Source organism: Microbispora sp. NPDC004025, assembly GCF_053604425.1.
On record NZ_JBSGHN010000001.1, the window covers coordinates 389,999 to 497,970 of the forward strand.

At 70.9% G+C, this 107,972-nt stretch carries 123 protein-coding genes and 2 pseudogenes (2 of these 125 running past the window's edge); 65 read left to right on the top strand and 60 right to left on the bottom strand.

Going from position 1 to position 107,972, the window contains the following annotated elements:
• The 13 genes from ACWEQG_RS01875 to ACWEQG_RS01935 form a co-directional block, all read left to right on the top strand.
• Positions 1 to 509, top strand: partial view of a hypothetical protein gene (locus tag ACWEQG_RS01875; protein ID WP_452280864.1) — the 3' portion only. Its footprint begins 310 nt before the window's first position; the window shows 509 of its 819 coding nt (coding positions 311-819); its start codon lies beyond the left edge, outside the window; the stop codon is at positions 507 to 509.
• A 185-nt stretch (positions 510 to 694) separates the two neighbouring features.
• Positions 695 to 1,156 (top strand): hypothetical protein, encoded by a 462-nt coding sequence (locus tag ACWEQG_RS01880; RefSeq protein WP_452280866.1) that lies wholly within the window; start codon positions 695 to 697, stop codon positions 1,154 to 1,156.
• A 9-nt stretch (positions 1,157 to 1,165) separates the two neighbouring features.
• Positions 1,166 to 1,459 carry a hypothetical protein gene (locus ACWEQG_RS01885; RefSeq protein ID WP_452280868.1) on the top strand — a complete coding sequence of 98 codons (294 nt, stop codon included), beginning with the start codon at positions 1,166 to 1,168 and terminating at the stop codon, positions 1,457 to 1,459.
• Between the two features lie 3 nt (positions 1,460 to 1,462).
• Positions 1,463 to 2,494, top strand: a complete 1,032-nt coding sequence (locus tag ACWEQG_RS01890; RefSeq protein ID WP_452280869.1) for a phage tail tube protein — start codon at positions 1,463 to 1,465, stop codon at positions 2,492 to 2,494.
• Positions 2,491 to 3,114: a hypothetical protein gene (locus ACWEQG_RS01895; RefSeq protein ID WP_452280871.1), complete on the top strand. Its 624-nt coding sequence runs from the start codon at positions 2,491 to 2,493 to the stop codon at positions 3,112 to 3,114. Before ACWEQG_RS01890 ends, ACWEQG_RS01895 begins: the two co-directional genes overlap by 4 nt.
• Positions 3,114 to 3,422, top strand: coding sequence for a hypothetical protein (locus ACWEQG_RS01900; protein WP_452280873.1), 309 nt, complete (start codon positions 3,114 to 3,116; stop codon positions 3,420 to 3,422). The genes ACWEQG_RS01895 and ACWEQG_RS01900 overlap by 1 nt, the downstream gene beginning before the upstream one ends.
• A 268-nt stretch (positions 3,423 to 3,690) precedes the next feature.
• Entirely contained in the window at positions 3,691 to 6,891 is a 3,201-nt protein-coding gene (locus ACWEQG_RS01905; RefSeq protein ID WP_452280875.1) for a phage tail protein, read from the top strand.
• On the top strand, positions 6,888 to 8,582 hold the full coding sequence (locus ACWEQG_RS01910) for a hypothetical protein (protein WP_452280877.1): 1,695 nt from the start codon (positions 6,888 to 6,890) through the stop codon (positions 8,580 to 8,582). The genes ACWEQG_RS01905 and ACWEQG_RS01910 overlap by 4 nt, the downstream gene beginning before the upstream one ends.
• 1 nt (position 8,583) lies before the next feature.
• Complete coding sequence (locus ACWEQG_RS01915; RefSeq protein WP_452280879.1) at positions 8,584 to 9,222, top strand: hypothetical protein; 639 nt, start codon at positions 8,584 to 8,586, stop codon at positions 9,220 to 9,222.
• Entirely contained in the window at positions 9,222 to 9,863 is a 642-nt protein-coding gene (locus tag ACWEQG_RS01920) for a hypothetical protein (RefSeq protein WP_452280880.1), read from the top strand. Before ACWEQG_RS01915 ends, ACWEQG_RS01920 begins: the two co-directional genes overlap by 1 nt.
• On the top strand, positions 9,863 to 10,504 hold the full coding sequence (locus ACWEQG_RS01925; RefSeq protein ID WP_452280882.1) for a hypothetical protein: 642 nt from the start codon (positions 9,863 to 9,865) through the stop codon (positions 10,502 to 10,504). Before ACWEQG_RS01920 ends, ACWEQG_RS01925 begins: the two co-directional genes overlap by 1 nt.
• Before the next feature lie 10 nt (positions 10,505 to 10,514).
• Positions 10,515 to 10,817 carry a hypothetical protein gene (locus ACWEQG_RS01930; RefSeq protein WP_452280883.1) on the top strand — a complete coding sequence of 101 codons (303 nt, stop codon included), beginning with the start codon at positions 10,515 to 10,517 and terminating at the stop codon, positions 10,815 to 10,817.
• Complete coding sequence (locus ACWEQG_RS01935) at positions 10,814 to 11,137, top strand: hypothetical protein (RefSeq protein ID WP_452280885.1); 324 nt, start codon at positions 10,814 to 10,816, stop codon at positions 11,135 to 11,137. The genes ACWEQG_RS01930 and ACWEQG_RS01935 overlap by 4 nt, the downstream gene beginning before the upstream one ends.
• 1 nt (position 11,138) lies before the next feature.
• Here the strand turns inward: ACWEQG_RS01935 and ACWEQG_RS01940 are convergent, their stop codons facing one another.
• Positions 11,139 to 11,768 carry an SHOCT domain-containing protein gene (locus ACWEQG_RS01940; protein WP_452280887.1) on the bottom strand — a complete coding sequence of 210 codons (630 nt, stop codon included), beginning with the start codon at positions 11,766 to 11,768 and terminating at the stop codon, positions 11,139 to 11,141.
• 120 nt (positions 11,769 to 11,888) lie between these two features.
• Between ACWEQG_RS01940 and ACWEQG_RS01945 the strand changes: the two genes are divergently transcribed.
• Positions 11,889 to 12,677 (top strand): peptidoglycan recognition protein family protein, encoded by a 789-nt coding sequence (locus ACWEQG_RS01945; protein ID WP_452280889.1) that lies wholly within the window; start codon positions 11,889 to 11,891, stop codon positions 12,675 to 12,677.
• Positions 12,678 to 12,858: 181 nt separating this feature from the next.
• Positions 12,859 to 13,098 carry a hypothetical protein gene (locus ACWEQG_RS01950; RefSeq protein WP_452280891.1) on the top strand — a complete coding sequence of 80 codons (240 nt, stop codon included), beginning with the start codon at positions 12,859 to 12,861 and terminating at the stop codon, positions 13,096 to 13,098.
• Between the two features lie 282 nt (positions 13,099 to 13,380).
• On the opposite strand, the gene ACWEQG_RS01955 is transcribed toward ACWEQG_RS01950, so the two are convergent.
• The 4 genes from ACWEQG_RS01955 to ACWEQG_RS01970 form a co-directional block, all read right to left on the bottom strand.
• Positions 13,381 to 14,223, bottom strand: a complete 843-nt coding sequence (locus tag ACWEQG_RS01955; RefSeq protein ID WP_452280893.1) for an AbiTii domain-containing protein — start codon at positions 14,221 to 14,223, stop codon at positions 13,381 to 13,383.
• A gap of 93 nt (positions 14,224 to 14,316) precedes the next feature.
• On the bottom strand, positions 14,317 to 14,727 hold the full coding sequence (locus ACWEQG_RS01960; RefSeq protein ID WP_452280895.1) for a hypothetical protein: 411 nt from the start codon (positions 14,725 to 14,727) through the stop codon (positions 14,317 to 14,319).
• On the bottom strand, positions 14,724 to 14,981 hold the full coding sequence (locus ACWEQG_RS01965; RefSeq protein WP_452280897.1) for a hypothetical protein: 258 nt from the start codon (positions 14,979 to 14,981) through the stop codon (positions 14,724 to 14,726). The genes ACWEQG_RS01960 and ACWEQG_RS01965 overlap by 4 nt, the downstream gene beginning before the upstream one ends.
• A 113-nt stretch (positions 14,982 to 15,094) precedes the next feature.
• Positions 15,095 to 15,556: a hypothetical protein gene (locus ACWEQG_RS01970; RefSeq protein WP_452280899.1), complete on the bottom strand. Its 462-nt coding sequence runs from the start codon at positions 15,554 to 15,556 to the stop codon at positions 15,095 to 15,097.
• A gap of 263 nt (positions 15,557 to 15,819) precedes the next feature.
• Here ACWEQG_RS01970 and ACWEQG_RS01975 point away from each other — a divergent pair, with 263 nt between their 5' ends.
• On the top strand, positions 15,820 to 16,098 hold the full coding sequence (locus ACWEQG_RS01975) for a hypothetical protein (RefSeq protein ID WP_452280901.1): 279 nt from the start codon (positions 15,820 to 15,822) through the stop codon (positions 16,096 to 16,098).
• A 75-nt stretch (positions 16,099 to 16,173) separates the two neighbouring features.
• On the opposite strand, the gene ACWEQG_RS01980 is transcribed toward ACWEQG_RS01975, so the two are convergent.
• The 7 genes from ACWEQG_RS01980 to ACWEQG_RS02010 form a co-directional block, all read right to left on the bottom strand.
• Positions 16,174 to 16,443: a hypothetical protein gene (locus ACWEQG_RS01980; protein WP_452280903.1), complete on the bottom strand. Its 270-nt coding sequence runs from the start codon at positions 16,441 to 16,443 to the stop codon at positions 16,174 to 16,176.
• 284 nt (positions 16,444 to 16,727) lie between these two features.
• Positions 16,728 to 16,871: a hypothetical protein gene (locus tag ACWEQG_RS01985; RefSeq protein ID WP_452280905.1), complete on the bottom strand. Its 144-nt coding sequence runs from the start codon at positions 16,869 to 16,871 to the stop codon at positions 16,728 to 16,730.
• Positions 16,872 to 17,229: 358 nt separating this feature from the next.
• Positions 17,230 to 17,682 (bottom strand): NUDIX hydrolase, encoded by a 453-nt coding sequence (locus ACWEQG_RS01990; protein WP_452280907.1) that lies wholly within the window; start codon positions 17,680 to 17,682, stop codon positions 17,230 to 17,232.
• Positions 17,683 to 17,696: 14 nt separating this feature from the next.
• On the bottom strand, positions 17,697 to 18,311 hold the full coding sequence (gene tmk, locus ACWEQG_RS01995) for a dTMP kinase (RefSeq protein WP_452280909.1): 615 nt from the start codon (positions 18,309 to 18,311) through the stop codon (positions 17,697 to 17,699).
• Positions 18,311 to 19,768 (bottom strand): B12-binding domain-containing radical SAM protein, encoded by a 1,458-nt coding sequence (locus ACWEQG_RS02000; RefSeq protein ID WP_452280911.1) that lies wholly within the window; start codon positions 19,766 to 19,768, stop codon positions 18,311 to 18,313. The genes tmk and ACWEQG_RS02000 overlap by 1 nt, the downstream gene beginning before the upstream one ends.
• Positions 19,725 to 20,519 (bottom strand): hypothetical protein, encoded by a 795-nt coding sequence (locus tag ACWEQG_RS02005; RefSeq protein WP_452280913.1) that lies wholly within the window; start codon positions 20,517 to 20,519, stop codon positions 19,725 to 19,727. The genes ACWEQG_RS02000 and ACWEQG_RS02005 overlap by 44 nt, the downstream gene beginning before the upstream one ends.
• 413 nt (positions 20,520 to 20,932) lie before the next feature.
• Positions 20,933 to 21,181, bottom strand: a complete 249-nt coding sequence (locus ACWEQG_RS02010; protein WP_452280915.1) for a hypothetical protein — start codon at positions 21,179 to 21,181, stop codon at positions 20,933 to 20,935.
• Between the two features lie 159 nt (positions 21,182 to 21,340).
• On the opposite strand from ACWEQG_RS02010, the gene ACWEQG_RS02015 reads away from it, so the two are divergent.
• Positions 21,341 to 21,754 (top strand): GntR family transcriptional regulator, encoded by a 414-nt coding sequence (locus ACWEQG_RS02015; RefSeq protein WP_452280917.1) that lies wholly within the window; start codon positions 21,341 to 21,343, stop codon positions 21,752 to 21,754.
• A 9-nt stretch (positions 21,755 to 21,763) separates the two neighbouring features.
• On the opposite strand, the gene ACWEQG_RS02020 is transcribed toward ACWEQG_RS02015, so the two are convergent.
• Both ACWEQG_RS02020 and ACWEQG_RS02025 read right to left on the bottom strand, forming a co-directional pair.
• Positions 21,764 to 22,072, bottom strand: coding sequence for a hypothetical protein (locus ACWEQG_RS02020; protein ID WP_452280919.1), 309 nt, complete (start codon positions 22,070 to 22,072; stop codon positions 21,764 to 21,766).
• Positions 22,069 to 22,284 (bottom strand): hypothetical protein, encoded by a 216-nt coding sequence (locus ACWEQG_RS02025; RefSeq protein ID WP_452280921.1) that lies wholly within the window; start codon positions 22,282 to 22,284, stop codon positions 22,069 to 22,071. Before ACWEQG_RS02025 ends, ACWEQG_RS02020 begins: the two co-directional genes overlap by 4 nt.
• Positions 22,285 to 22,459: 175 nt before the next feature.
• Between ACWEQG_RS02025 and ACWEQG_RS02030 the strand changes: the two genes are divergently transcribed.
• On the top strand, positions 22,460 to 23,878 hold the full coding sequence (locus ACWEQG_RS02030; protein ID WP_452280923.1) for a hypothetical protein: 1,419 nt from the start codon (positions 22,460 to 22,462) through the stop codon (positions 23,876 to 23,878).
• A 32-nt stretch (positions 23,879 to 23,910) separates the two neighbouring features.
• Positions 23,911 to 24,390, top strand: a complete 480-nt coding sequence (locus ACWEQG_RS02035) for a hypothetical protein (RefSeq protein ID WP_452280925.1) — start codon at positions 23,911 to 23,913, stop codon at positions 24,388 to 24,390.
• A gap of 320 nt (positions 24,391 to 24,710) precedes the next feature.
• Here ACWEQG_RS02035 and ACWEQG_RS02040 read toward each other — a convergent pair whose 3' ends face one another.
• Positions 24,711 to 25,010: a hypothetical protein gene (locus tag ACWEQG_RS02040; protein ID WP_452280926.1), complete on the bottom strand. Its 300-nt coding sequence runs from the start codon at positions 25,008 to 25,010 to the stop codon at positions 24,711 to 24,713.
• A 65-nt stretch (positions 25,011 to 25,075) separates the two neighbouring features.
• The gene (locus ACWEQG_RS02045; protein WP_452280928.1) at positions 25,076 to 25,582 is read right to left on the bottom strand and encodes a hypothetical protein; all 507 of its coding nucleotides are present in this window, start codon (positions 25,580 to 25,582) and stop codon (positions 25,076 to 25,078) included.
• 36 nt (positions 25,583 to 25,618) lie between these two features.
• Between ACWEQG_RS02045 and ACWEQG_RS02050 the strand changes: the two genes are divergently transcribed.
• Both ACWEQG_RS02050 and holA read left to right on the top strand, forming a co-directional pair.
• A complete protein-coding gene (locus tag ACWEQG_RS02050; RefSeq protein ID WP_452281649.1) occupies positions 25,619 to 27,259 on the top strand; it encodes a ComEC/Rec2 family competence protein in 1,641 nt (546 codons plus the stop codon).
• 185 nt (positions 27,260 to 27,444) lie between these two features.
• Complete coding sequence (holA, locus tag ACWEQG_RS02055; RefSeq protein ID WP_452280930.1) at positions 27,445 to 28,410, top strand: DNA polymerase III subunit delta; 966 nt, start codon at positions 27,445 to 27,447, stop codon at positions 28,408 to 28,410.
• Positions 28,411 to 28,523: 113 nt separating this feature from the next.
• Here holA and ACWEQG_RS02060 read toward each other — a convergent pair whose 3' ends face one another.
• On the bottom strand, positions 28,524 to 29,021 hold the full coding sequence (locus ACWEQG_RS02060) for a MarR family winged helix-turn-helix transcriptional regulator (protein WP_452280932.1): 498 nt from the start codon (positions 29,019 to 29,021) through the stop codon (positions 28,524 to 28,526).
• A gap of 66 nt (positions 29,022 to 29,087) precedes the next feature.
• Here ACWEQG_RS02060 and ACWEQG_RS02065 point away from each other — a divergent pair, with 66 nt between their 5' ends.
• Positions 29,088 to 30,278 carry an MFS transporter gene (locus tag ACWEQG_RS02065; protein ID WP_452280934.1) on the top strand — a complete coding sequence of 397 codons (1,191 nt, stop codon included), beginning with the start codon at positions 29,088 to 29,090 and terminating at the stop codon, positions 30,276 to 30,278.
• An 84-nt stretch (positions 30,279 to 30,362) separates the two neighbouring features.
• Here the strand turns inward: ACWEQG_RS02065 and rpsT are convergent, their stop codons facing one another.
• Together rpsT and ACWEQG_RS02075 are read right to left on the bottom strand one after the other, a co-directional pair.
• The gene (gene rpsT / locus ACWEQG_RS02070) at positions 30,363 to 30,635 is read right to left on the bottom strand and encodes a 30S ribosomal protein S20 (RefSeq protein WP_357038714.1); all 273 of its coding nucleotides are present in this window, start codon (positions 30,633 to 30,635) and stop codon (positions 30,363 to 30,365) included.
• Between the two features lie 137 nt (positions 30,636 to 30,772).
• Entirely contained in the window at positions 30,773 to 31,849 is a 1,077-nt protein-coding gene (locus ACWEQG_RS02075) for a hypothetical protein (RefSeq protein WP_452280935.1), read from the bottom strand.
• A 114-nt stretch (positions 31,850 to 31,963) separates the two neighbouring features.
• On the opposite strand from ACWEQG_RS02075, the gene lepA reads away from it, so the two are divergent.
• The 3 genes from lepA to ACWEQG_RS02090 all read left to right on the top strand — a co-directional run bounded on the left by lepA (position 31,964) and on the right by ACWEQG_RS02090 (position 35,121).
• The gene (gene lepA / locus ACWEQG_RS02080) at positions 31,964 to 33,787 is read left to right on the top strand and encodes a translation elongation factor 4 (protein ID WP_452280937.1); all 1,824 of its coding nucleotides are present in this window, start codon (positions 31,964 to 31,966) and stop codon (positions 33,785 to 33,787) included.
• A gap of 67 nt (positions 33,788 to 33,854) precedes the next feature.
• Positions 33,855 to 34,502: an MOSC domain-containing protein gene (locus ACWEQG_RS02085; RefSeq protein WP_452280939.1), complete on the top strand. Its 648-nt coding sequence runs from the start codon at positions 33,855 to 33,857 to the stop codon at positions 34,500 to 34,502.
• Between the two features lie 55 nt (positions 34,503 to 34,557).
• Positions 34,558 to 35,121: a hypothetical protein gene (locus ACWEQG_RS02090; RefSeq protein WP_452280941.1), complete on the top strand. Its 564-nt coding sequence runs from the start codon at positions 34,558 to 34,560 to the stop codon at positions 35,119 to 35,121.
• 98 nt (positions 35,122 to 35,219) lie between these two features.
• Here ACWEQG_RS02090 and ACWEQG_RS02095 read toward each other — a convergent pair whose 3' ends face one another.
• Positions 35,220 to 36,818 (bottom strand): MFS transporter, encoded by a 1,599-nt coding sequence (locus tag ACWEQG_RS02095; RefSeq protein WP_452280943.1) that lies wholly within the window; start codon positions 36,816 to 36,818, stop codon positions 35,220 to 35,222.
• Positions 36,819 to 36,848: 30 nt separating this feature from the next.
• On the opposite strand from ACWEQG_RS02095, the gene ACWEQG_RS02100 reads away from it, so the two are divergent.
• Positions 36,849 to 37,844 (top strand): helix-turn-helix transcriptional regulator, encoded by a 996-nt coding sequence (locus ACWEQG_RS02100; RefSeq protein WP_452280945.1) that lies wholly within the window; start codon positions 36,849 to 36,851, stop codon positions 37,842 to 37,844.
• Here the strand turns inward: ACWEQG_RS02100 and ACWEQG_RS02105 are convergent.
• The 3 genes from ACWEQG_RS02105 to ACWEQG_RS02115 are packed head-to-tail and all read right to left on the bottom strand — an operon-like array spanning position 37,826 to position 39,659.
• Positions 37,826 to 39,085 carry a glycoside hydrolase family 18 protein gene (locus tag ACWEQG_RS02105; protein ID WP_452280947.1) on the bottom strand — a complete coding sequence of 420 codons (1,260 nt, stop codon included), beginning with the start codon at positions 39,083 to 39,085 and terminating at the stop codon, positions 37,826 to 37,828. The two genes, ACWEQG_RS02100 and ACWEQG_RS02105, sit on opposite strands and share 19 nt — an antisense overlap.
• 25 nt (positions 39,086 to 39,110) lie before the next feature.
• On the bottom strand, positions 39,111 to 39,470 hold the full coding sequence (locus tag ACWEQG_RS02110) for a CDP-diacylglycerol diphosphatase (RefSeq protein WP_452281651.1): 360 nt from the start codon (positions 39,468 to 39,470) through the stop codon (positions 39,111 to 39,113).
• Positions 39,471 to 39,659 (bottom strand): hypothetical protein, encoded by a 189-nt coding sequence (locus ACWEQG_RS02115; RefSeq protein WP_452280949.1) that lies wholly within the window; start codon positions 39,657 to 39,659, stop codon positions 39,471 to 39,473. It abuts the gene before it with no gap.
• Between the two features lie 385 nt (positions 39,660 to 40,044).
• On the opposite strand from ACWEQG_RS02115, the gene hemW reads away from it, so the two are divergent.
• Positions 40,045 to 41,265 (top strand): radical SAM family heme chaperone HemW, encoded by a 1,221-nt coding sequence (hemW, locus tag ACWEQG_RS02120; protein WP_452280951.1) that lies wholly within the window; start codon positions 40,045 to 40,047, stop codon positions 41,263 to 41,265.
• A 71-nt stretch (positions 41,266 to 41,336) separates the two neighbouring features.
• Here the strand turns inward: hemW and ACWEQG_RS02125 are convergent, their stop codons facing one another.
• Positions 41,337 to 42,146 carry a DUF3097 domain-containing protein gene (locus ACWEQG_RS02125; protein WP_452280953.1) on the bottom strand — a complete coding sequence of 270 codons (810 nt, stop codon included), beginning with the start codon at positions 42,144 to 42,146 and terminating at the stop codon, positions 41,337 to 41,339.
• Positions 42,147 to 42,164: 18 nt separating this feature from the next.
• On the bottom strand, positions 42,165 to 42,827 hold the full coding sequence (locus ACWEQG_RS02130) for a hypothetical protein (protein WP_452280955.1): 663 nt from the start codon (positions 42,825 to 42,827) through the stop codon (positions 42,165 to 42,167).
• 158 nt (positions 42,828 to 42,985) lie between these two features.
• Here ACWEQG_RS02130 and hrcA point away from each other — a divergent pair, with 158 nt between their 5' ends.
• From hrcA to ACWEQG_RS02145, 3 genes are read left to right on the top strand one after another with little or no spacing between them, the layout of a single operon-like run.
• A complete protein-coding gene (gene hrcA / locus ACWEQG_RS02135) occupies positions 42,986 to 43,999 on the top strand; it encodes a heat-inducible transcriptional repressor HrcA (RefSeq protein ID WP_363469635.1) in 1,014 nt (337 codons plus the stop codon).
• The gene (dnaJ, locus tag ACWEQG_RS02140; RefSeq protein WP_363469637.1) at positions 44,000 to 45,133 is read left to right on the top strand and encodes a molecular chaperone DnaJ; all 1,134 of its coding nucleotides are present in this window, start codon (positions 44,000 to 44,002) and stop codon (positions 45,131 to 45,133) included.
• Positions 45,134 to 45,135: 2 nt separating this feature from the next.
• Positions 45,136 to 45,870, top strand: coding sequence for a 16S rRNA (uracil(1498)-N(3))-methyltransferase (locus tag ACWEQG_RS02145; RefSeq protein ID WP_363469639.1), 735 nt, complete (start codon positions 45,136 to 45,138; stop codon positions 45,868 to 45,870).
• 24 nt (positions 45,871 to 45,894) lie between these two features.
• Here the strand turns inward: ACWEQG_RS02145 and ACWEQG_RS02150 are convergent, their stop codons facing one another.
• Together ACWEQG_RS02150 and ACWEQG_RS02155 are read right to left on the bottom strand one after the other, a co-directional pair.
• Positions 45,895 to 46,563, bottom strand: a complete 669-nt coding sequence (locus tag ACWEQG_RS02150; RefSeq protein ID WP_452280957.1) for a hypothetical protein — start codon at positions 46,561 to 46,563, stop codon at positions 45,895 to 45,897.
• On the bottom strand, positions 46,560 to 47,039 hold the full coding sequence (locus ACWEQG_RS02155; RefSeq protein WP_169945498.1) for a SigE family RNA polymerase sigma factor: 480 nt from the start codon (positions 47,037 to 47,039) through the stop codon (positions 46,560 to 46,562). The genes ACWEQG_RS02150 and ACWEQG_RS02155 overlap by 4 nt, the downstream gene beginning before the upstream one ends.
• Before the next feature lie 243 nt (positions 47,040 to 47,282).
• Here ACWEQG_RS02155 and ACWEQG_RS02160 point away from each other — a divergent pair, with 243 nt between their 5' ends.
• From ACWEQG_RS02160 to era, 7 genes are all read left to right on the top strand, one after another.
• Positions 47,283 to 47,627: a histidine triad nucleotide-binding protein gene (locus ACWEQG_RS02160; protein WP_452280959.1), complete on the top strand. Its 345-nt coding sequence runs from the start codon at positions 47,283 to 47,285 to the stop codon at positions 47,625 to 47,627.
• 53 nt (positions 47,628 to 47,680) lie between these two features.
• Entirely contained in the window at positions 47,681 to 48,703 is a 1,023-nt protein-coding gene (locus tag ACWEQG_RS02165) for a PhoH family protein (protein WP_452280961.1), read from the top strand.
• 28 nt (positions 48,704 to 48,731) lie between these two features.
• A complete protein-coding gene (ybeY, locus tag ACWEQG_RS02170) occupies positions 48,732 to 49,205 on the top strand; it encodes an rRNA maturation RNase YbeY (protein WP_076437834.1) in 474 nt (157 codons plus the stop codon).
• Complete coding sequence (locus tag ACWEQG_RS02175) at positions 49,202 to 50,497, top strand: hemolysin family protein (protein ID WP_363469646.1); 1,296 nt, start codon at positions 49,202 to 49,204, stop codon at positions 50,495 to 50,497. The genes ybeY and ACWEQG_RS02175 overlap by 4 nt, the downstream gene beginning before the upstream one ends.
• Before the next feature lie 277 nt (positions 50,498 to 50,774).
• Positions 50,775 to 51,434 (top strand): hypothetical protein, encoded by a 660-nt coding sequence (locus ACWEQG_RS02180; protein ID WP_452280963.1) that lies wholly within the window; start codon positions 50,775 to 50,777, stop codon positions 51,432 to 51,434.
• Positions 51,431 to 51,766 (top strand): cytidine deaminase, encoded by a 336-nt coding sequence (locus ACWEQG_RS02185; protein WP_346226559.1) that lies wholly within the window; start codon positions 51,431 to 51,433, stop codon positions 51,764 to 51,766. The genes ACWEQG_RS02180 and ACWEQG_RS02185 overlap by 4 nt, the downstream gene beginning before the upstream one ends.
• Before the next feature lie 2 nt (positions 51,767 to 51,768).
• The gene (gene era / locus ACWEQG_RS02190; protein WP_452280965.1) at positions 51,769 to 52,680 is read left to right on the top strand and encodes a GTPase Era; all 912 of its coding nucleotides are present in this window, start codon (positions 51,769 to 51,771) and stop codon (positions 52,678 to 52,680) included.
• Positions 52,681 to 52,684: 4 nt separating this feature from the next.
• Here the strand turns inward: era and ACWEQG_RS02195 are convergent, their stop codons facing one another.
• The 7 genes from ACWEQG_RS02195 to ACWEQG_RS02225 form a co-directional block, all read right to left on the bottom strand.
• Positions 52,685 to 53,167, bottom strand: a complete 483-nt coding sequence (locus ACWEQG_RS02195; RefSeq protein ID WP_452280967.1) for a hypothetical protein — start codon at positions 53,165 to 53,167, stop codon at positions 52,685 to 52,687.
• 190 nt (positions 53,168 to 53,357) lie between these two features.
• The gene (locus ACWEQG_RS02200; RefSeq protein WP_452280969.1) at positions 53,358 to 54,209 is read right to left on the bottom strand and encodes an urease accessory protein UreD; all 852 of its coding nucleotides are present in this window, start codon (positions 54,207 to 54,209) and stop codon (positions 53,358 to 53,360) included.
• Between the two features lies 1 nt (position 54,210).
• Positions 54,211 to 54,933 carry an urease accessory protein UreG gene (gene ureG / locus ACWEQG_RS02205; RefSeq protein ID WP_452280971.1) on the bottom strand — a complete coding sequence of 241 codons (723 nt, stop codon included), beginning with the start codon at positions 54,931 to 54,933 and terminating at the stop codon, positions 54,211 to 54,213.
• A 41-nt stretch (positions 54,934 to 54,974) separates the two neighbouring features.
• A complete protein-coding gene (locus ACWEQG_RS02210) occupies positions 54,975 to 55,823 on the bottom strand; it encodes an urease accessory protein UreF (protein WP_452280973.1) in 849 nt (282 codons plus the stop codon).
• Complete coding sequence (locus tag ACWEQG_RS02215) at positions 55,823 to 57,541, bottom strand: urease subunit alpha (RefSeq protein ID WP_452280975.1); 1,719 nt, start codon at positions 57,539 to 57,541, stop codon at positions 55,823 to 55,825. Before ACWEQG_RS02215 ends, ACWEQG_RS02210 begins: the two co-directional genes overlap by 1 nt.
• Positions 57,534 to 57,869, bottom strand: a complete 336-nt coding sequence (locus ACWEQG_RS02220; RefSeq protein ID WP_452280977.1) for an urease subunit beta — start codon at positions 57,867 to 57,869, stop codon at positions 57,534 to 57,536. The genes ACWEQG_RS02215 and ACWEQG_RS02220 overlap by 8 nt, the downstream gene beginning before the upstream one ends.
• Entirely contained in the window at positions 57,866 to 58,168 is a 303-nt protein-coding gene (locus ACWEQG_RS02225; RefSeq protein WP_139579487.1) for an urease subunit gamma, read from the bottom strand. Before ACWEQG_RS02225 ends, ACWEQG_RS02220 begins: the two co-directional genes overlap by 4 nt.
• Before the next feature lie 182 nt (positions 58,169 to 58,350).
• On the opposite strand from ACWEQG_RS02225, the gene urtA reads away from it, so the two are divergent.
• Genes urtA through urtE form a run of 5 tightly spaced genes read left to right on the top strand, consistent with a single transcriptional unit; the run spans position 58,351 to position 62,939 of the window.
• A complete protein-coding gene (gene urtA / locus ACWEQG_RS02230; RefSeq protein WP_452280979.1) occupies positions 58,351 to 59,577 on the top strand; it encodes an urea ABC transporter substrate-binding protein in 1,227 nt (408 codons plus the stop codon).
• A 9-nt stretch (positions 59,578 to 59,586) separates the two neighbouring features.
• Positions 59,587 to 60,441: an urea ABC transporter permease subunit UrtB gene (urtB, locus tag ACWEQG_RS02235; RefSeq protein ID WP_363465493.1), complete on the top strand. Its 855-nt coding sequence runs from the start codon at positions 59,587 to 59,589 to the stop codon at positions 60,439 to 60,441.
• Complete coding sequence (urtC, locus tag ACWEQG_RS02240; RefSeq protein WP_452280981.1) at positions 60,438 to 61,502, top strand: urea ABC transporter permease subunit UrtC; 1,065 nt, start codon at positions 60,438 to 60,440, stop codon at positions 61,500 to 61,502. Before urtB ends, urtC begins: the two co-directional genes overlap by 4 nt.
• The gene (gene urtD, locus ACWEQG_RS02245) at positions 61,499 to 62,260 is read left to right on the top strand and encodes an urea ABC transporter ATP-binding protein UrtD (RefSeq protein ID WP_452280983.1); all 762 of its coding nucleotides are present in this window, start codon (positions 61,499 to 61,501) and stop codon (positions 62,258 to 62,260) included. The genes urtC and urtD overlap by 4 nt, the downstream gene beginning before the upstream one ends.
• Positions 62,247 to 62,939: an urea ABC transporter ATP-binding subunit UrtE gene (gene urtE, locus ACWEQG_RS02250; protein WP_363465484.1), complete on the top strand. Its 693-nt coding sequence runs from the start codon at positions 62,247 to 62,249 to the stop codon at positions 62,937 to 62,939. The genes urtD and urtE overlap by 14 nt, the downstream gene beginning before the upstream one ends.
• On the opposite strand, the gene ACWEQG_RS02255 is transcribed toward urtE, so the two are convergent.
• The gene (locus tag ACWEQG_RS02255; protein ID WP_452280985.1) at positions 62,918 to 63,613 is read right to left on the bottom strand and encodes a tetratricopeptide repeat protein; all 696 of its coding nucleotides are present in this window, start codon (positions 63,611 to 63,613) and stop codon (positions 62,918 to 62,920) included. The two genes, urtE and ACWEQG_RS02255, sit on opposite strands and share 22 nt — an antisense overlap.
• A gap of 340 nt (positions 63,614 to 63,953) precedes the next feature.
• On the opposite strand from ACWEQG_RS02255, the gene ACWEQG_RS02260 reads away from it, so the two are divergent.
• The gene (locus ACWEQG_RS02260) at positions 63,954 to 65,003 is read left to right on the top strand and encodes an RNA polymerase subunit sigma-70 (RefSeq protein WP_452280987.1); all 1,050 of its coding nucleotides are present in this window, start codon (positions 63,954 to 63,956) and stop codon (positions 65,001 to 65,003) included.
• Between the two features lie 61 nt (positions 65,004 to 65,064).
• On the top strand, positions 65,065 to 65,904 hold the full coding sequence (locus ACWEQG_RS02265; protein ID WP_452280989.1) for an SgcJ/EcaC family oxidoreductase: 840 nt from the start codon (positions 65,065 to 65,067) through the stop codon (positions 65,902 to 65,904).
• 41 nt (positions 65,905 to 65,945) lie between these two features.
• Here ACWEQG_RS02265 and ACWEQG_RS02270 read toward each other — a convergent pair whose 3' ends face one another.
• From ACWEQG_RS02270 to ACWEQG_RS02285, 4 genes are all read right to left on the bottom strand, one after another.
• Entirely contained in the window at positions 65,946 to 66,791 is an 846-nt protein-coding gene (locus ACWEQG_RS02270) for an NAD(P)H-binding protein (RefSeq protein WP_452280991.1), read from the bottom strand.
• Positions 66,792 to 66,818: 27 nt separating this feature from the next.
• Entirely contained in the window at positions 66,819 to 67,223 is a 405-nt protein-coding gene (locus ACWEQG_RS02275; protein WP_452280993.1) for a hypothetical protein, read from the bottom strand.
• A gap of 265 nt (positions 67,224 to 67,488) precedes the next feature.
• Positions 67,489 to 68,094 (bottom strand): response regulator transcription factor, encoded by a 606-nt coding sequence (locus ACWEQG_RS02280; protein ID WP_452280995.1) that lies wholly within the window; start codon positions 68,092 to 68,094, stop codon positions 67,489 to 67,491.
• A gap of 73 nt (positions 68,095 to 68,167) precedes the next feature.
• The gene (locus ACWEQG_RS02285; protein WP_452280997.1) at positions 68,168 to 70,063 is read right to left on the bottom strand and encodes a sensor histidine kinase; all 1,896 of its coding nucleotides are present in this window, start codon (positions 70,061 to 70,063) and stop codon (positions 68,168 to 68,170) included.
• Between the two features lie 209 nt (positions 70,064 to 70,272).
• On the opposite strand from ACWEQG_RS02285, the gene ACWEQG_RS02290 reads away from it, so the two are divergent.
• Positions 70,273 to 70,923, top strand: coding sequence for a DUF1579 family protein (locus tag ACWEQG_RS02290; protein ID WP_452280999.1), 651 nt, complete (start codon positions 70,273 to 70,275; stop codon positions 70,921 to 70,923).
• A gap of 64 nt (positions 70,924 to 70,987) precedes the next feature.
• Here ACWEQG_RS02290 and ACWEQG_RS02295 read toward each other — a convergent pair whose 3' ends face one another.
• Together ACWEQG_RS02295 and ACWEQG_RS02300 are read right to left on the bottom strand one after the other, a co-directional pair.
• On the bottom strand, positions 70,988 to 71,998 hold the full coding sequence (locus tag ACWEQG_RS02295) for a GNAT family N-acetyltransferase (RefSeq protein ID WP_452281001.1): 1,011 nt from the start codon (positions 71,996 to 71,998) through the stop codon (positions 70,988 to 70,990).
• 75 nt (positions 71,999 to 72,073) lie between these two features.
• Positions 72,074 to 72,319, bottom strand: a complete 246-nt coding sequence (locus tag ACWEQG_RS02300) for a DUF2630 family protein (RefSeq protein ID WP_452281003.1) — start codon at positions 72,317 to 72,319, stop codon at positions 72,074 to 72,076.
• 278 nt (positions 72,320 to 72,597) lie between these two features.
• Between ACWEQG_RS02300 and leuA the strand changes: the two genes are divergently transcribed.
• Together leuA and ACWEQG_RS02310 are read left to right on the top strand one after the other, a co-directional pair.
• The gene (leuA, locus tag ACWEQG_RS02305) at positions 72,598 to 74,322 is read left to right on the top strand and encodes a 2-isopropylmalate synthase (protein ID WP_452281005.1); all 1,725 of its coding nucleotides are present in this window, start codon (positions 72,598 to 72,600) and stop codon (positions 74,320 to 74,322) included.
• Between the two features lie 293 nt (positions 74,323 to 74,615).
• A complete protein-coding gene (locus tag ACWEQG_RS02310) occupies positions 74,616 to 75,545 on the top strand; it encodes a hypothetical protein (protein ID WP_452281007.1) in 930 nt (309 codons plus the stop codon).
• Between the two features lie 37 nt (positions 75,546 to 75,582).
• On the opposite strand, the gene ACWEQG_RS02315 is transcribed toward ACWEQG_RS02310, so the two are convergent.
• The 3 genes and pseudogenes from ACWEQG_RS02315 to ACWEQG_RS02325 all read right to left on the bottom strand — a co-directional run.
• Positions 75,583 to 76,485, bottom strand: a complete 903-nt coding sequence (locus ACWEQG_RS02315; RefSeq protein ID WP_452281009.1) for a nucleotidyl transferase AbiEii/AbiGii toxin family protein — start codon at positions 76,483 to 76,485, stop codon at positions 75,583 to 75,585.
• 16 nt (positions 76,486 to 76,501) lie between these two features.
• Positions 76,502 to 76,705: a hypothetical protein gene (locus ACWEQG_RS02320; RefSeq protein WP_452281659.1), complete on the bottom strand. Its 204-nt coding sequence runs from the start codon at positions 76,703 to 76,705 to the stop codon at positions 76,502 to 76,504.
• A 276-nt stretch (positions 76,706 to 76,981) separates the two neighbouring features.
• A pseudogene (locus tag ACWEQG_RS02325) lies at positions 76,982 to 77,137 on the bottom strand (type IV toxin-antitoxin system AbiEi family antitoxin domain-containing protein); the annotation flags it as partial.
• Between the two features lie 127 nt (positions 77,138 to 77,264).
• Here ACWEQG_RS02325 and ACWEQG_RS02330 point away from each other — a divergent pair.
• On the top strand, positions 77,265 to 78,929 hold the full coding sequence (locus tag ACWEQG_RS02330) for an FUSC family protein (protein ID WP_452281011.1): 1,665 nt from the start codon (positions 77,265 to 77,267) through the stop codon (positions 78,927 to 78,929).
• A gap of 11 nt (positions 78,930 to 78,940) precedes the next feature.
• Positions 78,941 to 79,480: a MarR family winged helix-turn-helix transcriptional regulator gene (locus ACWEQG_RS02335; RefSeq protein ID WP_452281013.1), complete on the top strand. Its 540-nt coding sequence runs from the start codon at positions 78,941 to 78,943 to the stop codon at positions 79,478 to 79,480.
• A gap of 37 nt (positions 79,481 to 79,517) precedes the next feature.
• Here the strand turns inward: ACWEQG_RS02335 and ACWEQG_RS02340 are convergent, their stop codons facing one another.
• Positions 79,518 to 80,216, bottom strand: coding sequence for a TetR/AcrR family transcriptional regulator (locus ACWEQG_RS02340; RefSeq protein ID WP_452281015.1), 699 nt, complete (start codon positions 80,214 to 80,216; stop codon positions 79,518 to 79,520).
• 112 nt (positions 80,217 to 80,328) lie between these two features.
• Here ACWEQG_RS02340 and ACWEQG_RS02345 point away from each other — a divergent pair, with 112 nt between their 5' ends.
• From ACWEQG_RS02345 to ACWEQG_RS02355, 3 genes are read left to right on the top strand one after another with little or no spacing between them, the layout of a single operon-like run.
• Entirely contained in the window at positions 80,329 to 80,676 is a 348-nt protein-coding gene (locus ACWEQG_RS02345; RefSeq protein ID WP_452281017.1) for a YrdB family protein, read from the top strand.
• A gap of 10 nt (positions 80,677 to 80,686) precedes the next feature.
• A complete protein-coding gene (locus ACWEQG_RS02350; protein ID WP_452281019.1) occupies positions 80,687 to 81,616 on the top strand; it encodes an NAD-dependent epimerase/dehydratase family protein in 930 nt (309 codons plus the stop codon).
• A 34-nt stretch (positions 81,617 to 81,650) separates the two neighbouring features.
• Positions 81,651 to 82,586 (top strand): Gfo/Idh/MocA family protein, encoded by a 936-nt coding sequence (locus tag ACWEQG_RS02355; protein WP_452281021.1) that lies wholly within the window; start codon positions 81,651 to 81,653, stop codon positions 82,584 to 82,586.
• A gap of 80 nt (positions 82,587 to 82,666) precedes the next feature.
• On the opposite strand, the gene ACWEQG_RS02360 is transcribed toward ACWEQG_RS02355, so the two are convergent.
• Positions 82,667 to 84,007, bottom strand: a complete 1,341-nt coding sequence (locus tag ACWEQG_RS02360; RefSeq protein WP_452281023.1) for a Glu/Leu/Phe/Val family dehydrogenase — start codon at positions 84,005 to 84,007, stop codon at positions 82,667 to 82,669.
• A 234-nt stretch (positions 84,008 to 84,241) separates the two neighbouring features.
• Here ACWEQG_RS02360 and ACWEQG_RS02365 point away from each other — a divergent pair, with 234 nt between their 5' ends.
• Positions 84,242 to 85,825, top strand: a complete 1,584-nt coding sequence (locus ACWEQG_RS02365; protein WP_452281025.1) for an alkaline phosphatase D family protein — start codon at positions 84,242 to 84,244, stop codon at positions 85,823 to 85,825.
• On the opposite strand, the gene rocD is transcribed toward ACWEQG_RS02365, so the two are convergent.
• The 3 genes from rocD to ACWEQG_RS02380 form a co-directional block, all read right to left on the bottom strand.
• Complete coding sequence (gene rocD / locus ACWEQG_RS02370; RefSeq protein WP_452281027.1) at positions 85,794 to 86,999, bottom strand: ornithine--oxo-acid transaminase; 1,206 nt, start codon at positions 86,997 to 86,999, stop codon at positions 85,794 to 85,796. The genes ACWEQG_RS02365 and rocD overlap by 32 nt on opposite strands.
• Positions 86,996 to 87,850 (bottom strand): dimethylargininase, encoded by an 855-nt coding sequence (ddaH, locus tag ACWEQG_RS02375; protein ID WP_452281029.1) that lies wholly within the window; start codon positions 87,848 to 87,850, stop codon positions 86,996 to 86,998. The genes rocD and ddaH overlap by 4 nt, the downstream gene beginning before the upstream one ends.
• A 108-nt stretch (positions 87,851 to 87,958) precedes the next feature.
• Positions 87,959 to 88,408, bottom strand: coding sequence for an Lrp/AsnC family transcriptional regulator (locus ACWEQG_RS02380; protein ID WP_169979095.1), 450 nt, complete (start codon positions 88,406 to 88,408; stop codon positions 87,959 to 87,961).
• A 131-nt stretch (positions 88,409 to 88,539) separates the two neighbouring features.
• Here ACWEQG_RS02380 and ACWEQG_RS02385 point away from each other — a divergent pair, with 131 nt between their 5' ends.
• Positions 88,540 to 89,196 (top strand): class I SAM-dependent methyltransferase, encoded by a 657-nt coding sequence (locus ACWEQG_RS02385; RefSeq protein WP_452281031.1) that lies wholly within the window; start codon positions 88,540 to 88,542, stop codon positions 89,194 to 89,196.
• 48 nt (positions 89,197 to 89,244) lie between these two features.
• Here the strand turns inward: ACWEQG_RS02385 and ACWEQG_RS02390 are convergent, their stop codons facing one another.
• Positions 89,245 to 89,931, bottom strand: a complete 687-nt coding sequence (locus ACWEQG_RS02390; protein WP_363465439.1) for a DsbA family oxidoreductase — start codon at positions 89,929 to 89,931, stop codon at positions 89,245 to 89,247.
• 135 nt (positions 89,932 to 90,066) lie between these two features.
• Positions 90,067 to 91,083, bottom strand: a complete 1,017-nt coding sequence (locus tag ACWEQG_RS02395; protein ID WP_452281033.1) for a DMT family transporter — start codon at positions 91,081 to 91,083, stop codon at positions 90,067 to 90,069.
• A gap of 71 nt (positions 91,084 to 91,154) precedes the next feature.
• Between ACWEQG_RS02395 and ACWEQG_RS02400 the strand changes: the two genes are divergently transcribed.
• Entirely contained in the window at positions 91,155 to 91,880 is a 726-nt protein-coding gene (locus tag ACWEQG_RS02400) for a TetR/AcrR family transcriptional regulator (protein ID WP_452281035.1), read from the top strand.
• A gap of 55 nt (positions 91,881 to 91,935) precedes the next feature.
• Here the strand turns inward: ACWEQG_RS02400 and ACWEQG_RS02405 are convergent, their stop codons facing one another.
• Positions 91,936 to 92,568, bottom strand: a complete 633-nt coding sequence (locus tag ACWEQG_RS02405) for a TetR/AcrR family transcriptional regulator (protein ID WP_452281037.1) — start codon at positions 92,566 to 92,568, stop codon at positions 91,936 to 91,938.
• Between the two features lie 64 nt (positions 92,569 to 92,632).
• Here ACWEQG_RS02405 and ACWEQG_RS02410 point away from each other — a divergent pair.
• From ACWEQG_RS02410 to ACWEQG_RS02420, 3 genes and pseudogenes are all read left to right on the top strand, one after another.
• A pseudogene (locus tag ACWEQG_RS02410) lies at positions 92,633 to 93,301 on the top strand (ABC transporter ATP-binding protein); the annotation flags it as partial.
• 71 nt (positions 93,302 to 93,372) lie between these two features.
• Complete coding sequence (locus tag ACWEQG_RS02415) at positions 93,373 to 94,101, top strand: ABC transporter permease (RefSeq protein ID WP_452281039.1); 729 nt, start codon at positions 93,373 to 93,375, stop codon at positions 94,099 to 94,101.
• A 70-nt stretch (positions 94,102 to 94,171) separates the two neighbouring features.
• A complete protein-coding gene (locus ACWEQG_RS02420) occupies positions 94,172 to 95,080 on the top strand; it encodes a LysR family transcriptional regulator (protein ID WP_452281041.1) in 909 nt (302 codons plus the stop codon).
• A 1-nt stretch (position 95,081) separates the two neighbouring features.
• On the opposite strand, the gene ACWEQG_RS02425 is transcribed toward ACWEQG_RS02420, so the two are convergent.
• The gene (locus ACWEQG_RS02425) at positions 95,082 to 95,981 is read right to left on the bottom strand and encodes a helix-turn-helix domain-containing protein (RefSeq protein ID WP_363465420.1); all 900 of its coding nucleotides are present in this window, start codon (positions 95,979 to 95,981) and stop codon (positions 95,082 to 95,084) included.
• A gap of 220 nt (positions 95,982 to 96,201) precedes the next feature.
• Here ACWEQG_RS02425 and ACWEQG_RS02430 point away from each other — a divergent pair, with 220 nt between their 5' ends.
• Positions 96,202 to 96,696, top strand: coding sequence for an ATP-binding protein (locus tag ACWEQG_RS02430; protein WP_452281043.1), 495 nt, complete (start codon positions 96,202 to 96,204; stop codon positions 96,694 to 96,696).
• A gap of 98 nt (positions 96,697 to 96,794) precedes the next feature.
• Here the strand turns inward: ACWEQG_RS02430 and ACWEQG_RS02435 are convergent, their stop codons facing one another.
• Positions 96,795 to 97,505, bottom strand: coding sequence for a DUF5941 domain-containing protein (locus ACWEQG_RS02435; protein WP_363463995.1), 711 nt, complete (start codon positions 97,503 to 97,505; stop codon positions 96,795 to 96,797).
• Entirely contained in the window at positions 97,502 to 99,109 is a 1,608-nt protein-coding gene (locus ACWEQG_RS02440; RefSeq protein WP_452281045.1) for a CDP-alcohol phosphatidyltransferase family protein, read from the bottom strand. The genes ACWEQG_RS02435 and ACWEQG_RS02440 overlap by 4 nt, the downstream gene beginning before the upstream one ends.
• Before the next feature lie 266 nt (positions 99,110 to 99,375).
• Between ACWEQG_RS02440 and recO the strand changes: the two genes are divergently transcribed.
• The gene (gene recO / locus ACWEQG_RS02445) at positions 99,376 to 100,173 is read left to right on the top strand and encodes a DNA repair protein RecO (RefSeq protein ID WP_363463999.1); all 798 of its coding nucleotides are present in this window, start codon (positions 99,376 to 99,378) and stop codon (positions 100,171 to 100,173) included.
• A gap of 30 nt (positions 100,174 to 100,203) precedes the next feature.
• The gene (locus ACWEQG_RS02450; protein WP_452281047.1) at positions 100,204 to 100,989 is read left to right on the top strand and encodes an isoprenyl transferase; all 786 of its coding nucleotides are present in this window, start codon (positions 100,204 to 100,206) and stop codon (positions 100,987 to 100,989) included.
• Position 100,990: 1 nt separating this feature from the next.
• On the opposite strand, the gene ACWEQG_RS02455 is transcribed toward ACWEQG_RS02450, so the two are convergent.
• The 3 genes from ACWEQG_RS02455 to ACWEQG_RS02465 form a co-directional block, all read right to left on the bottom strand.
• A complete protein-coding gene (locus ACWEQG_RS02455) occupies positions 100,991 to 101,539 on the bottom strand; it encodes a CGNR zinc finger domain-containing protein (RefSeq protein ID WP_363464002.1) in 549 nt (182 codons plus the stop codon).
• Between the two features lie 62 nt (positions 101,540 to 101,601).
• A complete protein-coding gene (locus tag ACWEQG_RS02460) occupies positions 101,602 to 102,015 on the bottom strand; it encodes a Fur family transcriptional regulator (protein WP_363464004.1) in 414 nt (137 codons plus the stop codon).
• Positions 102,016 to 102,070: 55 nt separating this feature from the next.
• Positions 102,071 to 102,493 (bottom strand): DUF6703 family protein, encoded by a 423-nt coding sequence (locus ACWEQG_RS02465; protein ID WP_452281049.1) that lies wholly within the window; start codon positions 102,491 to 102,493, stop codon positions 102,071 to 102,073.
• A 122-nt stretch (positions 102,494 to 102,615) separates the two neighbouring features.
• Here ACWEQG_RS02465 and ACWEQG_RS02470 point away from each other — a divergent pair, with 122 nt between their 5' ends.
• Complete coding sequence (locus ACWEQG_RS02470) at positions 102,616 to 102,933, top strand: antibiotic biosynthesis monooxygenase (protein ID WP_452281051.1); 318 nt, start codon at positions 102,616 to 102,618, stop codon at positions 102,931 to 102,933.
• Between the two features lie 163 nt (positions 102,934 to 103,096).
• On the top strand, positions 103,097 to 104,482 hold the full coding sequence (locus ACWEQG_RS02475) for a glycine--tRNA ligase (protein ID WP_363464009.1): 1,386 nt from the start codon (positions 103,097 to 103,099) through the stop codon (positions 104,480 to 104,482).
• Positions 104,483 to 104,645: 163 nt separating this feature from the next.
• Here the strand turns inward: ACWEQG_RS02475 and ACWEQG_RS02480 are convergent, their stop codons facing one another.
• A complete protein-coding gene (locus tag ACWEQG_RS02480) occupies positions 104,646 to 105,257 on the bottom strand; it encodes a TetR/AcrR family transcriptional regulator (protein ID WP_452281053.1) in 612 nt (203 codons plus the stop codon).
• A gap of 138 nt (positions 105,258 to 105,395) precedes the next feature.
• Between ACWEQG_RS02480 and ACWEQG_RS02485 the strand changes: the two genes are divergently transcribed.
• Entirely contained in the window at positions 105,396 to 105,599 is a 204-nt protein-coding gene (locus ACWEQG_RS02485; RefSeq protein WP_452281055.1) for a hypothetical protein, read from the top strand.
• A gap of 182 nt (positions 105,600 to 105,781) precedes the next feature.
• Here ACWEQG_RS02485 and ACWEQG_RS02490 read toward each other — a convergent pair whose 3' ends face one another.
• Entirely contained in the window at positions 105,782 to 107,239 is a 1,458-nt protein-coding gene (locus tag ACWEQG_RS02490) for an alpha/beta hydrolase (RefSeq protein ID WP_452281057.1), read from the bottom strand.
• 387 nt (positions 107,240 to 107,626) lie between these two features.
• Here ACWEQG_RS02490 and ppdK point away from each other — a divergent pair, with 387 nt between their 5' ends.
• A protein-coding gene (gene ppdK / locus ACWEQG_RS02495) for a pyruvate, phosphate dikinase (RefSeq protein WP_452281059.1) crosses the window boundary here: on the top strand, positions 107,627 to 107,972 show its start. Its footprint extends 2,303 nt past the window's final position; 346 of the gene's 2,649 nt are visible here — the first part of the coding sequence; it begins with the start codon at positions 107,627 to 107,629; its stop codon lies beyond the right edge, outside the window.

Below are 107,972 nucleotides of genomic sequence, written 5' to 3' on the forward strand. Positions count from 1 at the left end.
AGAAGCAGCTCAACCTCGACGAGGACGACACCGACGACGACGAGGAGATCGCCGGGTTCATCCGGTCGGTCACCGAGATCTGCGAGCGGTTCAAAGGTGCGCTCGCCCGCACCACCCACGTGGAGAAGCACCAGGGCGGCCACCTGATCGCCTTGCTGCGTGCGCCGGTCCTGTCGGTGACCTCGGTGACGTCCATACGGACCGGCGCCGTCGCCCAGGACGTTGCCGACCTCGACGTGGACGGCCCGACCGGCATCGTGCAGCGCCTCGACGGTGGCTACATGTGCGGGCCGCTGCGGGTCACCTACATCGCCGGGCGCACGTCGATCCCGCCGAACGTCAGGCAGGCGGCGCTGATCCTGCTGCAGCACATGTGGGAGACCCAGCGCGGCACGCAGGGCGGCGTCCGGGTCGGCGGCAGCGATGAGGTGTACGACCCGCGGTTCGGGTTCAGCGTGCCGCGGCGGGTGCTGGAGCTGCTCGGCGACCAACCGCCGCTGGTCGGCTGAGCCTCCTGCCGGCCACAGCGCGCCTGCCGCCGCTGAACGCTCTCAGACCTCGTCGCCGACCCTGCCCATGCCTGACTACCAGGCAAGAGCTGAACCGGCGGTGAAGGTCAGGTTCAGCCTGACCTCCTGGCGGGTCAGGTTCAACCTGACCTCCGATCGGCGAACCAACCACCCGGAGGGCAACGGTGACCACCTCCCGCGTACCGGCCGTCATCGACGCCCTGGTCGCGCTCTACAAAAACGCCCCCGGCCTGGCGAAGGTGAGCGTGGTCGACGGGCCGCCCGTCACCAACAACCCCCTCCACGAGGCGGTGTTCATCGGCTACGACGGCGACCCCGACGGCGAGGGCCAGGCGGCCGAGGACGCCCAGACATGGGCAGGCATCGGCGCCCGGTCCCGGGACGAGACCATCCAGATCACCGGCGCCGTCGTCGTCTGGCGCGGCAGCACGAAGGTCCGCCCGGTCCGCCAGCGCGCGTACGAGCTGTTCGGCGTCGTCGAGGACGTCCTGCGCGCTGACCCCTCGATCGGGCTACCACCCCCCACCGTCGCCGAGATCGCCTCCGGCGGCCTGTACCAGGCGCAGCGGCAGTCCGGCATCGAGGCCCGAGTCCCGTTCCTCATCAAGGTCCAGACCCGCATCTAAGGAGAACGCGTGGCCAGGTTCAAGAACATCTCCGGCGACGACCGCCGCGTCGGCCGGCCCGACGGCCCGCTGGTTGCCGCGGGCGACGTCATCACCGTGGACGGCGACGTCCTCACCGACCTCGACGACGCCTGGGTGACCGGCGGCTCCGACGACGTGGTCCTCGATGAGGAAACCAAGGAGCGGATCGGGTTCACCGGCGACGCGCGCGCGTGGCCGAAGGAGACCTGGGAGCTGGTCCGCGAGGCGGCGCCCGCGCCGGTCGCGAGGCGGGCGACCACCGAGCCCGCGAAGGGGGAGTAGCAGATGGCCACGGGTACGGGTCTTGACGCCCAGCTCGGTTTCGCCGCGGAGGTGACCGTCGGCACCGCGGTGACGGTGACGAAGTTCATCGAGTTCAACAGTGAGTCGCTGGCGTGGAAGCCGACGTTTGTCGAACCGACCGGTCTGCGTGTGGGGCGCAGGTTTAAGCGGTCCGCCCGCCTGGTGCAGTCCCGCAAGACGGTTGAGGGCTCGATCGAGTTCGAGTTCCCCACCAAGGGAGCCGGGCTGCTGGTGGCGCACATGCTCGGCAGCACGGCGACGCCGCAGCAGATCGCCGCGACCAGCGCCTACAAGCAGATCCACACTCCCGGCGGGCTGGTCGGCAAGGGCCTCACGTTCCAGGTGGGCCGACCGGAGCCGTCGGGGACGGTACGGCCGCACACCTACAAGGGCTGCAAGATCAAGTCGTGGGAGTTCAAGCTCTCCGACTCGGCGATCGCCACGCTGTCGCTGGAGGTCGACGGGTGGGACGAGGACACCGCCACCGCGCTCGCCGCCGCGTCGTTCGTCAGCGGCGCTGAGGTCTACAACTTCCAGCAGGGCGTGCTCAAGCTCGGCGGGACCGCGAACACCGCCTCCGGTGAGATGACCATCACCGGCGGCACGGCGGTGTCCACGGTCATCAAGGAGATCTCCATCAAGGGCGAGACGCCGCTCGCGACGGAGAGGTACGGCATCGGCAACGCCGGCATCAAGCGGGAGCAGCTCGAGAACGACATCCCCACGATCACCGGCAGCCTCACGGCGGAGTTCAACCGGGCTGAGCTGTACGACCTGATGAAGAACAACACCACCACGGCGATCGAGTTCACCCTCACGGGCAGCGCGATCCCGTCCGGGTCGGGCAACAACAACCAGCTGTCGTTCATCATGCCGGCCTGCAAGCTGAAGGAAGCGGCGCCGTCCGTCAGCGGACCAGGGATCGTCGAGATGAGCACCTCGTTCGAGGCGTACGACGACGAGGTCAACGCGCCGATCCAGGTGAAGATCGTGTCGGCGGACACGACGCTGTGACGATCGACGTCCGGGTCGTCGGTGCGGACCAGCTCTATGAGCTGAACCGGCGGCTGAAGGATGCCAGCGACAAGAAGCTGCCGGCCAAGCTCCGCAAGGGCATCCGGGACGGTGCGAAACCGGCGGTGGCCGCGACGAAGGCGGCCGTGCTGGCGATCCCGGTGACCAACTCCAAGGGCGGCGGCCGGCGGCAGCGCGAGCGTGCACGGGCGGTGCGGCTCGCGGATGCCGCGCTGGCCCGGGTGAAAGACGAAGACGAGCTCACCACCGACGACATCGTCGCGATCAACGAGCGTGCCCGCGCGCGGGCGCGCAAGGGATCCGGGCTGCGGCAGACCATCGCGGGCGCGCTCCACCTGGTGATCAAAACCGGGGCGAAGACCGCCGCCGTCCGGATCGAGGTGAACGAGGCGAAGCTGCCGCCGGACCAGCGGACTCTGCCGCGGCACCTGGACTCGCCGAAGGGGTGGCGGCACCCGACGTTCGGACACGACCCATGGACCCACCAGCAGGGCAAACCGTGGTTCGCGACCACGATCCGCAAGCACGTGGGCGAGGTCCGCACCGCTGTGATCAAGGCGATGGACGAGATCGCCGACTACATCGAAAGAGGAGCCTGATGGCCAAGGTCACCTACCAGGGTGAGACGGTCGACGTCGACCTCGGCAGCCTGCCCCTGCACGAGGGCATCGCGATCCAGCGCAAGACGGGGTTCCGGGCCCTGGACCTGGAGGCGGCCCTGAAACAGGGCGACTTCGTCGCGATGGCCGCTCTCGCCTGGCTCATCCTGCACTTCCGGATGGGCAAGGACATCACCTGGGAGGACATCGAGACCGGCAAGGTCCCGGTCGACTGGAGCCACTTCACCTTCGAGGTGCCGGACCAGGACCCTACGCCCGCCGCCGAGGCGGCGAAGACCTCGAGCTGAAGCGGCGCCGCTACCTGCCGGCGCTCGCGCACTACTTCCACCTGACCCCGCGCGACGTCGATCAGCTGACGGTGGCGGAGTTCGAGCTGTTCTGCAGCCAGGTGGACGAGATCAACAAGAAAGCCCAGTCCGAAAACTGAACATGTCGCCCTGAGGGGAGGTCGCCGTGGCCGCCCTCAGTTTCGACATCTTCGCAAGGGATCACGCCTCGCGCGCGTTTCGGCAGCTCGGCAACGAGGCGGAGCGAGCCGCGGCCAAGATCGCTGCGTTGAACGCGTCTTCGGGTGGGCTGCGCGGCCAGATGGGCGGCCTGACCGGTGATGTTGGCGGGCTGGCCGACCGTCTCGGTGCGCTGCACGGCCGGTTCGGCGTGCTGGGTTCGGGCGTGGATCGCCTCGGAGCCGGGCTGGAGCAGATCGCCGGGCGCTTCGCGAGCTTCGCCGAGGACATCGGGCGGGCCGGTGTGCGGATCGTGGCCGCGGCCGGGGCGCTGGCCACGCTCACCGCGGCGGGAGCGTCGGCCGCCTCCAGCGTCGGAGGGCTCTTGGCCGCGCTCGCCCCGGCCGGTGGGATCCTCGCCGCCCTGCCGGGCGCGCTGGGGATGCTCACGGCGGCCAACCTCACGCTGAAGATGAGCCTGTACGGCGTCAGCGACGCCATGAAGTACGCCTACGAGGGCGACGCGAAGAAATTCGGCGAGGCGCTGGAGAAGCTCACCCCGGCGGCCAGGTCGTTCGCGTTGGAGTTCCAGAACACCGTGCCCGCGATGAAGACCTTCCAGCAGGCGGCGCAGACGGGGTTCTTCGCCGAGCTCAACGGGTCGCTGGCGCACTTCGTTGACCTGTTGCGCGGCACCCAGCCGTGGATCGAAGGCCTGGCCCGGAACATGGGGTCGGTCGTGCGGACGTTCCTGGAGTTCGTCACCGCCGAGCGCAGCGTCGGCCAGTTCAACGTCATCTTGTCCAACACCTCCGGCTTGGTGACCGGGCTGCGCCTCGCGCTGACGCCGCTGATGACCGGGTTCCTCGACCTCGCCGTGGTCGGGACAGATTTCTTCCGATCACTGTCCGGCGGGCTCACCGACTCCCTGACCCGCTTCGGCGAGTGGATGTCGCAGGTTTCCGCGTCCGGTCAGGCCATGGCCTGGATGCAGAACGCCTGGGAGGTCCTCAAGCAGCTCGGCTCCGTGCTGGCAGACCTTGGCGGCATCGTCGCCGGTGTGTTCCGGGCGATGCGCGACGCCGGCGGGGACGCACTCGGCATCCTCGGCCAGATGGTCGACGCGGCGCACCGCTGGGTCGACTCGGCGAAGGGCCAGCAGGTCCTCGTCGACGTGTTCAAGGCGCTGCATCAGATCGGGCAGGCGTTCACACCCGTGCTAGTGGCGGTCGCGAACGGCATCGGCGCCCTGGCTCCCGTCATCGCCTCCCTGGCCACGGCGGTCGGACCCGTCCTGGCGGGCGCGGTCAACGCTGTAGTACCTGCCCTGGCCGCGCTCGGGCCCGGACTGCAGGCCGTGTTCGGCGCGCTGGGGCCGGCCGTGTCGGCGCTCGCCCCCGCGCTGCTACTGGTCGGGCAGGCATTCTCCGGCCTGTTCACCGCCGCCGCACCAGTGATCCCCCTGCTCGCGCAGGGCTTGGCCGCCGCCGCGCCGGGGCTGGCCGCCGTCATGCAGGCGCTGGGCCAGGCCGTGGCCGCGCTCGGGCCGGCATTCGCTCCGCTCGGCGCGGCGATCGGCGGTGTGCTGGCTGCGCTGGCGCCGCTGCTGCCTGCGGTCGCCCAAGTTGCGCAGGTGATCGCGACCAGCCTCGCCTCCGGCGTACAGGCGGTCCTCCCGTCCATTCAGCTGCTCGTGTCCGCGTTCGGGCAAGCGCTGACCGCGCTGCAGCCGGTCATCCCCATGGTGATCAACCTGGCTGCGACATTCGTCAACGCCATGGTCCCGGCGGTCGCGCCGCTGCTGCCCGTGCTGGCACAGCTCATCACGCAGCTCGCCAGTGCGCTGCTGCCCGCGATCACCCCGTTGATTCCGATGGTCGCGCAGATCGCCGAGGCGTTCGTAAAGGTCCTGATAGCGGTCGCGCCGCTGGCCGTGCAGATCGGCCAGTTCCTCGCCCAGGCGATCGGCCTGCTGCTGCCGCCGATTCTGCAGCTGGTCCCGCAGTTGATCAACGGGTTGTTGCCAGCGTTCACCCAGATCATCGGCGCTGTCATGCAGGTGTTCGAGGCCTTCCAGCCGCTGCTGCCGGTCATCGGCCAGCTGATCGCCGCCCTTCTGCCACCACTCGTGCAACTCGTCGTCACCCTGGCACCGGTGTTCGTGGCCGTGGCCAAGGCGATCGCCGATCTCGTCGTCGCCCTGGCACCGCTGCTGCCACCGATCATTCAGCTGGTCACTGCGGTGCTGCCGCCCCTGATCCCGCTGATCACGATGGTGGCCGACCTCCTCGTGCGCCTCCTCGTGCCGGCGTTCGAGTTCGTGATCGGCATCGTCGTGAAGGTCGTGGACTTCCTCGTCGGGGTCCTCGTGCCGGCGCTTAACCTCATGACCGACGCCATGAAATGGGCGGTCGACCTGGTCGTCGGGGTATTCCAGTGGCTGTACGACGTCCTGATCGGTCACTCGATCATCCCGGACATGATCCAGGGGATCAGGGATTGGTTCCAGCGCGGCGTCGACTGGGTCAAGGGCATCATCGCGTGGTTCGGTGAGCTGCCCGGGAAGTTCAACGAGTGGCTGGGTGGGGTCCGGGACAAGGTCGGTGAGGCCTGGGAGAACATCCGGTCGGGGATCGCCGAGAAGATCGACGCTGTCAGGTCCAAGATCGCCGACACGCTGCACTCGATCCGGGACAAGTGGAACGACATCTGGAGCGGCGTCCGCACCTTCGTGTCCGACAAGTTCGGCGAGATCAGGTCGGCGATCTCCGACAAGATCAACGGTCTCATGGACACCATCCGCGGTATCCCGGGGCGGATCACGTCGGCGATCGGCAACCTCGGGCGGCTGCTGTGGGACTCCGGTCGGTCGGTCATTCAGGGCCTCATCGACGGCCTGTGGTCGAAGTTCAACGACCTGTGGAACACCGCGACGGACATCCTCGGCAGGATCAGGAGCCTGTTCCCGTTCAGCCCCGCCAAAGAGGGCCCGTTCAGCGGCCGGGGCTGGGTCCTGTACTCCGGCATCTCGATCGGCGAGCAGTTCGCCGAGGGCATCACCCGGGGCATCGGCACGGTGCGAGCGGCGGCACTCGGCCTGGTCGATGCGGCGGCGGTGGCGCCGGCGGCACCGTCCGCCCCGGTGCCGCCGGTCCCCGTCATTCCTGGCGCCGGGGGTGTGACGTACAACTTCAACCTCAGCTTCTCCGGTCAGCCGCTGGTCGGTGAAGACGAGATCATCCGGCTGGTCATCAAGGCCGCGAACGTGGCGAAGACGCGTGGGTTCCCGCTGGGGGTGATCGGCACGTGACCATGCCGGACGCCTTCTGCGACATCGCGTGGTACACCGACCCGGCCGACGGGTCGCCGCTGTGGCGGGACATCTCCGACTACGTCGAATGGCAGCTCGGCGCACGAATCTCCCGCCGCCGCTCCCATGAACTGGACCAGGTCACCCCCGGAACGCTCGCACTGACCCTGCTGAACGAGGACGGCCGGTTCACCGCGGGCAACACCACCTCGCCGTACTACCCGCAGGTGTTGATCAACCGGCCGATCCGGATCCGCGCCCGGCTGAACGGCAACGCCAAGAACCGGCTGCTACAGGAACAGGCCAGAGGCTCCGACACCTCCGAATGGTCGGCCACCCAGGGCAGCCTCGCCGTCGACACCACCGTGGTCCCTGCAGGCCAGTCGTCCTCGATACGGTGGACCGCTGGCACCCTGTCCAACGGCACCTACCTGCGTTTGGGCTCCACGTCGATCGCCTCGCCCAGCGGCGACGCGATCGAGGTGACAGCGGGCCTCAGCTACGCGCTCCAGTGCCAGGCCCGCCGGGATGCCTCGGTTTCCTGCACGATGGCGATCCGGGTGCGATGGTTCGACAAGACCGGCGCGCAGATCTCCGAGACGACCGGTTCCGCTGTCACGCTGACGACCTCGTTTCAGGCGATCACCTACACGGTGACGGCCCCGGCGGGTGCGCAGCACGCCCGTGTCGTCCTGGTGTCCACGACGTCGACGGCGAGCTCGGTCGTCATCTACACCAGTGCGTGGCAGTTCGAACAGGCGTCGTCCCCCACGGCCTGGGCGGACCCGGGCAAGGAGTACAGCCGGTACGTCGGCTACGTCGACAAATGGCCGCACAAGTGGGCCAACGGCGTACTGGGTGTGACCGCGATCACCGCGACCGACCTGCAGAAGCTCCTGGGCCGCCGCTTCCTGCGGTCGCTGTCCTGGATCGCGGACAACCAGGCATCCGGCGCCCGGGTCCTGGGCCTGCTGGCCGCGGCCGGGGTCACCACCGCGGCCGTCGACTCCGGCGTGTCACTCCTCGGGCTGACCGGGCAAGAGGCCACGCAGTCGCTCATGCAGAGCATCCGCGCCGCCACGGCGAGTGAGGCCGGCCTGTTCTTCATCGACCGCGACGGAAAGCCCATCTTCCACGACCGGGCGCGCCGGCAGGTGCCGTCCAGCGCACCAGTGATCACGCTGACTGGTGACCAGTGCGGCGAGGACCTCAACTTCCTCGTGGATGACCAGCTTCTCCTTAACGACGTTGTGGTCAGCACGGACGACGGGACGGAGGCGCCCGTCCAGCAGGACGCGGCCAGCATCAGCAGCTACGGCGCGTACAGCGGCTCGTTCCAGACGCTTCTGCAGACCGCTGCGGAGGCCAAGGACCGCGCGCTGTATCTGCTGGCGCAGTATGCCGAGCCCCGCCCGAGAGCCGGGCAGATCACGGTGGAGGGGCACGCCTACCCGTCGTTGTTGCCAGATCTGCTGGGCAGCGAGATCGGGCAGCGCATCCAGATCAGCGGTCTGCCGAGCAATGGGCCCTCGGATGCGCTGGACCTGTGGATCGAGGGCATCCAGGACGTGATCACCGATCAGACGTGGACGTTCACTTTCGACCCGTCCCCCGCCAAGGTCACCGCGTCGTTGATCCTCGATCACCCGGTGTACGGGCGGCTGAACAGCGGCAACTACTACGGGTGGTGACGTGGCATACAAGACGTTCACCGGAGCGTTCGTCACAGCCAGCGAAATCGACGTCTACCTCGCGCAGCAGGCCGTCATCGTGTGCACCTCCACTACCAGGCCTCCCCTGCCGCCGGCGGGAATGCGGATCTGGCAGACCGACACGCTGACCGAGCACTTCTGGGACGGGACGACGTGGCAGTTCCTGAGCGGCCTGAACAGGTTCGTCCGCAAGACCGCCGACGAGTCGGTGGCCAACTCCACTGCAGTGCAGGCCGACGACCATCTGTTCGTGTCGGTCGCGGCTAACGCCGTGTACGCGGTCGAGGCATTCATCATCTGCTCGTCACCGACCACCGCCGACATGAAACTCAACTGGGCCGCCCCGGCCGGCTCCACGATGGACTGGTCGTCGCTGTCCCCGCACACGGCTCAGACGAACCGGGATCAGTCGACGATCAGCGTCGCGCAGCTGGGTGCCGGTGGTCAGGCCGATGCGGCTGGTTATGGCGACAACATCGACGTGATCTTCATGCCTCGGGGGCGGCTCACGACCGTGTCCTCGGGGACGCTGCAGTTCCGGTGGGCGCAGTCCACGGCGAACGCCACGGCGGCGAAGGTGAAGACGAACTCCTACCTGTACGCGAAGAGGATCGCCTGATGCCGTACAGGACGTTCGGCACAGAGGTGTTCACCTCCAGCGACATGAACACCTATCTCATGAGGCAGGCGTTGATCGTCTGCACGTCCGGTACCCGGCCGTCGCCCGTCCCCGGAATGCACATCTGGCAGACCGACACGCTGACCGAGCATGTCTGGGACGGGTCCGCATGGAGATTCACCAGAGCTGCCGACCTGTTCGCGTTGAAGGTGGCAGACGAGTCGGTCACGAATTCCACGACCCAGCAGACCGACGACCACCTTTTCGTCGCTGTGGAGGCGAATGCTACGTACATCGCCGAGGCGCTGCTCCGCTACGTCGGTACGACCAACGGCGCGCTCCAGTTGGGCTTCACCGTTCCCGCCGGGACGACATTCCCGTGGGCGTCGTTCGGCGCCGAATTCGGCAGCACGAACAGGGACAGCGCCTCGGTGAGAGTCGCGGCACCGGATCAGTCCGCGACGATCGGCGCAGCGGGGTTCGGCACTAGCGCGGAAACAATATGGGCCATTAAGGGGCTGTGTGTCAGAACGGGGGGCACGGCCGGCACGTTCGGCATCCGCTGGGCGCAGGTCATCAGCGACCCAGGTGCCACCACAGTCCGAGCCGGTTCCTATCTTCATGCGCGGCGGGTGGCCTGATGCCGTTCAAGGACTTCACGATCGAAGAGGCGCGTAGCTCCGACATCAACACGTACCTGATGAACCAGATGGTCATCACTTGCACGTCGGGCACCCGGCCTTCGCCGGTCAACGGGATGCGGATCTGGCAGACCGACACGCTGACCGGTTTCGTCTACGAGTCGTCGGCGTGGCGGCTGATCCGCGCTGTGCCCCTCGTCGCGGTCAAGACCGTGAACGAGTCGGTGGCGAGTTCCACGACGTTGCAGAACGATGACCACCTGCTGGTGAACGTCGCTCCCGGCGCCGTCTACCTTGTCCAATGCTTCGTCTGGGTCTCGAACAGCGGAGCCAACGCCGGTATGAAAGCGAGCTGGTACGGCCCGTCAGGGGCCACTATGACCTGGACGACCCAGGTGCCACATACCAGCGCGCCCGACAACGTCTCGAACCCGATCAGCGTCAACGCTTTCATCGCCATCGGCGATGCCGGCGACATACGCATTCCCAGCGTGACGGACAGCGCGGCAGTCCTGCAGGGCCTGCTGCAAACGGCTGGCAGCGGGGGCACCTTCGGCCTGAGGTGGGCCCAGTCCAGCTCAAACGCCAGCGCAGTCACTGTCAAAGCCGGTTCGCATCTTTTCGTGAACGCCGTCGCCTGAAAGGGAAACAGTGGCAGGCATATACAAGATCGGCTTCCCCGCCGACACGCCCCGCGACGAAGCCGAAGCGGCTGCCCGCGAGCAGGTCCGCCAGCTCGACCAAGACGACGTACTGGAAATCGGCATCGTCCAGACCGACGAGCACCAGGCCGCCGGCGAGTACCTCGTCCGTATCGTCACCGGCCAACCGGAGCCCGAGACGCCGGCGGAGCCGGAACCGGACGGCCCGGCCGTCACCCAGCTCGCCGCCGAGCGGCAGCAGCTGCTCGCCCGCCTCGCCGAACTCGACGCACACATGGCGGCCGGCTCGTGACGATCCGCGACCTCGGCGACGCCATCCTCTACGCGGGCGCGCTCGCTGCGGCGCTCGCGGCGATAGGCGTCGTTGCGCGCTGGGCCGTACTCCGGCCGCTGAAGAAGTGGATCGCCGAGCAGATCGGCCAGGTGAAGCAGGGCACCGCGGCGGTGCAGGAAACCGCGCAAGCCGTCCAGGCGACCGCCGACAAGGTCCACGCCGAGGTCAGCCCCAACCACGGCCACTCGCTGAAAGACCACGTCATCCGCACCGAGACCAAGCTCGACGCCCTCACCCAGCGTTTCGAAGACCACCTGGCCAACCATCCGAAGGGCTGACCTACAACCTGCGGAGGATCTCCGCCTTCTTCGCCTCGAACTCCTCGCGCGTCAGCACCCCGGTCTCGACGAGCCGACCCAGGCGTTCCAGCTGAGCCACGGGATCCTCGGCGGCGGGCGCTGCAGGCGGCACCGGAGGCATCGGCTGAGGGGCTGCCGGCGGCATCGGATGGGGGACCGGCATCACCGGCGCGACCATCGCAAATCTCATGGCGTGAGCGGCCTGCTGCTCGCGGAGCCGTGCCTGATGCGCGGCGTGGTTGATCGCCTGAGTGACACCGCGGGGGTCGGAAACCGACTCCAGGACGACCCGCTCGTACCCGTTCGGCCGGTGTACGTGCACGATCACGTCGCCGACGCTCCTGGCCTTCTGCGTGAGCGATTGCCGGAAGTCAATGTCGGCGATCATGTGGACCGGAACCTGCTGGGAGTCCGTCGACAGCATGCCGCGCTCGAAGTACAGGTAGACGGTTGTGAGCCGGTAGCGCGGCGCCATCCTGCCGCCCGTCGCCGCGGCGGTGAGCGATTGGGAGGCGCCTTCCCAGATGACCTGCTCCGGCAGCGGTTGCGGCTGCCCGTACGGGGCGGGTTGCGCGTGGGGCGGGCCGTACGGCTGCTGCGGATAACCCATGTGACGACTCCAGAGACAAACGCGGCAACGCTGTGAGACGCACCAAGCATCCACCGGGTTGACCCATAGCGCCACATCCGCCTGTTTTCGGTCAGCACCATTTCTCTAGGGAGGCCAACGGTGGCCATCGACCTCGTCACGCGAGCGGAGTGGGACGCCCGCGCACCGAGAGGCAGCTACGACACGATCCACAGCACCCGAGGTGTGAAGGTTCACTACACCGGCAGCTTCGAGAACCCGGCGATGCTGAACGACCACGACCTGTGCGTCGCCCGCGTCCGCTCCATCCAACGGCAGCACATGGACGGCAACGGGTGGCTGGATATCGGCTACAGCGCGGCGGCGTGCTGGCACCGGCGCGTGTTTGTCGGCCGTGGCCCGGGGCACCTCCCCGCCGCGAACGGGCCGGGCCTGAACTCCGGCCACTACGCGGTGGTCGCCCTGGTCGGTAACTCCGGGCTGGTCGAGCCGACCGACGAGCTGCTCCTGGGGATCCTCGACGCGATCGACTGGCTCCGCGCGAAGGGCGGCGCCGGGCACGAGATCAAGCGCCACCGAGACGGCTACGCCACGGACTGCCCCGGCGGCCCGCTGTCCGCCTGGGTCGCCAAGGGCGCTCCACGCCCCGGCGGGGCCAGGCCGGCGGACGTGGACGCGAAGCCGGTCACCGACCGCGCACCGGCGTGGCCCGGGCGGCTCCTGGCGTACCCGCCGCTCACGGTCGGAGACGACGTCGAGACCTGGCAGGCCCAGATGAAGCGCCGCGGCTGGGACATCGAGGTCGACCGGATGTACGGCACGGACTCGCGCGACGTGTGCCGCCGGTTCCAGGCGGAGAAGGGCCTGAACGTCGACGGCATCGTCGGACGGGACACCTGGCGGGCCGCATTCGAGGCCCCGGTCACCTGACGAACGGCCCGAATTCATACCGGCTCATATACCAGCCCACCTGTGACCTGCGGATTCCCGTGGGTCTTATAGTTTCCGCCCCGCTCGGAGGGGCGGTCACTGATCTGCCACTGAGAAGCGGCATCCCACAGACTCGGCCGTCAGTTGGAAGTACGGCCCCGCCCTCCAACGGAGGTTGCACATGCTCGCATCCATCATCCGGACGGTCGTGCCGGTCATCGTCGGCGTGCTGCTCGGCTGGGCCGCCAAGGTGGGCCTGGACCTGCCCGAGGGTCCGGTCACCGAGCTGGTCACCGTGGCCATCACGGGCGTGTACTACGCGGTCGGCCGGTGGCTGGAGCAGCGCTGGCCCGCGGCCGGCCGGTGGTTGCTCGCGGCCGGGCTCACCTGTAAGCAGCCCGACTACGAGCTCGCGGCCTGACACTACGATGGCCGCATCGCCGCCACCCCTGAAGGTGTGATCGCGATCGGCGAGTGGGTGCTCTTCATGGAGACCGACCCCGATCTGCCACCGAACGCTGTCGAGCTGCGGTCCGGCGACCAGGCGGTCCGGCTCGTGCTCGACTGATCACAGGATTCGATCACCCCGATCGACGCGCCGTACGGCGCCGGGCTTCGGCCTTGAGGAACGCGAGGCCCCGCTCTCCTTCGGGAGGGCGGGGCCGTTCTTGTTGTGGACAGCGTCAGCCAGAGCTGTCCGGCATCACTTGAACCAATCCCAGTCCAGCCACTGGCCCAACCCCGCGATCGTTCCGATGAGCGCCACGATGAACGCCACCACCCAACCGATCACTTTCCACGTCCGGTTGTCCGGCTCACTCTCACCTTTGCTGACCGCGCTCTTCACCTTCGTGGTGTTCTGGGCGTTCGCACCGTGATTCACCACTACGGTGTTGTTGTCGCCGCTGATCTCAATACCGGGCACGGCGCGGCTCAGCGCGCCGTCGGCATCGGCGGCGGTGAGGGCATCGTCGCTATCCGCGATGGTCGTCAGCTCAGCGACCAGCACGGTAAGCGCCGTACGGACCTGGTCCACGACGCCCGCGATCTCAACCGGGTTGACCAGCCAGTAGACCCCAGCGACCACCTGCCGCTGTGGAATCTGACCGCTTTTCCACCCCTCCTGAGTCATGAACTGCGCCACCTGCTCGGAATTGCCGAACGTCAGGCGCAGTTCCTCCGTCTCGCCAGCTCGCTTTTCCAGTACGGCGATGGGCTCGGTGAAGCGAACCTCCTCACGGATGCTTTCGCGGATCTCTTTGGGGAGGGTCTGAGGGCTGATCCTCTGCGGGATCCGGTTGACTCCGTACCGGTTGGCGTTATCGATGTATAGAGACGCGCCGATCACGCGGTACGAGGGAACGTCGTCTTCCGAGGGGTAACCTTGCAACTCGCGGGTCGCCCAGTCTCGGAGGGCTGTAGATCCGGTGCGACCGCCTAGGGTCACACAGAGCCGCAATACGTTCGCGATCGGCACGTTCGGGTCGTGCACCTCGCGTTCGATCTGCTCGATCAGGGCCTTGTCCCGATCCGAGCGGGGGGTCATCTTTGACACCTTTATAGTTTCCCGTGTCACTTTGTATGCCCGGCACGTAGACGTGCGTGGGGGCCAAGGCAGCGGCGCGACCTCAGTCCACGGCTATGTCTTGGCAATGATGGGGCGGCCTGGCTTTCCCGGGTTGTCGCGGCGGGCGTCGAGATCGCCGCGGCGGAAGTGCGGCACCCCGCACATCTCGACCGTGATCAGGCGTTCCTCGTGCTGGTAGCGGCGCAGCGTGCCGTAGTCGATTCCGAGGTACTCAGCAGCCTCCGGCCCGTCGAGCAGGTCGTCCGGATGCGAGCGGGTGCCGACCGGCCACGTCGGCAGATCGCGGCCGGCCCGGGCCGCCTCGACCTGCGCGCGGTCGTACAGGAGTTTGCGCCGGCCGGGGTTGAACGGGCGCAGCCCGAACCGCTCGGCGCCGCCGGTGTTGCGCCACGTCTTGTAGCTGATGCCGAGCAGCTGTGCGGCGGCCTGGCCGTCGACGGCTTCCCGGTTGTGGGGGATCACGCCTCGTCTCCTTCCTCGAGGATGACGGAGCGGTACGGCATGGCCGGGTCCGGGGTCATGCTGAACGTCGCGGCGACCTCGTCGGTGCTGGTGTCCACGATGGTCCACGACAGGGTCATGCCGACGGTGCCCTCGGCGTTGGCCGCGGCCTGTTCGGTGGCCTCTCGGGCGATCTCGTCCAGGCGGAGCTCCGCCTCTCGGAAGGTTGGCCGGCTGTCGATGACGTTGTGGCGGTCGTCTCTGATCTCGTACATGGGTCTGGTCCCCTCAGCGGGTGTTCGGTCTAGGAAAGACTGCGCGGAAGGCGGCCCGGCCGGTGCGGCCGAGCCGGATTCTGTGGACGAGGGGCGGGCCGAGGCCCGCCCGGTCACAGCGTGTCCGGCCAGACCTGGGGGACCAGGGAGGCGGCATGCGCCCAGGTGTCGGCCTGCCGGTCGAACGCCGCCCGGTCGTCACAGATGATGCGGAGCGCGCCCACCTGGACTTTCAGCTCGCCGCAGCCGCTGGGGGAGTGCTTGGGGGTGCGGCCGTAGATCTGGACTCCGCTGAGCATCCCGGTCAGGGACACCGCGCTGTGGACCAGCATGGTGCCGTTCTTCCAGCCGGGGACCTCGTAGGGGGCGGCGGTCTCGCCGTTGAACACGGCGTCCGCCTGCGCGGTGGCGCGCCGCCAGACGCGGAGCATCTGCCAGGCAGCGATCCGGTCGCGCAGGACGACCAGGAGGCCGGGGATCAGAACGTGGATGGCGTCCGCCTCGGTCAGGACGCGGGTGTCGTGCGCGCCCATGAGACGGATCGTCACGACGGGGAGGTGGTGGCGGGTCTGCATTCCCGGCTCCTCTCGGAAGTTGATCGGCCTGTCGTTCGGGGCTCTCACCCCCCTCCCGACACCCCTAAATATACAACAGTTCTGCCCCGAATGTAAGAGGGGTGACGCGGGAACTACGCTGAAGGCCTCGGCTTGATCGGCCGACAGGGACCGGCGGACTCTCACCGGCGCGAGCCGAACCCCGCCGGTCCCCTCCCGTGCTCGCCGCCGCCGGCCATCCGTAGGATCGCCCCGAACGACGCACAATCTCGGGGGACCGACAGATGGCTGACTACACTTTCGCGCCCGAACTGCTCGCCACTCAGCGCGCGTTCCTACAGGCGAGTGCCCGCGTGAAAGAGATCGGCGACAGCTTCCCACGATTGACTGCCATCGCCGTCGGCGAGGCGGACGTCCCCGAGGAACTACGGCAGGCCCTCCAAGAGGCCCGCGCGGAGGAGCAGCGCCTGGCCGTGGCCCTGCAGAACGACCGGTACTTCGCGACGGTGGACAACGCGCTGAAGGCGCGGATGGAACTGCGCAAGGCTGCTGCAGCAACCTGACTCGGCTGCGCCTTGCCACAGGCAGCGCGACGGCCCCGCTCCCTTGGGAGCGGGGCCGTTCTCGGCGTTCCGGGGTCAGTAGGCGCGCTTCCAGTGCCAGCGGCTGTCGCTGCTGTAGTAGCTGCACTTGTACCGCTTCTTCGTGACCTTGGCGTAGCCGTACTTCCCGTGCGCTGCGGCCGGGCAGTAGGCGCCCGGGGTGATGCAGTTCCAGTGGTTGCCGACGCGCTGGTAGCAGCTGGCCGCCGCCGTGGTGGCGGAGGCGTGGGCCGGCACGGTCAGCGCGGCGGGGGCGACGAGAGCGGACGCGACGAGCGCGCCCGCAGCGAGGAGACGACGGAGCACGTGCTCTCCCTCGGAGGCTGGAGGACGTTGGCCCATAGGAGACGGCCTCATTGCCGCCGAGGTTCACCACGGGCTGACCCTGTGACCCCAGGAAGGTATGGGACCCGATCGTGGCGCCCGACCGGGGGATCTGTGGCAAATTGCGGTAAATCTGGTGTACGTTTCCATGTATTGGCGGGACGTACCGCCCGCCCCCTGCTGCCCATCCTTAAGGTGGCCGGGCACGCGAAAGGGCTTCCTGTCCATACAAGGTTGAGCAGCCTCTGACAGGAAGCCCTTCCGCTCTACCGCCGCTCGACGTTGAAGAAGACCAGGAAAGCCAACCAGATCAGGAACTTGGCTACGGCCAGCCCGATCCGGATCCACCTCTCAAGGCGTCCCTCTCCGCTGCTGCGGTCTCGGCGGTCATTCACCTTCGCGTTCTCCATTCCTCGTTCCTTCGTGTCCGGGCCGGGGTGACCCGCCACCGGTGAGTGAGCCCTGAACCCTGCCGGACTCGACGAGGTGGATGTGCGTCGGTGATGACGGAAAGAACATATCAAGTCGTACCCTCTGAAAGGCCGCAAGTCGGTAGGGGATCGTGCTGCGGATGTCGGGAGGCTTCGGGGCGAGAGGCGTGAGATCGCCCCGTTTCGGGCCATCCCGCGGCATCCTTGCTCAGCCGAATGCTGAAAACTCGGGCCCGTAATTGGATATACGGACGGATCAAAAAGCCCGATACTCGTCCCTGTCACAAAGAGGGCCCCATCCTCACAAGGAGGACGGGGCCACTCCGGGCTGCAGCGCTTATCTGGCGCCAGCGAGCTCGGGCCAGCCGTGCAGCCCGATGCCCACGCCGGACCGGTACAGCTGCACCCCGGCCGCGGTGTACGGCACGGTGTTGTCCGGCAGCTCGTCGGCCCGGGGCCAGGCCAGGCCGCCGCACTTGCTGGGCTCGGCGTTGTACGGCTCCCCGTGCCAGCGGTCGGTCGCGAAGAACACGCCCAGGCGCGGGCGGCCCTCGGGCGACAGGTGGTGGACGACGGTGGCCGGGCGGAGATCGGTCGGCTCGATCGCCACGCCGACCTCCTCCCGGGCCTCGCGGACCGCGCAGTCGACGACGGTCTCGCCCAGCTCCAGGTGCCCGGACGGCAGGCAGTACAGGCCGTCGGCGTACCCGGTGCCCTGGCGCAGGCACAGCAGGATCCGGCCGTGGCGTTCCAGGATGACGTGGACGTCGACGGTGACCTGATACCGCATGGCCGCTCCCCTGGTTACTTCTGTGGCTGGCGTGACCATAGCTCAGCGATCCGGCGGGCAATGAGCTGAACGGCGAGTTGCGGTGCATCGTCACCGGTGTCCACCCGCCACATGAGGAACCCGTCCTCGGCGAGGACAGCGGCGAGGTCGTCGTACAGGTCGGCCTCGACGCGGGAGGATCCGTCGTGCTCGAACCGGGAGTGCGAGCCGCGACGGCGGAGCCGGTCCTCCAGGATGCCGGGGTAGGCGGTGACGAGCACGGCCAGGTCCGGCCGGAGCGCGAGCGCGTTGAGCTGGCGCACGTACTCGAGGGGCACGCCGTCGCGGGACTGCAGCACGTACGACGACGGCACGTACCGGTCGCACAGCACGAGCCGGCCGTCGTCGAGGGCGGGCCGGATCTCGGTGGCCACGTGGTGGTAGCGGTCGGCCGCGACGAGGCAGGCCAGCGCCGGGCCCGAGTAGGTGCCGGTGAGGTGCCGGGCGATCTGCCCGAGCTGGCCGTCGGTGGGCTCCCTGGTGGACACGACGGGGTACCCGGCCTCGGTGAGATGGTCGGCGAGCAGCCGGACGAGGGTGGACTTCCCGGCGCCGCCGGGGCCGTCGAGGGTGACGAACAGGCCGGGCATCAGCAGCCTTCCGGGATGCGGGCGTGCTGCGCGCGGGCGAGCTCGACGAGGTGAGTGTGGATCTCCGCTTCGGTGGCCTCGCCGAACTGCAGGCCGGAGGAGAAGTTGAACTCATCCCGGCCGCGGAGCGCCTCGTCGTCCGCGCCAAGGTTGACCGGCGTGTAGTTGAGGAGCTGCTCGGGGGTGTAGCGGCCGGTCGCCATGAGCCGGCCCCACTCGGGAGTGCCGGGGTAGGGCCGGAACTGGAAAACGGACGCCCGGAACGTTCCAACCTCGTGATCGGTGAGGTCCCACAGGCGGTGGATCAGGTCCACGGTGGCCTGCATCTCGGCGCGGCTCTCACCGGGGAAGCCGAGGATGAAGTACCCCTTGACGCGGATGCCGCGGCGGGTCAGACGGCGGACGACGCTGGTCACCATGGCCGGGGTGATGCGCTTGTCGACGTAGGCCAGCATGCGCTCGGACCCGGACTCGATGCCGAGCGCGACCTCCCGCAGCCCGCACGCCGCCAGCAGGTCGAGCGTCTCGTCGGAGGTGCGGTGCAGCACGTTGATCCGGCCGGTCGCGTCCCACACCGCCCACTCGCCGATCTTCTCGTCAGAGAACGCGGTCATCATCTGGTCGATCACCCGGCGCGCGCCGAGGAACAGGTCGTCGACGAACCGGAACGCGGTCACCTCGCCCTGATCGCGGAGCCGGTGCATCTCCTCGACGATGTTGCCCGGCTGTCTGACCCTGATGGTGACGTCGGGGTTCGCCGACACAGCCGCGCCGCAGAACGAGCAATCGTACGGGCAGCCGCGGGCGCCGACCATGTTCGCCTCGATCCGGCCGTCCCCCGCCGTGTAGGGATCCTGGGCCAGGTAGGTGCGGTCGACGAACGGCATCGTGTTGATGTCGGGCGCCAGGTGATGCGCCGTGCCGGGCCGGCCGCCGGCAACCGGCGTGCGCAGGACGGGGTCGAGCCACATCACCGCGGGGAGGTCGGCCCGGTTGCGGTGGTCGTCCAGGAGCTCGACGACGCGAGTTTCGGCCTCGCCGAGGATCAGCGCGTCCAGGCGGGCCATGCGGGGGTCGGTCAGGATGCGGTCCGGCATGGCTCTCGCGTGGTGGCCGCCGGCCATGATGCGGATGCCCGGGTGGAGGGCGGCGGCGATGCGGGCGCTGATCTCGTACGTCGGGGCGAGCAGGTTGAACCCGGCCCAGCGGGGCGCGGCCTGGTTGATCAGGGCGATGGTGTCGGCGACCGGGAGGCCGTGGGCTTCGGCGTCGAGCACGGCGACGTTGTAGCCGCGGGCGGCGGCGTAGGTGGCGATGTAGGCCATCCCGAGCACAGGCAGTGTGTAGTCGTTGACGCGGGGCCGGGCGGCGTAGTCGCGAAGCGGGGCGTTGACCAGGAGCAGGTCGAGGGCGTCAGTGGGGTGGGGCCCCTGGAGTAGGTGGGGGGTTGCGGACATGGTGGTCTCCCCATGCGAGGGTGAGAGCGGTCAGGGTGGATAGGTGCGGCCCGGCGATGTTTCGCCAGGTGGTGGCGAAGCCGGGTTCGTCGGCCGGCCAGGTCGTGTGCGGGTCGGCGGTGGCGGCCCAGGTGCGCACGGCGAGGTCGGCGTAGGGGTAGTGGGAGAAGTCCCCGGTGTGGTCGGCGACGGCGGCGCCTGCGGTCCATGGGCCGATGCGGGGGACCGCCTGCACGGCCTTGACGAGCACGTCGGCGGGCAGCTGCGCCCACTCGGTGTGGTGGTCGAGGTAGGCGGTCGCGGCGGCCTGCAGGGGGCGGCGCTTGAACGCCATCCCGAGCGCGGCGAACTCCTCGGCGGTCATGGCGAGGACCCGCTGCGGGGTCGGCATGAGCGCGGTCGCCCCGGCCGGATCCCCGGCAGCGGCGCGGAACGCCCGGTGCATTGTGCGGGCCTGCCCGGCGCGGATGACCTGCCGGATGATGGCCGTGGCCAGGGCGTCCCACAGGTCCGTGTTGCGCCACCGCCGCACCGGCCCGAGCCCAGCGAGCGCCACCGCCAGGCCCGGGGGCAGGGTGGTCTGATCGAGCGCGGCCAGGTCGTAGACGTCCACGGGGGGAGCGTCGCCGGACCCGTCGATCAGGCGCGGTTCATCCGCCGGGGCGAGCAGCCATCTGCCGGCCGGCGTGCGCATGGCCCTGGCCGCTGTTGCGCCGGTGGTGTCCCAGCCGGGGTGGTCGAGCATGTGCATCGAGTTCTCCACGGGTGTCGTCGCTGTGGTGGCCCGCGCCAGGTGGGCGGGTCACGCCCGCGACACGGTAGTGGGGCTGGGGTGGCAGGCATAGGCACCTGGGGCGGTTGAGGGGGCATCGTGGGTGTTCCTCACGTTCTTGCCCCTGGCCTGAGGCCGGGAAGCCGAGCCGGGGCGGGGGAGGGCGGTGGCCCCGAGGCGCGCGCCTTCAGACCTCGGGGCCGGCTTGTGGAAGGGGCGGTCCGCATTCCTCGCGGGGGCCGAGGAGGGGACCGCCCCGGCCCGCCTGCGCGTACGGGGGCAACGCGTCAGGCGGGCTGATTATGGAGGCGGCCTCCCATGGCACCCCCTCCAGGCGAGGGAGGCCGCCCAGCCCCTGCCGGGAGTGGTCTTCGAGGATCGGCAGGGGCAGCTCATCGGATCCGGTGGGCGATCTCGTCCTGCATGGCCAAGGCCTGCGCGAGCGCTTCGGGGGTCTCCCGGCCGACCGTGGAGACCACCCCGGCCGAGAGCTGAGGCAGGGTCGGGGGACGGCGGCGGGTCGCCCACCACCGCACCTCGCCGCCGGTCACCTGGATCCGCCATCCGGGGTGCGTCTGCTCCAGAGCGGCCAGCTGCCGCTCCTGCAGGGTGACGGCGATCCCAATCAGCTCATCGGGCACGCCGGCCCCCGGAGAGGGTGGCGCGGCGGCCGACGCCTGGGAAGCAGTTGGCCGCCGCGCCGGCTTGGGGGCGCATTTTGAGGGAGAAGATCACGATACGCTCAGTGGGCTTATTGGCCAATAGAGCGATTGGCCGGTGCCGCTGATCGCATATACGCCGTGCCCGTCGACCCGGACTCCTATACGCCCGCCTACCGGCAGATCGCCGATGACCTGCGGGACCGGATCGCGCGCGGCCAGCTTCCGCCAGGCCGCAAGCTCCCAGCAGAGGACCGGCTGGCCGACGAGTACGGCGTGGGCAAGGACACCCTGCGCGACGCGCTCGCGCAGCTGCGCAGCGAGGGCCTGATCCGCACCGTGCACCGGGTCGGGTCCTACGTGCGAGAGCAGACCGAACCCGAGGTGACCCGGATCGAGGGCCCAGCCCAGGTGCGGGCGCGTATGCCGACGCCGGAGGAGCGGCGGCTGTGGCGCCTGGACGACGGGATCCCGGTGCTGGTCGTGGACTCCGGCGGGCGGCAGGAGATCCTGCCCGCTGATCGAGCCGTGCTCGACATCCCCCCGCACCGCTGACCGGCCGGCTCACCGTGTTGCCCCGCGGCCGGCCAGGGCGAGCCCGTGCTGGGCGATCAGGATCGGTATCTCCTGCAGCAGCAGCGTCTCCAGGTCCGCGGCCGTGCGGGCGTCCAGGATCAGCGGCTCGGGGACCGGCCAGGCGGCCAAGGCGTAGAAGCGGCGGCTGCCCTTGCCGTACATCACGGTCCAGCCCGGCCACCGCTCGGCGAGCTGGCCGGCCTCGGCGTGCTGGTCCAGGTCCCATGCGCGGCGTTTCCATGCGCCGGGTTCGGCTCCGTCGCGGTGCCGGCCGCCCGGGCGTGAGGGGCGGATCATCGCGCCGCCCCTTCGGCGCGGGCCTCCTGCACGGCGACCTTCTCGGTGAGCTGGTCGGCTTCGTCGGCGTCGACGGTGCGCTCGGCGCCCGCCTTCATCTGCGGGGCGGTGAAGGGCCGATCCCGAGTAGCCCACCAGCGTCCGGCATCGGACTGCCAGATTCGCCAGCCGGGGATCGCCGCCGGGGGTGCGGTGCCTCTATCGTTGCTCACGGGTCAGGACCTCGATTCCTGATCAAGGGGTCCGTACGGCGTTCGCGCGCCTGCGGGCCCCGAGCTTTTCCGCGTCGCTCCCATAACAGCGCTGAGTAACCTTCCCAGCACAGAGGCGTGTAGAGGACACTGGAGGACAGGCAAGGACACCCCAGGTCCGGCATGAGGTGACGCGATGGCCACCGAACTTCCCCCGTGGGCCGTACGGCTGCGCGCCGAGCGGCGCAACCGGCTGTGGAGCCAGCGTGAGATGGCCCTCCAGCTCGTCGAGGCGGCCGACGAAGCGACCCGGGCGCGACTGCCCGCACGCGAGTCCATCGTCCGCCGGGTCCGGGCGTACGAGGCCGGCGACCACCAGCCCGACGACCCCTACCGGGTGCTGTACTGCCGGGTGTTCGGCATCGAGGAAGCCGACCTGTTCGGCACCCCGGCCGCCGCTGTTGTCCCCGCCGGCCGCGAACTGACCGGCGCTGTTGTCACCATCCCCGCCCTGCCCTGGGTATGGGAACCTCAAGGAACGGTAAACGCTGTCTTTGACACCAGCAGGGATGACCTCATGCTCGATCGCCGCCAAGCCGTCAGGGCGTTGGCCATCACCGCGGGGTTACCGCTCATCGACCCCGTGCAGCGCTGGCTCGCCAAGACCCCGCACACGGCCGCGGGGACCACGGCGACCGGCAGGATCGGCGCGGAGGAAGTCGCGCAGCTGGAGGCGACCGCCAGCGTGTTCCGCACCTGGGACCACTCCCACGGCGGCGGCCTGGCCCGCAAGGCCGTCATCGGCCAGCTCAACGAGGTCGCCGACCTGCTGCGCGAGTCCCACCCCCACGAGGTCGCCCTGCGGCTGTTCCACGTGATGGCCGAGCTGTCGAAGATCGCCGCCACCATGTCGTGGGACTGCGGCATGCAGACCGCCGCGCAGAAGTACTACGTCCTCGCCCTCCAGGCGACCAAACCGGCAGGGGACCGCCCCCTCGGCGCGAGCATCCTCGCGTCGATGGCGCGGCAGCTGCTGTACCTCGGCCATCCCCAGGACGCGCTGGAGCTGGTCCGCCTCGCCCTCGACGGCGTCCGCGGCACAGCCACACCCAGACTCATGGCGATGCTGCACACCCGCGAGGCGTGGGCGTACGCGGCGCTGGGCCGCCCCGAGGCGTTCCGCCGCGCCACCGACGCCGCCGAGGACGCCTTCACCGACATCGGCGGCGGCGGCCACGACCCGGACTGGATCACGTACTTCGACGCGGCCGAACTCGCCGGCGTCACCGGCGGGCGCTACCTCGACATGGCCCGCGGCGACCGCCGGTACGCCGCCGACGCCCTGGACTACATCGGCCGGGCCCTGCAGCTGCGTCAGCGCTCCAGCATGCGCAGCCTCGCGCTCGACCAGGTGGGGCTCGCGCAGGCGCACCTACTGAATGGCGACCTGGACGAGGCCGTCACCATGGGCGCCGCCGCCACGCACACAGCCGGGCAGGTCCAGTCCGACCGGGTCCGCGCCCAGCTCCGCGAGCTGTACACCGACATCGAACCGCACCACGACCCCGCCGCGGCTGGTCTCACGCAGCAGATCCGCGAGACCCTGGCACGCTAGGAGGCAACGCAGTCGCCGAGCGGGAGTTGCTGATGGTGCGAATCGGTGTGACCGGCCACATGAACCTCACCGCGGCTACGGCCGTCCTCATCTCCGAGGCGATCCGCGCCCACCTACGCGCGGCAGACGGGGACATCGTCGGCGTGTCCTGCATCGCGCGCGGGGCCGACAGCCTGTTCGCCGAAGCCGTGCTCGAGGCCGGCGGCACGCTGGAGGTGGTCCTGCCGTCCCAGGACTACCGGGAGGCGAAGGTCAAGCCCGACCACGCAGACCTGTTCGACCGGCTGCTGGGCAAGGCGACCCGGGTCCGGACGATGCCGTTCGACCACGCCAGCCGGGAGGCGTACGTCGCAGCCAACGAGGCGATGCTGGGGTCGGTGGACGAACTAGTCGCGGTCTGGGACGGCGCGCCCGCCGCCGGGCAGGGCGGGACGGCCGACGTCGTCGCTGAGGCGAGGGAGCGCGGCGTGCCAGTGACCGTGATCTGGCCGGAAGGCGCGGCGAGGGACTGACCCGGGGACGCTGGGATGTCGCTGCTGCCAGTTGCTGCCAGTTCGAACCAACCTGGCAGCTCACCTTCTGACGCGCTGCGCAGGGGCCGCACGATCAGGCGTGACGCCTGGGAAGCGGTGCCTGACCGTGCGGCAGCACATGCCCTCGCCGTACGGGCTGCGGAGCCGCGAGACTCGACCGTACCGCCGATCATCCGGAATCGGCAGGGAACACTTCCCTGACCTGAATGCCACCCTGATGAGGGGTACGTTTCGTACGGCGCCTGGGAAGCGCAGACGTCCCCGGCCTGCTCGTGGAGGAGGCGGGGACGTCTTGCTGCTCAGCCCTCTTGGGTGGGCTCCTGACGGCCGTGCGAGACGATAGCCCCGAACAGCAGGATGACCGCGATGACCACCAGCACGATCGCGGGAATCCGGACCAGGCTGCGGAGGTCCTCGCAGGCCTGCGCGACCGAGGAAACTCGGTTGAACATCGATTCCGTCAGGTCATGCACGAAGGCCTCGCGGCTCTCGACGAACGCGGACCCGCACGTCACCCCGGACGATGACACGGGGATGAAGCCGACCAGTAGGCCGGCCACGAGGACGAGGGCGCCGATCCAACCGAGGACCTTGGTCATGCCCCGATGATGCGCCCGGGCGCTAAGCAGTGCCAGCGATCCCGGGCGAGCGATATCGGAACGAATCAAAGCCCGGCCGCGCGCCGCTCGGGCACGCCAGCCTCGTCCAGGCGCCGGCGGCGCCGCTCGCGCAGATCCACCACACCGAGGCGCGCACGTTTCGCGGCGAGCAGCGCCTGGCCCTTGCGCATCAACTCGTGCAGCGACTGCTTACGAATGCCGAGGATCCCGGCGATGTGGTTGATGGAGTAGTCGCCGCCCTCCGACGCGGCGCGGGCGGCGCGGGCGATCGCCCTTAGCTTGCAGTCGCGCAGGTACGCGGTGAGCTCGTCGAGCAGCACGAGGTTCGCCGGGTCGTCGGCCGCGTGATCCTCCATCCGATTGAAGAACCTCGCGAGGTTCGCTGCGAGCTCGGCGGGTTCGGTGACGCGCTTCTCGCGGACCGGGGCGGCGGGGGCGGGAGAGGTGACCGCCGACGCGCTGGTCGTGTCTTCGAGGTCAGGCTCAGCCTGACCTGCGCGGAGGTCAGGGCGATCCTGACCGGGGACGTCGTATGGTGCGGCAGTGGGCATCGGGGGTCCTCTCGCTGAAATACTGTCTAGGCGAGAATCACAGGCACCAATCTGGCGATCGTGGCGGGCGCGGTGCTGGTGCTCGGGCGTCTCGCCGGCCTGCCCCTGGCCCTCCGGGCCGCCGTCGCGGTCGTCGCGATGGTCGCGTTCTCGGTCGTGGCGAGACCGTCGCCGAGCGTGCTGCGCGCTCTCGTCATGGGAACGGTCGCCGCCGTGGCCCTCGGCACGGGGCGCACCCGGGACGGCGTGGCCGCCCTGTCGGTGACCGTGCTCGGACTGGTGGTGTTCGATCCCGGGCTGGCCCGGCAGTGGGGCTTCGCGCTGTCGGTGTTCGCGACCGGCGGCATCCTGGTGCTCGCGCCCCGGTGGCGTGACCGCATGGCGGCGCGCCGGGTGCCCCGTCTCCTCGCCGAGGCCCTGGCCGTGACCGCCGCGGCGCAGGCGGCGGTCACGCCCCTGCTGGTGCTGATGTCCGGGCGCCTCGACCTGGCCGCGATCCCGGCCAACCTGCTGGCGGAGCCCGCGGTGGCGCCCGCGACCGTGCTGGGGTTCGGGGCCGCCGTGATCGCCCCGGTGAGTATGGACCTGGCCCGGCTGCTGGTGCGTCCCGCGGGCTGGGCCGTCGGCTGGATCATCGCGGTGGCACAGCGAGCCGCGGACCTTCCGTTCGCCTCGGCGGAGTGGTTCGGGGGAGTGGCGGGTGTCGCCGCGCTCACGGCGGCGGCCGTCGCGGGCTGGATCGTCCTGCGGGGCCGTGCGCGCAGGCGCCTGGCGGCGGCGCTCGCGGCGGGAGCGTTGCTCGCCGCCCTCGTGGCCGTGCCGGTGGTGTCACCCTGGCCACCGCCGGGGTGGCTCCTGGTCGTCTGCGACGTCGGTCAGGGGGACGCGATGGCGCTGGCGGCCGGTCCCGGCCGGGCGGTGGTGGTCGACGCCGGGCCGCGGCCGGGCCCCACCGACCGGTGTCTGCGCGCTCTCGGAGTGCGGCAGGTGCCGCTCGTCGTCCTCACTCACCCCCACCTCGACCACGTCGGCGGACTGCCGGGGGTGCTGCGCCGCCGCGCGGTGGGGGCGGTGGTCGTGAGCCCGGGCCGCGTGCCGGAGGGCGAGGCCGGCCGCGTCTCCGGGCGACTCAGGGCGGCCCGCATCCCGGAATGGCGGGCCGTCCCGGGGATGCGGTGGCGGTTCGGACCGAGCGAGATCACCGTGCTCGCCCCCGAGGCCGGTGCGCAGACGCGGGGCAGGGGCGAGGGATCGACGGCCAACAACGCCAGCGTGGTGCTGCTGGTCCGCTGGTCCGCGCGGCCCGACGCCCAGGGAGCGGGCGGAACACGGGAGGCAGAGGGAGCAGGCGGTGCGCCCCTGGGGGCGGCCCTGCTCGCCGGAGACCTGGAGACGGAGGCACAGGAGGCACTGGTGCGGCGCGGCCTGCCGCGGGTCGAGGTGCTGAAGGTTCCCCATCACGGGTCGCCCAGACAGTCACCGGCCTTCCTCGCCGCCACGGGCGCGCGGGCCGCCCTGATCAGCGTCGGCGCGGTCAACGACTACGGGCATCCCGCTCCGCTGACGCTGCGGCGCCTGCACTGGCTCGGCATGCGGCCCTACCGCACGGACCTGTCCGGGGACATCGCCGTCGTCGCCGCCCACAACCGCCTCGCCGTGGTCGTACGAGGCAGATGAGCGCGGCGCTCGGCCGGCGACGCGATCGGTGGGACGGCCCTCGGCCTGCGCCGCCGGCTCGTGACGGCGCCGGCACCCTGTGGGTCACACTTGTGCTCGGGATTCGCCCGATACGCACATGTCAGTCGCAGCGTGCCGGGCGGGCGGATGTGCCGCGGGCGGGTGGGCGTGGCATGCTGCCTGACATGGCGAATCCAGCACCCGTGACCCTGGTCGTCGGCGACGAGGAGTTCCTGGCCGATCGCGCCGTCGGCTCCATCGTGGCGGCGGTCCGCGCCGAGGAGCCTGGGGCGGAGCTGCACGACCTCCAGGGGAGCAAGGTGCAGCCGGGAGAGCTGACCGGACTCGCCTCCCCCTCCTTGTTCGGTGACCGGTCGGTCATCGTGATCCGCGGGGCGCAGGACCTCACGAAGGACGTCATCACCGAGGTCGTCAAATACGCCGCCCACCCGGCCGACGACACCGTGCTCGTGCTCGCCCACCCGGGCGGCGTCAAGGGGAAGGCCCTGGTGGACGGGGTGAAGAAGGCCGGCGCCGACGTCGTCACCGTGGTCAAGCCGACCAAGGCGGGAGAACGGCTCGACTTCATCAAGGCCGAGGTCCGCAGGGAGGGCCGGTCGATCTCGCCGGCCGCCGCCCAGGCGCTGCTCGACGCCGTGGGCAGCGATCTGCGCGAGCTGGCGGCCGCCTGCAGTCAGCTCGCCTTCGACACCGAGGCCAAGAACATCGACGAGGCGGCGGTCGCGAAGTACTACCGGGGGCGCGCCGAGGTCAGCGGCTTCACGATCGCCGACCTCGCGATCGAGGGCCGGTTGGGCGAGGCGCTGGAACAGGTGCGGTGGGCCCTCGCCACGGGCGTGGCGCCGGTGCTGATCGTCAGCGCGCTGGCGGGGGGTCTGCGCTCGCTGGCCAAGGTGGGCGGGGCGCCCCGCAACCTGCGCGGCGGCCAGCTCGCGAGCCATGTGGGCATGCCGCCCTGGAAGATCGACCGGGTCAAGCGTCAGCTCGGCGGCTGGGGACCGGAGGGCATCTCCGCCGCCCTGCAGGCCGTGGCCACCACCGACGAGCAGGTCAAGGGCGGCGGCACCGATCCGGCGTACGCGCTGGAGAAGGCGATCCACACGATCGTGGCCAGTCGCGGCACCCGCTGAGCCGCACCCGCTGAGCGAACCCCGCTGAGCGGACTCCGTTGAGCCGGTCCCGTTGAGAGCCGCTCCCGCTAGCCGGTCCCAACGTACAGCTCCCCGCCTTCGCCGTACCGCTCTCAGGAACGGCCGGGGTGCTCCACGTGCAGCAGCATCCGCTTGAGCAGCGCCGCGAGGGCGTCCTGGTCGTCCGGCGGCAGCACGCCCACCATCTCGTCCTCGACCTCGCCGCGCAGGTCCATCGCCCTGAGCCAGAGCGCGCGGCCCTCGCTCGTCAGCTCCACATCCACCCGGCGGCGGTCCTCCGCGCTGCGGATGCGCCGGACGAGCCCCGCCTTCTCAAGGGTGTCCAGGCGGCCCGTCATGCCGGCGGGGGACACCCTCAACTCGGCGGCCAGCTCCGTCGGGGTGGCCCGGCCGGCTTCTCCCCGGGCCCCGAGCCAGTGAAGGGTCTCGTACTCGAAGTCCTGCAGGCCCACCGCGGCCAGCGCGGTGTCCTTCGCCTGGGCCAGGTGCTTCACCAGGAACTGCATCCGCGTGACGATGGCCTCCACGCGTTCGTCGAAGGGCGCCTTCCCCCGCCAGCGCGCGATGTGCCGGTCCACCGAGTCGTCCATGAGGCAATCATACGCTGGGGAAAAATACGTTGACGAAAGTTTCGCTGACGAAATACCTTCGCTCTCATGATTGCGCGTCTGATCGCGGGGCGGACGGTCGCGGCGCTCGCCACCGCCCTCATTCCCACCGGCCTCACCCTCGCCGTCATCAGGGTGACCGGCTCGGCCCTCGATCTCGGCGTCGTCCTCGCCGCCGAGATGCTGCCCATGGTCCTGTTGCTGCCCGTCGGGGGAGTCATGGCGGACCGCTTCCCGCCGAGACGGGTGATCCTCGTGGCCGATCTGGTCCGCTGCGCCGCTCAGGTGGCGCTGGGAGCGCTGCTGCTCCTCGGCCATCCGGGCGTCGCGGTGATGGCGACCCTCGCGGCGCTCACCGGAGTCGCGGTGGCCTTCGGCGTTCCGGCGGTGTCACCGCTGGTCGCCGGGGTGGTTCCGGCCGAGCGCCGGCTGCGGGTCAACGCCCACGTCGGAGTGGCGAGCGGCCTCGCCCAGATCACCGGCCCCGCGCTCGCCGGAGGCCTGACGCTGTGGCTCGGGCCGGGCTGGTCCTTCCTGCTGACCGGGATCCTGTTCGCCGGGTCCGCGGTCACACTGGGCGGCCTGGTCACGGCGCCACGCCCGGCGGCCCGTCGCGACCGCTTCCTGGGCGAGCTGAGGGAAGGATGGCGGGAGGCGAGGCGGCACCGCTGGTTCCTCATCAGCGTGGCCGGGCACGGCGTCTGGCATCTCGGGGCGGGCGTGCTGCTGACCCTCGGCCCGGTGATCGCCGTACGCAGCCTGGGCGGAGAGGCCGTCTGGGTGGTCATCGCGCAGGCGGGGACCGCGGCGACCCTGCTCGGCGTCTTAGTGGCGCCCAGGTTGCCGATCCGGCGGCCCCTCGCCGTGGCGGCGGTCGGCGCGGCGGTCTACGCGTGCCCGCTCGTCGCCTTCGCTCTCCCCGCGCCGACCCCGATCGTCACGGCCGCGTACGTCGTGGCGATGCTGGGGGTGGGGATGCTGACGCCCCTGTGGGAGACGGTGGTGCAGCAGCGGGTGGAGCCGCACGCGCTCGGCAGGGTGGACTCGTTCGACCTGCTCATCTCCTACGCGGCGCGGCCGCTCGGGCTCGCCGCCGCCGCGCCGCTCGCCGCCTGGGCGGGAGCCGCGGTTCCGCTGCTCGTGTCGGCGGCTCTGGTGGCCGCGGTCAACCTGGCGGTGCTCGCCCTGCCCGAGGTCAGGCGGCGTACGACGGAGAAGGCCACGCCGGTGCCGGTCTGACCGGTGACGCGGCCATGACGACGGCGGACACGCGAAAACGCCGCATCTCCCGTGAGAGGAGATGCGGCGTGCGCCATGCGTGAGTTACTTGGCGGCCTGCAGGGTAGCGGCGCGCTTGGCGATCGCCGACTTCCGGTTGGCGGCCTGGTTCTTGTGAATGACGCCCTTGCTGACGGCCTTGTCGAGCTGCCGGGACGCGGCCTTGAGCGCGACGAGGGCGTCGTCGACGTTGCCCTGGTCGGCGGCCTCGCGGAACTTGCGGACCGCGGTCTTCAGGGACGACTTGACGGCCTTGTTACGCAGCCGGCGCTTCTCGTTCTGCCGGTTGCGCTTGATCTGGGACTTGATGTTCGCCACGAAGAAAGCCTCAGTGTTAAGTCTTGGTCGGATGGGGCGCGCGGGCTCGTGAGAGGGCGCGCCACACGCAGTTGGACAGGATACCAACAGTCCGGGCCGCCGCTCAAATTCACGACGACAGGACCGCCCCGCTCATGCTATCGCGGCGCGGCCGCCGCGGTCCGCACACCGGCCCGCCCGCCCGCCGACTCCACCGACCCACCGGGGCCGCCGCGCACCCAGGCGCTCTCGTACTCCTTCCAGTCCTGCTCCGTGGCCGCGAAGTCGACGTACAGGGCCAGGCCGAACTCGGTGCGCGGACCGTGCTCGCTGAGCGCGAGCCGCGCGCCGTCGGCCGCGGCCTGGACGCTCTCGGCCCAGTCGCCGTACCAGACGCCGTGGTCGTGGTACGCCGGAGCCCCGATGAGCAGGGTCTTGTCCTCGGGCACCAGGTCGAGGGCGAGCGCGGTCTGCCGTGCGACGTAGCCGCCGTAGAGGGAGTTCAGCGGTGTCCAGGAGTCGTACGTCATGATCGCCACCTGGTCGGTGAGGCCCACCACCTGGCGGAAGTAGTCCGGCGTCCAGTACTTGTCGTGGCCGATGACCAGGGCGGTGGGGGCGCGCAGTCCGGGCAGCGGCTCGATCTGCTGCGTGGCGACCGACAGCGGCCGGGCGCCGATGGCCGCCCGCGTCTCCCGCAGCACGCTGAGGAACGGCCCGTCCCCGTCGACGACCGGTTCGAAGTCGTAGTGGATCCCGTCGAACCCGACGCCGACCAGGTCCCGGGCGCCCGCCACGACCCGGGCCCGGGTCGCCGTGTCGGCCAGGCTCAGGTGGGGCTTGCCGTTGTCGTTGACCGTCTGGCCGAGCCAGGCCGACACCCGGACTCCGGGCACATTCGTCCGCCACCATTTCAGGAAATTTCTGGCATTGGAGTAGCGATCGGGGGGCAAGGTCCCGTCGTAGTCGAACGGCCCGCTGTGGACGTACACATCCCTGATCCCGCTCGCGCGCAGCCGTACGGCGAGGGCCCGCACGTCGGCCTCGGTGCGGCGGCCGTCCACCCACGCGTGGCCCATCCACAGCGCGTCGTGGCCGGTCGTCCTGGCCCAGCCGGCGGGCGTTCCGGCGAACTGAAGGCGCAGCGCGGCGGCGCCGGCCAGCCCGAGCACGAGCGGAACGGCCACGACGACGGCGGTTATTCGCAGAACTCGTCTGGTGGTCAAGGCAAGCATCCGGACATGCCACCATGGAGGGTGGCTGGTCCGCCAGCCTCGGGAGGGCCCGCCGTGCGAGACGAGGGCGGCCCGATCGACCAGCAGTCACCCAACTTGTCGAAACGGACCCCGGTGCGCACTCAGCCTGGCCATACCGACCCCGCGTTGATCCGCAACTTCTGCATCATCGCGCACATCGACCATGGCAAGTCGACCCTCGCCGACCGCATGCTGCAGATCACCGGCGTGGTGGACGACAGGTCGATGCGTGCGCAGTATCTCGACCGCATGGACATCGAGCGGGAACGCGGCATCACCATCAAGTCGCAGGCCGTGCGGCTGCCCTGGAACGGCCACGTCCTCAACATGATCGACACGCCGGGCCACGTGGACTTCACCTATGAGGTGTCCCGGTCGCTCGAGGCGTGCGAGGGCGCGATCCTGCTCGTGGACGCCGCCCAGGGCATCGAGGCGCAGACGCTGGCCAACCTCTACCTGGCCATGAACGCCGACCTCCACATCATCCCGGTGCTCAACAAGATCGACCTGCCCGCCGCGCAGCCGGACAAGTACGCCGAGGAGATCGCGGGCCTGATCGGCTGCGACCCCGGCGACGTGATGCGCGTGTCCGGCAAGACCGGCGTCGGCGTCAAGGAGCTGCTCGACCATGTGGTGGAGCACATCCCGGCGCCCGTCGGCAACGCCGACGTCCCCGCCCGGGCGCTGATCTTCGACTCCGTGTACGACACCTACCGGGGCGTCGTGACGTACGTCAGGGTCGTGGACGGGCACCTGTCCAAGCGCGAGCGCGTGCTGATGATGTCCACGGTCGCCCAGCACGAGCTGCTGGAGATCGGCGTCATCTCGCCGGAGCCCATGCCGTCCGACCGAGGCCTCGGCGTCGGCGAGGTGGGCTATCTGATCACCGGCGTGAAGGACGTGCGCCAGTCGCGGGTCGGCGACACGGTCACCAACGCCCTCAAGCCGGCCGCGGAGGCGCTGGGCGGCTACGAGCATCCGAAGCCGATGGTCTACTCGGGGCTCTATCCGATCGACGGCGACGACTACCCCGAGCTGCGCGAGGCCCTCGACAAGCTGCGGCTGAACGACGCCGCGCTCGTGTACGAGCCGGAGACCTCCGCGGCCCTCGGTTTCGGCTTCCGCTGCGGCTTCCTCGGCCTGCTGCACATGGAGATCGTCCGTGAGCGGCTGGAGCGCGAGTTCAACCTGTCGCTGATCTCGACCTCGCCCAACGTCATCTACCGGGTGATCATGGAGGACGGGAACGAGCACGTCGTCACCAACCCCTCGGAGTTCCCGGCCGGCAAGATCGGCCAGATCTTCGAGCCGGTGGTGAAGGCCACGGTGCTCGCACCGTCCGAGTTCATCGGCGCGATCATGGAGCTGTGCCAGGGCCGCCGCGGGCAGCTCCAGGGCATGGACTACCTCTCGGAGGACCGGGTCGAGATCCGCTACACGCTCCCGCTCGGCGAGATCATCTTCGACTTCTTCGACCAGCTCAAGTCCAAGACCCGCGGGTACGCCTCGCTCGACTACGAGCCGTCCGGGGAGCAGGAGGCCGACCTGGTCAAGGTGGACATCCTGCTGCAGGGCGAGACTGTGGACGCGTTCAGCGCGATCGTCCACCGCGAGAAGGCGTACGCCTACGGGGTGGAGATGGCCAAGAAGCTCAAGGAGCTCATCCCGAGGCAGCAGTTCGAGGTGCCCATCCAGGCCGCGATCGGCGCCCGTGTCATCGCCCGCGAGAACATCCGCGCCATCCGCAAGGACGTCCTCGCCAAGTGCTACGGCGGTGACATCAGCCGTAAGCGCAAGCTGCTGGAGAAGCAGAAGGAAGGCAAGAAGCGGATGAAGATGGTCGGCCGGGTGGAGGTCCCCCAGGAGGCCTTCGTCGCCGCCCTCTCCTCCGAGGCGCCGGACAAGAACAAGAAGTAACTCTGTCCGAATTGACCACAACTTAATAGGATCGCGGGGAAACATGACCATCCGTTAACGTTTGGTCATGCACATCCTCTCTGTGAACGTGGGCAGGGCCGTCGACGCCGAGTGGGCCGGAGAACTCCGGCGCACCGCCATCGACAAGCGGAAGGCCGAGGGCCGCGTCGCCGTACGCGACAACGGCCTGGAGGGCGACGAGCGCGCCGACGTGGCCCACCACGGTCACCCCGACCAGGCGGTGTACGCCTACGCGCGGGAGGACTACGACTGGTGGGAGCCGCGCATGGGCCGGGACCTGCGTGACGGCCGGTTCGGGGAGAACCTGACGACGTCCGGGGCCGACGTGAGCGGCGCGCTCCTCGGCGAGCGGTGGCGGGTCGGCACGGCCGTCCTCCAGGTCACCTACCCCCGCATCCCATGCGTGGTGTTCCGCAACTGGCTGGACGAGCGCGGCTGGGTGAAGCGCTTCACCGAGGCCGGCCGCCCCGGCGCCTACCTCCGGGTGGTCGAGCGGGGCGAGCTCGGCGCGGGCGACGAGATCGAGGTGCTCGACCGGCCCTCGGACGGCGTGACGATCGCCGAGGCGTTCCGGGCCTACCACGGCGACAAGGACCTGATGCGGCGGGTCCTCGCCGTCCCCGGCCGCAGCGAGAGATGGGACCAGGCCGCCGAGCGTGTCCTCGGCAACCGCACCGGCGTCGTCGCGTCCTGATCACGAAGTGCCCGCGGCCCTCGGTCCCGGCCGTGGAGTGATCTACCGTGGGCGGATGAGACGGTTCGCGGGTCCGCTTGTGCTGGGGGTGATCGCGTTCGGGGCTACGGGCTGCACCGTTCCCCAGAACGGGATCACCGGCGTCGGCGTCGACCGGGCCGGGAACCTCGTCATCGTTCTGGCGTGGTGCGGACGGCAGCCGGATGGCGTGACCGTCTATCACCGCCAGTTTCCGGAGGACCCCACTCCGGCGGCGTACGACCCCGACGCGGGCGGGCCGCCCAATCCCGCCATCGACGACGCCTTCTACCTGGCTCCCCGGGTGGCTGGTGAGACGGCGTCCTTCCGGCTCGACGCTCCGGGCGACGGCTGGCGGGCAAAGCAGCAGATCCCGGCGTTCAACCCGGCCGTCACGTACACGGCGTTCGGCGGGACGCTCGACAACACTTATTCGACGTCGCACGTCGAGTTCCAGGTCGGCGACGCGGACAAGCTCAGACGCAATCCGGGCACGGTGCTCGTCAACGACTTCGACCCCCGTACGGACAAGGTCGTCGACGTGCTGATCCCGCAGGCCGAGTTCGACCGGAAAGGACGGACGGCATACTGTCCGGACTAGGTGAACCGGGCGAGAGTCGACTTGTGTACCCCAGGGGCTCGCGTCGCATGGCGGGCCGATATCAGCTGCGTGAGGCGCCATCATAGACGCGAGTCCGGTCATCGCGCCGTGCTTGTCACTCGATCGCCTGTTCGCCGAGGCGGGGTGCCGGCATCGCCCTTTGCCGTCACCGATCCGGGAAGACGGCGAAGGGTGAGGACGCCGAGCGCCGCATGCAGGACGCTGGCCACGACGGCGGCCACATGAAGGCCGGTGACGAAGGCCGCCTTCGCCTGCGCTGCCACCGTGGTCGGGACATCGGGAAGCTGGAGGGTTTCGTCCAGGGTGGGCGCCAGGTCCGGCCCGTGGAGCCGGAAGACCAGGGCGGCGAGTGAGCCGAGGAGAGCGATGCCGAGGGCGTTGCCGATCTCGTTGCTGGTCTCGGCGATCGCGCCCGCCGAGCCGGCTCGTTCCGGGGGGACGGCGCCGACGGCGGTGTCGGCGACGACGCTGAAACAGACGCCGAATCCCACACCCGCGATCGCTGTGGAAGCGACGTACCAACCGATTCCGCCCGTGATCGTCGTGGGGAGGAGGAGCAACAGACCCGCAGCGATGGAGAAGTGGCAGATGATGAGGGAAGTGCGCTTGCCGATGCGATCGACCACGAAGGGCGTGACGACGCAGGTGACGGTGAGAACCACGGCGCCGGGAAGTGCGAGGAGTGCGGCGCGCAGGACGGACAGGTCGAGAACGGACTGGAGATAGACGCTCGCCAGGTACGCCATCGCCGACCACGCCGCCAGCGGCAGCATGCCGGTGATGATCGCCACCGTGAAGACCCGGTCGCGGAAGAGCGAGAACTCGATCAACGGATGCCGCAGGAGCCGCTGCCTGCGGGTGAACCACGCCAGCAGCGCCAGCCCTGCGACGGCCGCGAGAACCGGGACGATCGACAGACCTTCGGCGGCGGCGTGCTTGAGGCCGTAGATAGTCAGAAGGAGACCGGCCGAGGAGGTCACGACACTGAGCGCGTCGACGCGGCCTGGGCGGGTCGCACGGACCTCGCGAAGCAGGATCGGTGCGAAGAACAGGAACAGAACGAGGACGGGGAGGTTGATCAGGAAGACCGAGCCCCACCAGAACCGTGCCAGCAGGACGCCACCGGCGACGGGGCCGATGGCGAACCCGGCTGCGAACGCCGCGGCGAAGATGCCGACGGCTTGCGCACGTCGCCGTGGGTCGGTGAACAGTTCGCTCAACACGGCCAGAGCCGATGGCAGGAGCGTCGCACCCGCTATTCCCATCAGCGCCCGGGCGACGATGAGAAGCTCGGGGGTCGGCGCGAACGCCGCTGCCGCGGAGCCGATGCCGAAGGCCGTCGTGCCGATCATGAGCAACTTCAGCCGGCCGTACCGGTCGCCGATGTTGCCGAACGCGATCAGTAGAGAGCCGACGGCGAAGCCGTAGACGTCCAATATCCACAAGGCCTGATCGCCGGTCGGCGTCAGGGCCTGGCTGATCCGGGGCAACGCCAGGAACAGGATCGACCCGTCCATCGAGACCAGCAGTACGGGCCCGAGGATCACCAGAAGACCGAGCCAGGACCGCAGCCCCGACGATTTGTGCGCGTGCTCGTGATGCATGCTTCGACGGTCCGGCAAGGCGGGCGCGCCAACCAGCCTCTTGCTGTGGGTGCTCTCGGCAGGTACACCCACAGCGTGCTCGGTCGCCCTACGCTCGATGTCGTGGAGAGTCTTGGCGCGTTTCTGAGGAGCCGTCGTGATCGGACAACGCCCGACGACGTGGGGCTGCGCACTTTCGGGACCGCTCGCCGGGTTCCCGGCCTGCGGCGTGAGGAGCTCGCGCAGCTCGCCGGAATGAGCGCCGGTTACTACACGCGTCTGGAGCAAGGTCTGGCGGAGAGCCCTTCCACGCAGGTGCTCGGCGCTCTCGCGCGGGTGCTGCGGCTCGACGAGATCGAGACCGTGCACCTCCGGAACCTCGCGCGTCAATCCGCGAATCCCGGCCTCGCCGCACCGCCCGAAGAAGAGCCGCACCCCCGAGTCCTCGCACTCCTGGAATCCCTGGGAGACGCGACGCCGGCGATCGTGCTCGGCCGTCGTGGCGACGTGCTCGCGTGGAACCGCACCGGTCACGCGCTCGTCGCCGAGCACGTTCCCTTCGACGCGCCATGGAACGCGGCGCGCCGGCCGTCCATCCCGCGGATGTTCTTCCTCGATCCGCTCACCCGCGAGCTGTACGGCAATTGGGAAGAGCTCGCCCGCATCCACGTCGCCTACCTCCGGCTCACGGTGGGGAGATTCCCCGCGGACGCACGCCTTGCGGAGCTGATCGGAGAGCTCACCATGCGCAGCGACGAGTTCTCGATGATGTGGACGATCGGGGAGGTCGCCGACTGCACGGTGGGGACCATGCACCTGCGGCATCCCACGGTGGGCGCCGTGAGCGTCTCCTACCAGGTCTGGCTCCAGCCCGACAGCCCCGATCACCGCCTGGAGATCTACACCCCGAACGACCCGAGCTCCGCCGGCGCCCTGCGCGTCCTCGCACGGCAGAGCCGGGGACCACAGACCCCGCACACGGTTCGGCTGCGCCACGGCCCCGTCCGCCTCGACGGCGCTGAGGCCGAGACGGGTGGTGCGGAGCCGGACACCTTCATCCGGGAGGGGAGCCGCGACGGCTCCCTCCCCGAGACGCCGGGTCAGCGCAGGACGGAGTAGAGGGCGGTGGTGAGGGAGGCCTTGGCGTCGTCCTGGTCGATGGACCAGAGCATGGAGCCGCCGAGGCCCTTGAGCCGGATGTAGGCGGCCTTCTCCAGCATGACGGCGGGGTCGTCGTAGGACCAGAACTCGTTGCCGTCGTAGAGCCACAGGGTGCCGGTGAGCAGGTCGCGGTAGCGCTTGCCGGGCTTGTTGACGAGGTTCTTGTAGTCTTCGTTGCCGGCGGCCCAGGTGCCGGGGGCGGGTCCGGTGGCGGTGGCGTACAGGCCGTTGCCGCGGGAGGTCACGCCGGTCCAGCCCTGGCCGTAGGCGGGGACGCCGATGACGATCTTCCGTGCGGGGGCGCCGCGTCCGGTGTAGTCGCGTACGGTCTGGTCGACGCTGAACTTCACCTCGTTGGGGTCGCGGCGGTCGGTGAGCAGGTTGGCCTGGTGGCCGGTGCGGTTCTCCCAGGTTCCGTGCAGGTCGTAGCCCTGGACGGTGGCGAAGTCGAGCTGGTCGAACACCTTGCGGACCTCGAATCCGGCGTCGATCTTGGCGGCGGCGGCGGGGAGGAACGCGGTCAGTTCGGCCCGCCGGTCGTACGCCTTCATCTGTCGGCGCAGTTCGGCCAGGAACAGGGTGAAGTTCTGCTTGTCCTCGGGGCGGATGACGTTGCCGTCGTTGCCGGCCGAGCCGGGCCACTCCCAGTCGAGGTCGATGCCGTCGAAGACGCCGGCGGCGGTGCCGGGGGGCAGGCCGGGCAGGTCGCCCTTGAGCCACAGTCCGACGCAGGAGGCGGCGAGCGTGGCGCGGGATTCGGGGGTGAGGACGGCGTCGGAGAAGTACTTCGAGCCGGTCCAGCCGCCGAGGGAGATGAGGACCTTCAGGCCGGGGTGGCGGGCCTTGAGCTTCTTGAGCTGGCCGAGGTTGCCCTTGAGCGGCTGGTCGTCGGTGTCGGCGACACCGTCGACGCTCTGCTCGGCGGGCACGGGACGCTGCCAGTCGGCCCAGGGGTCGGCGGAGTAGCAGGTGCCCTCCGGGCCGACGAACCCGAAGGCGTAGTTGAGGTGGGTCAGCTTCCCGGCCGCACCACTGGAGTCCACATCCTTCACGTGGAAGTTCCGTCCGTAGACGCCCCACTGGATGAAGTAGGCCACCCGCTTGTAGCGGTCCCCGCCGCCGGTGGTGGCCTGGGCCGCTGACGGCGCGAGTGCGGCCGCCAGGGTGGCGGCGACCGCCACTGCGAGGGTCCTTCTCATGTGCACGCCGGCCTCCGAGCGCTTTTTATAGGAAAGTTTCCTGTAAATTGTCGCGATCGTAGACCCGGGTGATCAGGGCGTCAATGGCAGCGCCGAGAGACGGCGGACGGGGAGCCGTGCGCCGCGAGTTCGCCACGGTTCTGGCGGCCAGGTTGTCCTGGGCGGCGAGGTCGTGCCAGGACTCCCAGCGCGCCCTCGCCATGTGAATGTGCAGCTGGTCGAAATCCCTGGCCTGCTTCGAATTGATCCCCAATGCCACCGGGGTGGGAACCACGGCGGGAGGTTGGGTGGCATAGAAGTCCGCGGCCCTCCAGTAATTCGGCGCGCTGCTGCCGCAGATCCAGGAACATTCGATACCGCTGATCCGCTCGGTGGGGACGAGAATTCAATTGACGTACTTCTTCTTGCTCTTGGCGCCGCCCATCACCACATGGTCGGCATGGTTCTGCAGGCAGGTGTTGTTGCTGTGACACTTCTGGCTGCGCCGCCAGAGAGAGTCGGAGCCGGTGGTCTTGCCGCATTCCTTGGGATCAGGCCCTTTGGCGAGGCTCGACGAGGGCGCGGCGGCCCGCACTGCGGCTCCGGCCGTCGATGAGACCGGAATCGGAGATCGGCGCGCTCGGGCCGGTTGATCCCCTGCCTGGCGGCCGATAAAAGCCGCTGGCGCAGCCTTGAGTTTCCCGGAAAGATCGAAACACTTCCCCGGGTGCTCCGGGAATCGCCGGGTGTTCCGCTGTCGGGCGTGCACGGCGGCTGGTGTTGTTGAGGCGGTGATTTGTCATGGCGTTACGCGGCGGCCGGGCAGGCGCGCATTAGACTGATCGGTCACGACAAATGATGCGATATTTGGGCGAGTGCGGCAAAGGCGAATAGGGCGGCAATCCCCGATGGGGCTCAGTCCGAGCTCCGGTGATCGGGGGCGTCGAGGGCAGGGTGTGAGTGGCGGCAGACTGGAGAGCGTGCCTTCTGTGCTTCCCGACGGCGATCCCGTCCCCGAGAGCGGCGAGCTGCCGTCCGGGGCCCTGGACGGGCTCGGCTCCCGTCCGTTCGGCTTCTACGTGCACGTGCCGTTCTGTGCGACACGCTGCGGCTACTGCGACTTCAACACCTACACGGCGGCGGAGCTGGGCCCCGGCGCCGCGCAGCGCGACTACGCCGCCACCGCGGTCGAGGAGATACGGCTGGCCCGGCGCGTGCTGGGGGACGCCGCACCGGCCGTGGAGACCGTGTTCTTCGGCGGCGGCACGCCGACGCTGCTGCCCGCCGCCGATCTCGTACGGATCCTCGACGCGATCGGTGCGGAGTTCGGCCTGCGGCCCGGCGCCGAGGTGACGACCGAGGCCAACCCCGAGTCCGTGGACCAGACCTACCTGAAGGAGTTGCGGGCGGGTGGGTTCACCCGGGTGAGCTTCGGCATGCAGAGCGCGGGCGAGCACGTCCTCGCCGTCCTCGACCGGCGGCACACCCCCGGCCGCCCCGCCGAGGCCGTACGGGAGGCCCGCGAGGCCGGGTTCGAGCACGTCAACCTCGACCTCATCTACGGCACGCCGGGGGAGAGCGACGACGACTGGCGGGCCTCGCTGGAGGCCGCGCTGGCCGCCGGGCCCGACCACGTCTCGGCGTACTCCCTGATCGTCGAGGACGGCACCCGGCTCGCCGCCCGCATCCGGCGCGGTGAGCTGCCGATGCCGGACGACGACGTGGCTGCCGACCGCTACCTGATCGCCGAGGAGATGCTGACGGCCGCCGGCCTGAGCTGGTACGAGGTCTCCAACTGGGCGGCGGGCGACGAGGCCCGCTGCCGGCACAACCTGCTCTACTGGACCGGCGGGGACTGGTGGGGGGCCGGGCCGGGCGCGCACAGCCACGTCGGCGGCACCCGCTGGTGGAACGTCAAGCATCCCGCGGCGTACGCCGCACGCCTGGCGGCGGAGACCTCGCCCGCGCACGCCCGCGAGGTGCTGTCGGCGGAGGACAGGGCCGTCGAACGGGTCATGCTGGAGCTGCGCCTGGTCTCGGGCCTGCCGCTCGCGGACATCGCCCCCGAGGCGCGTACGGCGTGCGCGCGGGCCCTGGCGGACGGGCTGCTGCAGGTCGAGGCGTTCAAGGCGGGCCAGGCCGTGCTCACGCTGCGCGGCAGGCTGCTCGCCGACGCCGTTATCCGCGATCTGGTCCCCTGAAGCGCTGCGCCTGCGAGATCACCACGTACGCCGCCGCCGGACAGGAGCCGTCCGTCCGGAGGGCTGCGCGATCACGGCGAGGGGATCGTGACGAAGTCGATCAGTTCTTCCACGCGGCCGAGCAGCTCGGGTTCCAGGTCGGCGTAGGTCGTGACCCGGCCCAGGATGTGCCGCCACGCCTCCTGGGGGTCCATCCGCCAGCCGAGGGCCGCGATCACCCCCTCCTTCCAGGGCACACCGCGCGGCACGTCCGGCCAGGCGGGGATGCCGAGCGCCCGCGGCTTGACCGCCTGCCAGATGTCCACGAACGGGTGTCCGACGACGAGCACGTCGTCCCCGGACACCCGGGCGGCGATGCGGCTCTCCTTCGAGCCGGGCACCAGATGGTCCACGAGCACGCCCAGCCGCCGGCCCGGCTCGGGGGAGAACTCCTCGACGATGGCGGGGAGGTCGTCGACGCCCTCCAGGTATTCGACGACGACGCCCTCCACCCGCAGGTCGTGTCCCCAGATCTTCTCGACCAGGGCGGCGTCGTGGACGCCCTCGACGTAGATGCGGCTCTCCCTGGCGACCTGCGCGCGCAGGCCCTCGACCGCGATCGACCCCGAGGCGCTCCGCAGCGGCCCCTTCGGGCCCGCCTGGGGGCGCACCAGGGTGACCGGTTCGCCGTCAAGGAGGAACCCGGCGGGGGTCAGCGGGAACACCCGCCGCCGGCCGAACCGGTCCTCGAGCGTCACCGCCTCCTTGTCGCAGGCCACCACGGCGCCGCAGAAGCGGCCCTCGGCGTCCTCGACCACGAGCTCGGGCTCGGCCGGGATCTCGGGGATCCGCCCCCGCCGTGGCCGCCGCCAGTCTCCGGAAAGCACGTCCCGCCCGTACATGCGGGGAACGCTAGCAAATCACGCCATGCGACGGCGGGCCCCGGAACGGCGCACCAGCACGACGATCGTCACGATCACCGCGGCCAGGAAGCCGACGACGGGGAGCGCGAGCAGCGCGAGCGCACCGCCCACCAGTTTGCCGATGTCCCCGGTGAGCTGCTTGCCGACGCCGAACCTCACCCCGTCGCCGTCGCAGGCGAGCTGGTACGTGCCCGCCCGCGGGACGCCGGCCTCGAACAGCAGCTCCCAGGTGGTGCCGTTAAGCGCGACGGTCTGGGAGGCGGCCGGCCGGGTCAGCCGCACTTGCGGGTCGGTGCCGTCGCCGAGCCGGCAGCTGACGTCGGTGGGCTGGTCGACCGCCGCGTAGATGGCGGGCTTGTCCGCGGGGTCGAGCGCGACGCTCACCGACTGCCCGCCGGAGAAGGTCGTGGTGGGCGCGATGTCGCCGATCGTGGAGAACAGTCCGCCGGCGAACCCGCCGACCCCGGCCACCAGCAGGACGAGGAAGAGCGCCCAGGAGAGGAAGACCCACAGCAGGCGGGGCCGGATGGGCCGGGAGCCGCCGTACGGCGGGGGGACGGGGTTGGGCATCCGCAGGGTCGCGCCGGGCGGCATGGCGGGCGCGGGGCGGGGGACCCGCATGGTGGCGTCGGCCGGAGCGGGGTTGTGATTCTCGTACATGAGATGAAGAGTCCACCATGCCACTTGCCGTCGATTTGCAGCCCACTTGTCCTGGTGCCCTCCGCGTTATCGCACCACGTGGGGTGGTAGCCGTACACTTGGCACTCGGGAACACAGAGTGCCAGAGTCGGTGTTTCCAGGCACAGGGAGGTGACACATTGCTCGACGACCGCAAGCTCGCCGTTCTGCGCGCCATCGTCGAGGACTACGTGTCCACCAACGAGCCGGTGGGGTCCAAGGCCCTGGCGGACAGGCACAACCTCGGCGTCTCCCCGGCGACGATCCGCAACGACATGGCGGCATTGGAGGAGCAGGGGTACATCACCCAGCCCCACACCAGCGCCGGCAGGGTGCCCACCGACAAGGGCTACCGCCTGTTCGTCGACCGGCTGTCGCAGATCAAGCCGCTGTCGGGCGCCGAGCGCAGGGCCATCGAGACCTTCCTCGCGGGGGCGGTGGACCTCGACGAGATCGTCATGCGCACGGTGCGGCTGCTCGCGCAGCTCACCCGGCAGGTCGCGGTGGTCCAGTACCCCTCGCTGACGAGGTCGTCGGTCCGGCACGTGGAGATCGTCCCGATCGCCGAGCGGCGGGTCATGCTGGTGCTGATCACCAACACGGGACGGGTCGAGCAGCGGGTGGTCGACCTGCCCGAGGCCATCGCCGACGACCGGATCGCCAACCTGCGCGCCGTGCTCAACGCGTGCCTGGACGGGTGCGGGCTGTCCCAGGTGCCCGAGACCGTGGCCGAGGTGCCCGAGCGGCTGCCCCCGGAGGACAGGCCCGCGGCGGCCACGATCCTGTCCGTGCTGCTCGAGACGCTCGTGGAGCGGCACGAGGAGAAAATCGCCTTCGCCGGTACGGCCAACCTCGCCGCCGCGGATTTCAGCGTCGGCCTGCGCGGCGTGCTGGAGGCGCTGGAGGAACAGGTCGTCCTCATCCGCCTGCTGGGTGAGACCGGCGGGCTGTCCGACATCACCGTCCGAATCGGATCCGAGAACCCCTACAGCGGGTTGCGCGGCACCTCTATCGTGGCCGCCGGGTACGGTTCGGGCGACAGGGAACTGGCCCGGCTCGGAGTGCTGGGCCCGACACGAATGGACTATCCGGTGACGATGGGTGCGGTACGCGCGGTGGCGCGGTACGTCGGCCAGATCCTGGCGGGGTCATAAGTGTCCAACGACTACTACGCGACCCTTGGCGTCCGGCGCGACGCCAGCCAGGAAGAGATCAAGAAGGCGTACCGCCGCCTGGCCCGTGAGCTGCACCCGGACGTCAACCCCGATCCGGAGACCCAGGAGCGGTTCAAGGAGATCAACCAGGCGTACGAGGTGCTGTCCGACACGGGCAAGCGCCGTATGTACGACATGGGCGCCGACCCGTTCGGCGGCGGCGCGGGGGCCGGGGCCGGCGGCTTCGGCGCGGGCTTCCCGTTCAGCGACATCATGGACGCCTTCTTCGGCTCGGCGGGCGCGGCGCGGGGTCCCCGCTCGCGTGCCCGCCGGGGCCGCAACGCCACGATCCGGGTCGAACTCGACCTGTCGGAGGCGGCGTTCGGCACGACCCGCGAGATCATGGTCGACACGGCCGTCGTCTGCGACGTCTGCCAGGGCTCCGGGGCGGCGGCGGGCACCCACCCCGACACCTGCGACATGTGCCACGGACGCGGTGAGGTCTCGCAGGTGACCCGCTCGTTCCTCGGCCAGGTCATGACCTCACGCCCCTGCCCCCAGTGCGGCGGGTTCGGCAGCGTCATCCGGCATCCCTGCATGGAGTGCTCGGGCGAGGGCCGGGTCAGGACCCGGCGCACGATCAAGGTCAGGATCCCGGCCGGCGTCGAGGACGGCACGCACATCCAGCTCGCCGGCGAGGGCGAGGTCGGTCCCGGCGGCGGGCCTCCCGGCGATCTGTTCCTGGAGATCGTCGAGCGGCCGCACCAGATCTTCGAGCGGCGCGGCGACGACCTGCACTGCACCGTCCACATCCCGATGACCGCCGCCGCGCTCGGCACCTCGATCACGGTCGAGACCCTCGACGGCCCCGAGGACATCGACGTGCGGCCGGGCACCCAGGGCGGCCAGGTCATTCCGCTGTACGGCAAGGGCGTCCAGCGGCTCAACGAGACCGGCAGGGGCGACCTGCTGATCCACGTCAACGTCGAGACGCCGGCCAAGCTCGACCCGCAGCAGGAGGAACTGCTGCGCGAGCTGGCGAAGCTGCGCGGGGAGGAGCGGCCGCCCGGCAAGTTCTCCCCGGGGCAGCAGGGCTTCTTCTCCCGCCTGCGGGACGCCTTCAACGGCCGCTGAGCATGAGCGTTCCCGTGTTCCTGTCGGACGCGGCCGGCCGGACGGCGGACACCATCGTCCTGGACGGGCCGGAGGGCCGGCACGCCGCCGCCGTACGCCGCCTGCGCCCGGGGGAGCGGATCGACCTGACCGACGGCGCGGGGCGGGTGGCCGAGTGCACGGTCACGGCGGCGGGCAAGGACTCGCTGACCGCCGAGGTGCTGCGCCGGTTCGAGGTGCCGCCGCCCCGGCCGAGGCTGGTGGTCGTGCAGGGTCTGCCGAAGGGCGACCGGGGCGAGCTCGCGGTCGAGATGATGACCGAGGCCGGGGTCGACGTGATCGTCCCATGGGCCGCCACCCGCTGCGTCACGCAGTGGAAGGGCGACCGGGCCGCCAAGTCCCTCGCCCGCTGGCGGGCCACGGCCCGCGAGGCGGCCAAGCAGGCCCGGCGCTTCCACCTGCCCGAGGTGACCGAGCAGGCCACGACCGCGCAGGTCCGCTCGCTCGCCTCCGCGGCGGCGCTCGCGGTCGTGCTGCACGAGGAGGCCGCCGAGCCGCTGAGCCGCCTGCCGCTGCCGGAGCGGCCGGGCGACATCGTCATGATCGTGGGCCCGGAGGGCGGCGTCGCCGAGGAGGAGATCGCCGCGTTCCGCGAGGCGGGAGCCGTACCGGCCCTGCTGGGGCCCACGGTGCTGCGCACCTCGACGGCGGGCGTGGTGGCGGCGGCCGTCCTGCTGTCGCGCTGCGGCCGCTGGTGACGGCGGCCCGCGGCGGCGGGCCGGTCAGGAAGCGGGCGACTCGCTCGCCGAGTTGAGCGTGGCCGTCTCCGTCGGCATCGGGCTCGGGGCCGACGACGACGGGGCGGACGTCGTGGGCGGAGCCGTCGAGGGGCGGGCCGAGACCGTGGGCGCGACCGTGGGCGGCTGCGTCACCGGGGTCGGCGAGCACGACGGCGGCAGGGCCGGGTCGGGCTCGACGACGCCTGCCTGGGTCGTGGATGTGACACAGGGGTCGGACGGCGAGGGCGACGGTTTGGTGGTCGTGCCCGTCTTGTGCGTCGGGGACGGGCTCGGCCGCCCGCGCGACGGGCTCGGTGTAACAGGCACGATCACGACCGGCTGCGAGGGCGCCGTGTTGGGCGGCCGGTTCATCGACGAGGTGTCCGTCCTGTCCTCGCGCTCGTCGCCGGCGGGGGCGATTCCCGTCGACTGCGCCACCTGGTCGCGCAGGCCGGGGACGACCGCCACGACCGCGCCCGCCACGAGCACGGCCCCGGCGACGGCGGCTCCGACGCGCCACCACAGCATGTTCCGCAGGCCGCGCAGACCGCGCTGGTCGATCCGCCCGCGGATGATCTCGAGTCCATCGGGAGACGGCACGACCGCGTCCGCCTCCGCGCGCAGGGCACGGCGGAGCAACTCGCCGTACTCGTCGTCGGGCGGGAAGGTCATGAGAACTGCTCCAGTGCCATCCGTAGTGCGGCCATGCCGCGGGCCGTGTGACTTTTCACCGCGCCCTTGCTGATGCCCATCGCGTGCGCGATCTCGGCCTCCGACAGGTCGCCGTAGTATCGCAGCACCAGCGCCTCGCGCTGGCGGGTGGGTAAGCCGCGCAGCGCCTCGATGACGGCCGAACGCTCGAGCTCACCGATCGCGCCGTTCTCCGCGCTCGGCGCGTCCGGCAGGCCCTTGGGCGCGTACTTCTCGACGACCGCGCGGTGCCGCAGCACGGAACGCGATCGGTTCACGACCGATTGGCGGAGGTAGGCCAGTGCCTTGTCGGTGTCCCTCAGCCTGCGCCAGGCGCCGTGGATGGCGACGAACGCGTCCTGAACGACCTCTTCCGCGCTGGCCACATCACGCACCAGCAGCACGGCGAGACGCACCAATGACCGATAGTGAGCGCTGTACAGCGCCGTCACGGCCATGTCGGCATCCCACCCGACGGGCACCGTTCCCAACGACCTGTCGGCCACGAGGGTCTCGGTGGTCACATCGATAGGACGCTCGTCATCCCCGGGGGGTTTACGTTCTTCCGAATCATGAGGGGGCATGGCCCAGCGGTGTCCTCGCCCGACACTAGGGGGGTTTTCTGGTGCAGTCTCGCACACTCACATTAGCTGGGGGGATCTTTGCAGTCATCAACTAACGCAACGGCTAGGCTTTCGCGCGTGAGTGACTGCCTCTTCTGCAAGATCGTGGCCAAGGAGGTCCCGGCGGACATCGTCCTGGAGGCCGGGCGGGCGCTGGCCTTCCGCGACATCAACCCGCAGGCTCCCACGCACGTCCTCGTCGTGCCCAAGGCCCATCACGAGAACGCCGCCGCGCTCGCGGCGGCCGACGACGGCCTGGCCGACGACCTGCTCAAGGCCTGCCACGCGGTCGCCGTGCAGGAGGGCGTGGCCGAGACCGGCTACCGCGTCGTGTTCAACACCGGACCCGGCGCCGGGCAGACCGTCTTCCACGTGCACGCACACGTGATCGGCGGCCGTAGCCTCACCTGGCCCCCCGGCTGAGCGGCTAGAGTGGGAAGGAACTAGGGAGGCGATCAGGGCCGCAAGGGCCGCCCATGTCCGAGTCACAGCAAATCAGCAAGACCCAGGCCAAGGTAGTCATCCCCGAGGGGCAGCCGATGGTCAGCCTCCTCGGGTCGGGTGACGAGCTGCTGCGGGTCATCGAGGGCGCCTTCAGCGCCGATATCCACGTGCGGGGCAACGAGATCACCATCACCGGCAGTCCGGAGGAGAGCGGCGTCGTCGTGCGCCTCTTCGAGGAGCTGGTGGAGTTGGTCGGCTCGGGTGCCGAGCTGTCCCCCGACGCGGTCGAGCGCAGCATCCACATGCTGCGGCAGGCCACCGATCGTCCGGCCGAGGTCCTGTCCCTGGACATCCTGTCCACGCGGGGCCGGACCATCCGCCCGAAGACGGTCAACCAGAAGCGGTACGTCGACGCGATCGACAGGCACACCATCGTCTTCGGCATCGGGCCCGCCGGCACCGGCAAGACGTACCTGGCGATGGCGAAGGCCGTGAAGGCCCTGCAGAACAAGCGGGTCAACCGGATCATCCTCACCCGCCCCGCCGTCGAGGCGGGGGAGCGGCTCGGCTTCCTGCCCGGCACGCTCTACGAGAAGATCGATCCATACCTGCGGCCGCTTTACGACGCGCTGCACGACATGCTCGACCCCGACTCGATCCCCCGACTGATGTCGGCCGGGACGATCGAGGTCGCGCCGCTCGCCTACATGCGCGGCCGGACCCTCAACGACGCCTTCATCATCCTGGACGAGGCGCAGAACACCTCGCCCGAGCAGATGAAGATGTTCCTGACCCGGCTCGGCTTCAACTCGAAGATCGTGGTCACCGGCGACGTCACGCAGATCGACCTGCCGGGCGGTCAGGACAGCGGCCTGAAGGTCGTCCAGCACATCCTCGAGGGCATCGAGGACATCCATTTCAGCAGGCTGACCAGCGCCGACGTCGTGCGGCACAAGCTGGTGAGCGACATCGTCGACGCCTACGGCCGCTACGACGCCGCGATGGCCTCCGAGCCGCGCGCGATCAACAAGCGACCGCGGAACAACCGGCGGTGAGCACGAGCATGACGGGTGAGGAGACCCCGTGAGCATCGAGGTGGCCAACGAGTCCGGCGTCGAGGTCGACGAGTCGGCTCTGGTCGAGCTGGCCGGTCACGTCCTGGGCCGGATGGGGATCAACCCGCTGGCCGAGCTGTCGATCCTGGTGATCGACGAGGCGGCGATGGCCGAGCTGCACGAGCAGTGGATGGGGGAGCCCGGCCCGACCGACGTGCTGGCCTTCCCCATGGACGAGCTGCGGCCCAACTCCGGCGGCCGGGACGAGGACGACGCCCCCGACCCGGCGCTGCTCGGAGACGTGGTGCTGTGCCCGCAGGTGGCGGCCAAGCAGGCCGCCGAGGCCGGGCACAGCGCGCAGGACGAGCTGGAGCTGCTGTGCACGCACGGCATCCTGCACCTGCTCGGCTACGACCACGCCGAGCCCGAGGAGCACGCCGAGATGTTCGGGCTGCAGGACGAACTGCTCGGCGCCTGGCGGGAGGTGCGGCGTAAGCCGTGAGCAACGGCTGGCTGCTTTCCGCCGTCTTCCTGATCGTGGCCGGCGGCCTGCTGGCGAGCGCGGAGACGGCGCTGACCCGCATCTCCCGGGTGCGCGCGGAGGAGTTCGTCAAGGAGGGCCGGCGCGGCGGGGTGCGACTGCAGGCGATCGTCGCCGATCCGCCGCGCTACCTCAACCTGGTGCTCCTGCTACGCCTGAGCTGTGAGCTCATCGCCACGGTCATCACGACGCTGCTGTTCATCGACTGGCTGGGCGACCGCGGACAGGCGTACGCCGGGGCGGCCGTGGTCATGATCCTGGTGAGCTACGTCATCGTCGGGGTCATGCCGCGTACGCTCGGCCGCCAGCACGCCGAGCCGGTCGCGCTGGCGAGCGCGCCCATCGTGTACGGGCTGACCCGGATCTTCGGCCCGCTGCCCGAGCTGCTGATCCTGCTGGGCAACGCGCTCACTCCCGGCAAGGGCTTCCGCGAGGGCCCGTTCACCTCCGAGGCCGAACTGCGCGACCTCGTCGATCTGGCCGAGCAGCGCAGGGTCATCGAGCCCGACGAGCGGGAGATGATCCACTCGGTCTTCGAGCTGGGTGACACGCTGGTGCGCGAGGTGATGGTGCCGCGCACCGACATGGTGTTCATCGAGCGCGGCAAGACGCTCAACCAGGCGCTCTCGCTCGCCCTGCGCAGCGGCTTCTCCCGGGTCCCGGTTGCCGGGGAGAACGAGGACGACGTGGTGGGCATCGCCTATCTCAAGGACATCGTCCGCCGCATCCAGGACACGGGCGACGGCGGCGTCCGGGTGGACGAGCTGATGCGTCCCGCGACGTACGTGCCGGAGAGCAAGCCGATCGACGAGCTGCTGCGCGAGATGCAGGCGCGGCAGATCCACCTCGCCATCGTCATCGACGAGTACGGCGGCACCGCCGGCCTCGTCACGATCGAGGACGTCATCGAGGAGATCGTCGGTGAGATCGCCGACGAGTACGACCAGGAGGCCCCGCGGGTCGAGTGGCTGGACGACGGGGCGGTGCGGGTGACCGCGCGGCTTCCGGTCGACGAGCTCGGCGAGCTGTTCGACACCGAGATCGAGGTCGAGGACGTCGACACCGTCGGCGGCCTGCTGGCCCACGCCCTGGGCCGGGTGCCGATCGCGGGCTCGGAGGCGGTCGTCGGGGGCCTGCGCCTGACGGCCGAGAACCTGGCCGGACGCCGCAACCGGATCAGCACCGTCGTCGTGCGCCGCGAGGAGCCCGCGACGGGCGACGAGGTCGTGACGGCCGACGCCGGCCACGAGTGACGACGCTCCGCCCGGCCTCTGCAAGCGTCCTTCAAGCGTGCTGCAAGTGCGCGGGGCCATTGTTGTCCCAGGCGCTCAGAAGGGGTTCGGGGCGCCTCATTGGGGAGTCCGGCGCGCCGGGAGGGGTTCGCGGCGCACCGGAGCCTCCCTTGGGGGATCCGTACATCGACGCGGGGCTCTCACCCGGCTCAGGGTGAGGGCCCCGTTTCGATTACGCAAAGTGATTACCCGTACGCGGTCGGGGGAAGGAAACCTCCGGCAAAGCGGGGAGGCGGGTATGCGGATCGTCCACGCGGCCGTCGCGGGCTGCCTGGTCCTGGCCACCGGCGGCTGCGGCACGGGCGAGGTCACCTACGCCGCCGTCCGGGCCCCCGCCAAGGCGGGCGACGCGAGCGGTGTGCGGGCCCTTCTCGGCAGGATGGACGGCCTTCCCGACGCGTTCTTCAGCCACGCCCGGGCGCCCTGGCGCCCGCCGTTCCGTCCCCGCGCCCGCGCCTGCCGCATGCTGTTCGACGCGGCGGCGGGCAGGCTGCCACGCGAGGGGCTCAGCGGCACGGCCGCCGCCACGTACCAGGGCGCGCACACCGGCGAGCTCGCCGGGGTCGGCGTCGCCGTCTACGACGGGGGTGAGGCGGCCGGGCACCTCGCCGCGCTCCGCGACGCCCTCGCCCGTTGCGCGACGGCCGACGCCGGCACGCCGTACGACCGCCTGGCGGCCACGCGGACGCCGCTGCCCGGAATCGGCGGCGCGGACGCGGCCGCCCGTGCCCTGGCCGGCCGGGTCGGCGGCTACCCCTACCGCATGCACCTGGTCGTCGCCCGCTCCGGCCACACGCTGATCGCGCTCGTCCACGCCGGTCTGACCCCGCCCGACCCGGACCGTACGGCCGAACTGACACGGCTGCTCGTCCGTGAGGTCGGTACGCTTGACGCGTGACAGAGACGCTGGACCCCGAGGACAACAAGATCATTACGCTGGCCAGGTCGGCGCGGGCGCGCGGCGGCACTCCCGAGGGCGCCGCGGTGCGCGACGAGACCGGCCGGACGTACGCCGCGACCACGGTGGAGTTGCCCTCGCTCCGGCTCTCGGCCCTGCAGGCGGCCGTGGCCATGGCCGTGTCCAGCGGGGCGAAGTCCCTGGAGGCCGCGGCGATCGTCACCGAGGCCGACGACCCGGCGGAGCCGGACGTGGCCGTCGTCGAGGACATGGGGAACGGCACGCTCTTCCTGGCCGCTCCGGACGGCTCGCTGAAGGGCCGGTACATCTGACGATGAACGCCGAACCGAGCGGTTTCCGGGCGGGCTTCGCCTGCTTCGTCGGCAGGCCCAACGTCGGCAAGTCCACGTTGATGAACGCCCTGCTCGGCACCAAGGTGGCGATCACCTCGTCCAAGCCGCAGACGACGCGGCGGGCCATCCGCGGCATCGTCCACCGGCCGGACGCCCAGCTGGTGATCGTGGACACCCCCGGCTTCCACCGTCCCCGCACGCTCCTGGGCGAGCGTCTCGACAGCCTGGTGCTGTCCACGCTCACCGAGGTCGACGTCATCGGGTTCTGCGTCCCGGCCAACGAGCCGATCGGCAAGGGCGACCGGTTCATCGTCGAGAAGCTCGCGGCCGTCAAGAAGACCCCGCTGGTGGCGGTCGTCACCAAATGCGATCTGGCCACCCGCGAGCAGATCGCGCACCAGCTCCTGGCGGTGTCCGCGCTGGCCGAGTTCGCGGAGATCGTCCCGGTGTCCGCGCAGGGCGGCGAGCAGCTCGAGGTCCTCGCCGACCTGCTCGTCAAGCGGCTGCCGGAGTCGCCTCCGCTGTACGCCGGAGGGGAGCTGACCGACGAGCCGGAGCAGGTGCTGGTCGCCGAGCTGATCCGGGAGGCCGCGCTGGAGGGCGTGCGGGACGAGCTGCCCCACTCGATCGCGGTGGTCGTCGAGGAGATGCACCCCCGGGAGGGCCGCGACGACCTCCTCGACGTGTACGCCCACATGTTCGTCGAGCGGCCCACGCAGAAGGCGATCGTGATCGGCCCCGGCGGCGCGAGGCTCAAGGACGTGGGCACCCGCGCCCGGCAGCAGATCGAGGCGCTCCTCGGCACCCGGATCTACCTCGACCTGCGGGTGAAGGTCGCCAAGGAGTGGCAGCGCGACCCCAAACAGCTGCGGCGGCTCGGCTTCTACGACTGAAGAATCACCGGCGGCGCAGCAGCGCGGCGGCGGCCAGGACGGCCAGCGCGACCGAGGCCAGCAGGGCGGCGAACCAGCCGTACTGGATCGTGGGGTGCACCCGAAGCAGCCCGGCGACCTGGAAGTCGAGCCGGCCCACGAGGTCGCGCGGGTCGGCGAGGAACATGGCCAGCGCGAAGGCGGCCACCGCGCCGGGCAGGATCGCCAGCCCGGTGAACAGCCAGTTCCGCGCCGCGCCGAGCACGCCGAGCAGCATGGCCGTGATGCCGGCGCCCAGCACGAACCAGCCGGGGCCCGCGTCCACGCCGCGCACGGCGCGCGTGAGGGAAGCGTCGAGGACGCCGAACTCGGCGGTGAGACCGGCCCACGGGAGCAGCGCGGTCACGGCCAGTGCGAACCCCGCGACGAAGACGCCGGCGGCCCGCAGGACGCCGGCCACGCTGGTGCCTCGCCGCGACCGGCCGGGATGCTGCGTGGGTTCCGACACGATCACCAGGCTACGGCGCGGGGCGGCGAGTTTCAGCCCCGGCCACGGCCGGCGGCGGTGTCCGCGAGCGTCGGCCGGGCCGGTCATAGTGCCGGAAGGAACCTCCGGTCCTCGCGAAGCCCGCTCCGCTGCCGTCCTCGCTCCCTCCACTCCGCTTCCTCCACCCTGATGGACGCCGGTGGACAGCGCCCTAGTAGGAGTTCGCCAGTTCGTGGTCGTCGGCGGCGGGTGGTCCGGAGGCCGAGGCGGGCCGGACGGCGGCCGGTGGCCGGGGTGGCGGGGCGGCGTCGGCGGCCTCCTCGCCGCGCCGCAGGCGCTCCCTGAGCTGGACGGCGTCCGCGCCGAGCGCGCAGACCTGCACGCCGGGACCGGCCAGGGGCAGGGCCGCCCAGCCGTCCCCCAGGACGGCCCGGCGCTCCGGCCCGGCGTAAGGCTCCTCGGGCGGAGCCCAGGCGGGGCCCGCGAGGAGGGTCGAGCCGACGCATCGGGCGTCCCCGTAGACGGCCGGGCTGCCGTCCACGGTATCTTCGCCGATCACAAGGTCCTGGCGGAGCAGGGGCCGCCCCGCCACGGTCGCGTCGAACCGCGCGTGGCCGCGTCCCGGACGTTCGCCGTGCCGCCCGAACACGATCTCCTCCCGCCAGAAGACCGTGGCGCCCTCGGCGAGCGAGAGCCGTACGACGAGGCGGTGGTCGCATCCGGCGGCGAGGACGGTCGGCTCGGGGGAGAAGCGCAGGGCGGCGCCCGCCCCGACCCGCGCCCGGACGACCATGACCGAGGGGGTGTCCGCGAGACCGGGCAGCACCAGCGTGGCGGCCACCGAGCGGACCTCCAGCGAGGTGCCGGGGGCGACGTCCACGGCGAGATCGAGGCGGTCCCCGCGCAGCGGGCCCGCACCCGTCGAGACGAGGTGGACCCGCCGGGGGCCGGTCTGCCGCAGCGTCAGCGGCGGGTCGGAGCGGAGCGTCTCCAGCCGGGTCCGGCCTCCGCCCGCGGCCTCCGTGCGGATCAGCGCCCGCGCCGTCACGGCGCCGGATGCCATGTCAGGGCGCCGCGGCCGGGTGGGGGCCGGAATCACTGTGAACGGCGTGGTGGTGGTGTGGTTCCCCGTGCTCGCGCCGCCAGGCGTCGACCATGGTCACCACCCACTCCGCGACGGTGTGCGCGGACCTGTCCTCCCTGATCGAGGTGAACAGCACCGGTTTGCCGTCCCGTACGGCCGCCGCGTCGCGGGACATCACGGTCAGATCGGCGCCGACCATCGGCGCGAGGTCGGTCTTGTTGACCACGAGCAGGTCGGCCGAGGTCACCCCCGGCCCGCCCTTGCGCGGCACCTTGTCGCCGCCCGACACGTCGAGTACGAAGATCTGCCGGTCGGCCAGACCCCGGCTGAAGGTGGCGGTGAGGTTGTCGCCGCCGCTCTCGACGATGACGAGGTCGAGCGGCCCGAACCGCTCTTCCAGCGTCTCGACGGCGTCCAGGTTGGCCGCGATGTCGTCGCGGATCGCGGTGTGGGGGCAGCAGCCGGTCTGCACGGCGAGGATGCGGCCGGGGTCGACGACCCCCGCACGGCGCAGGAAGTCGGCGTCCTCGGTGGTGTAGATGTCGTTGGTCACGACCCCGAGCCGCAGGGTCGGGCCGAGACTGCGGCACAGCGCCGCCACCAGGGCGGTCTTGCCGCTGCCGACCGGCCCGCCGATGCCGAGGCGGAGCGCCCGCCCGTGGGGCTCGGCCGGGTCGTGGACGTCGTCGTGGTGAGCGCCCATGGGGAACCTCGTCTTTCTCGTGCGGGTTGTCGGGTCGGAGGTCAGGAGACGAAGAGCTTCGCCGGGTTGGTCAGGTGTCCCTCCGCCAGGAGGTCGAGCGCGGGCGCGCCGTGCCCGGGCAGCGCCCGCCACGCGGCCCGCCATCCCGCGTGCCGTCCCGTGCTGCGATCGTCCGGCTCCTCGCCGGACTCCTCGTACGGCTCCTCGTCCGGCTCATCGTGGAGCGGGACGGCGTCCGCGAGCGAGTCACAGGCGGCGTGGGCCATCTCGTCGAGCGCGGGCGCGAGGTCGGCGAGCAGGCGGTGGACGGCGACCGGGTCGAGGCCGAGGAGCCGCACCGCGGCCGTGGCCGGGCCGGTGACCGTGGCGTAGGCGGCGGCCAGCGCGGCCTGGAGGGGCCCGCAACCCGCGGCGGCCGCGACCGCGCCGAGCGCGACCGGATGGTGCGGACCCTCCGGCACCGCTCGCACGAGCGCGTCCAACGCGGCCGAGGGCCACATCCGGCGGGCCGTGCGCAGCAGGAGCCGCCCCTGGGTGCGCGCGGCCTCCCGCTGGGCCGGTGAGGCGGTCCGGGCGTCGGCCTCGGCGTCCAGCCGCCGCCACAGCGCCGTCACCGGCTCACCCGCGGCATCGGCATCGGCACCGCGGCCGGCTGCGGATCCCAGGGCGACCTCGGAGACCGCGAGCTCGCACGCGGCGGCGGCGAGCGCGGCGGTGACGAGGCCGGAGGTGGCGAGCCTGCCGCGCAGGAACCGCGCCAGGTCGCCGGTGCCGGTGACGGCGCCCAGCCGTACGGCCTCCTCCACGCCGCCCGAATGGGCGTGCCCGCCCGCCGGCAGCCGGGAGTCGGCCAGCAGCAGCAGCGCCGCGTCCCCCTTCACGGCGGACATCAGAAGAGGAAGTAGCGCTGCGCCATCGGCAGCGACTCGGCCGGGGCGGGTTCGATCAGCTCGCCGTCCACGCGTACGGCGAAGGTGTCGGGATCCACGCGGATGTCCGGCAGGGCGTCGTTGAGCGGCATCGCGTCCTTGCGCCGGGCGCGGACGTCGGCCACCGGGACCAGCCGCCTGCCGACGGCGAGGCGGCCGGCCAGGCCGTCCTCCAGCGCGAGCGGCGCCACGAAGTGCAGCGAGGTCGCGGCGGCGGTGACCGGGGCCGCGCCGAACATGGGGCGGGGGAGCACGGGCTGCGGCGTCGGAATCGACGCGTTCGCGTCGCCCATCTGGGCGTACGCGATGACGCCGCCCTTGACTACGAGGTCGGGCTTGACCCCGAAGAACGCCGGGCTCCACAGCACGAGGTCGGCGAGCTTGCCGGGCTCCACCGACCCGATCTCCGCGTCCAGCCCGTGGGCGATCGCCGGGTTGATCGTGTACTTCGCCACGTACCGGCGGGCGCGGAGGTTGTCGGCGGGGCCGTCGCCCGGCAGCGCCCCGCGACGCCGCTTCATCACGTGCGCCGTCTGCCACGTACGGATGATCGTCTCGCCGACCCGGCCCATGGCCTGGGAGTCCGAGCCGATCATCGAGATCGCGCCCATGTCGTGCAGGACGTCCTCGGCCGCCATCGTCGTCGGCCGGATCCGCGACTCGGCGAAGGCCAGGTCCTCCGGGATGGCGGGGTTGAGGTGGTGGCACACCATGAGCATGTCCAGGTGCTCGTGGTGGGTGTTGACCGTGTGCGGCCTGGTCGGGTTCGTGGACGAGGGCAGCACGTTGGCGTGGGAGGCCACCGTGATGATGTCCGGAGCGTGGCCGCCGCCGGCGCCCTCGGTGTGGTAGGCGTGGATGGCCCGGCCGTCGATGGCCCGCAGGGTCGACTCCACGAAGCCGGCCTCGTTCAGCGTGTCGGTGTGGATGGCGACCTGCACCCCGGTGGCGTCGCAGACCCGCAGGCAGGCGTCGATGGCGGCGGGGGTGGTGCCCCAGTCCTCGTGCAGCTTGAAGCCCGACGCCCCGGCCCTCAGCTGTTCGAGCAGCCCCTCCTCGCTGACCGTGTTGCCCTTGCCGAGCAGGGCCACGTTCACTGGGTAGGAGTCCAGGGACTCCAGCATCCGGCCGAGGTACCAGGTGCCGGTCACGGTGGTGGCCTTCGTGCCCTCGGCGGGTCCAGTGCCGCCGCCGACGACCGTGGTCACGCCCGAGGCGAGCGCCTCGTCGAGGATCTGCGGGCAGATCAGATGGACGTGGGAGTCGACCGCGCCCGCGGTGACGATCTTGCCGTTGGCCGCGAGGATCTCGGTGGACGGGCCGATGACGAGGTCCGGGTGGACGCCGTCCATCGTGTCGGGGTTGCCGGCCTTGCCGATCGCGGCGATCCGGCCGTCGCGGACGCCGATGTCGGCCTTGACCACGCCCCAGTGGTCGAGGATGACCGCGCCGGTGATGACCAGGTCGGCCGCGCCCTCCGCCCTCGTGGTGCGGGCCTGCCCCATCGACTCGCGGATGACCTTGCCGCCGCCGAACACCGCCTCGTCGCCCGCCCCGGCGGGTCCCATCGACAGGTCTTCGGTGACCTCGACGTACAGGTCGGTGTCGGCCAGGCGCACCCGGTCGCCCGTGGTGGGGCCGTACAGCGCGGCGTAGCGCGCGCGCTCGACGCTAGACATCGGTCCTCCCGTCGAGGGGACCGGCCCACTCGGGGCGCAGTCCGGGTACGACGCGGTTCCCCGCGAGCGGGACCAGCGTGACGTCGCGCTCCACCCCGGGCTCGAACCTGATCGCGGTGCCCGCGGGGATGTCGAGGCGGGTGCCCCAGGCCGCCTCCCGGTCGAACTCCAGCCCGGGGTTGGCCGCGGCGAAGTGGTAGTGCGACCCGACCTGCACCGGCCGGTCGGCGGTGTTGACGACTCTCAGGGTGATCCGCTCCCTGCCGGGGTTCAGCGGCACGGCGCCGTCGCCGCAAAGGATCTCGCCCGGCACGCCCGCGCCGCTCATGTGATCGGGTTGTGGACGGTGACGAGCTTGGTGCCGTCGGGGAAGGTCGCCTCGATCTGGACGGACTCCAGCATCTCGGGCACGCCCTCCATGACGTCCTCGCGCCGCAGGACCTTGCGGCCGGCGTCCATCAGGTCGGCGACGCTGCGGCCGTCGCGGGCGCCCTCCAGGAGGAAGGACGCGATGAGGGCCGTCGCCTCCGGATGGTTGAGGCGAAGGCCGCGCTCCTTGCGCTCGCGGGCCACGCCCGCGGCGACGTGGATGAGGAGCCGTTCCTGTTCGTGTGGAGTGAGCCGCATGGCGGGACGATAGGTACCCGCCGTTTCCCCCGCGTTACCCGCCGATTTCGTACGCGTATCCGGACGGCGGTGAGCTCTCGCTAATGAGTTGTTAACCGCCGGGATTTCGGCGGGAAATACCGCGCGCCCACCTTGACGGCAGACGGATCGGCGCGGGGGCCGTAGCGGCAAGGGAGAGGCAATTGCGGAACTCATTATGGCGTGCCGGAGCGGTGTTCGCTCTCGCGGCCGCGACGCTCGCGGCATGTGGCGGACAATCCTCTACAAGTGGTACATCTGCCTCGTCTGGGGGTTCTGACACCATAAAGGTCGGCATCCTGCACTCCCTCAGCGGCACGATGGCCATCAGCGAGGTCACGGTCAGGGACGCGGAGCTGCTCGCGATCGAGGAGGTCAACGCGGCCGGCGGGGTGCTGGGTAAGAAGCTCGAGCCCGTCGTGGAGGACGGCGCCTCCGACTGGCCGACCTTCGCGGAGAAGGCCACCAAGCTCATCGCGCAGGACAAGGTCGCGACCGTCTTCGGCGGCTGGACGTCCGCGAGCCGTAAGGCGATGCTCCCGGTCTTCGAGAAGCGCAAGGCGCTGTTGTGGTATCCGGTCCAGTACGAGGGCCTGGAAAGCTCGCCGTACATCTTCTACACGGGCGCGACGACCAACCAGCAGATCGTCCCCGGGCTCGACTATCTGAAGGAGAAGGGCAAGAAAAAGCTCTTCCTCGTCGGCAGTGACTACGTCTTCCCGAGAACCGCGAACAAAATCATCAAGGCGTACGCCGCGGCGAACGGGATGGAGGTCCTCGGCGAGGAGTACACCCCGCTCGGGCACACCGAGTACAGCACGCTGGTCAACAAGATCGCCGAGGCGAAGCCGGACGCGGTCTTCAACACCCTGAACGGCGACAGCAACGTCGCGTTCTTCAAGCAGCTCAAGAGCACCGGGATCAGCGCCGACCAGATGCCGGTCATGTCGGTGTCCGTGGCAGAGGAGGAGGTCCGGGGCATCGGGGTCGACAACGTCGCCGGGCACCTCGTGGCCTGGAACTACTACCAGACGACCGACACCCCGGCGAACGAGAAGTTCGTCGCCGCGTTCAAGGCGAAGTACGGCGCCGACAAGGTGACCTCCGACCCGATGGAGGCCGGATACAACGCCGTCCACCTGTGGGCCGAGGCCGTGAAGAAGGCCGGGAGCACCGACGTGGAGGCCGTCAAGAAGGCCGCCGGCGGGGTGTCCCTGGACCGGCCCGAGGGCAAGGTCACCATCGACGGCGACAACCAGCACGTCTACAAGACCGCGCGCATCGGGGTCGTCCAGCCGGACGGCCAGATCAAGGAGGTCTGGAACTCCGGCGAGCCGATCAAGCCGGACCCCTACCTCAGGACGTACTCCTGGGCCGGCGGCCTGGTCTGACGCGCCGACATGGAGGGAATTGTCAACCAGCTGCCGATCGGGCTGTCGATCGGAGCGGTCCTGCTGCTCATCGCCCTCGGGCTGACGTTCACCTTCGGGCAGATGGGCGTGATCAACATGGCCCACGGCGAGTTCATCATGGCGGGGGCCTACACGGCCTACCTGCTCCAGGGAGTGGGCTTCCTGGTCGCCCTCCCGGCCGCCTTCGTGGTGGCCGGGGTCATGGGCCTGATCCTGGAGCGCACGCTGGTCAGGCGCTTCTACGGCCGCCCGCTGGACACGCTGCTGCTCACCTGGGGCGTCAGCCTCATGCTCCAGCAACTGGCCCGTGACCTGTTCGGTGCGCCCAACGTGCAGGTGTCCTCGCCCGCCTGGCTGCGCGGCGGCGCCGGGATCCTACCCTACAACCGGCTGTTCATCCTGGCGCTCGCCGCGGCGTCGGTGCTCGCGATCTGGGCGTACATGAACCGGACCGGGCAGGGGCGGCGCATGCGGGCGGTGATGCAGAACAGGAGGCTCGCGGCCACGAGTGGCATCGACACCGGAAGGGTCGACCAGCGGACGTTCTTCATCGGCTCCGGCCTCGCCGGGGTCGCGGGGGTCGCGCTCACGCTGATCGGGCCGGTCGGGCCGACGCTCGGGACGTACTACATCGTGGACGCGTTCCTCGTGGTCGTCGCCGGCGGCCTGGGACAGCTCCGCGGCGCGGTGCTGGCCGCGATCGGCCTCGGCCTGCTGAACTCCTACGCCGAGTTCTGGAGCGACGCCAGCCTCGCCAAGGTGGTGGTCCTCGTGGCGATCATCGGCTTCCTGCAGATCCGGCCGCAGGGGCTGTTCTTCGTCCGATCGCGGGCGCTCACATGACCGCCCTCACGGTCTCGCGCCGGGTCCTGACCGGCCGGTGGCAGGGCCCCGCGGCCTTCACGGCGGTGGCGGTGCTCGCCCTGGTGGTGGCGCCGCTGCTGCTGGAGCCGTTCCGCCTCGGCCTGCTGGCCAAGTATCTCTGCTACGCGATCGTGGCACTGGGCATCGGCCTCGCCTGGGGGCAGGGCGGCATGCTCACGCTCGGGCAGGGGGTGTTCTTCGGCCTCGGCGGCTACGCGATGGGCATGTATCTCAAGCTCAACGACGCCGGCGGGGACCTGCCCGACTTCATGGTCTGGAGCGGGGTGGAGAAGCTGCCGGCGCTGTGGAAGCCGTTCGGCAACCCGGTCTTCGCGCTGGCCATGGTCGTCGTGCTGCCGGTCGCGGTCGCGCTGCTGCTCGGCGCGCTGGTGTTCCGCCAGCGCGTACGAGGGGCGTACTTCGCGATCCTCACCCAGGCGCTGGCGGCGGCGCTGGTGATCCTGCTGGTCGGGCAGCAGGGGCTGACCGGCGGCACGAACGGCCTGACCAACTTCTTCGACTTCTTCGGCCGCGACGTGGCGGCCGACGAGACCCAGCGGGGCCTCTACCTGCTGGTGGCGGTCGTGCTCGGGGCGCTCTACCTGGGCGCCAGGCAACTCGTCCGCAGCCGGTTCGGACGGCTGCTGCTCGCGGTGAGGGACGGCGAGGACCGGGTGCGCTTCCTCGGGTACGACCCCGCCACGGTGAAGACGCTGACCTTCGCCGTCTCGGCGGGCATGGCCGGCATCGCGGGGGCGCTGTTCGTGCCCGTGGTCGGCATCATCTCGCCGGCCCTGCTCGGGGTCGTGCCCTCGCTCGAACTCGTCGTGGCGGTGGCCGTCGGCGGCCGGTTCGCGCTGGCCGGCGCGGTGCTCGGCGCGGTCGTGATGGGGTACGCGCGGACGTACTTCAGCGAGGAGCTTCCGGACGCCTGGCTGTACCTGCAGGGCGCCCTGTTCGTGCTCGTCATGACGTTGGCGCCCAAGGGCATCGCCGGCTTGGCCGCCGCTCTCGTACGGAGAAGGGAGGCGAGGGCGTGACCGAGCCGCTCTTGGACATCCGCGGGCTGGAAGTCGCCTTCGGCGGCTTCCGGGCGCTCGACGGCGTGGACCTGACCGTCGGCCGTGGTGAGCTGCGCTTCTTGATCGGGCCGAACGGCGCGGGGAAGACCACCCTCATCGACGTGATCACGGGCCTGACGAAGCCGACCGCGGGCACGGTGCGGTTCGAGGGGCAGGACCTCACGGGCCGCAGGGAGCACGAGATCGTCCGGCTCGGCGTGGGCCGCACCTTCCAGACCTCGGTGGTCTTCGAGGAGCTCACCGTGCTGGAGAACCTGGATCTCGCCGCGTCGTTCCGCCGCCCCCTGTGGTCGCTGCTGCGCCGCAGGCGCGGGGTGTCGGAGGAGGTCGCGGCGGCGCTGGAGACGACCGGGCTGGCCGGGCTGGCCGGCAGCAGGGCCGGGGTGCTGTCCCATGGGCAGCGGCAGTGGCTGGAGATCGGCATGCTGATCGTCCAGCGGCCCCGGTTGCTGCTGCTCGACGAGCCGGTCGCCGGCATGTCCTCCGGCGAGCGCGAGCGCACCGGAGAGCTGCTCACCGAGGTCGCCCGCGACCACACCGTGGTCGTGGTCGAGCACGACATGGACTTCCTGCGCCGCTACGCCTCACAGGTCACCGTCCTGCACGAGGGCAGGGTGCTGACGGAGGGCTCGGTGGAGCAGGTGCGGGCCGATCCGCGCGTGCAGGAGATCTACTTGGGACGGGCGCGGGAGGGTGCCGAGGATGCTGTCCGTTGAGGGACTTGAGTCGGGGTACGGCCGGGCCCGGGTGCTCTTCGGCGTCTCGCTGGAGGTGCCCGCCGGAAGCCTCGTCTGCGTGATGGGCCGCAACGGGGTCGGCAAGACGACCCTGCTCGACACCGTCATGGGCGTGCTCCCGGCGACCGGCGGGACGGTGACGTTCGAGGGCAGGGACGTCACCCGGCTGCGCCCCGACCAGCGCGTACGGCTCGGCATGGGCTACGTGCCGCAGGGGCACGAGACCTTTCCCCAGCTCACCGTGATGGACAACCTCCTGGTCACGCTGGAGGCGTCCGCGCACCGTGAGCACGCGGCGCTGGAGGAGGCCCTGGAGGTCTTCCCCCGGCTCAAGCCGCTGCTGAAACGGCCGGCGGGGTTCCTGTCCGGCGGCCAGCAGCAGCAGCTCGCGATCGCCCGCGCCCTGGTCACCCGGCCGAGGCTGCTGATCCTGGACGAGCCGACCGAGGGCATCCAGCCGTCGATCATCCTGGAGATCGAGGAGGCCGTCGAACGCCTGCACGCGACCGGTCTCGCGATCCTGCTGGTGGAGCAGTATCTGGACCTCGCGCTGCGGCTGGCCGACGGGTTCGTGATCCTCGACGCCGGACGGGTGGTCAGGTCCGGGCCCGCGCGGGAGCTCCAGGACGAGGAGGTTCACCGCCTGTTGTCCGTCTGACCCTGGCCGTCCCGCCGCGCTGCCGGATCTCCGGCATCCGGAACGTCTGGGCCAGGTCCGCCGGCGTGGTGGAGGCGCCGGTGAAGGCGGTGGGCGTGCTGCAGGTGGGCGCGTGCCGCCGTGTGGTCGCCCGTGGCCCGGGCCAGGTGGGCGAGTTCCGTGTGCGCGTCGGCCTGTCCTTGGTAGTGGCTGATCTGTGAGGCGAGGGCGAGGGAGGTGGTCGCGTGCTCGTGGGCGGTCTGCGGAGCGCCCAGCCCGCGATGTACGACGGCCAGGTTGTAATGGGCGTCGGCCTGGTTCATGAGGTCTCCCAGCTCCCGGAACACCGAGAGGGCCTGGTCCAGGTGAGCTCGCGCGTCGTGGTATCGGCACAACTGCTCGTCCAGCATGCCGAGCTGCCTGTGGCAGATGCCGACGCCACGGCGCTGCCCGGCCTGCTCGAACAGCTCCAGCGCCCGCGTGAGATGGTCGCGGGCAGTGGTGTGGCTGCCCTCCAACCGGTCGAGGATGCCGAGGTTGGCATGGGCGAACGCCCATTCGACGAGGTCGTCGCCCGATGGGCTGGAATAGACCGTCAGCACCGCGGCGTCGATGGCGCCTCTGGTGTACCGGAAGAGTCGTTCGCCGGCGGCGGCCAGGTGCCGGGCGCTGTCGTGCTGGTCCGATTCGATCAACGCGGCCCCGCGGCGCCGGTGCTGAACCGTCCCTCGCCTTCGCCATGCTTCCAGCGTGCTGCCCGACCTGAGAAGTGTCGCGCGCAGCGGCCGTGGCGGGGTCTCGGTCTCGCCGGGCCGGGGCCTGCGATCGACCGTTCGGGACGCCTCAAGCGCCCCGACCCCCGGGAGTCTAAGCTGGAGGAGAGGAAGCGATCGCACGTGTGAACGCCTTCGGCCGAGCCGGAGGCTCCGCGCCGCCCGTGCGGCGGGGGCCCGTCCGGACCCGGCATTGCGCACGGCCCGACCGCTTCCTCCACTGTCTCCGGCGTCGCCCCCCGAGCCGGGGCAGGATGGGCGGATGAGTGGGGAACGGATCGGCCTGACGGGGCAGTCCGGGGCCGGGCTGCTGGCCGCGGCCCGTTCCGGCGACGGCGACGCCTTCGGGCGCCTGGTGGGGTCGTTGCGGGACGAGCTGCGCGCGCACTGCTACCGCATGCTGGGATCGGTTCACGACGCGGAGGACGTCGTCCAGGACACGCTGGACCGGGCGTGGCGCGCTCTGCCGCGGTTCGAGGACCACGAAGGGGACGGCGGATCTGTGCGGCCCTGGCTGTACGCGATCGCCACGAACAGGGCGCTGACGCTCATCGAGCGGCGTGGGCGGCGCGAGCTGCCCGCCGACCTGAGCCCGGGAGGCGTACCGCCGGCCGAGACGGCGTGGGTCGAGCCGTTCCCGGACCGGTTCGTCAGCTGGACGGCGGAGCTGGGCCCGGAGGCCCGCGCCGTGGCCCGGGAGAGCGTGGAGCTGGCCTTCGTCGCCGCGCTGCAGCACCTGCCCGCTCGGCAGCGAGCCGTGCTGCTGCTGCGCGACGTCCTCGGCTACGACGCCGGCGAGGCCGCCCGCCTGCTGGAGACGACCGTCGCCGCGGTCAACAGCGCGCTGCAGCGGGCCCGCGGCACGCTCGGCCGCCTGCTCCCGCCCACCACCCAGCAGCGGACTCTCGGCCTGCTCGGCGAACCGGCGTGGCGGGAGACGGCCCGGCGCTACGCCGCCGCCTGGGAGGCCGCGGACGTGGACGCCATCGTGGCGATGCTGACCCACGACGCGAAGTACTCGATGCCGCCGCTGACCGCCTGGTTCCACGGGCACGACGGCATCCGCGGCTTCCTGCTGGAGACGGCCGGGAACCGGCGCTGGCGCTTCCTGCCGGCGCGGGCGAACGGGCAGGTCGCCTTCGGCACCTACCTGTGGGACGACGACCGCGGCGTCTACGCCGCCGCCGGCCTGGACCTGCTCGCGCTGCGCGGACCGCTGATCGCCGAGGTGGTCTCGTTCCTGGACGCCCACCTGCCGGCATTCGGCCTGCCGGCGGAACTGACGCGGGCGGATGTGGCGGCTGACCGATGAGTTCGCCGGTCGCCGAGGGTTGTACACGGTGACAGCGGACGACCCGGAAGGACCGAGCCAGATGACCGAAGACCACGAGCGGATCCGCGACCTGATCGAGCGCTGGGCCGAGGCGGTCCACCGCGGTGACATCGATGGAGTCGTGGCCGACCACGCGGGCGACATCGTGATGTTCGACGTGCCGCCGCCGTACGAGGGCGTACGCGGCCTGGACGCCTACCGCGAGACGTGGCCGCCCTTCTTCGCCTGGCAGGCACAGGGCGCCTGCTTCGAGATCGAGTCGCTGGACGTGACCGCGGGGGAGGACGTCGCGTTCGCCCACGCCCTGTTGCGCTGCGGCGGCCCGGAAGAGCTCGCGGCCAACCCGCGGATGCGCCTGCGGCTGACGCTCGGCCTGCGCAGGCAGGACGGCCGCTGGGTGATCGCCCATGAACACCACTCGTTCCCGTACGTCGAGCCGGGCGCCGATTCGGGAGCGGCCGAGGAGGAGGTGCGCGAACTGCACCGCCGGTGGTTCGCCGGCACCGCCGCCGGGGACCTGGACGGCCTCATGACCGGCATCGCCGAGGACGTCGTCTCCTACGAGCACGTCGGGCCGCTGCAGCACCGCGGCGTCGAGGCGGTGCGCGAGGTCTGCGCGCGCGGCCTCGACGCCGCCGAGGACGGCGTGAGCTGGGACGTCCCCGACCTCAAGATCCTGGCCAGGCAGGACCTGGCGGTCGCGTGGGGGCTCAACCGCATCCGGGTGGAGCAGACCGGCGGGGACAGCACCGAGACGTGGTCACGCGGGACGCGTGTGTTCGAAAGGCGGGACGGCGCGTGGGAGATGATCCACCAGCACCTCTCCTTCCCGAGCGATCCGGACACCGGCGAGGCCCGGACCGCCCTGCGTCCGCGGTGAGCCCCGGCCGGATGTCGAGCCGCCGCTCGGCGTGCACCGGCTCAAGGGGCCCGAATCTCGCGGAAGGCGTCGGCATGCGCGTTCGCCCACTGCTCGAAGGTGCGGGGTGGGCGGCCGGTCACCTCGCGCACAGTGGGGTGGACGCGCGACTCGTCCAGCGTGCCGTCGGCGAAGAACCGGAAGAACGCGTCGACATACCGCGCGGGCATCCGCGCCTCCATCTCGGCCCGGGCCTCGGCGTCGGTCAGGCCTTGGCAACGCAGATCCCTGCCGAGCAGCCCGGCGAGGACGGCCACCTGGTCGGCGGGCAGCAGCGCCCGTGGGCCGGTCACTTCGTGGATCAGGCCGTCGTGCCCGTCGTCCAGCAGCGCCCGGGCCGCGACGGCGGCGATGTCGAAGGGATCGACGGCGGCGGTGCGCACGCCGGCGAACGGCACGCGCACCACGTCACCGGCCTCGAGCTGAGGCAGCCAGCGCAGGGCGTTGGACATGAACGACCTCGGCCTCAGGATGGTCCAGGGCAGGCCGGATGCCCGCACCGCCCGCTCGGAGAGGGTCATGTAGCGGGAGACGGCGTTGGTCATGTCCTCCAGCGCGGCCGAGCCGCCCGTCAGCAGTACGACCCGCTCCACCCCGGCCCGGCGGCAGCGGACCAGCAGGCCGGGCATGTCGTCGTAGCCCGGCAGGAGGAACACTCGGCGGACACCGTCGAACGCCTCGGTCAGGCTCTCCGGCCGGTTGAGGTCGCCGCCGACGGGCTCCGCGTCAGGGGGCAGGGCGGCGTTTCCGGGGTTCCGGACGAGCGCCCGGACCCGTTCACCCGCCCCGAGCAGCGCCTCGACCAGCTCTGAGCCGACGTTCCCGGTCGCGCCGGTCACCAGGATCATTCACATCTCCATCCACCTGCAGGGGGTCTAGGCGGCCCGGATGAGTCCGGCCGCCAGGGTGATGAGCGCGGCCGCGAGGAGGAGGGCGCCGGTCCGCGTGAGCGCCGTGCCGTACGAGCTCCGGCCCTCCTCGCCGACACCGAGGTGCAGGAAGAACCCGCCCGACTGGGCCAGCACTCCGGCGAGCAGGGCGGCGCCGCACAGCCATTCCAGGCCGTCGGTGAAGCCGGCGCGGGGCAGATACAGCAGATAGACGAGTGAGAGCACCAGGAGCACACCCGCGTGCGCGTGGCCGGCGCGGAAGAAGCGCTCGCGGAGGGCTCCGAGCCTGCCGCGGTCGGTGGTGATGAACCGCAGCAGCGCGTGCCCGCCGAACTCGACGGTGACGATCGACAGGATCGCGACGACCGGCAGGGCTTCGGTGGGCTCCATCAGCGTGCCCCGGCTCCTGCGAGGGCCGCCCGTTGCGGCGTGTTGCCCGTCTTTCCCATGACATCTCCTGCTCACAAGACGGCAGAGCCGCGGCACGCGACGGACGCCGTTCGGTGGATCTTGGTGCACCGAAATCGTGGCAGAAGGCCGGAGAAGGCCGTCAGTGCCTCAGTAACCCGGTCGATGTGCATTTCGCATAGCCGCCCGGCGGCCTGGGCGGCAGGGCGCCACCATCGGGAGCCTGCCCGCTCGTCGGGAGCCCCGGCTAGATCCAGCCGGACTCGGTGGCGATCCGGATGGCGTCGACCCGGTTGCGGGCCCCCAGCTTGGCGACCGCCGAGGTGAGGTAGTTGCGCACCGTGCCGTAGGTCAGGAAGAGCCGCTCGGCGATCTCGGCGGGCTGCGCGCCCGTGGCCGACATGCGCAGCACCTCCGTCTCGCGCTGGCTGAGCGGGCTTTCCGGCGCCTCCAGCGCGACCAGCGCCAGCGACGGATCCACCGCTCGTCCCCCCGCCGCGACGGTCCTGATCGCCGCGGCGAGCTCGGCCGGCCGGATGTCCTTCGGAACGAAGCCCGCGACCTGGACGCCCAGCGCCCTGCGCAGGACGCCCGGTTTGGTCAGCGCCGTCAGGATCAGGACGGCGCACTCGGGCAGCGCCCTTCGCAACTCGGCCGCCGCGGCCACGCCGTCCAGCCCCGGCAGGTCGATGTCGATCACGGCCACGTCGGGCCGGTGCTCCAGCGCCGCGGGCACGATCTCCAGGCCGGAGGCGACCCCCGCCACCACCTCGATGTCGTCGTGCGACGACAGTAGCTCGATCAGCGCTTCGCGGAGGATGTGCATGTCCTCCGCGATGAGGACGCGAATCACGCGCATCACCCTTCCGGCCCTCGAACGAACGGCCTCGACCGGCATCCGACGGACACCGATCATGCCAGCGGTCTCAGGTCCGGGAGAGCCGGCTGCCCGAGACCGGACGGAAGGCCTCCGGGCCGCCGCCGGGCTCGGCCGGCGCCGGGAACTCGGCGAGCACCTCGAAGCCGTCGCCGGCGCGGTGTCCCGCCGTCACCCGCCCGCCGGTCCGCGCCGAGATGCTGTCGAGCCCGGTGCCGCGCCGTTCCGGCGTCTCCGCTTCCTCCCGTACGGTGGCGCCGTCGTTGACCATCCGCAGCCGTACGCCGCCCGCCGTGCCCGACACGTTGATCTCGCAGGTGCGGGCCTGACTGTGGCGCAGGACGTTGGTGACGCCTTCACGGAGCACCGCGGCCAGGGCGGTGTCGACCGCCGCGGGAAGCGGACCCGTCTCGACGCGCACCACCGTCGTGATTCCGGCCTGCGCCAGCACCTCGCGGGCTGCGTCGATCTCGACGCCCAACCGCAGCTCGACCCGATCGCCCGTGATGGAGTCGAGTTCCACGAGGGCCCGTTCGACCAGTGACCCGAGTGAGGCGATCTGGGTTCTGGCCCTTGCGGGGTCGGTGCCGAGCAGGCGTTCGGCGACCTCGCCCTTGAGGGCGACCGCCGACAGGCTGTAGCCCAGGATGTCGTGCAGGTCACCGGCGATCCGCAGTCGTTCGCGGCGTACCGCCGCCTCGGCGAGCTCGTGCCGGGTCCGCTCCAGCACGGTGAGCAGTCCGCTCAGCCGCCCGAGGCAGTACACCAGCCACATGATCATGATGTGGCCGCCGAAGTTGGCCAGCGCGGCGGGGAGGTCGTCGATGAACAGGTAGTCGCGGTCGATGCGGTGCAGGAACCAGGTGAGGTGGCCGCCCAGGACGACCCCGACGATCGCCCAGGAGCGTGGCGGCCGCACGTTGAGCAGCAGTTTGCCGGTGAAGACGCTCAGCAGACGGTCCCAGGCGTCGGGGACGACAAGCAGGGGCAGCAGGATCAGCAGGCTCTGCGCGATCAGCACCGCCCGCGACTGCGGAAGCACCTGGAGGATCACGATGACGACGAGCAGGACGGCGGCGGAGGCGAAGGCCGGCCAGTCGCCGGGGCGGACGTAGACCAGGGTCTTCAGGACGAGCAGGCACTGGATGACCAGGACCGCGAGCAGCACACGTCGTGCCAGCCGCGGCGACTCGATCGGCGCCGGGATCCTCTCGGGGGCGTCGGCGCGGTAGGCGCCGGCCGTGGCACGCACCTCCGCCAGGGTGCGCCGCGCGAGTTCGATCCCTTCCCGGAGGGAGTGCCGCGCCTCGCCCGGCTCCTGCCGAGCCGCTGTCCGCATCCGGAACACGATCGCCTGGAGTTTTCCGCCGAGCAGCCGCCGCAGCTCTCCGTCCAGCCGCAGCCGTTCCCTCGACAGGGCCGTCTGGGCCAGTTCCTCGCGGGTCTGGTGCAGTCTCGTGACGGCCATGACGAGCCTGGACAGGCCGAAGACGATGAGACCGTCGTCCGCCGTGACGATCATGTAGCCGACGCCTGCCTGGAACTCTAATCCGGGATAGGCGTCGAAGCCGGGGAGGAGGACCAACGCGCCGGCCGCGGCCACGCTGAGGACGAACAGCGGCCAGGCGATCCGTGTGGGGAGCGCGCACAGCGCGGCGGCGGCCACGGTCCACGGCATCCAGTCCCAGGCCTCCCCGACGAACGGGAACGGCAGGAAGTAGAGCAGCACCACGGCGGCGAAGAGCCGGTATCGACCGGCTGGGCTCCAGCACCACATCGACAGCGCGATGAGCGGCGGGTAGGACGCCATCGGGAGCAGCACCCCGAGCACATCGGCGCCGCCGTCCAGCGCGCTGAACGCGCGGATGTAGACGAGGATGCCGAACGAGGCCCACAACATCGCCCTGGCCAGCCGGAGCGGAAGGTCGTCCGCGGTTCGCCCCACCCGCTGGGACCCTCCCATGAAGCGTGCGAAATGCACATCCAGCCGATGACGGGGACACTACCAGCCCCGATTCCCCCGATGTCATGATCCAGTACGTCCCGCCGCCGGCCTGGCGTACGAGAGCCCGGCCCATCCGCGCCCCGAGATCGTGTGGGCCGGCGCGGCCACACCACCTCGCCTGCCGGCCCCCGCAGCCCACGGAGACACCCATGCTGAAGAGTCTGTCCCTGTCCGTCGTCTCGGCCGCGGCCGTACTGGCCCTGACCGGCGCGCCGGCCACCACGACGGCCACCACGACGGCGCCGGTCGCCGCGACGGCCGCGCGCCCCCAGCGCGCAGCCGCCGACCCGCTCGAGCCGGGGCCGTTCCATCGCCGGCTCGACCCGCTGGCCGGCACCTGGAAGGCCACCAAGTACAACTACCTTCTCGGCGGCGACGGCAAGCCGGTCGTCTCCCGCGACATCACGGTCAAGACGCGATGGATCGCCAAGACGGGCGGCCGGTTTCTGAAGGAGGAGGCCGAAGGCGTCCTGGGCGGCCACCCCTACTACCGGCTCGGAATCCTCGGCTTCTCCACCATCGACCGGCGCTACGAGTGGACCACCTTCGACAGCGTCACCCCCACCGCGATGACCTATCGTGGCCCCGCCCTCGCCAAGGTCGGCAACGTGCTGTCGCTGCCCGGCACGTTCACCGACCCCGGCGTGCTCGGCCCTGAGTACGCCGGGAAGACCATTCCGATGCGCACAGTCATCACCATCAGGTCGAACGACCGGCACACCTTCGACTTGTACTTCACCCCGCCCGGCCGGCCCGAACGGCTGGTCGACCGCGTCGTCTACACCAGGAAGACCAGGTAGGCCCGCCGCGAGGCGCTCCACGCGGTTCGCCCCTGCGACGGTCAACGCCGGTCCGCGCCCATGCTCAGATGTCGAGCTGCCACTGGTACCAGGTGTCGAAGACCTCGAAACCCATCGCCTCGTTGATCGCCAGCATGTGCGGGTTCGCCGCGGAGTTCCACGTGATCACCCGCTCGACGGCCGGCTCGCAAGCGCGGAACCAGGTGATGTTGGCGAGCTTCAGCACCAGGCCGAGCCGCCGGCCCCGATGCGGGGCGAGGACCGTGGTCGCGGCCTGACGGGCCCAGCCCTCCGGCCGCTCGGCGTCCACCACCAGCTGGGTGAACCCCGCGGGCTCCCCGCCGGTCGTGTGCCGCGCGATCACCGTGTAGGTCCGCTGGCCCGCCCGCCCGAGCATCTCCTCGCGTGCGCGCACGCGGTCGGCGGTCCACCGCTGGTCCTCCATCGCGAGGTCGCCCAGCGGCTCGTCGTTCATGCCCTCGGCCAGGCGGGCCATGTCGTCGAGCAGGTCGTCGGGGGTCGGCCCCACCCACCGTTCGAGCGAGTACCCGGTGGCGTGCCGTACGGCCCGGGCCCGGAGGAGTTCGAGGCCGGACCAGTCGGCCGTGCGCAGGTCGAGCACCAGCCGGGTGTCGGTGGAGGCGGGGGCGAACCCGCGGGCCTTGGCGAAGGCCGTGCCAGGCCCGTCCGCCGGCGCCTCGGCGATCAGCACGCGTCTGCCCTCGTCGCGCGCCCGGCCGATCGCGTGGTCGAGCAGCATGCCGCCGACGCCCTCGCGCCGGCGCAGCGGATGCGTCATCAGCCGGAGCAGGGCGAGGTGGGTGTTGTCGTCCTGCGGAAAGTGGAGGATGTGGCCGCCGGCGACCTGGTCGCCGTCGCACGCCGCCCACGCCTCGGCCCGCTCGCCACCCGACCCGCTCCGGACGCTCGCCGCGAAGTGCCGCCACGACATCGTGGGACCCGGCTCGTCGCAGACCCGGGACACGGCGTACAGACCGGCCAGAGGGGAGTGACCCGCCGGGCCGTCGGGGTCGTCTTCCTCCTGCGCCGCGGGGACGACGCGCATCATGTGCATGCCGACAAGAATTCCGCACACCCTGTCAGGGGCGCGACTCATTTTCACATCGTGGAACAGCGGCGATGAAGGGGTCTACTGCGTGTAGTTCTCGACCTCGTTGACCGGCCGGGGGGAGGCGTAGTCGGGGTCCTCGCCCGCGTCCCGCCGGGCGCGGCGCTGGCGCAGCAGGTCCCAGCAGCGGTCGAGCTGCTCTTCCAGCGAGGAGATCCTGTCGTGCTCCTCCTCGGAGGTCAGCTCGCCCGCGACCAGCCGTTCACGCAGCGAGTGCTCCTCGTCGACCAGCTCGCTGATCTGCTTGAGGATGTCGTTGTCCTTCATGCGGCCTCCTTCGCATCAGGGCTCACCCTAACCCGGTGGTCCGTCTCGGAATGTGATCGGGTGTCTCTTCCGCCGGAGGGCGTCTGCTAGTCTGCTTGGCATGCTGCGCGGACTCCTTCTTATCCGCCGCGGCGAGGGCCTGTAAGAGGCCGGCTCCCTCGCCGCGGTGCGAGAGGCATGCGCGTCGGCCGCCCTGGTTTCTTCCAACGGCGCCCCACTCCAATGATCGACGGCAACGTCGTGCCCGGGGCTCGCCGTGCGCCCGACGAGGAGCAATCATGAATGAGCAGCAGCCGAGCCCGATGCCGTTCCATCGCTACACGCCGTTCGAGCCCGTACGGCTGACCGACCGCACCTGGCCCGACAAGGTCATCACCGAGGCGCCCCGCTGGTGCGCGGTGGACCTGCGCGACGGCAACCAGGCGCTGATCGACCCGATGGACGCCGACCGCAAGCTCAAGATGTTCGACCTGCTGGTCCGGCTGGGCTACAAGGAGATCGAGGTCGGCTTCCCCGCCGCGTCGCAGACGGACTACGACTTCGTCCGCCAGATCATCGAAGAGGAGCGCATCCCCTCCGACGTGGTCATCCAGGTGCTGACGCAGGCCAGGCCCGAGCTGATCGAGCGGACCTTCGAGTCGCTGCGCGGCGCGCGCCAGGCGATCGTCCACCTGTACAACTCCACCTCCACCCTCCAGCGCCGGGTCGTCTTCGGCCAGGACAGGGACGGCATCACCGCCATCGCCGTCGAGGGCGCCAAGCTGTGCAAGAAGCTGGCGGCCGAGATGGAGGGCACGGAGATCTACTTCCAGTACTCGCCCGAGTCCTTCACCGGCACCGAGCTGGAGTACGCCGTCGAGGTCTGCAACGCCGTCAACGATGTGTGGCGGCCCACCCCCGACCACAAGGTGATCGTCAACCTGCCGGCGACGGTCGAGATGGCCACGCCCAACGTGTACGCCGACCAGATCGAGTGGATGCACCGCAACCTGGCGTACCGGGACTCGATCGTGCTGTCCCTGCACCCGCACAACGACCGAGGCACCGCCGTCGCCGCCGCCGAGCTGGGCTACATGGCCGGCGCCGACCGCATCGAGGGCTGCCTGTTCGGCAACGGCGAGCGGACCGGCAACGTCTGCCTGGTGACGCTGGGCATGAACCTGTTCTCCCAGGGCGTCGACCCGCAGATCGACTTCTCGGACATGGACGAGATCCGGCGGGTGGTCGAACACTGCAACCAGCTGCCTGTCCACCCTCGCCATCCGTGGGGCGGCGAGCTGGTCTACACGGCCTTCTCCGGCTCCCACCAGGACGCCATCAAGAAGGGCCTGGAGCACCTGGAGCGCGACGCGGCCGCCGCCGGCGTGCCGGTCGACGAGTTCGCGTGGGCCGTGCCGTACCTGCCGATCGACCCCAAGGACATCGGCCGCACGTACGAGGCCGTGATCCGCGTCAACAGCCAGTCGGGCAAGGGCGGCGTCGCCTACATCATGAAGGCCGACCACCAGCTCGACCTGCCGCGCCGTCTGCAGATCGAGTTCTCCCGCGTCATCCAGGCCCGTACGGACGCCGAGGGCGGCGAGGTCACCGCCGCCGAGATGTGGGAGCGGTTCTCCGACGAGTACCTGCCCAACCCGGCGAGCCCGTGGGGGCGGCTGGGCCTGCTGGCCCACCGGCACACCTCCACCGTGGACGACAAGGACGCGATCAGCGCCGACGTGCGGGTCGACGGCCAGATCCGGGAGATCGAGGGCGTCGGCAACGGCCCCATCTCGGCCTTCTGCGACGCGCTGGAGAACATCGGGGTGCCGGTGCGGGTCCTCGACTACACCGAGCACGCGATGAGCGCGGGCGCCGACGCCAAGGCCGCGTCGTACGTGGAGTGCGAGGTCGGCGGGCCGGAGGGCACGCAGGTCCTGTGGGGCGTCGGCATCGACGCGAACACGACGACCGCCTCGCTCAAGGCCATCATCTCCGCCGTCAACCGCGCCACCCGCCACTGACGTCCCCCCGATTCTCGCGGTGACGCGCGATGACCTGCGCGATCACTGCTCATGACCTTGCCCAAAATCGCAAGCGTATGTCCTGACCGGCCCACAAGGCGGTCGTGATCACGCGAAAGGCGGCAACCGGGAGATCCCCGACTGCCGCCTTTCGCATGTCTCGTGCTCGACGGCGACGTCGGGATCCACCGTCGCAGGCACAATGGATCATGCAACGACATATGCCCCCCTCCTTTATGGGTTAGGACATCCTGCGCATGAGGCGATTGATTGCAGTATTCGGCGCGACTGCTGTGACCTGCGCTCTACCGGCCCCCGCCTCGGCGGCAGCGGCCGCCGGCGATCCCGTGGCCGCGGTACGGCGGCTCCTGTCCGCCCAGCTCACCGTCAAGGTGGTCGAGTGGGGAGACGTCCAGCTGGGTTCGCGCTCGCGGGTGATCAATAACACGGCCAACACCTTTCAGTACGACTTCAAACGCGCGGGGTCGATCCAGCTCGGGCGCAACGGAGTCGTCGCGTCCGACCTGAGCAGGCGGCTGCGGTTCGAGCGTGACGACTCCGCGGCCCTCGTGAAGAAGGACGCCGCCGACGGCGATCCCGTGGCCAGGAGCCTCCTGATCCAGACCCGGCCGCACCGTTCCGTGAGCGTGAACGGCAAGCTCTACACCACCGGACCCCTGTACGGGCCCGCGTTGCCGAAGGGGAAGACCTGGGCCCTGCGTGGCGCGATCCCGAACGGCGGCGCCTTCACCGATCAGGCCGTCGACGTCTTCGAGCCCCAGACGCTGAAAAAGCTGCTGTCCGACATCTATTTCAAAAAGCGCTCCGGCTTCAAGGACAGCACCGGCCGGATCCACGAGAACACGATGCTCTACAAGGGGAAGATCACCTTCGCCGACCTGTACGCCGTCTCGCCTGCCTTCCGCGCGCTTCTCGGGCAGAAGCCCGACGCCACCCTCGCTCCCGCCCTCGTCTGGTGGTGGCTGTGGACCGACAAGAACGGCACGCCCATGATGGTCGATTCCATCTGGGACACCTGGATCAAGGGCGGGGCCGGCCGGCCTCATGCCAGGGGAGCGGCGAGAACCGAATACCTCGCCTGGCGACCCCATGTGACCGTCAAGCCGCCCAGGTCGTCGCTGGTGGCCAAGATCGAGGGCCCGGCCGGCGGGCTGCCCGAGATCGACGACGTGGGCGAGGCCATCCGGGACCGGCGAAGTTAGTCGCGGAGGCTCCGGCCCCGCGTGTCGGGTTGCGTGATCAGGTCCACGCCAGTCTCAGCGGATGCCACGTTCCCGAGGTGACCTGTCCGGACAGAACGGGATCGACCAGTGCCTTGGCCACGAGCAGCGCCTCGCCGAGTGATCGTTCGGCGATCCAGGGATTATCGGCGACCACGGTGGCGTATCCGACTGCCCACATCGCTTCATCCGGCGCATTGAGCTCGGCGCCGTGAAGCAGTTCGCGACGGTGTGCCTCCGAGGTGAAGGCGGTGCGGAGCGCCTCGGCCCGTAAAGATCGCGACCTCGCTATGAGAACCAGGTCGACAAGGTCGCGAAAGCGGGTGCTCGGTCTGCCGTTCCGGACTTCCAGCATTGCCATGACCTTGTCGGCGACGGTATCGACCAGCGGATAAAGCCGGTACGGCGGCCGGACCAGTCCCGGGATGTCGAGCGAAAGAGCGGGCGGTGAAACTTCTGGGTGGCCCGTGATGATGCCGCCGGTCACCAGATCAACCCCGAATCTCTCGAAGCGGCGCGGGCCCAGCCAGGCCTCCACACCCACCCGTATGCCCGCCACTCCCTGGATGAGGGATCGCGGCCGGTCGAAGCGGAAGGTGAAAAAGTCGCCCAGGCAAGCGTCGGCGGCGGTGCGCAGCGCCGCGAAACCCGCCTCCGGCGAACCGGCGCGGGCCACGACGTCGACGTCGGCAGAGTGCCGGGCCGAAGAGAGGCGGGCGAGCAGGGCCACGCCGCCCTTGAGGATCCAACAGTCGTCATCGCCGGCGAAGAGGCGGGCGAGTAAGCGGTCATACGCAAACTGACGGCGGCGTTGGCTCGTCGAATAGGGCGATTCGCCCGAGGTTTTCTTGAGACGGTCCGTGATGGCGGCACCGAAAGCTTGCGGGGAGGTGTACGGAAACCTGTCGCCGGTGGGCTGCATGTGATTACAGCTGTCCTCATCGCTCGGTCAGATGCTGCAGAAACTCCTGGCCGTTCGCATCGGGCAGTCCGTAGCCCACGGCATAGGGCGCCAGAGCCGTGGCGAGGTCGCTGGGCTGGATCAGGTTCCGTTCCAGCATGTCCGCCACCACAAGGCCCAGATGACCTCCATCAAGACAGGCGGCTGCCAAATCTGTCACCGTCCGTTCCGGAGTGGTCACGAGGAGTCCGTCGACCCATTCGACATCATCGACCGCGAGCCCTGCAGGGTGAATGGCCACATCCAGTCGCCGGGTCCGATAACGACGCGGCGGGGGGACGATGAATTCCCACCGTAGGGGATCGAGAAGTCCTACCTCGTATACGAGAGTTGCACTGGTGCGGGAGACGACTCCGTGAGCGGGTCCTCGCTGGTCTATGCGCAGTTCGGGGGCTAGCTGAAGCCACGCGGCCCGTAGTTCCTCCAGCCTGGGGCGCGGAGCGCCGGCCACCCGGTAGACGCCGTGAGCTACGTGTTCGAGAGCCCTGGCCTGGACCAGGCGGCTGAGGTCGCGGCGATGCGCACCATGGCACGTGGCCTGACGAGCGGTGACCAGACCATGCTGGGCCTCCGCGAGGGGCGAAAGGATGCTCATCGCACTGGCGAGTCCCATGGCACGACTGTCTCATATCTGAGACTGTCGTGCCTAAGTCCCATGCGGCGACTGTACGAGCACGGCGGCGCCCTTGGTGGGGGTCGGAGCGTTTCGCGGGCTGATATGTTTTATGAGTAAAACACTCGTGAACGAACAGGGGATCATGAGGCCGGGCAAGCGACATCGGCGGCTGCCGTTGCGGGGAGTGTTCAGCGTCGGCGGGCTGGGGGACGTCTGGCACAAGCAGGCGCTCAGCGCGGTCGTCGCGCTCGCCGTGCCGGACGCGGTCCTTCTCCTGCTGGACCGTCTGGACCTGGCCGTGTACACCTCCGCCGGCGCCTTGTGCGCCCTCTACGCGCACGGCCTGCCGTACCGGGTCAGGGCGCGCACCCTGCTCGGCGTGGCGGCGGGCATGGTCGCCAGCGTGGGCGTCGCGCTCACCGCGGCCGGTCTCACCGGCTCGGCCCCCGTCCTGGTCGTCGTGGCGGCGCTGCTCGCCGCCGCGCACAAGGTGGCGTGCGACGCCGCCCGGATCGGCCCGCCGGGCAACCTGATCTTCACGTTCATCGGCGCGACCTGCACGTTCCTGCCGCAGCGGCTCGGGGATGTCCCCTTCCATCTCGCGCTCGTCGCGGCGGCGGCGGCGCTCGCCTGGCTCGTCTGCATGGCTCCCGCGCTCGTCCGCCCCGAAGGGCCGCAGCGAACGGCCGTGGCCCGGGCGCTGGAGGCCGCCGTGCGGCTCGCCCACGCGGAGGGCCCGGCGGCCACACGCGCGCGGCACGACGCGGCCGCGGCGGTGAACGCGGCCTGGCACACGCTGCTCCCGTCGCCCGAGGGGAGGGGCAGGCGCGCGCTCGAACGTCTCCTGGCCCGGGTGGAGGCGTCCCTGCCGGCCGTGCCCCGCGACGAGGCGAGCCTGTTCGCGAACTGGGCCGCGGACCTGCGCCGCAACCGGCCGGTGCCCGAAGTGAGCCTCGGTGAGGCGGGAGCCGCCGGGCTCGCCGGCATCGTGCTGGAGCGGGCGGCGCCGGCCGGGCCGGGCCTGCTGCGCATGTTCCACCCCGCCTCCCCGCTGTTCCCGATCGGCGTACGCGTCGCCGTCGGGTCCGCCCTCGCCGGGCTGGTCTCGCTGGCGGCCGGGGTCGGTCACCCCTACTGGGCGGTGGTCACGGCCGCGGCGGTCTTCCAGGCCAACGCCACGCTGTCGTGGCAGCGGGCCCTGCAGCGCGCCCTCGGAAACGTGGTCGGCCTGCTCGTCTTCACGGCGCTGCTGCCGGTCAGCCGTACGGGCGCGCTCGCCCTGGTCCTGCTCACGCTGGCCCTCCAGTTCTGCACCGAGGCGCTGATGACCCGCAACTACTGGCTGGGCACGGTGTGCGTGACGCCGATGGCCCTCCTGCTCACCGAACTGCCCGGATATCAGCCCGCGTGGCCGCTGGTCCGCGACCGCTGGCTGGACACGGCCGTGGGCGTCGCGGCGGGACTGCTCGGCTGCCTGCTGGTGACCAACCGCCGCAGCGCCGGACGGATCGACGCGGCGCTGCGGCGCGTGGCCGCCGCCCAGGCGGCGGCCCGGCACCTCCTCGCCCGTGACCCGCGTGAGCCCGGGGAGACGGCGCGGGTGAGGGGCGTGCTCGTCGACGCGCTGGTGGAGCTGCGCCGGGCCGCCGACGTCGCCGCCGGAGAGTGGTGGCAGCGCGCGTTGCCGGAGGAGCAGGTCGCCCGGGCCGAGCAGGAGGGGCACCGCCTGCTGGCGAGGCTGGCCGTACGGGATCGGGATAGAGTCGGCTGCGAACGGACCCAGGGCTGAGGAATCGGGGCGTGGAGGACATCGCCGGCGAGGCGCCCGAGAGCGTCGCAGAGGACGTCGTCGCGCAGGTGATGCGCCAGTGGCGGCGTGTCCACCCCGAGCTGGACACCGCGCCGATCGCCGTGATCGGCCGCCTCACCCGCTGCGTCCTGCTGCTGCAGCAGGCCGGTGACGCGCCCCTGCGGGAGCACGGACTCACCCGGCCGGAGTTCGACGTCCTCGCCGCGCTGCGGAGGCTGGACCGGGAGCTGACCCCGAGCCGGATCGCCAGGGAGACCTTCGCCTCGGGCGCGGCCGTCACCAAGCGGCTGCGCACCCTGGAGGAGCGCGGCCTCGTGCGCCGCCGCCCCGACGACCGCGACCGGCGGGTCTCGCACCTCGCGCTCACCGACGAGGGCCGTACGCTCACCGACCGGCTGCTGCCCCGGCAGCTCGGCTACGAGAGCGACCTCCTGGCGGCGCTGGGCGCGGACCGGCGGCGGGAGCTCGGGGACCTCCTCGGCGAGCTGCTCCTCCTCCTCGAAGGACGCCTCGGCGCCCGTCAGTTCTGACCGTGACGTCGGCGGGCGTCCGGCTGCCGGAGGCCGCCTACTCCGGCAGGCCGACGAGGCGGGCGAGGCAGGTCATGTTGTGGTCGAACAGCTCGGCGCGGTGGGTGATCGTGTTGGCGAACTGGCCGAAGAGTTCGAAGCTGACCATCCCGAACAGGCCCGTCCACGCGACGACGGCCCGCGTGATCACGTCGTCCGGCACCTCCGGCATCAGCGACCGGACGACCTCGGCGTCCTCCGACAGGACCGCGGGCGGCGGCGGGCAGACCGGGGGAGGGACGAGCCTGCCCGCGCGGTGGGCGTCGGCGAGGATCCCTCCGTACACGGCCGTGTCCCGCGTCGCCGGCGCGACCGTGTCCTGCGGAGCCGCGTAGCCCGGCACGGGTGAGCCGTACAGCAGAGCGTACTCGTGCGGATGGGCCAGGGCCCAGGTGCGTACGGCACGGCAGACGGCGAGCCAGCGCCCGGTGAAGTCGTCGCGCGCGCAGGCGGCGTCGGCGCGCTCGACGGCCTCTCCGAGCGCGTTGTATCCGTCGATGATCAGCGCGGTCAGCAGGTCGTCGCGGCTGGGGAAGTAGCGGTAGATGGCCGAGGAGACCATCCCCATCTCCCGGGCCACCGCCCGCAGGGACAGGCCCGAGGCCCCCTCGGTCGCCAGCTGGCGCCGGGCGATGTCCGTGATCTCCCTGATCAGCTCCGCTCTCACCCGCTCCCGCGCGGTACGGCTCGCGTTCATGCGGCCAGGTTATCAGAGCACCTGAGCAATTAGAGAGCAGTGCTCTTGACGAAGAGCGCTCCGATCAGAGAGCATTGCTCTCGCAACGGAGCGACGAACGCAAGGAGTGCCGATGCTCACCGTGACCAAGGGAGCGGTCGCCGCAGTGATGTTCTTCCTGGAGCTGGGAGTGCTGATCTCGCTGGCCTACTGGGGCTTCACGCGGGAGGCGCATCTCCTGGTCAGGATCGTGGTGGGGCTCGGCGCGCCCGCGGTGTTCGCGACGCTCTGGGGGTTGTTCATGGCAGGCGGCAAGGCGCCGCACCAGCTGCACGGGCTCGCCCGGGCGGCCTTCGAGGTCGTGTGGTTCGGGGCGGGGGCGGCCGCGCTGGCGGCCTCCGGGCTCGTCACCGCGGGCGTCGTGTTCGCGGTGGTGTACGTCGTGGACGGCGTGCTGCGGCTGCTGACGGATCAGGTGTGAAGGAGAGGTTATGGGCAAGCATGTGATCGTCGGGGCGGGACAGGTCGGCGGCGGGCTCGCCGAGACACTGGCGGAGCGGGGGCACGAGGTGACCCTCGTCACCCGCTCGGGCTCCGGACCGAAGCGCCCCGGGATCTCACCCGTCGCGGCGGACGCGGGCGACGCGTCCGCGATGCGGCGGCTCACCGAGGGGGCCGACGCGCTCTACAACTGCGCCAACCCGCGCTATCACCGGTGGCCCGTGGACTGGCCGCCGATCGCGGCCTCGCTCCTGGCCGCGGCGGAGTCGTCCGGGGCCGTGTTGGTCACGCTGGGCAACCTGTACGGGTACGGGCCGGTGGACGGGCCGATGACCGAGGACCTGCCGCTCGCCGCGACCGGGACGAAGGGCAGGGTCCGGGCGCGGATGTGGGAGGAGATGCGGGCCGCACACGAGGCGGGCAGAGTGCGGGTGACCGAGGTGCGGGGCTCGGACTACTACGGGCCGCGGTCGTCCGACCAGTCCTACCTCGGACCGCGGCTCCTGGAGCCCCTGTTCGCGGGCAAGCCCGCCACCGTCATCAGCGACCCCGGCATTCCGCACAGCTACACGTACCTGCCCGACGTGGTGCGGGCGCTGGCGGCGGCCGCGGAGGAGGAGCGCGCGTGGGGCCGGGCCTGGCACATCCCGACCGCGCCGCCCTTCACTCTGCGCGAGTACGCCGAGAGGGTGTGCGAGGCGGCCGGCCTTCCGGCGCCGCGCCTGCGGCGGCTGCCGGCGTTGGTGGTCAAGGCGGGTGGTCTCGCGTCGCCGTTCCTGCGTGAGCTGGGGGAGACCCGTTATCAGTTCGACCGGCCGTACGTGCTCGACTCCGCCGCCTCCCAGGCGGTCCTCGGGTTCGCGCCGACGTCGATGGAGGACGGGGTGAAGGAGACGGTGGCGTGGTGGCGGGGGCGCTGAAAGGCGCCGGAGGGACGGCGGTAGTCTCCCGGGCATGAGAGTCGGGATCATCGGTCTGGGAGACATCGCGGAGAAGGCGTACCTGCCGGTGCTGGCGGCGACGCCGGACATCGAGCCGCTGCTGTGCACCCGTGACCGCACGGCTCTCGACCGGCTCGGGGACGCCTACCGCATCGGCGCCCGCTTCACCGCCCTCGGCGACCTCGTCGGCGCCGGGATCGACGCGGCGTTCGTGCACGCGGCCACGCAGGCCCACGTCCCGATCGTGACCACGCTGCTGGAGGCGGGCGTGCACGTCTACGTCGACAAGCCGCTCGCCTACGACGCCGCCGCCTCCGCCGGGCTCGTACGGCTGGCCGCCGAGCGGAACAGGTCACTGATGGTCGGGTTCAACCGCAGGCACGCCCCCGCGTACGCGGCCCTGCGCGACCTGCCGCGCGACGTGGTCGTGATGCAGAAGAACCGGCGCGACCTGCCCGGCGACCCGCGCGCCGTGGTCTTCGACGACTTCATCCACGTGGCCGACACGCTGCGCTTCCTCGCCCCCGGGCCGATCACCGGCACCTCGGTCAGGACCAGGGTGCGGGAGGGCCTGCTCGAACACGTCGTGGTCACGCTCGGCGGCGACGGCTTCACCGCCGTCGGCGTGATGAGCCGCACCAGCGGCGCGGCCGAGGAGACCTGCGAGGTCATGGGCGACGGCGGGAAGCGGCGCGTGGTCAACCTCGGCGACGTGGTCGACTACGCCGGGGACGAGACCGTCACGAGGCGGGGGGACTGGGTCCCGGCGACCAGGCAGCGCGGCATCGAGCAGATCTGCCGGGAGTTCCTCGGCGCGGTGCGGGAGGGGCGGATCCTCACGGCGGACGACGCCCTGCTGACCCACGAGCTGTGTGAGGAGATCGTCCGGGCCGCGGCGGACATCACCGCTGCGGGTGCCGCCGCTGAGGACGTAGCCGCGACGGCCTGACCGCCTCCCGGAAGCCGCATATTCCCGGGAGGCGGCCGTCATCGCCGTCTTCGACAGCCGTCAGGGGTCTTCCACGGCCGTCAGGGGTAGAGGCCACGCATCCGGTGGGCCTCGGCCACCCGTCCCACGCCGATCGCGTGGGCGGCCTGGCGGAGGGTGAGGTCGCGCTCCACGGCCAGTTCCGCGACCGCCCGATAGGCGTTCTCCATCAGGTCGCGGAGCTTCACCTCGACCTCGCCCGCGCTCCAGGAGTACGCCTGGGTGTTCTGCACCCACTCCAGGTAGGACACGATGACCCCGCCGGCGTTGGCCAGGATGTCGGGGACCACCGTGATCCCGCTGCCCGCCAGGATCAGGTCGGCTTCGGGCGTGGTGGGCCCGTTGGCGCCCTCCACGACCAGGCGGGCCCGTACGCGCGGGGCGTTGTCCGCCGTGATCACGCCTTCGAGCGCGGCGGGCACCAGCACGTCCACGTCGAGTTCGAGCAGGTCGCCGCGGGAGAGCGGGTCGGCGTCGCGGTAGCCGTGGACCGAGCCGGTCTCGGCCGCGTGGGCGCGCAGCGCGGCGACGTCGAGCCCCGAGGGCCGGACGACCGCGCCGCCCGCGTCGGAGACCGCCACGACACGGCAGCCGGCGTCGGCGAGATACTGCGCGGCGAGCGCGCCCACCTTGCCGAAGCCCTGCACCGCCACGGTCGCGCCCTCGGGGGAGCGCGCCCCGCTGATCTCGGCCAGCGCCCGCAGCGCGGCGATCTGCACCCCGCGCGAGGTCGCGCCCGCGCGGCCCAGCGAGCCGCCGAGCGCCGTGGGCTTGCCGGTCACCACGCCCGGGACCGAGTAGCCCGCGTTCGCGCTGTAGGTGTCCATGATCCAGGCCATGGTCTGCTCGTCGGTGCCGACGTCGGGCGCGGGGATGTCCTTCTCCGGGCCGATCAGCGGCAGGATCTCGTTGACGTAGCGCCGGGTGACGCGTTCGAGCTCGCGCGTGGTCAGCGTGGCCGGGTCCACCGCGACGCCGCCCTTGGCCCCGCCGTACGGGATGCCGACGAGCGCGCACTTCCACGTCATCCACATGGCCAGGGCGGTGACCTCGGCGAGGTCGGTGGCGGGGTGAAAGCGGATGCCGCCCTTGGCCGGGCCGCGCGACAGGTTGTGCTGCACGCGGTGGCCCTGCACCACCTCCAGGCGGCCGTCCTCGCGCCGTACGGGCACGGAGACCGTCAGCGAGCGGCGGGGTGTGGCGAGCATGCGGTGCATGCCGTCGTCGAGGCCGAGGAAGTGGGACGCCTCGGCGAGCTGGAACCGGGCGGCGGCGAGGGCGCGCTCACCGGGGGTGGGCTGGGGGGCGAAAGACGCGGTCTGCCGATCGGGGATCGGGGACCGAACCCCCGACGCCGTTGTCGGGAAGTCCGTGATGGTCATTCTGTTGTGCTCCTGTCGGAAGAGAGGCCGTCCCCCGGACCTCGCGGACCGTCGACGTTGACGACCGCGTACGACCGGCCTGGAGGAGCGACATGAGGATCAAACCGTGAGCCGTGGTGATCGCGATATTGGCCAATAAGGAGATCGCCGGGCGACATTTCGCCGTTCTGGTGTACTTGGGGCGCTCTTAGGGGAGCTTTTGCGATAGACGGGGTTTGCCAGTAGACAAGGTGGGTGCCGGAACTTGTGCTGGGCCCGCTGCTGCGTCACGTGGACGCGGCCGCCGCGACCGTCTGGGTGGAGACCTCCGAGCCGTGTACCGTCCGCGTGCGGGCCGGCGACGCCTGTTCGGAGGAGCGCACCTTCACCGTGCACGGTCACCATTACGCCCTGATCGACGTCGGCGTCGACGGGCCGGTGGCCTACGAGGTGGAGCTCGACGACCGGCGGGTGTGGCCGGAAGCCGGCCTGCCGCCGAGCGTGATCCACCCGCTCATCCGCCTCGACCGGCTGATCTTCGGCTCCTGCCGCACCAGCGTGCCGCACGAGGAGCCGTACGTGCGCACGCACGGCCCGGACGTCCTGCGGGCGTACGGCCTGCGTGTGATGGAGTCGCCGGACGAGCGGCCCGACCTGATCCTGCTGCTGGGCGACCAGGTGTACGCCGACGAGCTCACCCCGGACATGAAGGAGTTCATCGCCGGGCGCAGGGACGACGGCCCGCAGGAGGTCGTCGACTTCGAGGAGTACGCCGAGCTGTACCGCCAGGCGTGGTCCGATCCTCCGGTCCGCTGGCTGATGGCCACGGTCCCCACCCTCATGATCTTCGACGACCACGACGTCAGGGACGACTGGAACACCTCGGCGGCGTGGCGTGAGCAGATGGCCGACGTGCCCTGGTGGGACCGGCGCATCGTCTCGGCGCTCGGCTCGTACTACATCTACCAGCACCTGGGGAACCTGCCTCCGGACGAGCGGGCGGCCGATCCCGTGCTCGCCGCGCTGAAGGCCGGCGGCGGCGACGAGGTGCTCGACGTCTTCGCCCGGCGGGCCGACCGTGAGCCCGATTCGGTGCGCTGGAGCTACCACCGGGACCTGGGCGACACCCGGCTGATCGTCCTCGACAGCCGCAGCGCCCGGGTGCTGGAGCCGGGACACCGGCGGATGCTCGACCCCGCGGAATGGGACTGGTTCGACAAGCACGCCACGGGGGACTTCGACCACCTGCTCGTCGGGTCCTCGCTGCCGATCCTGCTGCCTGCGGGCATCCACCACGTCGAGAGCTGGAACGAGGCGGTCTGCGACGGCATCTGGGGCCGCCGGGCGGCGCGGTGGGGCGAGCGGCTGCGGCAGTTTCTCGACCTGGAGCACTGGGGAGCCTTCCGCCGGTCGTTCGAGGAACTCGCGCGGGTGGTGGTGGAGGTCGCCTCGGGCGGCCGGGGCAGGCCGCCCGCGAGCGTCCTGCTCCTGTCGGGCGACGTCCACTACTCCTACATGGCGTCCGTACGGCGCCGGGGCGGCGGGCGCGTCCACCAGATCGTCTGCTCGCCGATCCGCAACCCGCTGAGCCGCACGCTGCGCTTCGCCAACATCGTGGCCTCGTTCGGGCTGGCGGGCGTGCTCGGCGGCGTGCTGGCCAGGGCGGGCGGCCTGCCCCGGACGCCGGTGCGATGGCGGATCAGCAAGGGACCCTGGTTCCCCAACATGATGACCGCCGTCGACCTGGCGCCCGGAGAGGCCAGGGTGACGTGGTTCACCGACACCGGCGACCACGACACGGTGCTGATCAGGCCCGAGCCTCCCGCAGCACCGCGCTGAGCTGGTCCATCGCCCACTCCAGGTCGTCCCGGGAGACGACGAGGGGCGGCGCGAGGCGGATCGTCGAGCCGTGCGTGTCCTTGACGAGCACGCCGCGGCGCAGGAGCGCCTCGCTGATCTGCCGGCCCGTGCCGAGGGAGGGGTCGATGTCGACGCCCGCCCACAGTCCGCGCCCGCGCACCGCCACCACACCGGGGCCCAGATCGGCCAGCCGCGCGTGCAGGAACGCGCCCAGCTCGCGGGCCCTGGCCTGATACTCGCCGGTCTTCAGCAGCCCGATGACCGCGTCGCCGACGGCGCACGCCAGCGGGTTGCCGCCGAACGTGGAGCCGTGCTGGCCCGGCCCGATCACGCCCATGACGTCGGTGTTCGCGACGACCGCGGAGACCGGGACCACGCCGCCGCCGAGGGCCTTGCCCAGGACGTACAGGTCCGGGACGACCCGCTCGTGGTCGCAGGCGAACGTGTCGCCGGTGCGCCCGAGGCCCGACTGGATCTCGTCGGCCACCAGCAGCACGTTGTTGTCGGTGCAGATCTCCCGGACCGCGGCCAGGTAGCCGTCCGGCGGGACCAGCACGCCTGCCTCGCCCTGGATCGGCTCGAGCAGCACGGCCACGGTGTTCTCGTCGATCGCCTCCCTGACCGCCTCCACCGAGCCGTACTTGACGGTCCGGAAGCCGGGGGAGAAGGGGCCGAACCCCTCGCGCGACTCGGGGTCGGTGGAGAAGCCCACGATCGTCGTCGTACGGCCGTGGAAGTTGTCCTCCATCACGACGATGTTGGCCTGGTCGGGGGCGACGCCCTTGACCTCGTACCCCCACTTGCGGGCCACCTTGATCGCGGTTTCGACGGCCTCCGCGCCGGTGTTCATCGGCAGGACCATGTCCTTGCCGCACAGCTCGGAAAGGCCGGTGACGAACGCCGCGAACCGGTCGTGGTAGAACGCCCGGCTGGTCAGCGTCAGCCGGTCGAGCTGCTCGCGCGCCGCCGCGAGGATCTCGGGGTTGCCGTGGCCGAAGTTCAGCGAGGAGTAGCCGGCCAGGCAGTCGAGATACCGCTTGCCCTCCACGTCGGTGACCCAGGCGCCCTCGGCGGAGCTGATCACGACCGGCAGCGGGTGGTAGTTGTGCGCGCTGTGGCTCTCGCTGAGCCTGATGAACTCCTCTGTCCTCATCGGATCTCCCTGCTCGGCCGGATCTCGAGGGTGCAGCACTTGGGGCCGCCGCCGGACTTGCGCAGCTCGCTGAGGTCGACCGGGACGACCTCGAAGCCGCGGCGCTTCAGTTCGAGGATCAGCCCGGTCGCCTCGGCGTTGACGACGACGTTCCGGCCGTCGCTCACCGCGTTGAGGCCCAGTACCTCCGCGTCCGCGGACGTGGCGATCACGGCGTCGGGGAACAGCCGCCGCAGCACCTTCCTGCTGCCCTCGCTGAACGCCTCCGGGTAGTACGCCACGTTGTGGCCGTCCAGCGGGAACAGAGCGGTGTCGAGGTGGTAGAACCTCGGGTCGACCAGGCGCAGCGTGACGACCGGGCGGCCGAGGAACTCCTGGGCCTCCATGTGCGCCGCCACGTCGGTGCGGAAGCCCGTCCCGGCCAGGATCATCTCGTCGAGCGTCAGGTAGTCGCCCTCGCCCTCGTTGGTGAAGGACGCCTCCAGTGTCTCGTATCCCCGCTCGTCGAACCACCGCAGGTAGGCGGGGCCCTCGGCGGCACGCTGCGGGTGCGCGAACCTGGCGCCGTAGACCCGTCCGTCGACCACGAGCGCGCCGTTGGCGGCGAACACCATGTCCGGCAGGCCCTCGATCGGGTCGATCAGGCTGACGGTGTGGCCCAGGCTCTCGTACGCCTGCCGGAGGCTCTCCCACTGCCGCAGCGCCCGTGCGGTGTCGGTCTCCTTCTCCGGGTGCATCCACGGGTTGATGGAATAAGAGACCGTGAAGAACTCGGGCCGGCACATCAGGAAATGCCGGGCCGTACCCGTGCGGCCACTCTCTGTGGCCTCGGTGGCTGGCGCGAGCGTCATCGTCGACTCCAAGCGGGAAGAACCGGTGAACGGGACTTCAGCGTAGGAATCCGGAGACGACAATCCAATGCGCCCGCGTTGCGGTCACGTGTGGATCGGTTGCGTCCTTCACCCGTTTTGCGGCGATCCGTTAATCAGCCGGGACAGCACGATCGAGCTCTTGGTGCGCACCACGAACGGCTCGGCCGCCAGGCGTTCGATCACCCGCTCGACGTGCCGTACGTCGGTCGCGCGGATGTGCAGCAACGCGTCCGCCTCCCCGGTCACCGTGCACGCCGAGACGACCTCCGGATGCCGGGACACGGCCATGCCGATCTCCGTGGGGGAGGTCTTGCCCCGGCAGTACAGCTCGACGTACGCCTCGGTGGTCCAGCCGAGGGCCGACGGCTCCACCCGGGCACTGAACCCGGTGATCGCGCCACTGGCGACGAGCCGGTCGACCCGCCTCTTCACGGCCGGAGCCGACAGCCCCACTTGAGCGCCTATCTCGGCGTACGTCGCTCGGGCGTCCTCGACGAGGGCCCGGATGATGGCGCGATCGAGCTCGTCCAACTTCACGTGGAACTGTATACAGCCGCCGCGTCCGGCATGCCCCCGCGCCCGGCGCGCCACCCCGTCCGCGGCCGCGACGGCATGCGCGAGGTGATCGCAGGCACGGATTGTCGGTGGCGGTTGCGAGGATCGTCGCCATGACCGAGCTCACGTCCGCGATCACCAGCTACTGGGACGCCGCCGCCGACGCGTTCGACGACGAGCCCGACCACGGCCTGCGGGCCGATCACACCCATGCCGCCTGGGAGCGCCTGCTGCACGCGTGGGCGCCTTCCCACCCGGCCGACATCCTCGACGTCGGCTGCGGCACCGGCTCGCTGTCGGTGTTGCTGGCCGCGGCCGGACATCGCGTGACCGGTGTCGACCTGGCACCGCGGATGATCGAGCAGGCCCGGGCCAAGTTCGCGGACGCCGGGCTCGACGGGCGTCTCCTGGTCGGCGACGCCGTCGTCCCGCCCGTCGGCGACGACCGGTTCGACATGCTGCTCTGCCGGCACCTGATCTGGACCCTGCCCGATCCGCACGCCGCGCTGCGCGGGTGGGTCGCCCGGCTTCGCCCGAACGGCCGGCTGGTGCTCATCGAGGGACGCTGGGGTGAGGCCGGGCAGGCCGCACTGCCTTATGTGGCGGGCGCCGAAGCGCTGCCCTGGGGCTTCGGCGTCACCGCCGCCGACCTGGCCGACGCGGTGCGGCCGCTCGTCGCCGACGTGCGTGTCGAACCGCTCAGCGACGATCCCGACCTGTGGGGGCACCCGGTGGGCGACGAACGCTACGCGCTCATCGCCCGTATCTAGCCCGGGGCGGATCCGCCGGCGTCAGGCGCCTTCGGGAGGGGGCTCCGGTCAGGCGGCGGCGCGCTTGAGGATGTCCTCGAACACGCCCGGATCGTCGGAGGAGACGACGGGCCAGCCGATGCCGTACCCGCCGGCCCAGCCGACCTCGATGCCGGGGTTGGCGTGGTCGGTGCCGTCCGGAAGGAACAGGTGCGGGCTGCAGTTCACCCGGTCGGTCGCCGCGACGGCGGCCTGCTCGGACAGCGCTGCGCGTGCCCGGCCGTCGTCGAGGGCGGCCGCCAGCGCGGCCACGTCCACCACCCCGGTGGACGCGGCGGCGTCCAGGATGACCTTGCGGTGGCTGACGCACCGCGACTCGGCCCAAAAGGCCCTCCGCAGCGCCAGGTCGAGCTGCTCCGAAGCGGTGAAGCCCTGCTCCTTGGCCGCCTGGACGGCCTCCAGTGCGGGCAGCGTGGTGGACGGGTACAGCCAGTCCTTCGCCTGCCACAGCTGCCACCCCGCGCCGGGTTCGAGCGAGGCCATCCGGGCCACCTCGCTGTCGGTCCCCGGCCGGGGGCTCGGCGCGTCGTTGAGCAGTTCCAGAGGGAAGGCGCGGTGGTCGAACCGGACCCGGCCGGTCAGGCCGAGCCGTTCCCGGGTCTGATGGAGCCGGTGCACCGCGATGTGCGCGAAGGAGCACCAGATGTCGGAGAAGATGATGATGGTGCCGGGCTCCGGGGTCGGTGTCGTCGTCATCGGCGTTCTCCTTGTGTCGTCTCTTGTCCCGCGACGGTGCGCGCGAGCTGAGGATGTGCCGGGGCGCCGGCCGGGGCGGGTCGTCCGGCGCGGCGACGAACCCGGCCGGGCCGGACAGGTCGTAGGCGGGTTCGCTCAGGTGAGCTGGACGAGCACCGAGCCGGCGATGAGCAGGGCGAGACCGGTCAGGCGCGGCGCGGTGAGCGGGCGGCGGGGCAGCCGCAGGAGGCCGTGGTTGTCGATCACGGCCGAGGCGAGCTGCTGACCGGTCACGGTCAGCGCCACGGTGGTGGCGGCGCCGATCGCGGGGATGAGCGTGAAGGTCGCGGTGACATAGGCCGCGGCGCAGGCGCCGCCGAGCCAGCCCCACCAGGGCATCGTGCGCAGCCCGCCGAGTCGCGGCCGGGGGGTGCGGCGCGTCGCCAGCAGGACGATCAGCACTACGGCGATGGTGACCGTGGCCACGATGAAGCTGATCATCGCGGTGGTCACCGGCTCGCGGATGTCCGCGCGCAGCGCGGCGTTGACCGCGCCCTGCACGGGCAGGACCGCGCCCGCGACGATGCCCAGCAGGATCCAGCCGCCCTGGCCGAGGCCGCCCGCCCGGCGCACGCCCGGGATGGCCGGCGCGGTGAGGGTCGCGGTCCCCGCCCCGCCGGCGGGGCCGTCCGGGGCCCCGGGCGCCGGTCCCGGAGCGGACGAGGCCGTGCGCTGCCCACGGATGATCACGGTGATGCCGGCCAGGACCGCGAGCGCGCCGAGCGCGACGCCGAGGCTCGGCGGCTTGCGCGCGACGCCGAGCAGGCCGAACAGGTCGAGCCCCAGCGACGCGAACATCTGGCCGGTCACGAACAGCCCGGCCGCCGCCAGAGCGCCCAGGCGGGGGAAGAGCAGGATCCCGCTGGTGATGTAGAGCGGGCTGGCCAGACCCCCGAGCAGGTGCCAGACCGGGACACCCGGCACGAGGCGGACCGCGCCGACCGCGCCGGCGGCGACCGCGAGGAGCGCCAGCAGGGCGGTCGCCACGCTCAACTGCAGGGTCGAGGCGCCGTACGGCGTGCCGACGGCCTTGTTGAGCTGGAGATTAACTGAGGCCTGCACGGCCAGCAGGCAGCCGGCCAGCAGCGCCGAGGCGAGAAACAGGGCATGCATGGCAGTCCCCTACGACATAAGTGGACGTGGTGTCCGGATGAGCGTAAGCGAGAACCGGACATCGTGTCCACATGGCTGACGCGAGGGGCTACCATGTCCTCATGGCCAACGGGTTGACGGGTCCCGGCGGGAACCGGGCGAACGGCCGCGTTCCGTCGGAGGAGGCCGTCCCGGTCGGCGTCGGCCGGGAACTGCCCGTGCTGGACCTCGAACGGGGCCGGCCGGTGCGGGAACGGGCGGACGCCGCACGCAACCGCATGCGGGTGCTGAAAGCGGCGGAAGAGCTGTTCGCGACGAGGGACGCCCGGCACGTCACGATGGACGAGATCGCCAAGGCGGCGGGGGTGGGCCGGGCCACGCTCTACCGGCGCTATCCGGACACCGCGTCGATCGCGACGGCCCTGCTCGACGAGCACGAGCGGCAGGTGCAGGAGCACATCCTGAGCGGTCCGCCGCCGCTCGGCCCGGGCGCCTCACCGGCCGACCGGCTCGCCGCGTTCCATGTCGCCATGACCGAACTGCTGGAGCGTCACCTGCACCTCGTGCTGGGGGCCGAGACCGGGAGCGCGCGGTTCGGCACCGGCGCCTACCGCTTCTGGCGCCTGCATGTGCGGATGCTGCTGACCGAGGCGGGGGTGCCGGACCCCGACGCGACGGCGGACGCCGTGCTGGCGCCGCTCGCGCCCGAGGTCTACCAGTTCCAGCGGCACACCCTGGGCCTGTCGCAGGCCCGCGTCACCGAGGCGCTGGTGTGGAGCGCCCGCCGCCTGGCGGGAGGCGACCCAGGCCGTGTCTGACCGATCAGGCCTTGCTATGCGTGGCCTCGGGCAGCGAGGCCGACGGCGGCTTGTCTCACCGGGTGCAGTAGTCGCCGATGCCACGCTCCAGCAGGTCGAAGGCGCGATCGGCGTGGTTCCTGATGTCGGCCCTGATCAGCGCGGGGTCCTCGCCGGCCATCTGCCGCATCGCGAAGTGACGGGTCAGCGCGCGGACGACGGCGCAGATCTGCGCCGCCACCAGCCAGGGGGTCAGGTCGTCGGGTTCGGCGTCGGCGTCCTCCGCGAGCGTCCGGGCCAGCCGCTCCTCCCGGTTGACATCCAGAATGTGCACGCGTGACTGGAGGGACGTGCTCTCCCGCACCCGCTGCGTGAACAGGTCCAGGCCCTCGCTCATCCCGTAACGCCAGTCGCCCGCGTCGAGGGCTTCGAAGAAGTCGCGCCGCACCGCCCCGACCGCCGTCTCGCCCGCGCGGCGCTCGCGCACGGCGCGGGCCAGCAGGTCCTCGGTCTCCTCGCCGCGGTCGAGGAACAGGTCCTCCTTCGTGCGGAAGTAGTTGAAGACGGTGTTGACCGACACGTCGGCGGCCCTGGCCACCTCCGCCACCGTGACGTTGTCGAAGCCCCGTTGCAGGAACAGCCCCATCGCGATGTCGGCGATGCGCTGCCGGGTCTCCCGCTTCTTCCGCTCCCGCAGGCCCTCTTCCATGCCTCGATTGTAAGGGCGAATGCAATCTTTAAGCGACTCCAAATTTGGTGCTACTCTACCCGGCATGATTCATGCCAGAGGGCTCACCAAGACGTTCGGCCCGGTCGAGGCCGTCCGGGGGATCGATCTCGACGTCTCCGCGGGGGAGATCGTCGGTTTCCTCGGACCGAACGGCGCGGGCAAGACCACCACGCTGCGGATGCTGACCACGCTGCTGCGCCCGACGTCCGGCACCGCCACGGTCGCGGGCGCCGACCTGTTCGCCGACCCCGCGGGCGTACGCCGCCGCATCGGCTACGTCGCCCAGGGCGGCGCGTTCGCCCCGTTCTCGCCGGTCGGGGAGGAGCTCGTGCTCCAGGCCCGCCTGTACGGCCTGACCAGGGAGGAGGCCCGCGAGCGGGTGACCGCCCTGCTCGCCGAGCTCGACCTGCCGGGAGTCGAGGAGCGTACGACGGTCACGCTGTCGGGCGGTCAGAAGCGCCGGCTGGACATCGCGATGGGCCTGCTCCACCGGCCCGAGCTGCTCTTCCTCGACGAGCCCACGACCGGGCTCGACCCGCAGAGCCGCGCCAACCTGTGGGACCACGTGCGGCGGTTGCGCGAGCGGGACGGCCTGACGGTCTTCCTCACGACCCACTATCTGGAGGAGGCCGACGCGCTCTGCGACCGCGTTCTGATCATCGACCACGGCCGGATCGTCGCCGCGGGCACCCCGGACGAGCTGAAGTCCGAGCACGGCGCGCGCACGCTCGACGACGTCTTCCTCGCCGTCACCGGCCGCGAGCTGCGCGAGGGGGCCGCCGCGTGACCGCCCTCGCCGCCCTGACCGGCCACTATCTGCGCGCCTCGTTCGGCAACAAGTTCAGCCTGGCCTTCGGCGCCCTGCAGCCGTTCCTCTACCTCGTGTTGTTCGGCCCGCTGTTCGCCCGCAGCGGCGTGGGGTCGTGGGCCGTCCTCGTGCCCGGCCTGCTGGTGCAGCTCGGGCTGACGAGCGCGGGCATGGCGGGCTTCACCATCGTCTTCGACCAGCGGTTCGGCGTGCTCGAACGGCTACGGGTCACGCCGGTGAGCCGGGTGACGCTGCTGCTCGGCCGGGTGCTCAGGGACAGCGTCGTGCTGCTGATCCAGGCTGTGGTGATCGTCGTGGCGGCCTGGGCGCTGGGGCTGCGGGCGCCGCTGGCGGGGGTGCTCGCCGCCCTGCTGCTGGTCACCGTGCTGTCCGTCGGCATGGCGTCGCTGTCGTACACGGCGGCGCTCACGATGCGGCAGGAACTGTTCGCGCCCGTGATGTCCACCGTGGTCATCCCGCTGATGCTGCTGTCGGGCGCGCTGCTGCCGATGTCGCTCGCCCCGGCCTGGCTGGACGTGGTGTCGCGGCTCACGCCGTTCCGGTATGCGGTCGAGGGCCTGCGTGCGCTCTTCGCCGGTTCCTACGCGTCGTCGGCCCTGTTGTGGGGGGTCGTCGTGTCCCTGGTGTTCGCCATCGTGGGCGTCGCTCTGGGCACCAGTCGTTTTCAACGAGAAAACGCCTGATCAGGGCCAGGGAAAGGCATTCGAACTTCATACCGGTTTGCGGGCGCCGCCGGGCACTGGGACGGTCACAATGGGGGGCGTGGCGGACGTCAACTTCACCCTCGTCCAGCTGCGTTACTTCGTAACCGCGGCCGAGCTCGGCAGCATGACCGCGGCCAGCAGAGAACTCATGGTGGCGCAGTCGGCGATCTCGGCCGCCATCGCCCAGGTGGAGCGGGAGCTGGGGGTCCAGCTCCTGATCCGCCACCACGCCCGCGGCCTGTCGCTGACCCGCGCGGGCGAGCGCTTCCTCGTCGAGGCCCGGGAGTTCCTGTCCCACGCCGCGGCGCTCGCCCAGTCGGCCCGCGGCCTGGCGGGGTCGCTGACCGGTGAGCTCGTCGTCGGCTGCCTGACCACGCTCGCGCCGTTCTACCTGTCCCGGTTGCTGCGCGCGTTCGCCGGGCGGTATCCGGGGGTGCGGGTCAGCGTCGCGGAGGGCGAGATCGCCACCATGGAGTCGGCCCTGCTCGACGGGCGGTGCGAGGTCGCCCTCGTCTACGCCATCGACCTCGCCCTCGACCTCGACATCCGGCCGCTCACCCGGGCCAGGCCGTACGCGCTGCTGCCGCCGGAGCACCCGCTGGCCCGGGCGGAGGCGGTGTCGCTGGCGGAGCTGGCGGCCGAGCCGATGATCCTGCTGGACCTGCCGCGCAGCCGCGACTACTTCCGGACCATCTATCCCACCGAGCCGCGCGTGCGGTTCCGCACGTCGAGCTACGAGACGGCGCGCTCACTGGTGGCCGGCGGACACGGCTACTCGATACTCAACCAGCGGGCCGAAAGCGACCAGACCTACGACGGCGGCCGGGTCGCGTGCGTCCCCATCAGCGACGACGTGCCCACGCTCGACGTCGTGCTCGCCTCGGTGCGCGGTGTGCGGCCCACCGCGCGCGCCGTCGCCTTCGCCGAGACCTGCCAGGCGTTCTTCTCCGGCGGGTAGTTCACCCGAGGTCGGCGAGCAGCCCCTCCAGGAACGCGCCGGTGTGCGTGGCCGGCCGGGCGTCCACGCACACCGCGTTCAGCACCTGCGTGTACGCCTCGGTGTCCTCGGCCTTGTCCAGATAGAGAGCGCTGGTGAGCTGTTCCAGGTAGACGACGTCGGGCAGCTCGGGCGCGTCGAAGCGCAGGATCGTGAAGGGCCCCCCGCACGCGGCGTGCCCGCCGTGGTCGAACGGCACGATCTGCAGCGTGATGTTCGGCTGCCTGGTCACCTCGATGAGGTGCTCCAGCTGGGCCCGCATGACCTTCCGGCCGCCGATCGGGCGGCGCAGCGCGCCCTCGTCCATCACGGCCCACAGCGTCGCCGCGTCGGGGCCCGTCAGCCGTTCCTGCCGGCGCATCCGCAGGTCGACGTGCCGGTCGACGTCGTCGGCCGACCGCCCCATGGTGCCGCGCAGGACGAGGGCCCGCGCGTACTCGGGCGTCTGCAGCAGCCCGGGGACGTACTGCAGTTCGTAGCAGCGGATGACGGACGCCGCCTCCTCCAGCCCGACGTAGAACTCGAACCAGCCCGGCAGCACGTCGCTGTACTTGTGCCACCAGCCGGGGATGTTCGCCTGCCGCGCCAGGTCGAGCAGCACGGCCCGGTCGTCGGGGTCGGTCATGCCGTAGAGGGTGAGCAGGTCGGCGACGTCCCGCTCCTTGAAGCCGACCCGGCCGAGCTCGAGCCTGCTGATCTTGGCATGCGACGCGCGGATGGCGCGGGCCGCCTTCTCGGGGGTGATGCCGCTCTCCCGGCGTAGCCGCCTGAGCTGGGCCCCCAGCAGAAGCCGCAGGGCCGTCGGGCCGCCGCGGGCGATCGCGGCCGGTGCGGGGGCGGTGCTGCCCGCCTGTCCGTTCACGTGGGCTCCATACGCTCCGGAAGAATTCCTGGTCAACCGATCGGATTGATCATCCTACCGGAGCGGGGTGAGGTCGTCTTTTCTGGGAACTTCGACAGAAAGTCGGGGGGCCTACGACATTTGCACGTGCACGCGTGCTTGCATCCGCAAGGCACAGGGCAAGATACACGACGGCAGGGAAATTCACATCATGTAATGAGTGAGACCTGAGGGATCGGCGATGACTGCAGACCTGGCGGGCCCGGGAGCCGCGACGGCGCCCACGTGGTTGACCTCGACGTTCGAGCGAGACGACGTCGCCGGCTCGTCCCTGCCTCCGTCGGCGACGTGCACATTCCACGGGCGCACCAGGTCCGCCGCCGCCGCGCGAGATTTCACGGCCAGGACGCTGTGCGGGTGGGGGATCCCCGATCTCGTGCCGGACGCGCAGATCGTGGTGTCGGAGTTGGTGACCAACGCGCTGCGGCACGCTCCCGGCGATCCCGCCGACGCCCCGCCGATCCGGCTGAGGCTGGTGAAGCACCGGTTTCATGTCGGCTGCGGAGTGAGCGACGCCAGCGCCCGCGTGCCCGCGGTCTCGCCCTGGAGCGATCTGTCGGAGTCGGGCCGCGGGCTGCATCTGGTCGACGCGCTGACGGCGGCGTGGGGATGGGTCCTCACCCGTGGCGGCGGCAAGGTGGTGTGGGCCCTGTTCGACGCCTCGCCCGCCTCCTGACGATCGATCCGCCCCGGAAGCCGGTCGGGCCGCGCCGGCATCGCATGCCGGCGCGGCCCGCCGAACGCTGGGACGCCGCCTTACAAGGGGCGCGGCGGTCAGCCCTGCTCGGCCTCGCCGGTGACCTGCTCGGCGGCCTCCTCGGGCGACTGCTCCAGGTCCTGGTCGGCCTGGGCCTGTGCGGAGGCCTTGTCCAGCCGGACCCAGCTCGTGACGCTCTCGACCGCGAACAGCACGAGCAGGTACGCCGTGAGGACGGCCGCCACGGGGGTCAGCCAGCCGGCGGCGGCGGCCACGCCCAGGATCAGCAGGCGGACCTCCCAGCCCAGTCCGGCCTGGTACAGCCAGGCGGGGGGCCAGATGCCCTGCCGGGTGCGGTAGACGGTGTCGTACGTGTGATAGCCGACCACGTAGAGGAGCACGAACAGCAGCCACTTGGGCGTGTCCTCCGCGAGCCCGAGCAGGATGATCGTCGCGAACTCGGCCGCCCGCAGCAGCGGGGGAGTGAGCCAGTCGAAGCGGCCCAGGTGGTCGCGGCCCGCGGTGGGCAGGACCAGCACGAGCAGCACGGCGACGGGCACGAGCAGGATCGGGCCGTCGGTGAGGACACCGGCGACGGCCAGCGCCACGATGGCGAGCAGCGCCACCGCGGTCGCGGGCACGGGCGGCAGCAGCCGGCCCAGGGCGCCCTTCAGCGCGGTGGCGAGCGGGCCGTCGTCCCGATAGGCGAGCAGGCGCGCGGTCTGGACGCGGCGGCGCTCCTCGTCCGGGTCCGGGAGCGGCGTGGTGGCCTGCGGCTGAGTGATCATGCGAGCGACCTCAGGAGACGTCCGGTGAGGGTGTAGGTGGCCGCGACGCCGCCCCAGACGATCAGCGTGAGGAACGTCACCCGGGGGTCGAAGAACGCGGCGGTGATCGCGATCGCGGCGAAGCGCTCGCCGATGGGGAACACGATCATCTTGCGGGCCCAGTGGACCGGGCGGAACTTGCCGGCCTTGGTCCAGAGCTTCAGCAGCCCGCGCACGCCGGTGCTCCGGCTCGCCCTGCGCTGCTCCAGCGCCTCGCGCAGCGGACGGTCGTCGGCGACCGTGAGATCCAGCGTGGGCAGCGGCACGGGCGCCTTGCGCCGGTTGGCCGCGCCGAACGAGAAGTCGAGCAGGTGCTTGACCGACTGGAGGGCCAGCGCGACCAGCGCCAGCGTCCACACGCCCTCGCCGTCGCCGAACTGCCCGGACACCGTCGCGCCGACCGCGAGGCCGACGAAGACCGCGTACTCCTTGAACCGGTCGAACGTCGCGTCCAGCCAGGCGCCGAGCACGCCGAACTTGCGCGCGTAGCGGGCGACCTGGCCGTCCACGCAGTCGAAGACGAACGCGAAGTAGATGAGCACCCCGCCGGCCACCGCCCCCCAGCGGGTGCCGGTGGCGAACGCGCCGGCCGACAGCAGGCCGAGGGCGATCGAGATCAGCGTCACCTGGTTGGGGGTGAGCCCCCGGCGGGCCGCCCAGCGGGCGATGAAGCGCGAGTAGGTGCTGACGAAGAACGTGGTGAAGAAGCCGTCCGCGCCCTTCACGGCGTTGTCCAGCCGGGCCCGGTCCTCGTCGTAGCCCGCCATCTCCGTCAGCGCCTCGTCGGCCTCGGCCTGGCTGCGGATGCGGCGGAAGAACAGGTCGCGCCGGCCGCGCCGGCCCACCGACACGCCCCGCCGGACGAGGCCGAGCGCGAGGAGCTCGGTCACGTCGTCCTCGGGGCCGAACAGGTGGGCCATGTCCGCGAGCTCGCGGGCGACCTCGGCGAGGGTCTGGAGGTGACGCTGGTGAAGGTGAAGCGGTCCGAGAAGCACGGCGTTCGGCCGGGTCACCGCGTGGTAGGCGGTGCCGACCGAGACGATCCGGCTGCGGCCGATGCGGGTGCGCAGGGGCAGTCCCTCGACGACCTCCCGGCCGATCTCGGGCTCCGCCTCCTCGATGGGCACGAGTTCGGCCTCGGCCGCGTTCTCGTCCTGCTCGTCGCCCTCCTCGCGCTGTCTCCGGGCGACCAGCGCGATCGCGCCCCGCTTGGCCTTGGTGATCTGGTAGATCAGCTCGTCGTGGACCAGCGAGTCGGCCGGCAGGATCAGCAGGTTGTCCTCGCCACCCTCGACCGCGTCGGCCAGGGCGCGCAGGTCGCCGGCGACGTCAGGGCTCTCCACCACACGGCCGTACGGCCTGCGGTAGGTGGCGGCGTCCCCCGGCCGGGCGATCGTCGTCGGCTCGGGGTCCATGACGGCGGCCTGTGCGAGCAGCCTGTCGTACGCGGAGGGGGCCCCGGGCAGCGATTTGAGCGTGATGTCCGCAGGCAGGGCGGGCTGACCGCCAGGCGGCGGGGGACTGATCGGGCCGGGCGGGGCGCCCAGCAGGACCACGCGGGTCATGGCAACCTTTCACGCAACGGGGGGAGATCAGGCCCTCAGGCTTGACCGGCGCGGGGAAGTCCGCCGGAAGCCAAAGCTTAGTGACCTTTCGGTTGAGCCGATGCATCCCAGGTTTACCGTACGGCCCCCGGATGTACAGCTTGGGAAGGGTTTGTCCCAGAGCATCGTCGCCGGATCATTACCGAATTTTCACCATTCGTGCGCCTCGCTGGGGCGAATGTCCGTGCAGCGGGGCGGACGCCCACGCGCACCCATACGATGGCGGGGTGAGCCTCTACCGGGACGAGGGCGTCGTGCTGCGCACCCAGAAGCTGGGTGAGGCCGACCGCATCATCACCATCCTCACCCGGCGCACCGGCAAGGTCCGCGGCGTGGCCAAGGGCGTGCGCAGGACCATGTCGCGCTTCGGCGCGCGGCTGGAGCCGTTCTCCCACGTCGACCTGCAACTCCACAGCGGCAGGTCGCTCGACGTGATCACCCAGGTCGAGACCCTGCACCCGTACGGCGAGGCGATCGTGGCCGACTACGCCAGGTACACCGCGGGGACCGCGATGCTGGAGACGGCCGACCGGCTGACGGTGGGGGAGAAGGAGCCGGCACTGCGCCAGTTCCTGCTGCTGGTCGGCGGCCTGCGCACGTTGGCAGAGGGCGGCCACGAGGCCCGGCTGGTGCTCGACGCGTTCTTCCTGCGCTCGCTGGCCGTGGCGGGTTACGCCCCCGCGCTGTCGGAGTGCGCGCGGTGCGGCGCCGAGGCCGTGCGCGCCTTCGCGATCGTCGCCGGCGGTGTGGTGTGCGGCGCCTGCCGCCCGGCCGGCGCCGCGGTGCCCGCCGCGGAGACGATCGCGCTCATGATCGCCCTGCTGCGCGGCGACTGGGCGGCCGCCGACGCCTCCGAGTCCCGGCACCGCGCCGAGTGCAGCGGCCTGGTCGCCGCGTACCTGCAGTGGCACCTGGAGCACGGCATCCGCTCGCTGCGGCACGTCGAACGCGAGTGGCCGGGCCAGGCGGAACCTGCACGCGATCCAGCGGAACCTGCACGCGATCCTCACGTCTTCCGCGTCTGAGGACGGGTCCGGACGCAATACCCTCGGAACATGGTCCGTCCTCCTACTCCGCACCCGTCCGGGGCCACCGCGCCCGCCATCCCGCGCGCCCTGCTGCCGCGACATGTGGCGATCGTCATGGACGGCAACGGCCGCTGGGCCAAGGCGCGCGGGCTGCCCAGGACCGAGGGACACAAGATGGGCGAGGCGTCGCTGTTCGACGTCATCGAGGGCGCCATCGAGCTCGGCATCCCTTATCTGTCGGCGTACGCGTTCTCCACGGAGAACTGGAAGCGCTCGCCCGACGAGGTGCGCTTCCTCATGGGGTTCAACCGCGACGTGATCCGCAGGCGGCGCGACCAGCTCCACGCGATGGGCGTGCGGGTGCGCTGGGCCGGGCGTCCCGGGCGGCTGTGGAAGAGCGTCATCAAGGAGCTCGAGGACGCCGAGCGGATGACGGTCGGCAACAGCACGCTGACCCTGCAGTTCTGTGTGAACTACGGCGGCCGCGCGGAGATCGTGGACGCGGCGGTGAAGCTCGCCCGCGACATCGCCGCCGGCCGGGTCAAGGCCGACAAGGTCTCGGAGAAGACCTTCGCCCGCTACCTGGACGAGCCGGAGATCCCCGACGTGGACCTGTTCCTGCGCTCCTCCGGCGAGCAGCGCACCTCCAACTTCCTGCTCTGGCAGTCCGCGTACGCCGAGATGGTCTTCCTCAACCAGCTGTGGCCCGACTTCGACCGCCGGGACCTGTGGCAGGCGTGCGAGATCTACGCCAAGCGCGACCGCAGGTACGGCGGGGCGTTGCCCAACGCCGTCCCCGGCGAGGCGGTCTGACTCAGGAGGCGTCGCGGCGGCGGGCCCGGTACGCCGCGACGTGCATGCGGTTTCCGCAGGTGCGGCTGTCGCAGTAGACCCGGGAGCGGTTGCGCGACTCGTCCACGAAGACGTGCGAGCAGTCGGGCGCGGCGCACGTGCGCAGGCGGTCCCGTTCGTTCTCCACCAGCACGTGGGCGAGCGCGACGCCGCAGTCGGCGGCCAGGTGCTCGGCGACCGACGCGTCCGGTGCGAAGTAGTGGACGTGGAGGGAATGGCCGTCGTGCTCGGTCAGGCTCGGCGTGATGCTGGTGCGCCGCAGCAGCGTGTTGAGCAGGCCGACCGCCGTCGGCTGGTCCGGCGCGGTGAACACGGCGTGGAACTCCTCGCGCAGGTCCCGGACCTCGGCGAGGTCGCGCCGGGTCAGCGCCCCGACTCCGCTGACCTCCCGCCTGCGGACGAACTCCTCCAGGTCGCCGACCTCGGCCAGCCCGTCGCGTTCGCCGGCGCCGGTGTTGATGAGGTCCACCACCGTCGCCAGCGAATACACCATGTCATGGCTGAACGGCACGCCATCTCCCTCATGTCGCGGCGCAGGCAGCGTACCTCTCGACGGGCCCGCGCGGGGCGGGGTCAGCCCTTCCGGGCCGCCTCTCCCGACGGCTCCCCACAGGACTCCGCGCACGAGGAACAGGTGCCGAAGATCTCGACGGTGTGCGTGACGTCGATGAAGCCGTGCTCGGCCCCGACGACCTCGGCCCAGCGCTCCACGTCCGGCCCGGCGACCTCGATCGTACGACCGCACACCCGGCACACGAGGTGGTGGTGATGGGTGTCGGTCTGACAGGCCCGGTAGACCGACTCGCCCTCGTCGGTGCGCAGCACGTCGACCCGGCCGGCGTCGGAGAGGGACTGGAGCGCCCGGTACACGGTCGTCAGGCCGATCTTCGAGCCGACCGCGCGCATCTCGGCGAACACGTCCTGCGCGCTGCGGAACCCCCGGCTCTGCCGGAGGATCTCGTGGACGGCGTCGCGGCTCTTCGTCATCAGGACTCCTGTGTACGGCTTCGCCCTACGACCTATCAGGTTAGGCCGGTTCGCGTCAGATCAGTCCGAAACGGGTGGCGGCGAGGAGAACCAGGAACGTCCCGACCGCCACCCGCAGCAACCGGCCCACCGGACGCAGCGACGGCCACGACAGGTAGGCAAGCCAGGCGATGAACGCGAGCACCGGCAGCACGGCCACCCCGCCCCGCCAGTCGGGCACCACCAGTCCGGCGATCAGCAGGGCCACCAGCACCAGCGGGGCCAGCCAGCGGGGCTGCTGGAACAGGAAGACCAGCGGCGCGGCGCTCATGCGCTCGACCGCCGCGCGCCGCCCGGTCGCGCCGGGCGTGAAGAACTGCTCGCCCGGCGGCAGCGGCCGCCGCGCCCGCGGGGACGCCGCGTTCGCCCGGGCGGGGGACTTCCTCGCCAGAGGATGCGCCGGCACCTGACGGCGCGGCGGTTCGGTTTCGCTTCCCACGCGTTCGAGCCTAGTGCCGATCCCATTGGACAGCGCCCCCCGTCGCGTCGTTCGCGGTGCCCTTGCGCCCGCGTCGCCCCCTCCCGGCGGGGGCGTACGGGAGGGGTGGCATGCTGGGCGGCATGCTCGCCGTGATCCGTTACTCGGTGCCGGGCGCCCGCGCCGACGAGTTCGCCGCCCAGGCGCGCGCCATCCTCGACCTGCTGGCCGCGCAGCCGGGATACCTGCGCGGGCAGATCGGCAGGTCGGTGGACGAGCCGGCCCTGTGGGCCGTGGTCACCGAGTGGGAGGGCGCGGGCTACTACCGCCGCGCCCTGTCGGCGGCGCGAATGGTCATGTATCCGCTGATGACCCTTATGATCAACGAGCCCAGCGCCTTCGAAGGCGTCTACGCGCTCCCGGGCGAGGGGGCGAACGCGGGCACCCCGGGCAAGGCTTGAGCGCGGGGGCGCCGGATTCCCCTAAGCTTGAGCCCAGATCCGGGCAGGTGGCCGGACATCCCGCCGCCGCCGGCAGGCGGCCCGCCGGTCCGCCCGCCTCAGCGATCAGCGCACCGCTGACCCCGATCTCAACGCCGACACCCAGCCGGATGGAGTTCCACTGATGGCACGTCGCACCGACGTCTTGGAAACGATCGTCAGCCTCGCCAAACGCCGCGGGCTCGTCTTCCCGTCGAGCGAGATCTACGGAGGCCTGCGGGCGTCCTGGGACTACGGCCCCCTCGGTGTCGAGCTCAAGAACAACGTGAAGCGCGAGTGGTGGAAGGCCATGGTGCAGGGCCGCGACGACGTCGTCGGCCTCGACTCCTGTGTCATCCTCGCCCGCGAGGTCTGGCAGGCCAGCGGCCACGTCGACACCTTCACCGACCCGCTCACCGAGTGCCAGTCGTGTCACAAGCGCTACCGCGCCGACCACCTCATCGAGGCGTACGAGGCCAAGCACGGCAGCGAGCCGGCGGGCGGCCTGGCCGACATCACCTGCCCCAACTGCGGCAACAAGGGCGGCTTCACCCAGCCGAAGCAGTTCAGCGGCCTGCTGAAGACCTTCCTCGGCCCGGTGGAGGACGAGTCCGGCCTGGCGTACCTGCGGCCGGAGACCGCCCAGGGCATCTTCATCAACTACCTGAACGTCCAGCAGTCGGCCCGCAGGAAGATCCCGTTCGGCATCGGCCAGGTCGGCAAGTCGTTCCGCAACGAGATCACCCCGGGCAACTTCATCTTCCGCACCCGCGAGTTCGAGCAGATGGAGATGGAGTTCTTCGTCAAGCCGGGCACCGACGAGGAGTGGCACCAGTACTGGATCGACGAGCGCCTGCGCTGGTACGTCGACCTCGGCATCAACAAGGACAACCTCCGGCTCTACGAGCACCCGAAGGAGAAGCTGTCCCACTACTCGAAGCGGACCGTGGACATCGAGTACCGCTTCAACTTCGCCGGCGGCGAGTGGGGTGAGCTGGAGGGCATCGCCAACCGCACCGACTTCGACCTCACCGCGCACGGCAAGGCGTCCGGCACCGACCTGTCGTTCTTCGAGCAGGAGTCGGGCGAGCGCTACGTGCCGTACGTCATCGAGCCGGCGGCCGGTGTGGACCGCGCGACGCTGACCTTCCTCATCGACGCCTACACCGTCGACCAGGCGCCCAATGCCAAGGGCGTCATGGAGGAGCGGACCGTGATGCGCCTCGACCACCGCCTGGCCCCGGTCAAGGTCGCGGTGCTGCCGCTGTCGCGCAACGCCGACCTGTCGCCGAAGGCCCGCGACCTCGCGGCGCGGCTGCGCCGCCGGTGGAACGTGGACTTCGACGACGCGGGCGCCATCGGCCGCCGCTACCGCCGCCAGGACGAGATCGGCACGCCGTTCGCGATCACGGTCGACTTCGACACCCTGGAGGACCAGGCCGTGACGATCCGCGAGCGGGACTCCATGGCGCAGCAGCGGGTCGCGCTCGACCAGGTCGAGTCGTACCTGCGCCAGCACCTCAACGACTAGATCACCACGACAAGGCGCCTGTCCGGAAATTTCCGGACAGGCGCTTTTGCGTCGGCGTCCAGGGTCTGACTGCGTCGACGACCTGCGTGCGCCGCTCAAGCAGAGTGCGTCTCGATTGCGGAGATGCCGGGTGGGCTGCCGGCCGTCGCGGCGGCGGACACGTTCACTCGCGGATCGTGGCTCCGAAGATGCGGGCGAGCTGATGGTCGATCAAGCTCACGGCTTCTTCGGGGGTCCGCTGTCCGAGCAGAACGGTGGTCTGGATCCCGTCGGCACCTGTCACCAGGAACGCGGCCTCGGCCGCGGCGTCGAGGTCGCGGGGCACCTGGCCGAGTTCCTGGCCTTGCGTGATCAGACCGGCGACGAGGTCCTCAAGCGCACGCGGCGCGTCCCGGGCAGCCTTGGCCATGACGGGGTCGGTGAGGAAAGGGATGAAGTAGGCGGCGTACACCAGATGCCGATTGCGTCGTTCCTCGTCCAGCGGGAGCAGTTCGAGCAGCACTCCCCGCACGAGTGCGTGTACGGCGGGTGCCTCGCCGAGTCCTGCGAGGCGTTCGCGGGCTCGTCGCTCGGCGTCGTCGTTGAGGATCTCCAGCGCACCGAGCAGCAGCTGGTCGCGGGTGCCGAAGTAGTACTGCAGCAGCCGGGCGGAGACCTTGGCCTCGGCCGCGACCTGCCTCAAGGTGACGCCTTCCAGGCCACCACGAGTGGCCAGGCGCCACACGGCCTCGGCGATCTGGCGGCGGCGCTGGTCGTGGTCCGCCTGTCGTGGCATACCCGTCCGTCCTCCGTGCTCGTTGTGGTGCGATCGTACCAAGACACTGTTATGGTGCGATCGAACCACAAAACTGACGGCAGGCACGCGAGTGCGCCTGCCGTCACCGCCCTGCGGAGCGATGGGAGACAGACGCAGATGAGGCACGTAACCGTGTTGGTCATCGGCATCCTGCTGCTGGTCCTGGGAGCACAAGGTGCCATCCGGCTGCTGGCCGACCACGACAACGCCGGGCTGCTCGCATGGTTGCCCGGCGGATTCGCGGTGCGGGTGGCGTGTTACACGGTGGCTGCGGTCCTCGGAGCATCGCTGGCCGGCTGGGGCGGCAGAAAGGCCAAGTAGGGCCAGGTAAAGCCACCTACGCGGGCGCTCGGGGCCGCGAACACCTCAACACCGTGACGCTCTCGCCGGTCACCACCACGCGGATCCGGCTCAGCCTCACCTCGCGCAGCGGCTACTCCACCGGGCTGCTGGAGGTCGAGGCCCTGCAGGGCCTCGCACGGACGACCCGGCCGGGGGCGCGCTCAGTCGCAGCGCGTTCCATTGGCCGGGACCTTCCCCTCCAGCAGGAACGCGTCGACCTTGTCGTCGATGCACCTGCTCTGGCCGTACGCGCCGTGTCCCTCGCCGTTCAACGTCAGCAGCACGCCGGTGCGCAGCTGTTCGGCCAGCCGCGGCGCCCACTGGTACGGCGTGGCCGGGTCGTTCGTCACGCCGACCACCAGGATGGGATCGGACCCGGTGGCGTCGACGTGCCTGGCGGCGTCGTCCCCGCGCACCGGCCAGACGCTGCACGACCCCGCGCTGATCGCGGTCGAGGCGAAGATCGGGGTCCGCTTCTCCAGCCGCCGGGCCAGCTCCTCGGCCTGGGCGACCGAGGGCCGGTCGGTGCTGTCGACGCACAGCACCGACGGCAGCGAGAACTGCAGGGTCGAGTAGGTGCCGTCGGGCTGCCGCCCGGCGTACTGGTCGGCCAGCGCGAGCAGGCCGTCGAGCTTGCCCTTCCGGGCCTCGTCCAGGGCCTCGGTCAGCAGCGGCCAGGTGAGCTTGCTGTAGAGCGCCTGGGTGATGCCCGCCCGGGCCACGTCCTCGGTGACCGTGCGCGAGCCCACCTTCCCCGGCGTGCGGGACAGGGTGTCGAGGAGTTGGAGCACGGTGGCGTTGGCGGCGGCGGGGTCGGCGCCCAGCGGGCAGCTCGTCCGCGTCTTGGCGCAGTCGGCCAGATAGTCCTCGTACGCCTTCTGGAAGCCGAGGGCCTGTGTCTTGGCCATCTCGAGCATGCCGATCGAGGGGTCGACGGCGGAGTCGAGCACCATCCGCCCAACCTTCTTCGGGAACTGCGTGGCGTACACCGCGCCGAGGTGGGTGCCGTAGGAGAAGCCGAAGTAGTTGAGGCGCGGGTCGCCGAGGGCCGCCCGCAGCGTCTCCATGTCGCGTGCCGCGTTGACGGTGCCGACGTAGGGCAGGATCCAGCCCGCGTTCCGCTCGCACCCCTGCGCGAATCCGGTGACGAGCTTGGTCTCGGCCGCGGCGTTCTCGCTGGGCTCCCTGCTCATGTACTGGTCCATCTGCGGGCCGCTCAGGCAGCGGATGCCGCTGCTGCGTTCCACGCCGCGCGGATCGAAGCCGACGAGGTCGTAGCGGGTGTTCAACGTGGAGAACGCGTGCGCCGCGTTCATGAGCGTCGTGACGCCCGAGCCGCCGGGACCCCCGAAGTTGAAGACCAGGGAGCCGATCCGCCGGCTCTTGTCGGTGGCCCGCAGCCGGATCAGGGCGATATCGATCTTCTTGCCCTCGGGCTTGGCGTAGTCGAGCGGCACCTGGAGCGTGGCGCACTCGAAGCCGGACGAGGAGGCGGTCTCCTCGCACGCCTTCCAGGACGGCGACGGCGTGGCCGAGGCGTACTCCTCGGGGGCGACCCGCGCACCGCCGCAGCCCGCGGTCGCCGCCATCGCGCCGAGCCCGGCAACCGTCGCCGCCATGACCGGCCAGATCCTCCGCGCCGACACCCCTCGCGACACTGAAACCCCTCTGTTCGACTGCGTTCGGAGGGTGCCTCGTTTATATCGCAGACCGTCGCGCCCGTATCGCCGACGCACCGGAACTCCGCCTTACCGGACAATGGTCTAAACCAATTCCCCTCCGGCGATGCGGGGCCTGTGCGACGCGCATGACGTCGAATTGGTTTATACCAGTGTGCGCTCTCCGGAAAAGCGACAGATCTTTGATTGGATTAGACCTCTAACAGCCCATCTACCTGCTTAGACGTCATATGCGGTGAAGGGTGATGTTTGGTGCTGCTTTTCCTAGGTACAGTCCGGTTGCGGGCCGCGTCCGCGGTTTCTTTGAAGTCGGCGAAGGAGCGTCACATGCCCAAGTACGTTTACGACTTCACCGAGGGCAACAAGGACCTCAAAGACCTCCTCGGTGGTAAGGGCGCCAATCTGGCAGAAATGACCAACATCGGCCTGCCCGTGCCTCCCGGCTTCACGATCACCACCGAGGCGTGCCGCCACTACCTCCGGCACGGCGGCACGCCCGACGGTCTGGCGGGGGAGATCGGCGAGCACCTCGCCGCCCTGGAGGCGCGCATGGGCAAGCGCCTCGGCCAGGCCGACGACCCGCTGCTGGTCAGCGTGAGGTCCGGGGCCAAGTTCTCGATGCCCGGCATGATGGACACCGTCCTCAACATCGGCCTCAACGACGACTCGGTCC

What these genes read in the sequence shown, in the direction of transcription:
- urtE (WP_363465484.1), top strand. Translation starts at nt 62,247, where the DNA reads ATGCTGTCCGTTGAGGGACTTGAGTCGGGGTACGGCCGGGCCCGGGTG.
- ACWEQG_RS02090 (WP_452280941.1), top strand. Translation starts at nt 34,558, where the DNA reads ATGAGACGGTTCGCGGGTCCGCTTGTGCTGGGGGTGATCGCGTTCGGG.
- ACWEQG_RS02045 (WP_452280928.1), bottom strand. Translation starts at nt 25,582, where the DNA reads ATGCCCACTGCCGCACCATACGACGTCCCCGGTCAGGATCGCCCTGAC.
- ACWEQG_RS02350 (WP_452281019.1), top strand. Translation starts at nt 80,687, where the DNA reads ATGGGCAAGCATGTGATCGTCGGGGCGGGACAGGTCGGCGGCGGGCTC.
- ACWEQG_RS02485 (WP_452281055.1), top strand. Translation starts at nt 105,396, where the DNA reads ATGAGGCACGTAACCGTGTTGGTCATCGGCATCCTGCTGCTGGTCCTG.
- ACWEQG_RS02210 (WP_452280973.1), bottom strand. Translation starts at nt 55,823, where the DNA reads ATGTCCGCCGTGAAGGGGGACGCGGCGCTGCTGCTGCTGGCCGACTCC.
- leuA (WP_452281005.1), top strand. Translation starts at nt 72,598, where the DNA reads ATGAATGAGCAGCAGCCGAGCCCGATGCCGTTCCATCGCTACACGCCG.
- ACWEQG_RS01985 (WP_452280905.1), bottom strand. Translation starts at nt 16,871, where the DNA reads ATGGAGAACGCGAAGGTGAATGACCGCCGAGACCGCAGCAGCGGAGAG.
- ACWEQG_RS02130 (WP_452280955.1), bottom strand. Translation starts at nt 42,827, where the DNA reads ATGTACGAGAATCACAACCCCGCTCCGGCCGACGCCACCATGCGGGTC.
- ddaH (WP_452281029.1), bottom strand. Translation starts at nt 87,850, where the DNA reads ATGACGCTCGCGCCAGCCACCGAGGCCACAGAGAGTGGCCGCACGGGT.
- ACWEQG_RS02155 (WP_169945498.1), bottom strand. Translation starts at nt 47,039, where the DNA reads ATGGCCGTGACGGCGCTGTACAGCGCTCACTATCGGTCATTGGTGCGT.
- ACWEQG_RS02215 (WP_452280975.1), bottom strand. Translation starts at nt 57,541, where the DNA reads ATGTCTAGCGTCGAGCGCGCGCGCTACGCCGCGCTGTACGGCCCCACC.
- ACWEQG_RS02460 (WP_363464004.1), bottom strand. Translation starts at nt 102,015, where the DNA reads ATGACGAAGAGCCGCGACGCCGTCCACGAGATCCTCCGGCAGAGCCGG.
- ACWEQG_RS02125 (WP_452280953.1), bottom strand. Translation starts at nt 42,146, where the DNA reads ATGTACGGGCGGGACGTGCTTTCCGGAGACTGGCGGCGGCCACGGCGG.
- ACWEQG_RS01990 (WP_452280907.1), bottom strand. Translation starts at nt 17,682, where the DNA reads ATGCGGTATCAGGTCACCGTCGACGTCCACGTCATCCTGGAACGCCAC.
- ACWEQG_RS02060 (WP_452280932.1), bottom strand. Translation starts at nt 29,021, where the DNA reads ATGGACGACTCGGTGGACCGGCACATCGCGCGCTGGCGGGGGAAGGCG.
- ACWEQG_RS02360 (WP_452281023.1), bottom strand. Translation starts at nt 84,007, where the DNA reads ATGACCATCACGGACTTCCCGACAACGGCGTCGGGGGTTCGGTCCCCG.
- ACWEQG_RS02385 (WP_452281031.1), top strand. Translation starts at nt 88,540, where the DNA reads ATGACCGAGCTCACGTCCGCGATCACCAGCTACTGGGACGCCGCCGCC.
- ACWEQG_RS02475 (WP_363464009.1), top strand. Translation starts at nt 103,097, where the DNA reads ATGGCACGTCGCACCGACGTCTTGGAAACGATCGTCAGCCTCGCCAAA.
- ACWEQG_RS02480 (WP_452281053.1), bottom strand. Translation starts at nt 105,257, where the DNA reads ATGCCACGACAGGCGGACCACGACCAGCGCCGCCGCCAGATCGCCGAG.
- era (WP_452280965.1), top strand. Translation starts at nt 51,769, where the DNA reads ATGAACGCCGAACCGAGCGGTTTCCGGGCGGGCTTCGCCTGCTTCGTC.
- ACWEQG_RS02005 (WP_452280913.1), bottom strand. Translation starts at nt 20,519, where the DNA reads ATGCACATGCTCGACCACCCCGGCTGGGACACCACCGGCGCAACAGCG.
- holA (WP_452280930.1), top strand. Translation starts at nt 27,445, where the DNA reads ATGGCGAATCCAGCACCCGTGACCCTGGTCGTCGGCGACGAGGAGTTC.
- tmk (WP_452280909.1), bottom strand. Translation starts at nt 18,311, where the DNA reads ATGCCCGGCCTGTTCGTCACCCTCGACGGCCCCGGCGGCGCCGGGAAG.
- ACWEQG_RS02085 (WP_452280939.1), top strand. Translation starts at nt 33,855, where the DNA reads ATGCACATCCTCTCTGTGAACGTGGGCAGGGCCGTCGACGCCGAGTGG.
- ACWEQG_RS02075 (WP_452280935.1), bottom strand. Translation starts at nt 31,849, where the DNA reads ATGCTTGCCTTGACCACCAGACGAGTTCTGCGAATAACCGCCGTCGTC.
- ACWEQG_RS02315 (WP_452281009.1), bottom strand. Translation starts at nt 76,485, where the DNA reads ATGCAGCCCACCGGCGACAGGTTTCCGTACACCTCCCCGCAAGCTTTC.
- ACWEQG_RS02440 (WP_452281045.1), bottom strand. Translation starts at nt 99,109, where the DNA reads ATGACCCGCGTGGTCCTGCTGGGCGCCCCGCCCGGCCCGATCAGTCCC.
- ACWEQG_RS02105 (WP_452280947.1), bottom strand. Translation starts at nt 39,085, where the DNA reads ATGAGAAGGACCCTCGCAGTGGCGGTCGCCGCCACCCTGGCGGCCGCA.
- ACWEQG_RS02470 (WP_452281051.1), top strand. Translation starts at nt 102,616, where the DNA reads ATGCTCGCCGTGATCCGTTACTCGGTGCCGGGCGCCCGCGCCGACGAG.
- ACWEQG_RS02200 (WP_452280969.1), bottom strand. Translation starts at nt 54,209, where the DNA reads ATGGCATCCGGCGCCGTGACGGCGCGGGCGCTGATCCGCACGGAGGCC.
- ACWEQG_RS01900 (WP_452280873.1), top strand. Translation starts at nt 3,114, where the DNA reads ATGGCCAAGGTCACCTACCAGGGTGAGACGGTCGACGTCGACCTCGGC.
- ACWEQG_RS01890 (WP_452280869.1), top strand. Translation starts at nt 1,463, where the DNA reads ATGGCCACGGGTACGGGTCTTGACGCCCAGCTCGGTTTCGCCGCGGAG.
- ACWEQG_RS02490 (WP_452281057.1), bottom strand. Translation starts at nt 107,239, where the DNA reads ATGGCGGCGACGGTTGCCGGGCTCGGCGCGATGGCGGCGACCGCGGGC.
- ACWEQG_RS02035 (WP_452280925.1), top strand. Translation starts at nt 23,911, where the DNA reads ATGGTGCGAATCGGTGTGACCGGCCACATGAACCTCACCGCGGCTACG.
- ACWEQG_RS02260 (WP_452280987.1), top strand. Translation starts at nt 63,954, where the DNA reads ATGAGTGGGGAACGGATCGGCCTGACGGGGCAGTCCGGGGCCGGGCTG.
- ACWEQG_RS01975 (WP_452280901.1), top strand. Translation starts at nt 15,820, where the DNA reads ATGGCTGACTACACTTTCGCGCCCGAACTGCTCGCCACTCAGCGCGCG.
- ureG (WP_452280971.1), bottom strand. Translation starts at nt 54,933, where the DNA reads ATGGGCGCTCACCACGACGACGTCCACGACCCGGCCGAGCCCCACGGG.
- ACWEQG_RS02000 (WP_452280911.1), bottom strand. Translation starts at nt 19,768, where the DNA reads ATGTCCGCAACCCCCCACCTACTCCAGGGGCCCCACCCCACTGACGCC.
- ACWEQG_RS01965 (WP_452280897.1), bottom strand. Translation starts at nt 14,981, where the DNA reads ATGTACGAGATCAGAGACGACCGCCACAACGTCATCGACAGCCGGCCA.
- ACWEQG_RS02165 (WP_452280961.1), top strand. Translation starts at nt 47,681, where the DNA reads ATGTCCGAGTCACAGCAAATCAGCAAGACCCAGGCCAAGGTAGTCATC.
- urtB (WP_363465493.1), top strand. Translation starts at nt 59,587, where the DNA reads ATGGAGGGAATTGTCAACCAGCTGCCGATCGGGCTGTCGATCGGAGCG.
- ACWEQG_RS02395 (WP_452281033.1), bottom strand. Translation starts at nt 91,083, where the DNA reads ATGCATGCCCTGTTTCTCGCCTCGGCGCTGCTGGCCGGCTGCCTGCTG.
- ACWEQG_RS02180 (WP_452280963.1), top strand. Translation starts at nt 50,775, where the DNA reads ATGCGGATCGTCCACGCGGCCGTCGCGGGCTGCCTGGTCCTGGCCACC.
- ACWEQG_RS02225 (WP_139579487.1), bottom strand. Translation starts at nt 58,168, where the DNA reads ATGCGGCTCACTCCACACGAACAGGAACGGCTCCTCATCCACGTCGCC.
- ACWEQG_RS02430 (WP_452281043.1), top strand. Translation starts at nt 96,202, where the DNA reads ATGACTGCAGACCTGGCGGGCCCGGGAGCCGCGACGGCGCCCACGTGG.
- ACWEQG_RS02220 (WP_452280977.1), bottom strand. Translation starts at nt 57,869, where the DNA reads ATGAGCGGCGCGGGCGTGCCGGGCGAGATCCTTTGCGGCGACGGCGCC.
- ACWEQG_RS01925 (WP_452280882.1), top strand. Translation starts at nt 9,863, where the DNA reads ATGCCGTTCAAGGACTTCACGATCGAAGAGGCGCGTAGCTCCGACATC.
- urtC (WP_452280981.1), top strand. Translation starts at nt 60,438, where the DNA reads ATGACCGCCCTCACGGTCTCGCGCCGGGTCCTGACCGGCCGGTGGCAG.
- ACWEQG_RS02355 (WP_452281021.1), top strand. Translation starts at nt 81,651, where the DNA reads ATGAGAGTCGGGATCATCGGTCTGGGAGACATCGCGGAGAAGGCGTAC.
- ACWEQG_RS02420 (WP_452281041.1), top strand. Translation starts at nt 94,172, where the DNA reads ATGGGGGGCGTGGCGGACGTCAACTTCACCCTCGTCCAGCTGCGTTAC.
- ACWEQG_RS02390 (WP_363465439.1), bottom strand. Translation starts at nt 89,931, where the DNA reads ATGACGACGACACCGACCCCGGAGCCCGGCACCATCATCATCTTCTCC.
- ACWEQG_RS01920 (WP_452280880.1), top strand. Translation starts at nt 9,222, where the DNA reads ATGCCGTACAGGACGTTCGGCACAGAGGTGTTCACCTCCAGCGACATG.
- ACWEQG_RS01940 (WP_452280887.1), bottom strand. Translation starts at nt 11,768, where the DNA reads ATGGGTTATCCGCAGCAGCCGTACGGCCCGCCCCACGCGCAACCCGCC.
- ACWEQG_RS01950 (WP_452280891.1), top strand. Translation starts at nt 12,859, where the DNA reads ATGCTCGCATCCATCATCCGGACGGTCGTGCCGGTCATCGTCGGCGTG.
- ACWEQG_RS01955 (WP_452280893.1), bottom strand. Translation starts at nt 14,223, where the DNA reads ATGACCCCCCGCTCGGATCGGGACAAGGCCCTGATCGAGCAGATCGAA.
- ACWEQG_RS01970 (WP_452280899.1), bottom strand. Translation starts at nt 15,556, where the DNA reads ATGCAGACCCGCCACCACCTCCCCGTCGTGACGATCCGTCTCATGGGC.
- ACWEQG_RS02300 (WP_452281003.1), bottom strand. Translation starts at nt 72,319, where the DNA reads ATGAAGGACAACGACATCCTCAAGCAGATCAGCGAGCTGGTCGACGAG.
- ACWEQG_RS02405 (WP_452281037.1), bottom strand. Translation starts at nt 92,568, where the DNA reads ATGGAAGAGGGCCTGCGGGAGCGGAAGAAGCGGGAGACCCGGCAGCGC.
- ACWEQG_RS02270 (WP_452280991.1), bottom strand. Translation starts at nt 66,791, where the DNA reads ATGATCCTGGTGACCGGCGCGACCGGGAACGTCGGCTCAGAGCTGGTC.
- ACWEQG_RS02020 (WP_452280919.1), bottom strand. Translation starts at nt 22,072, where the DNA reads ATGATCCGCCCCTCACGCCCGGGCGGCCGGCACCGCGACGGAGCCGAA.
- ACWEQG_RS02150 (WP_452280957.1), bottom strand. Translation starts at nt 46,563, where the DNA reads ATGACCTTCCCGCCCGACGACGAGTACGGCGAGTTGCTCCGCCGTGCC.
- ACWEQG_RS02145 (WP_363469639.1), top strand. Translation starts at nt 45,136, where the DNA reads ATGAGCGTTCCCGTGTTCCTGTCGGACGCGGCCGGCCGGACGGCGGAC.
- ACWEQG_RS02295 (WP_452281001.1), bottom strand. Translation starts at nt 71,998, where the DNA reads ATGCACATGATGCGCGTCGTCCCCGCGGCGCAGGAGGAAGACGACCCC.
- ACWEQG_RS02400 (WP_452281035.1), top strand. Translation starts at nt 91,155, where the DNA reads ATGGCTGACGCGAGGGGCTACCATGTCCTCATGGCCAACGGGTTGACG.
- ACWEQG_RS02040 (WP_452280926.1), bottom strand. Translation starts at nt 25,010, where the DNA reads ATGACCAAGGTCCTCGGTTGGATCGGCGCCCTCGTCCTCGTGGCCGGC.
- ACWEQG_RS02290 (WP_452280999.1), top strand. Translation starts at nt 70,273, where the DNA reads ATGCTGAAGAGTCTGTCCCTGTCCGTCGTCTCGGCCGCGGCCGTACTG.
- ACWEQG_RS02345 (WP_452281017.1), top strand. Translation starts at nt 80,329, where the DNA reads ATGCTCACCGTGACCAAGGGAGCGGTCGCCGCAGTGATGTTCTTCCTG.
- rocD (WP_452281027.1), bottom strand. Translation starts at nt 86,999, where the DNA reads ATGAGGACAGAGGAGTTCATCAGGCTCAGCGAGAGCCACAGCGCGCAC.
- ACWEQG_RS02065 (WP_452280934.1), top strand. Translation starts at nt 29,088, where the DNA reads ATGATTGCGCGTCTGATCGCGGGGCGGACGGTCGCGGCGCTCGCCACC.
- ACWEQG_RS02265 (WP_452280989.1), top strand. Translation starts at nt 65,065, where the DNA reads ATGACCGAAGACCACGAGCGGATCCGCGACCTGATCGAGCGCTGGGCC.
- ACWEQG_RS02275 (WP_452280993.1), bottom strand. Translation starts at nt 67,223, where the DNA reads ATGGAGCCCACCGAAGCCCTGCCGGTCGTCGCGATCCTGTCGATCGTC.
- ACWEQG_RS02030 (WP_452280923.1), top strand. Translation starts at nt 22,460, where the DNA reads ATGGCCACCGAACTTCCCCCGTGGGCCGTACGGCTGCGCGCCGAGCGG.
- ACWEQG_RS02435 (WP_363463995.1), bottom strand. Translation starts at nt 97,505, where the DNA reads ATGATCACTCAGCCGCAGGCCACCACGCCGCTCCCGGACCCGGACGAG.
- ACWEQG_RS02450 (WP_452281047.1), top strand. Translation starts at nt 100,204, where the DNA reads ATGGTCCGTCCTCCTACTCCGCACCCGTCCGGGGCCACCGCGCCCGCC.
- ACWEQG_RS02340 (WP_452281015.1), bottom strand. Translation starts at nt 80,216, where the DNA reads ATGAACGCGAGCCGTACCGCGCGGGAGCGGGTGAGAGCGGAGCTGATC.